Source organism: Gemmobacter sp. 24YEA27 (assembly GCF_030052995.1).
Taxonomy (GTDB): domain Bacteria; phylum Pseudomonadota; class Alphaproteobacteria; order Rhodobacterales; family Rhodobacteraceae; genus Pseudogemmobacter.
Map to the genome: position 1 here is coordinate 1 of NZ_JASJPW010000001.1, position 109,100 is coordinate 109,100.

General features: G+C 62.4%; 123 protein-coding genes, 1 tRNA gene and 6 pseudogenes. 30 read left to right on the forward strand and 100 right to left on the reverse strand.

The window, feature by feature from the left end; translation table 11 throughout:
- Both ccrA and rlmB read right to left on the reverse strand, forming a co-directional pair.
- Window positions 1-893 (reverse strand): crotonyl-CoA carboxylase/reductase (gene ccrA / locus QNO18_RS00005; protein ID WP_283176025.1); only part of this gene is annotated, 893 nt, incomplete at its 3' end.
- A gap of 414 nt (window positions 894-1,307) precedes the next feature.
- Window positions 1,308-2,084, reverse strand: a complete 777-nt coding sequence (gene rlmB / locus QNO18_RS00010; protein WP_198837665.1) for a 23S rRNA (guanosine(2251)-2'-O)-methyltransferase RlmB — start codon at window positions 2,082-2,084, stop codon at window positions 1,308-1,310.
- Window positions 2,085-2,274: 190 nt separating this feature from the next.
- Here rlmB and QNO18_RS00015 point away from each other — a divergent pair.
- Window positions 2,275-2,358 (forward strand) — tRNA-Tyr (locus tag QNO18_RS00015).
- Between the two features lie 651 nt (window positions 2,359-3,009).
- Here QNO18_RS00015 and fsa read toward each other — a convergent pair.
- A complete protein-coding gene (gene fsa, locus QNO18_RS00020) occupies window positions 3,010-3,663 on the reverse strand; it encodes a fructose-6-phosphate aldolase (RefSeq protein WP_092899093.1) in 654 nt (217 codons plus the stop codon).
- A gap of 119 nt (window positions 3,664-3,782) precedes the next feature.
- Between fsa and QNO18_RS00025 the strand changes: the two are divergent.
- From QNO18_RS00025 to QNO18_RS00040, 4 genes and pseudogenes are all read left to right on the forward strand, one after another.
- A pseudogene (locus tag QNO18_RS00025) lies at window positions 3,783-5,974 on the forward strand (primosomal protein N').
- 164 nt (window positions 5,975-6,138) lie between these two features.
- A complete protein-coding gene (locus QNO18_RS00030; RefSeq protein WP_283176026.1) occupies window positions 6,139-6,849 on the forward strand; it encodes a DUF484 family protein in 711 nt (236 codons plus the stop codon).
- Window positions 6,846-7,808 (forward strand): tyrosine recombinase XerC, encoded by a 963-nt coding sequence (locus QNO18_RS00035; protein ID WP_283176027.1) that lies wholly within the window; start codon window positions 6,846-6,848, stop codon window positions 7,806-7,808. The genes QNO18_RS00030 and QNO18_RS00035 overlap by 4 nt, the downstream gene beginning before the upstream one ends.
- A 46-nt stretch (window positions 7,809-7,854) precedes the next feature.
- Window positions 7,855-8,559, forward strand: a complete 705-nt coding sequence (locus QNO18_RS00040; protein WP_171909531.1) for a CDP-alcohol phosphatidyltransferase family protein — start codon at window positions 7,855-7,857, stop codon at window positions 8,557-8,559.
- A 146-nt stretch (window positions 8,560-8,705) separates the two neighbouring features.
- Here QNO18_RS00040 and QNO18_RS00045 read toward each other — a convergent pair whose 3' ends face one another.
- The 4 genes from QNO18_RS00045 to QNO18_RS00060 all read right to left on the reverse strand — a co-directional run bounded on the left by QNO18_RS00045 (window position 8,706) and on the right by QNO18_RS00060 (window position 11,675).
- Complete coding sequence (locus QNO18_RS00045) at window positions 8,706-9,542, reverse strand: DMT family transporter (RefSeq protein WP_283176028.1); 837 nt, start codon at window positions 9,540-9,542, stop codon at window positions 8,706-8,708.
- 67 nt (window positions 9,543-9,609) lie between these two features.
- Window positions 9,610-10,056 (reverse strand): methylated-DNA--[protein]-cysteine S-methyltransferase, encoded by a 447-nt coding sequence (locus QNO18_RS00050; protein ID WP_283176029.1) that lies wholly within the window; start codon window positions 10,054-10,056, stop codon window positions 9,610-9,612.
- A complete protein-coding gene (locus QNO18_RS00055) occupies window positions 10,053-10,658 on the reverse strand; it encodes a hypothetical protein (RefSeq protein ID WP_283176030.1) in 606 nt (201 codons plus the stop codon). The genes QNO18_RS00050 and QNO18_RS00055 overlap by 4 nt, the downstream gene beginning before the upstream one ends.
- Window positions 10,659-10,745: 87 nt before the next feature.
- Window positions 10,746-11,675 carry a LysR family transcriptional regulator gene (locus QNO18_RS00060; protein ID WP_283176031.1) on the reverse strand — a complete coding sequence of 310 codons (930 nt, stop codon included), beginning with the start codon at window positions 11,673-11,675 and terminating at the stop codon, window positions 10,746-10,748.
- A gap of 102 nt (window positions 11,676-11,777) precedes the next feature.
- Here QNO18_RS00060 and QNO18_RS00065 point away from each other — a divergent pair, with 102 nt between their 5' ends.
- Window positions 11,778-11,981, forward strand: coding sequence for a DUF1127 domain-containing protein (locus tag QNO18_RS00065; RefSeq protein ID WP_283176032.1), 204 nt, complete (start codon window positions 11,778-11,780; stop codon window positions 11,979-11,981).
- Window positions 11,982-12,095: 114 nt separating this feature from the next.
- Here QNO18_RS00065 and QNO18_RS00070 read toward each other — a convergent pair whose 3' ends face one another.
- Complete coding sequence (locus QNO18_RS00070) at window positions 12,096-12,683, reverse strand: hypothetical protein (protein WP_283176033.1); 588 nt, start codon at window positions 12,681-12,683, stop codon at window positions 12,096-12,098.
- A 152-nt stretch (window positions 12,684-12,835) separates the two neighbouring features.
- On the opposite strand from QNO18_RS00070, the pseudogene QNO18_RS00075 reads away from it, so the two are divergent.
- Window positions 12,836-12,949: pseudogene (locus QNO18_RS00075) on the forward strand (integrase); the annotation flags it as partial.
- Window positions 12,950-13,480: 531 nt separating this feature from the next.
- Here QNO18_RS00075 and ileS read toward each other — a convergent pair.
- Complete coding sequence (ileS, locus tag QNO18_RS00080) at window positions 13,481-16,420, reverse strand: isoleucine--tRNA ligase (RefSeq protein ID WP_283176034.1); 2,940 nt, start codon at window positions 16,418-16,420, stop codon at window positions 13,481-13,483.
- 217 nt (window positions 16,421-16,637) lie between these two features.
- Here ileS and QNO18_RS00085 point away from each other — a divergent pair, with 217 nt between their 5' ends.
- From QNO18_RS00085 to QNO18_RS00095, 3 genes are all read left to right on the forward strand, one after another.
- The gene (locus QNO18_RS00085) at window positions 16,638-17,852 is read left to right on the forward strand and encodes an NAD(P)/FAD-dependent oxidoreductase (protein ID WP_283176035.1); all 1,215 of its coding nucleotides are present in this window, start codon (window positions 16,638-16,640) and stop codon (window positions 17,850-17,852) included.
- A 62-nt stretch (window positions 17,853-17,914) separates the two neighbouring features.
- Window positions 17,915-18,292 carry a DUF2237 domain-containing protein gene (locus QNO18_RS00090; RefSeq protein ID WP_283176036.1) on the forward strand — a complete coding sequence of 126 codons (378 nt, stop codon included), beginning with the start codon at window positions 17,915-17,917 and terminating at the stop codon, window positions 18,290-18,292.
- Window positions 18,293-18,334: 42 nt separating this feature from the next.
- On the forward strand, window positions 18,335-18,724 hold the full coding sequence (locus tag QNO18_RS00095) for a group III truncated hemoglobin (protein WP_283176037.1): 390 nt from the start codon (window positions 18,335-18,337) through the stop codon (window positions 18,722-18,724).
- Between the two features lie 9 nt (window positions 18,725-18,733).
- Here QNO18_RS00095 and QNO18_RS00100 read toward each other — a convergent pair whose 3' ends face one another.
- Together QNO18_RS00100 and trpB are read right to left on the reverse strand one after the other, a co-directional pair.
- Window positions 18,734-19,069 carry a hypothetical protein gene (locus QNO18_RS00100; protein ID WP_283176038.1) on the reverse strand — a complete coding sequence of 112 codons (336 nt, stop codon included), beginning with the start codon at window positions 19,067-19,069 and terminating at the stop codon, window positions 18,734-18,736.
- Window positions 19,066-20,298, reverse strand: a complete 1,233-nt coding sequence (gene trpB, locus QNO18_RS00105) for a tryptophan synthase subunit beta (RefSeq protein ID WP_283176039.1) — start codon at window positions 20,296-20,298, stop codon at window positions 19,066-19,068. The genes QNO18_RS00100 and trpB overlap by 4 nt, the downstream gene beginning before the upstream one ends.
- A 169-nt stretch (window positions 20,299-20,467) precedes the next feature.
- Between trpB and QNO18_RS00110 the strand changes: the two genes are divergently transcribed.
- The 6 genes from QNO18_RS00110 to QNO18_RS00135 all read left to right on the forward strand — a co-directional run bounded on the left by QNO18_RS00110 (window position 20,468) and on the right by QNO18_RS00135 (window position 25,620).
- Window positions 20,468-21,073, forward strand: coding sequence for a (d)CMP kinase (locus tag QNO18_RS00110; RefSeq protein ID WP_283176040.1), 606 nt, complete (start codon window positions 20,468-20,470; stop codon window positions 21,071-21,073).
- Window positions 21,074-22,039, forward strand: coding sequence for a hypothetical protein (locus tag QNO18_RS00115; protein ID WP_283176041.1), 966 nt, complete (start codon window positions 21,074-21,076; stop codon window positions 22,037-22,039).
- Window positions 22,040-22,186: 147 nt separating this feature from the next.
- Window positions 22,187-23,866, forward strand: a complete 1,680-nt coding sequence (gene rpsA, locus QNO18_RS00120; protein ID WP_092899119.1) for a 30S ribosomal protein S1 — start codon at window positions 22,187-22,189, stop codon at window positions 23,864-23,866.
- A gap of 340 nt (window positions 23,867-24,206) precedes the next feature.
- The gene (gene ihfB, locus QNO18_RS00125; protein ID WP_092899121.1) at window positions 24,207-24,488 is read left to right on the forward strand and encodes an integration host factor subunit beta; all 282 of its coding nucleotides are present in this window, start codon (window positions 24,207-24,209) and stop codon (window positions 24,486-24,488) included.
- A gap of 98 nt (window positions 24,489-24,586) precedes the next feature.
- Window positions 24,587-24,949 (forward strand): LapA family protein, encoded by a 363-nt coding sequence (locus QNO18_RS00130; RefSeq protein WP_198837645.1) that lies wholly within the window; start codon window positions 24,587-24,589, stop codon window positions 24,947-24,949.
- Window positions 24,946-25,620 carry a phosphoribosylanthranilate isomerase gene (locus tag QNO18_RS00135; protein ID WP_283176042.1) on the forward strand — a complete coding sequence of 225 codons (675 nt, stop codon included), beginning with the start codon at window positions 24,946-24,948 and terminating at the stop codon, window positions 25,618-25,620. Before QNO18_RS00130 ends, QNO18_RS00135 begins: the two co-directional genes overlap by 4 nt.
- Window positions 25,621-25,700: 80 nt before the next feature.
- On the opposite strand, the gene QNO18_RS00140 is transcribed toward QNO18_RS00135, so the two are convergent.
- From QNO18_RS00140 to QNO18_RS00160, 5 genes are all read right to left on the reverse strand, one after another.
- Complete coding sequence (locus QNO18_RS00140; RefSeq protein WP_283176043.1) at window positions 25,701-26,261, reverse strand: F0F1 ATP synthase subunit B; 561 nt, start codon at window positions 26,259-26,261, stop codon at window positions 25,701-25,703.
- A 4-nt stretch (window positions 26,262-26,265) separates the two neighbouring features.
- Window positions 26,266-26,817, reverse strand: a complete 552-nt coding sequence (locus QNO18_RS00145) for a F0F1 ATP synthase subunit B' (RefSeq protein ID WP_198837642.1) — start codon at window positions 26,815-26,817, stop codon at window positions 26,266-26,268.
- A gap of 86 nt (window positions 26,818-26,903) precedes the next feature.
- Complete coding sequence (locus tag QNO18_RS00150; RefSeq protein ID WP_092899130.1) at window positions 26,904-27,140, reverse strand: F0F1 ATP synthase subunit C; 237 nt, start codon at window positions 27,138-27,140, stop codon at window positions 26,904-26,906.
- A 61-nt stretch (window positions 27,141-27,201) separates the two neighbouring features.
- The gene (locus tag QNO18_RS00155) at window positions 27,202-27,912 is read right to left on the reverse strand and encodes a F0F1 ATP synthase subunit A (protein WP_283178713.1); all 711 of its coding nucleotides are present in this window, start codon (window positions 27,910-27,912) and stop codon (window positions 27,202-27,204) included.
- Between the two features lie 53 nt (window positions 27,913-27,965).
- Window positions 27,966-28,334 carry an AtpZ/AtpI family protein gene (locus QNO18_RS00160; RefSeq protein ID WP_198837641.1) on the reverse strand — a complete coding sequence of 123 codons (369 nt, stop codon included), beginning with the start codon at window positions 28,332-28,334 and terminating at the stop codon, window positions 27,966-27,968.
- 239 nt (window positions 28,335-28,573) lie between these two features.
- On the opposite strand from QNO18_RS00160, the gene QNO18_RS00165 reads away from it, so the two are divergent.
- A complete protein-coding gene (locus QNO18_RS00165; RefSeq protein ID WP_283176044.1) occupies window positions 28,574-28,954 on the forward strand; it encodes a metalloregulator ArsR/SmtB family transcription factor in 381 nt (126 codons plus the stop codon).
- 455 nt (window positions 28,955-29,409) lie between these two features.
- Window positions 29,410-29,577 (forward strand): hypothetical protein, encoded by a 168-nt coding sequence (locus tag QNO18_RS00170; RefSeq protein WP_283176045.1) that lies wholly within the window; start codon window positions 29,410-29,412, stop codon window positions 29,575-29,577.
- Here the strand turns inward: QNO18_RS00170 and QNO18_RS00175 are convergent.
- The 17 genes from QNO18_RS00175 to argB form a co-directional block, all read right to left on the reverse strand.
- The gene (locus QNO18_RS00175; protein ID WP_283176046.1) at window positions 29,546-30,355 is read right to left on the reverse strand and encodes a division plane positioning ATPase MipZ; all 810 of its coding nucleotides are present in this window, start codon (window positions 30,353-30,355) and stop codon (window positions 29,546-29,548) included. The two genes, QNO18_RS00170 and QNO18_RS00175, sit on opposite strands and share 32 nt — an antisense overlap.
- An 87-nt stretch (window positions 30,356-30,442) precedes the next feature.
- Complete coding sequence (locus QNO18_RS00180) at window positions 30,443-30,844, reverse strand: hypothetical protein (protein ID WP_283176047.1); 402 nt, start codon at window positions 30,842-30,844, stop codon at window positions 30,443-30,445.
- A gap of 43 nt (window positions 30,845-30,887) precedes the next feature.
- On the reverse strand, window positions 30,888-31,109 hold the full coding sequence (rpmE, locus tag QNO18_RS00185; protein WP_092899140.1) for a 50S ribosomal protein L31: 222 nt from the start codon (window positions 31,107-31,109) through the stop codon (window positions 30,888-30,890).
- An 11-nt stretch (window positions 31,110-31,120) separates the two neighbouring features.
- Window positions 31,121-31,495, reverse strand: coding sequence for a 50S ribosomal protein L19 (gene rplS / locus QNO18_RS00190; protein WP_092899142.1), 375 nt, complete (start codon window positions 31,493-31,495; stop codon window positions 31,121-31,123).
- A 400-nt stretch (window positions 31,496-31,895) separates the two neighbouring features.
- The gene (gene trmD, locus QNO18_RS00195) at window positions 31,896-32,762 is read right to left on the reverse strand and encodes a tRNA (guanosine(37)-N1)-methyltransferase TrmD (RefSeq protein WP_283176048.1); all 867 of its coding nucleotides are present in this window, start codon (window positions 32,760-32,762) and stop codon (window positions 31,896-31,898) included.
- Window positions 32,763-32,886: 124 nt separating this feature from the next.
- Entirely contained in the window at window positions 32,887-33,906 is a 1,020-nt protein-coding gene (locus tag QNO18_RS00200; protein WP_283176049.1) for a hypothetical protein, read from the reverse strand.
- Window positions 33,907-34,299: 393 nt separating this feature from the next.
- Window positions 34,300-34,806, reverse strand: a complete 507-nt coding sequence (rimM, locus tag QNO18_RS00205) for a ribosome maturation factor RimM (protein ID WP_283176050.1) — start codon at window positions 34,804-34,806, stop codon at window positions 34,300-34,302.
- 56 nt (window positions 34,807-34,862) lie between these two features.
- Window positions 34,863-35,222, reverse strand: a complete 360-nt coding sequence (gene rpsP / locus QNO18_RS00210) for a 30S ribosomal protein S16 (RefSeq protein ID WP_198837631.1) — start codon at window positions 35,220-35,222, stop codon at window positions 34,863-34,865.
- Between the two features lie 43 nt (window positions 35,223-35,265).
- Window positions 35,266-35,562 carry a chorismate mutase gene (locus QNO18_RS00215; RefSeq protein WP_092899152.1) on the reverse strand — a complete coding sequence of 99 codons (297 nt, stop codon included), beginning with the start codon at window positions 35,560-35,562 and terminating at the stop codon, window positions 35,266-35,268.
- Window positions 35,555-36,094 carry a GNAT family N-acetyltransferase gene (locus QNO18_RS00220; RefSeq protein ID WP_283176051.1) on the reverse strand — a complete coding sequence of 180 codons (540 nt, stop codon included), beginning with the start codon at window positions 36,092-36,094 and terminating at the stop codon, window positions 35,555-35,557. Before QNO18_RS00220 ends, QNO18_RS00215 begins: the two co-directional genes overlap by 8 nt.
- Window positions 36,091-36,609 carry a GNAT family N-acetyltransferase gene (locus tag QNO18_RS00225; protein WP_283176052.1) on the reverse strand — a complete coding sequence of 173 codons (519 nt, stop codon included), beginning with the start codon at window positions 36,607-36,609 and terminating at the stop codon, window positions 36,091-36,093. The genes QNO18_RS00220 and QNO18_RS00225 overlap by 4 nt, the downstream gene beginning before the upstream one ends.
- Complete coding sequence (locus tag QNO18_RS00230) at window positions 36,606-37,085, reverse strand: GNAT family N-acetyltransferase (protein ID WP_283176053.1); 480 nt, start codon at window positions 37,083-37,085, stop codon at window positions 36,606-36,608. The genes QNO18_RS00225 and QNO18_RS00230 overlap by 4 nt, the downstream gene beginning before the upstream one ends.
- A gap of 56 nt (window positions 37,086-37,141) precedes the next feature.
- The gene (ffh, locus tag QNO18_RS00235) at window positions 37,142-38,665 is read right to left on the reverse strand and encodes a signal recognition particle protein (RefSeq protein ID WP_283176054.1); all 1,524 of its coding nucleotides are present in this window, start codon (window positions 38,663-38,665) and stop codon (window positions 37,142-37,144) included.
- 208 nt (window positions 38,666-38,873) lie between these two features.
- Window positions 38,874-39,824, reverse strand: coding sequence for an aldo/keto reductase (locus QNO18_RS00240; protein ID WP_283176055.1), 951 nt, complete (start codon window positions 39,822-39,824; stop codon window positions 38,874-38,876).
- Window positions 39,825-39,911: 87 nt separating this feature from the next.
- Complete coding sequence (locus tag QNO18_RS00245) at window positions 39,912-40,415, reverse strand: histidine phosphatase family protein (protein ID WP_283176056.1); 504 nt, start codon at window positions 40,413-40,415, stop codon at window positions 39,912-39,914.
- On the reverse strand, window positions 40,412-41,074 hold the full coding sequence (locus QNO18_RS00250; protein WP_283176057.1) for a ferredoxin: 663 nt from the start codon (window positions 41,072-41,074) through the stop codon (window positions 40,412-40,414). The genes QNO18_RS00245 and QNO18_RS00250 overlap by 4 nt, the downstream gene beginning before the upstream one ends.
- A gap of 129 nt (window positions 41,075-41,203) precedes the next feature.
- Complete coding sequence (gene argB / locus QNO18_RS00255; protein WP_283176058.1) at window positions 41,204-42,106, reverse strand: acetylglutamate kinase; 903 nt, start codon at window positions 42,104-42,106, stop codon at window positions 41,204-41,206.
- 168 nt (window positions 42,107-42,274) lie between these two features.
- Here argB and QNO18_RS00260 point away from each other — a divergent pair, with 168 nt between their 5' ends.
- Window positions 42,275-42,904 (forward strand): TetR family transcriptional regulator C-terminal domain-containing protein, encoded by a 630-nt coding sequence (locus QNO18_RS00260; RefSeq protein ID WP_283176059.1) that lies wholly within the window; start codon window positions 42,275-42,277, stop codon window positions 42,902-42,904.
- 14 nt (window positions 42,905-42,918) lie between these two features.
- Here QNO18_RS00260 and QNO18_RS00265 read toward each other — a convergent pair whose 3' ends face one another.
- The 20 genes and pseudogenes from QNO18_RS00265 to rplO all read right to left on the reverse strand — a co-directional run bounded on the left by QNO18_RS00265 (window position 42,919) and on the right by rplO (window position 61,585).
- A complete protein-coding gene (locus tag QNO18_RS00265; protein ID WP_283176060.1) occupies window positions 42,919-43,695 on the reverse strand; it encodes an ABC transporter permease subunit in 777 nt (258 codons plus the stop codon).
- A complete protein-coding gene (locus tag QNO18_RS00270; RefSeq protein WP_283176061.1) occupies window positions 43,695-44,420 on the reverse strand; it encodes an ABC transporter permease subunit in 726 nt (241 codons plus the stop codon). Before QNO18_RS00270 ends, QNO18_RS00265 begins: the two co-directional genes overlap by 1 nt.
- Window positions 44,421-44,445: 25 nt before the next feature.
- The gene (locus QNO18_RS00275; protein ID WP_283176062.1) at window positions 44,446-45,216 is read right to left on the reverse strand and encodes a transporter substrate-binding domain-containing protein; all 771 of its coding nucleotides are present in this window, start codon (window positions 45,214-45,216) and stop codon (window positions 44,446-44,448) included.
- Between the two features lie 31 nt (window positions 45,217-45,247).
- A complete protein-coding gene (locus tag QNO18_RS00280) occupies window positions 45,248-46,009 on the reverse strand; it encodes an ATP-binding cassette domain-containing protein (RefSeq protein WP_283178714.1) in 762 nt (253 codons plus the stop codon).
- Window positions 46,010-46,065: 56 nt separating this feature from the next.
- Window positions 46,066-46,848, reverse strand: coding sequence for an alpha/beta hydrolase (locus QNO18_RS00285; RefSeq protein WP_283176063.1), 783 nt, complete (start codon window positions 46,846-46,848; stop codon window positions 46,066-46,068).
- 3 nt (window positions 46,849-46,851) lie between these two features.
- Window positions 46,852-47,100, reverse strand: coding sequence for a 4-oxalocrotonate tautomerase (locus tag QNO18_RS00290; RefSeq protein ID WP_349293874.1), 249 nt, complete (start codon window positions 47,098-47,100; stop codon window positions 46,852-46,854).
- A complete protein-coding gene (locus QNO18_RS00295; RefSeq protein ID WP_349293821.1) occupies window positions 47,067-48,146 on the reverse strand; it encodes an LLM class flavin-dependent oxidoreductase in 1,080 nt (359 codons plus the stop codon). The genes QNO18_RS00290 and QNO18_RS00295 overlap by 34 nt, the downstream gene beginning before the upstream one ends.
- A gap of 134 nt (window positions 48,147-48,280) precedes the next feature.
- Window positions 48,281-48,931, reverse strand: a complete 651-nt coding sequence (gene yihA, locus QNO18_RS00300) for a ribosome biogenesis GTP-binding protein YihA/YsxC (protein ID WP_283176065.1) — start codon at window positions 48,929-48,931, stop codon at window positions 48,281-48,283.
- On the reverse strand, window positions 48,928-49,689 hold the full coding sequence (locus QNO18_RS00305) for an MOSC N-terminal beta barrel domain-containing protein (RefSeq protein WP_283176066.1): 762 nt from the start codon (window positions 49,687-49,689) through the stop codon (window positions 48,928-48,930). Before QNO18_RS00305 ends, yihA begins: the two co-directional genes overlap by 4 nt.
- Window positions 49,686-51,566, reverse strand: coding sequence for a membrane protein insertase YidC (gene yidC / locus QNO18_RS00310; protein WP_283176067.1), 1,881 nt, complete (start codon window positions 51,564-51,566; stop codon window positions 49,686-49,688). The genes QNO18_RS00305 and yidC overlap by 4 nt, the downstream gene beginning before the upstream one ends.
- A gap of 161 nt (window positions 51,567-51,727) precedes the next feature.
- Window positions 51,728-53,266 carry a GGDEF domain-containing phosphodiesterase gene (locus QNO18_RS00315; RefSeq protein ID WP_283176068.1) on the reverse strand — a complete coding sequence of 513 codons (1,539 nt, stop codon included), beginning with the start codon at window positions 53,264-53,266 and terminating at the stop codon, window positions 51,728-51,730.
- Window positions 53,267-53,335: 69 nt separating this feature from the next.
- Entirely contained in the window at window positions 53,336-54,208 is an 873-nt protein-coding gene (gene ttcA, locus QNO18_RS00320; protein WP_283176069.1) for a tRNA 2-thiocytidine(32) synthetase TtcA, read from the reverse strand.
- Between the two features lie 400 nt (window positions 54,209-54,608).
- Window positions 54,609-55,925, reverse strand: a complete 1,317-nt coding sequence (locus QNO18_RS00325; RefSeq protein ID WP_283176070.1) for a replication-associated recombination protein A — start codon at window positions 55,923-55,925, stop codon at window positions 54,609-54,611.
- A gap of 362 nt (window positions 55,926-56,287) precedes the next feature.
- Window positions 56,288-56,698 (reverse strand): 50S ribosomal protein L17, encoded by a 411-nt coding sequence (gene rplQ / locus QNO18_RS00330; protein WP_092899191.1) that lies wholly within the window; start codon window positions 56,696-56,698, stop codon window positions 56,288-56,290.
- Window positions 56,699-56,865: 167 nt separating this feature from the next.
- Window positions 56,866-57,882, reverse strand: coding sequence for a DNA-directed RNA polymerase subunit alpha (locus QNO18_RS00335; RefSeq protein WP_092899193.1), 1,017 nt, complete (start codon window positions 57,880-57,882; stop codon window positions 56,866-56,868).
- Between the two features lie 144 nt (window positions 57,883-58,026).
- Window positions 58,027-58,425 carry a 30S ribosomal protein S11 gene (gene rpsK, locus QNO18_RS00340; RefSeq protein ID WP_092899195.1) on the reverse strand — a complete coding sequence of 133 codons (399 nt, stop codon included), beginning with the start codon at window positions 58,423-58,425 and terminating at the stop codon, window positions 58,027-58,029.
- Between the two features lie 15 nt (window positions 58,426-58,440).
- Window positions 58,441-58,809, reverse strand: coding sequence for a 30S ribosomal protein S13 (gene rpsM / locus QNO18_RS00345; protein ID WP_283176071.1), 369 nt, complete (start codon window positions 58,807-58,809; stop codon window positions 58,441-58,443).
- Between the two features lie 179 nt (window positions 58,810-58,988).
- Window positions 58,989-59,575, reverse strand: a pseudogene (locus QNO18_RS00350) (adenylate kinase).
- A 62-nt stretch (window positions 59,576-59,637) separates the two neighbouring features.
- Complete coding sequence (secY, locus tag QNO18_RS00355; RefSeq protein ID WP_283176072.1) at window positions 59,638-60,996, reverse strand: preprotein translocase subunit SecY; 1,359 nt, start codon at window positions 60,994-60,996, stop codon at window positions 59,638-59,640.
- 115 nt (window positions 60,997-61,111) lie between these two features.
- A complete protein-coding gene (gene rplO / locus QNO18_RS00360) occupies window positions 61,112-61,585 on the reverse strand; it encodes a 50S ribosomal protein L15 (RefSeq protein ID WP_283176073.1) in 474 nt (157 codons plus the stop codon).
- A gap of 223 nt (window positions 61,586-61,808) precedes the next feature.
- Between rplO and QNO18_RS00365 the strand changes: the two genes are divergently transcribed.
- The gene (locus QNO18_RS00365; protein ID WP_283176074.1) at window positions 61,809-62,300 is read left to right on the forward strand and encodes a TonB family protein; all 492 of its coding nucleotides are present in this window, start codon (window positions 61,809-61,811) and stop codon (window positions 62,298-62,300) included.
- Between the two features lies 1 nt (window position 62,301).
- On the opposite strand, the gene QNO18_RS00370 is transcribed toward QNO18_RS00365, so the two are convergent.
- The 26 genes from QNO18_RS00370 to QNO18_RS00495 form a co-directional block, all read right to left on the reverse strand.
- Window positions 62,302-63,282, reverse strand: a complete 981-nt coding sequence (locus tag QNO18_RS00370; protein ID WP_283176075.1) for a hypothetical protein — start codon at window positions 63,280-63,282, stop codon at window positions 62,302-62,304.
- Window positions 63,283-63,383: 101 nt separating this feature from the next.
- On the reverse strand, window positions 63,384-63,575 hold the full coding sequence (gene rpmD / locus QNO18_RS00375; protein WP_092899209.1) for a 50S ribosomal protein L30: 192 nt from the start codon (window positions 63,573-63,575) through the stop codon (window positions 63,384-63,386).
- Between the two features lie 5 nt (window positions 63,576-63,580).
- Window positions 63,581-64,153 carry a 30S ribosomal protein S5 gene (gene rpsE, locus QNO18_RS00380; RefSeq protein ID WP_198837600.1) on the reverse strand — a complete coding sequence of 191 codons (573 nt, stop codon included), beginning with the start codon at window positions 64,151-64,153 and terminating at the stop codon, window positions 63,581-63,583.
- 125 nt (window positions 64,154-64,278) lie between these two features.
- Window positions 64,279-64,638 carry a 50S ribosomal protein L18 gene (gene rplR / locus QNO18_RS00385; RefSeq protein WP_198837599.1) on the reverse strand — a complete coding sequence of 120 codons (360 nt, stop codon included), beginning with the start codon at window positions 64,636-64,638 and terminating at the stop codon, window positions 64,279-64,281.
- A gap of 11 nt (window positions 64,639-64,649) precedes the next feature.
- The gene (rplF, locus tag QNO18_RS00390) at window positions 64,650-65,183 is read right to left on the reverse strand and encodes a 50S ribosomal protein L6 (protein WP_092899215.1); all 534 of its coding nucleotides are present in this window, start codon (window positions 65,181-65,183) and stop codon (window positions 64,650-64,652) included.
- Between the two features lie 10 nt (window positions 65,184-65,193).
- A complete protein-coding gene (gene rpsH / locus QNO18_RS00395; RefSeq protein ID WP_198837598.1) occupies window positions 65,194-65,592 on the reverse strand; it encodes a 30S ribosomal protein S8 in 399 nt (132 codons plus the stop codon).
- A 12-nt stretch (window positions 65,593-65,604) separates the two neighbouring features.
- Window positions 65,605-65,910 (reverse strand): 30S ribosomal protein S14, encoded by a 306-nt coding sequence (gene rpsN / locus QNO18_RS00400; protein ID WP_198837597.1) that lies wholly within the window; start codon window positions 65,908-65,910, stop codon window positions 65,605-65,607.
- An 18-nt stretch (window positions 65,911-65,928) separates the two neighbouring features.
- Window positions 65,929-66,489, reverse strand: a complete 561-nt coding sequence (gene rplE / locus QNO18_RS00405) for a 50S ribosomal protein L5 (RefSeq protein WP_283176076.1) — start codon at window positions 66,487-66,489, stop codon at window positions 65,929-65,931.
- Complete coding sequence (gene rplX, locus QNO18_RS00410; RefSeq protein WP_283176077.1) at window positions 66,489-66,794, reverse strand: 50S ribosomal protein L24; 306 nt, start codon at window positions 66,792-66,794, stop codon at window positions 66,489-66,491. The genes rplE and rplX overlap by 1 nt, the downstream gene beginning before the upstream one ends.
- A gap of 1 nt (window position 66,795) precedes the next feature.
- A complete protein-coding gene (gene rplN, locus QNO18_RS00415) occupies window positions 66,796-67,164 on the reverse strand; it encodes a 50S ribosomal protein L14 (RefSeq protein ID WP_013066055.1) in 369 nt (122 codons plus the stop codon).
- Window positions 67,165-67,252: 88 nt separating this feature from the next.
- On the reverse strand, window positions 67,253-67,486 hold the full coding sequence (gene rpsQ / locus QNO18_RS00420; protein WP_092899225.1) for a 30S ribosomal protein S17: 234 nt from the start codon (window positions 67,484-67,486) through the stop codon (window positions 67,253-67,255).
- A gap of 11 nt (window positions 67,487-67,497) precedes the next feature.
- A complete protein-coding gene (gene rpmC / locus QNO18_RS00425) occupies window positions 67,498-67,698 on the reverse strand; it encodes a 50S ribosomal protein L29 (protein WP_092899227.1) in 201 nt (66 codons plus the stop codon).
- Between the two features lie 183 nt (window positions 67,699-67,881).
- On the reverse strand, window positions 67,882-68,619 hold the full coding sequence (locus tag QNO18_RS00430) for an MgtC/SapB family protein (protein WP_283176078.1): 738 nt from the start codon (window positions 68,617-68,619) through the stop codon (window positions 67,882-67,884).
- Between the two features lie 163 nt (window positions 68,620-68,782).
- The gene (gene rplP, locus QNO18_RS00435) at window positions 68,783-69,196 is read right to left on the reverse strand and encodes a 50S ribosomal protein L16 (protein ID WP_092899232.1); all 414 of its coding nucleotides are present in this window, start codon (window positions 69,194-69,196) and stop codon (window positions 68,783-68,785) included.
- Between the two features lie 13 nt (window positions 69,197-69,209).
- On the reverse strand, window positions 69,210-69,935 hold the full coding sequence (gene rpsC, locus QNO18_RS00440) for a 30S ribosomal protein S3 (RefSeq protein WP_092899234.1): 726 nt from the start codon (window positions 69,933-69,935) through the stop codon (window positions 69,210-69,212).
- Window positions 69,935-70,315, reverse strand: a complete 381-nt coding sequence (gene rplV, locus QNO18_RS00445; RefSeq protein WP_198837594.1) for a 50S ribosomal protein L22 — start codon at window positions 70,313-70,315, stop codon at window positions 69,935-69,937. Before rplV ends, rpsC begins: the two co-directional genes overlap by 1 nt.
- A gap of 3 nt (window positions 70,316-70,318) precedes the next feature.
- Entirely contained in the window at window positions 70,319-70,597 is a 279-nt protein-coding gene (rpsS, locus tag QNO18_RS00450) for a 30S ribosomal protein S19 (protein WP_092899238.1), read from the reverse strand.
- 3 nt (window positions 70,598-70,600) lie between these two features.
- The gene (rplB, locus tag QNO18_RS00455; RefSeq protein ID WP_198837593.1) at window positions 70,601-71,440 is read right to left on the reverse strand and encodes a 50S ribosomal protein L2; all 840 of its coding nucleotides are present in this window, start codon (window positions 71,438-71,440) and stop codon (window positions 70,601-70,603) included.
- Between the two features lie 254 nt (window positions 71,441-71,694).
- Complete coding sequence (locus tag QNO18_RS00460; RefSeq protein ID WP_283176079.1) at window positions 71,695-72,207, reverse strand: hypothetical protein; 513 nt, start codon at window positions 72,205-72,207, stop codon at window positions 71,695-71,697.
- Window positions 72,208-72,504: 297 nt separating this feature from the next.
- A complete protein-coding gene (locus tag QNO18_RS00465; RefSeq protein ID WP_124085136.1) occupies window positions 72,505-72,801 on the reverse strand; it encodes a 50S ribosomal protein L23 in 297 nt (98 codons plus the stop codon).
- Complete coding sequence (rplD, locus tag QNO18_RS00470; RefSeq protein WP_092899246.1) at window positions 72,798-73,418, reverse strand: 50S ribosomal protein L4; 621 nt, start codon at window positions 73,416-73,418, stop codon at window positions 72,798-72,800. Before rplD ends, QNO18_RS00465 begins: the two co-directional genes overlap by 4 nt.
- On the reverse strand, window positions 73,415-74,140 hold the full coding sequence (gene rplC / locus QNO18_RS00475; protein WP_283176080.1) for a 50S ribosomal protein L3: 726 nt from the start codon (window positions 74,138-74,140) through the stop codon (window positions 73,415-73,417). The genes rplD and rplC overlap by 4 nt, the downstream gene beginning before the upstream one ends.
- 10 nt (window positions 74,141-74,150) lie before the next feature.
- Window positions 74,151-74,459: a 30S ribosomal protein S10 gene (gene rpsJ / locus QNO18_RS00480; RefSeq protein ID WP_092899250.1), complete on the reverse strand. Its 309-nt coding sequence runs from the start codon at window positions 74,457-74,459 to the stop codon at window positions 74,151-74,153.
- Between the two features lie 333 nt (window positions 74,460-74,792).
- A complete protein-coding gene (tuf, locus tag QNO18_RS00485) occupies window positions 74,793-75,968 on the reverse strand; it encodes an elongation factor Tu (protein WP_283176081.1) in 1,176 nt (391 codons plus the stop codon).
- Between the two features lie 117 nt (window positions 75,969-76,085).
- Window positions 76,086-76,790, reverse strand: a complete 705-nt coding sequence (locus QNO18_RS00490; protein WP_283176082.1) for a hypothetical protein — start codon at window positions 76,788-76,790, stop codon at window positions 76,086-76,088.
- Window positions 76,791-76,929: 139 nt separating this feature from the next.
- The gene (locus QNO18_RS00495; RefSeq protein WP_283176083.1) at window positions 76,930-79,236 is read right to left on the reverse strand and encodes a DNA topoisomerase IV subunit A; all 2,307 of its coding nucleotides are present in this window, start codon (window positions 79,234-79,236) and stop codon (window positions 76,930-76,932) included.
- A 152-nt stretch (window positions 79,237-79,388) separates the two neighbouring features.
- Here QNO18_RS00495 and QNO18_RS00500 point away from each other — a divergent pair, with 152 nt between their 5' ends.
- The 7 genes from QNO18_RS00500 to QNO18_RS00530 all read left to right on the forward strand — a co-directional run bounded on the left by QNO18_RS00500 (window position 79,389) and on the right by QNO18_RS00530 (window position 84,808).
- Window positions 79,389-80,093, forward strand: a complete 705-nt coding sequence (locus tag QNO18_RS00500; protein ID WP_283176084.1) for an SH3 domain-containing protein — start codon at window positions 79,389-79,391, stop codon at window positions 80,091-80,093.
- A 97-nt stretch (window positions 80,094-80,190) separates the two neighbouring features.
- A complete protein-coding gene (locus QNO18_RS00505; RefSeq protein WP_283176085.1) occupies window positions 80,191-81,018 on the forward strand; it encodes an SDR family NAD(P)-dependent oxidoreductase in 828 nt (275 codons plus the stop codon).
- Window positions 81,019-81,110: 92 nt separating this feature from the next.
- Entirely contained in the window at window positions 81,111-81,317 is a 207-nt protein-coding gene (locus QNO18_RS00510; RefSeq protein ID WP_283176086.1) for a twin transmembrane helix small protein, read from the forward strand.
- Window positions 81,318-81,354: 37 nt separating this feature from the next.
- Window positions 81,355-81,957 (forward strand): cob(I)yrinic acid a,c-diamide adenosyltransferase, encoded by a 603-nt coding sequence (locus tag QNO18_RS00515; RefSeq protein ID WP_283176087.1) that lies wholly within the window; start codon window positions 81,355-81,357, stop codon window positions 81,955-81,957.
- Between the two features lie 163 nt (window positions 81,958-82,120).
- Complete coding sequence (locus QNO18_RS00520; RefSeq protein ID WP_249499162.1) at window positions 82,121-82,882, forward strand: electron transfer flavoprotein subunit beta/FixA family protein; 762 nt, start codon at window positions 82,121-82,123, stop codon at window positions 82,880-82,882.
- Complete coding sequence (locus QNO18_RS00525; RefSeq protein WP_283176088.1) at window positions 82,882-83,793, forward strand: FAD-binding protein; 912 nt, start codon at window positions 82,882-82,884, stop codon at window positions 83,791-83,793. The genes QNO18_RS00520 and QNO18_RS00525 overlap by 1 nt, the downstream gene beginning before the upstream one ends.
- 139 nt (window positions 83,794-83,932) lie before the next feature.
- The gene (locus QNO18_RS00530; protein ID WP_198838076.1) at window positions 83,933-84,808 is read left to right on the forward strand and encodes a 3-hydroxybutyryl-CoA dehydrogenase; all 876 of its coding nucleotides are present in this window, start codon (window positions 83,933-83,935) and stop codon (window positions 84,806-84,808) included.
- A gap of 34 nt (window positions 84,809-84,842) precedes the next feature.
- Here QNO18_RS00530 and QNO18_RS00535 read toward each other — a convergent pair whose 3' ends face one another.
- From QNO18_RS00535 to QNO18_RS00600, 14 genes and pseudogenes are all read right to left on the reverse strand, one after another.
- Window positions 84,843-86,300: a mannitol dehydrogenase family protein gene (locus QNO18_RS00535; RefSeq protein WP_283176089.1), complete on the reverse strand. Its 1,458-nt coding sequence runs from the start codon at window positions 86,298-86,300 to the stop codon at window positions 84,843-84,845.
- Window positions 86,300-87,295 carry an ABC transporter ATP-binding protein gene (locus QNO18_RS00540; RefSeq protein WP_283176090.1) on the reverse strand — a complete coding sequence of 332 codons (996 nt, stop codon included), beginning with the start codon at window positions 87,293-87,295 and terminating at the stop codon, window positions 86,300-86,302. The genes QNO18_RS00535 and QNO18_RS00540 overlap by 1 nt, the downstream gene beginning before the upstream one ends.
- Window positions 87,296-87,303: 8 nt before the next feature.
- Window positions 87,304-88,133 (reverse strand): annotated as a pseudogene (locus QNO18_RS00545) (carbohydrate ABC transporter permease).
- A gap of 3 nt (window positions 88,134-88,136) precedes the next feature.
- Window positions 88,137-89,008, reverse strand: a pseudogene (locus tag QNO18_RS00550) (sugar ABC transporter permease).
- Between the two features lie 81 nt (window positions 89,009-89,089).
- Window positions 89,090-90,402 (reverse strand): annotated as a pseudogene (locus QNO18_RS00555) (sugar ABC transporter substrate-binding protein).
- A gap of 129 nt (window positions 90,403-90,531) precedes the next feature.
- Window positions 90,532-91,488, reverse strand: a complete 957-nt coding sequence (locus QNO18_RS00560) for a sugar-binding domain-containing protein (protein ID WP_283176091.1) — start codon at window positions 91,486-91,488, stop codon at window positions 90,532-90,534.
- Between the two features lie 36 nt (window positions 91,489-91,524).
- A complete protein-coding gene (locus QNO18_RS00565; protein ID WP_283176092.1) occupies window positions 91,525-92,184 on the reverse strand; it encodes an HAD family hydrolase in 660 nt (219 codons plus the stop codon).
- Between the two features lie 78 nt (window positions 92,185-92,262).
- Window positions 92,263-93,075 (reverse strand): lysophospholipid acyltransferase family protein, encoded by an 813-nt coding sequence (locus QNO18_RS00570; protein ID WP_283178715.1) that lies wholly within the window; start codon window positions 93,073-93,075, stop codon window positions 92,263-92,265.
- A 140-nt stretch (window positions 93,076-93,215) separates the two neighbouring features.
- Window positions 93,216-93,485 carry an HPr family phosphocarrier protein gene (locus QNO18_RS00575; RefSeq protein WP_283176093.1) on the reverse strand — a complete coding sequence of 90 codons (270 nt, stop codon included), beginning with the start codon at window positions 93,483-93,485 and terminating at the stop codon, window positions 93,216-93,218.
- 21 nt (window positions 93,486-93,506) lie between these two features.
- Window positions 93,507-93,902 (reverse strand): PTS fructose transporter subunit IIA, encoded by a 396-nt coding sequence (locus QNO18_RS00580; RefSeq protein ID WP_092899282.1) that lies wholly within the window; start codon window positions 93,900-93,902, stop codon window positions 93,507-93,509.
- Window positions 93,899-94,852: an RNase adapter RapZ gene (gene rapZ, locus QNO18_RS00585; protein ID WP_283176094.1), complete on the reverse strand. Its 954-nt coding sequence runs from the start codon at window positions 94,850-94,852 to the stop codon at window positions 93,899-93,901. The genes QNO18_RS00580 and rapZ overlap by 4 nt, the downstream gene beginning before the upstream one ends.
- 3 nt (window positions 94,853-94,855) lie before the next feature.
- Entirely contained in the window at window positions 94,856-95,344 is a 489-nt protein-coding gene (locus QNO18_RS00590) for a serine kinase (RefSeq protein WP_283176095.1), read from the reverse strand.
- Window positions 95,286-96,956 carry a sensor histidine kinase gene (locus QNO18_RS00595; protein WP_283176096.1) on the reverse strand — a complete coding sequence of 557 codons (1,671 nt, stop codon included), beginning with the start codon at window positions 96,954-96,956 and terminating at the stop codon, window positions 95,286-95,288. The genes QNO18_RS00590 and QNO18_RS00595 overlap by 59 nt, the downstream gene beginning before the upstream one ends.
- A 67-nt stretch (window positions 96,957-97,023) precedes the next feature.
- Window positions 97,024-97,725 (reverse strand): response regulator transcription factor, encoded by a 702-nt coding sequence (locus tag QNO18_RS00600; RefSeq protein WP_283176097.1) that lies wholly within the window; start codon window positions 97,723-97,725, stop codon window positions 97,024-97,026.
- A gap of 347 nt (window positions 97,726-98,072) precedes the next feature.
- Here QNO18_RS00600 and QNO18_RS00605 point away from each other — a divergent pair, with 347 nt between their 5' ends.
- On the forward strand, window positions 98,073-99,668 hold the full coding sequence (locus QNO18_RS00605; protein WP_283176098.1) for a phosphoenolpyruvate carboxykinase: 1,596 nt from the start codon (window positions 98,073-98,075) through the stop codon (window positions 99,666-99,668).
- 64 nt (window positions 99,669-99,732) lie between these two features.
- Here the strand turns inward: QNO18_RS00605 and QNO18_RS00610 are convergent, their stop codons facing one another.
- The 7 genes from QNO18_RS00610 to QNO18_RS00640 form a co-directional block, all read right to left on the reverse strand.
- The gene (locus tag QNO18_RS00610; protein WP_283176099.1) at window positions 99,733-101,334 is read right to left on the reverse strand and encodes a 5-guanidino-2-oxopentanoate decarboxylase; all 1,602 of its coding nucleotides are present in this window, start codon (window positions 101,332-101,334) and stop codon (window positions 99,733-99,735) included.
- A 10-nt stretch (window positions 101,335-101,344) separates the two neighbouring features.
- The gene (locus tag QNO18_RS00615; protein WP_283176100.1) at window positions 101,345-102,154 is read right to left on the reverse strand and encodes an ABC transporter permease; all 810 of its coding nucleotides are present in this window, start codon (window positions 102,152-102,154) and stop codon (window positions 101,345-101,347) included.
- Window positions 102,151-102,963, reverse strand: coding sequence for an ABC transporter permease (locus tag QNO18_RS00620; protein WP_283176101.1), 813 nt, complete (start codon window positions 102,961-102,963; stop codon window positions 102,151-102,153). Before QNO18_RS00620 ends, QNO18_RS00615 begins: the two co-directional genes overlap by 4 nt.
- Before the next feature lie 69 nt (window positions 102,964-103,032).
- Complete coding sequence (locus QNO18_RS00625; protein WP_283176102.1) at window positions 103,033-104,145, reverse strand: ABC transporter substrate-binding protein; 1,113 nt, start codon at window positions 104,143-104,145, stop codon at window positions 103,033-103,035.
- Window positions 104,146-104,220: 75 nt separating this feature from the next.
- Window positions 104,221-105,249, reverse strand: coding sequence for an ABC transporter ATP-binding protein (locus QNO18_RS00630; protein ID WP_249499176.1), 1,029 nt, complete (start codon window positions 105,247-105,249; stop codon window positions 104,221-104,223).
- Window positions 105,250-105,421: 172 nt separating this feature from the next.
- Complete coding sequence (locus tag QNO18_RS00635) at window positions 105,422-106,036, reverse strand: LysR substrate-binding domain-containing protein (protein ID WP_283176103.1); 615 nt, start codon at window positions 106,034-106,036, stop codon at window positions 105,422-105,424.
- Complete coding sequence (locus tag QNO18_RS00640) at window positions 106,033-106,305, reverse strand: LysR family transcriptional regulator (protein ID WP_283176104.1); 273 nt, start codon at window positions 106,303-106,305, stop codon at window positions 106,033-106,035. Before QNO18_RS00640 ends, QNO18_RS00635 begins: the two co-directional genes overlap by 4 nt.
- 181 nt (window positions 106,306-106,486) lie before the next feature.
- On the opposite strand from QNO18_RS00640, the gene QNO18_RS00645 reads away from it, so the two are divergent.
- Together QNO18_RS00645 and QNO18_RS00650 are read left to right on the forward strand one after the other, a co-directional pair.
- Window positions 106,487-108,085 carry an amidohydrolase gene (locus tag QNO18_RS00645; RefSeq protein WP_283176105.1) on the forward strand — a complete coding sequence of 533 codons (1,599 nt, stop codon included), beginning with the start codon at window positions 106,487-106,489 and terminating at the stop codon, window positions 108,083-108,085.
- Between the two features lie 17 nt (window positions 108,086-108,102).
- Entirely contained in the window at window positions 108,103-109,026 is a 924-nt protein-coding gene (locus QNO18_RS00650) for a dimethylarginine dimethylaminohydrolase family protein (RefSeq protein WP_283176106.1), read from the forward strand.
- Window positions 109,027-109,100 lie beyond the last annotated feature (74 nt).

Here is a 109,100-nt window from a genome sequence, read left to right on the forward strand (position 1 = left end):
CCGAAAATGTCCCAGATCGCTTTGCCGAATTTCCGCGCCTCTTTCAGCCAGACATTATACTCGTCCGAGTTCACCGTCGGCAGTTGCCCCCAGCATTTGAACTCATTGCGGTTGATCACGCCTTTCGCGCCCAGCGACATGACGAAATCGCGCTTGCTTTCATCCGAGATCACGCCGATCGCATTGGCGCCCGCGGTATTTGCCAGCTGGATCGCATAAGATCCGAGGCCACCGCTCGCCCCCCAGACCAGCACATTCTGCCCCGGTTTCAGGTCATGCGGCGCGTGACCAAAGAGCATCCGGTAGGCGGTCGCCAGCGTCAGCGTATAGCAGGCGGATTCCTCCCAGGTCAGGTGTTTCGGGCGCTCCATCAGCTGCTGCGCCTGAACCTTGGTGAATTGCGAGAATGAGCCGTCATGGGTCTCATAGCCCCAGATCCGCTGGGTCGGCGAGAACATCGGGTCGCCGCCGTTGCATTCCTCGTCGTCGCCATCATCCTGGTTGCAATGGATCACAACCTCATCGCCGACCTTCCAGCGTTTCACCTTGTCGCCCACCGCCCAGACGATACCCGAGGCATCCGAGCCCGCGATGTGATAGGGTTGAATATGCACGTCAAACGGCGAGATCGGCACGCCGAGACCGGCCCAGACGCCGTTGTAATTGACGCCCGCCGCCATGACGAGCACCAGCACCTCATTGCTGTCGAGCTTCCAGGTGTCGACCACCTCAAGCTGCATCGCGCTTTCGGGCGCGCCATGACGTTCGCGGCGGATCGCCCAGGCATACATCTGCGCCGGTACATGGCCGAGCGGCGGCATCTCGCCAATCTCGTAGAGATCTTTCTTGGGGGCATCATAGGTCATGATCGGTGCCTGCCTGTCCAGTGCCATGGGCGAACTCCTGATTTCGTGCCGCGCCGCAGAATCAGCGGGCCGTTGTCAGGAGGTTTAAAATTCATCACGCAATAATGCAATCACATTTGGATAGTTTAGGTAATTTTATGTCCGCCGCGTCGCAGCGCCACCTGGAAGCAAGCCAGGACAACACTTCTGCCTGTCGCGCGGCCATTCCGGCCCGGAAAAAGACGCGCCCGCGGTCCGGGACGGTGCAGAGAATGCGGCGGAAAGAAAAAGGCGCCCTGCGCAGATCGCGCGGGCGCCAGGTGCGGAACGAGGGACAGTGCAAACAAGGTACGGGGGTTCCAGATCCCGTGCCTCATGACTGTGACTTAGAAACATTACTGCTGAATTAAAGGGGCGTTCGCATCTTTGTGATCAAACGCCCCCGCCGCAGTTGCCCCTCCCTTAACGGATCGTGGCCGCGTAAAGCGCCACCGCCGCCGCATTCGAGACATTGAGACTGCCGAAACCGCCCGCCGCCGGAATACGCGCGATCAGATCGCAGGTCTCGCGGGTTTTCTCGCGCAGTCCGGGCCCCTCGGCGCCCATCACCAGCCCGACCGGCCGCGTTCCGGCCTGGCTCAGCGCATCCGACAGCGTCAGATCCGCCTCGCCGGCAAGGCCGATCAGCAAAAAGCCCATATCGCGCAGCTCATTCATCGCATCGGCAAGATTGGTGACTCTGAGATAGGGCTGCCGCTCCAGCGAACCAGAGGCGGTTTTTGCCAGCGCCCCGGTCTCCGGCGCGGAATGATGGCGCGGCGCGATCACGGCACGCGCCCCGAAAACCTCGGCCGAACGCAACACCGCACCGGCATTATGCGGATCGGTGACCCGGTCCAGCAGCACCACGAGCGGCGCGCCTTCACCCGAGACCGCGACCTCCTCAAGGCTGCCCCAGTTGAGCGGCTTCACCTCCATCGCAGCGCCCTGATGCACAGAACCCGGATCAATCGGCACGTCGAAGGCCCGCGTATCAACCAGCTCCGGCTCAAGCCCCGAAGCGAGGATCGCATCCTCCAGCTTGTCGAATGCGTTCTTGGTCACCACGAGACGCAGTTTCTCGCGCTTTGGGTTCAACAGCGCGTCGCGAACGGCATGCAGCCCGAAGAGCCAGACGGTCTCTTTCGCCTCTGCCCGCTTCGCGCGTTCCTTATCGACCACCCAGGCTGGTTTTTTCATCGCATTATCCCCGTCTGGCTCCAGATCACGCATCACAGATTTCCGGGGACAAAAGGCCGAATCCAGCGAAAAGCGCAAGGCAAAAGCGGATCATGTGCCAGGTCCTGAGCCGATCACACGAAAGATCGTCACAAAAGCGGTGATAGGGCATTGACGGGGCAGAACGGAGAATCTAGTAAGCCCGCACTGTGGGCGACGTGCTGCAAGGTGCGGCAGCGGACTGTAACTCCGCCGAGGAGACTCATGCCTGGTTCGATTCCAGGGTCGCCCACCATCAATCATAACAATGCGTTATGGGATTGATCCTGTAAGATAGGCCTTTGGGCCCGCCGGGATCAGCATAGATGTTTTTCAAACTCTTCCCGCCTGGTTTCCTCGTACGGTCAGCCTGTCGCGTTTTTTGCAGTTCAGGATCACGCGCGGCCTGGAATGCCTGCCGCCCGGGACTCGCTTTTTTTCAGGGCGGGCCTGTCCCAGGTTGGCCGTTCTGACCGTGTCGCCCGTCCGGGAAATGGTCCGAGACTGCGGCGACCCCACGCAGACGCGGGCAATCTGGCCTTTGCGGCGCCCTGGGGCCATGGGGCCTGTCACTTTTGACCTTGGATGGGAACGCGCCGAGCGCGGCCTCGTCCGCGAGGCGGAACACGGCATCAGCCACATCCTGCGCCAGTTCCAAACGAGCAGACCGGGCAAAATCGGCCCTGCTCCGCGCCTGGGTCGGATAAAAAAATGAGAGGAAATAGTGCGCTGCGCCGGAAAGCATCACAAAAGACCACGCGCAGGACAAGGCGGATAGGTAATCCGCCCGGGCCCTCGCGGCCCATCGGTGACGCATAAACGACCGGAAGACGGGCCTGAAACAACCGGCAGATGTCGGAGAGGCGCGCCGGGGCGGCAAAGCCCCCGGCGCGGCCCGAGAGCATGATCAGAGGATTTTCTGGCCGGTTTTGGCCCAGTCTTTCGCGAACTGCTCCAGCCCCTTATCGGTCAGGACATGGTTCGCCATCGCCTTGATCACCGAAGGCGGCGCGGTGATCACGTCAGCCCCGATCAGCGCGCAGTCTTTCGCGTGGTTCACGGTGCGGACCGAGGCCGCGAGGATCTGCGTCTCAAACCCGTAATTGTCATAGATGGTGCGGATATCCTGGATCAGATCCAGCCCGTCGAGGTTGATATCATCCAGACGGCCAACGAAGGGCGAGATGAAGGTCGCACCGGCTTTCGCCGCCAGCAGCGCCTGGTTGGCCGAGAAGCACAGCGTCACATTGACCATCCTGCCCTCATCCGTCAGCACTTTACAGGCTTTCAGACCGTCCCAGGTCAGCGGCACTTTGACAGTGATGTTCGAGGCAATCTCGGCCAGTTTGCGGCCTTCGGCGATCATGTCATCGGCCTTCTCGGCGACGACCTCGGCCGAAACCGGGCCCGCGACGATCGAGCAGATCTCTTTGGTGACTTCCAGGATGTCACGTCCGGATTTCAGGATGATCGACGGGTTGGTGGTCACACCATCCACCATCCCGAAATCGTTCAGCTCACGGATGGCATCCACATCAGCGGTATCGACAAAGAATTTCATGGCGTCATGCTCCCATTGGGCGGCCAGGTGGGTGGAGAAAGGGGGTCGGGAGAGCTATTACCGCAAAGTGGCCTGGGACGAAAGAGGGTCCGGCCCCGGAAATGTGAGCGCTAACGGAAATGATGGCAGAACGGGTTTTCGAGGCGGGCGATACGGTGACGGTGCTGACCACCGAGCCGCTCGGGCCGTTTCTGGATTACCGCGCGCCGGAGGGCGGCTGCGGCACCGGCGATTTCGTCGAGGTGCCGCTGGGCCGCGCCGGGTGCTGGGTGTGGTCTGGGGGCCGGGGCTTGGCGATTTCGACCGCGCGAAGCTGCGCGATATCCGGCAGGTGCTCGACGTGCCGCCAATGCGGGCCGAGCTGCGCCAGTTCCTGACGCGCTCTGCCGATTACACCATGACCTGGCTGCCCTCGATGCTCAGACTTGCGACGCGCGCGCCGGGGCTGACGGACCCGCCCTCGATGCGCAAGGTGTTGCGGCTGACCGGGCCGGTACCGAACCAGCTGACCGATGCGCGCCACCGCGTGATCGAGGCTTTGCGCCAGTTCGGCGGCGCCTCAGTTCTGCCAGGCGAGCTGGCCGAAGCCGCCTCGGTCTCGGCCTCGGTCGTCAAGGGGCTGGTAAAGCTCGGGGTGATTTCCGAGGAAGAGGCACCACGCGACCTGCCCTATCCCAGGCTGGATGCGCTTCGGCCCGGGCGGCTTTCGGGCGACCAGATCGCGGCCGGCGAAGTGCTGCGCGAGATGGTCGGCAAGGGCGATTTCCGGCCGGTCCTGCTGAAAGGCGTCACCGGCTCCGGCAAAACCGAAGTCTATCTCGAAGCCGTGGCCGAGGCCTTGCGCCAGGGCCGCCAGGCGCTGGTTCTTCTGCCGGAGATTGCCCTGACCGCCGATTTTCTGGCGCGCGTCGAGGCCCGTTTCGGCGCCCGCCCCGGCGAATGGCATTCCGGCGTGACGCAGACCGAGCGCCGCCGCCTGTGGAAAATGGCCGGCACCGGCGATGTCGGGCTGGTGGTGGGCGCGCGCTCGGCCCTGTTCCTGCCCTTCCAGGATCTGGCGCTGATCGTGGTCGATGAAGAACATGACAGTTCTTACAAACAGGAAGAGGGCGCGCTTTATAATGCCCGCGACATGGCGGTGCTCAGGGCCTCGATCACCCATTGCCCGGTGGTGCTGGCCTCGGCGACACCCTCGCTCGAAAGCTGGGTCAATGCCGATCAGGGCCGCTACCTGCGGCTGGATCTGACCTCGCGCTTCGGGGCGGCAGAGATGCCCGCGATGCGCGCCATCGACATGCGAAGCGAAAAACTGCCTGCGGATCGCTGGATGTCAGAGGCTCTGGCGAAGGGCGTCGAAGCGCGGGTCAAGGCGGGTGAGCAGTCGCTTTTATTTATCAACCGGCGGGGATTCGCGCCGGTGACGCTGTGCCGCGCCTGTGGCCAGCAGGTCGGCTGCGACCATTGTGACGCGCGGATGGTCGAACACCGTTTCCTCAAACGTCTCGTCTGTCATCAATGCGGCGCGACGAAACCGGTGCCGGAAAGCTGCCCCTCCTGCGGGGTCGAAGGCCGGATGGCAGCGATCGGCCCGGGTGTCGAGCGGCTGGCCGAAGAGGTCATTGCGCGCTTCCCCGAAGCACGGGTGGCGGTGCTGTCGTCGGATCTCTTCGGCTCGGCCCGGGCCCTGAAGGCACAGATCGAGGAAATCGCGGCGGGCGGCGCCGATATCATCATCGGCACCCAGATCGTGGCAAAGGGGCACAATTTCCCGCATCTGACGCTTGTTGGGGTGATCGACGCCGATCTCGGGCTGCAAGGCTCCGATCTGCGCGCGGCCGAACGCACCTTCCAGCTGATGCGCCAGGTTGCCGGGCGTGCGGGGCGCGCCGAGAAACCGGGCGAGGCTTGGTTGCAGACCCACCAGCCCGAACATCCGGTGATCCGCGCCATTCTGGGCGGTGACGAAGAAGCCTTCTGGCGGGCCGAGGCCGATGAGCGCCGCCAGGCAAGCGCCCCCCCCTTCGGTCGCTTTGCCGGCATCATCCTCTCCGGCCCCGATCTGCAACCGCTGTTTGATTTCGGCGCCGATCTTGCCCGTGCCGACGGGCCAATCCGCCAGGCAGGGGGCGAAGTGCTCGGCCCGGCACCGGCCCCCATCGCCCGCGTCCGTGGTCGCCACCGCGTCCGCCTGCTGATCCGCGCCCCGAAAAGCGCGGCACTGCAAAACGCGATTGCGGCCTGGCTCAGACAGACCCGGCAGCCGAAGGGCATTCGCCTCGCCATAGACATCGACCCGCAGAGCTTCTTGTAGCCTTGCGAAGGGGCGCTGCCCCACTGCTTCCAGGGGGAGTGCCGGAGGCAGATATGCCACGCGCGCGGCGGTTTGCGCCGGGGCGAAAGGAAATACTTCCTCAGGCTTTCCCTTTTTTGCTATATTTGCCCCCGAACAACGAAAAAAACACCGAGCAGCTTTCAATGATCGAACCTGACTTGCGCGACCGCATTCTTGCGGAGCCGGAAAACCTGCTGGATGACCGCGACCTCATGAATGCCCTGGTGGCGGCGAATGAGCGGGCGATGGGCTCCAATGTCATTGACCTGCGCGGCATCGCCATGCAGCGGCTGGAGACAAGGCTGGAGCGGCTGGAAGATACCCATCGCTCGGTGATTTCCGCCGCGTATGAAAACCTTGCCGGCACCAATCAGATCCACCGCGCCATTTTGCAGATGCTCGACCCGCCGGATTTCGCCGGGTTTCTGGCTGGCCTCTCGGGGGAGGTCGCGGCAACGTTACGCGTCGACCGGGTGCGGCTGGTGCTGGAAAGTGCGGGCGGCGGCGATGAGACCGGGGACTCCGCCCTGTCGCGGCTGGGCAATGTGCTGATGATCGCCGATCCCGGCTTCAGCGCCGGATATCTCGCTGCCGGCCGCAAGACCGCCTCGCGCAGCGTCACCCTGCGCCCCGTGGCGGCCCAGGTCCAGGCCACGTGTGACCGCATCTATGGCGGCCATGACTTTATCCGCTCCGAAGCGCTTTTGCAGCTCGATTTCGGTCCAGGCCGGCTGCCCGGCATGCTGGCGCTTGGCGCGGAAGACCCGCATCAGTTCCGCCCGACCCAGGGCACCGATCTCCTGGCCTTCTTCGCGGGGGTTTTTGAGCGCTCCATGCGCCGGTTCCTGTCATGAGCGATCTCGCCGCGCTGACGCCACAGATGCGGGCGGCGCTGAGCGACTGGCTGGCCGGGCTTTCGGCACTGGGCAATGCCTCCAATCACACGATTATCGCCTATCGCCATGATGTGGTGAACTGGATGGGTTTTCTCGCCGCGCATCATGGCGAGCCGGCCGGTCCGGCGACAATTGCCGGCATGAGCCAGTCCGACCTGAGGGCCTGGATGGCACATGAGCGCAAGCGCGGGCTGTCGGCGCGGTCACTGGCGCGGGCGCTGTCTTCGGTGCGCAGCTTCGCGCGCTGGCTGACCGAACGCCAGGAGGGTCTCGGCGAGGCCACCGTGATCCTCTCGGCGCGGAGCCCGAAATTCCGCCGCCGCCTGCCAAGACCGCTCAGCGAGACCCAGGCGCTCGGGATGATCGAAACCGTCTCGTTACAGGCACGGACGGACTGGCAGCAGGCGCGCGATATGGCGGTGGTGACGCTGCTTTACGGCTGCGGCCTGAGGATTTCCGAGGCGCTGTCGCTGACCGGTGCCGATCAGCCGCTGCCCGATATGCTGAGGATCACGGGCAAGGGCGGCAAGACGCGGCTGGTGCCGGTGCTGCCGGCAGCGCGGGCAACGGTGGCAGAATATGTCCGGCTCTGTCCCTTTCAGATCACCGGGGCTGACGCGCTTTTCCGGGGAGCCCGCGGTGGTGCACTGAACCCGAGGCTGATCCAGAAAGCGATGGAACAGACGCGGCTGCAGCTTGGCCTGCCCGCAACCGCCACCCCCCATGCGATGCGCCACAGCTTCGCCACTCACCTCCTTTCGGCGGGTGGAGACCTGCGTTCGATCCAGGAATTGCTGGGTCATGCCTCGCTTTCGACCACCGAAGCCTATACGGCGGTTGACGCCGCGCGACTGATGGATGTCTATGCAGCCGCGCATCCCCGTGCGCATTCTTCTCCGCAACGGGGGGTTTCCTGACCCGCAGGAGATTGCATTTTCGGTGCTATTGCTTCATGAGTTTGTGATGTCAGACCGCTATAAAGCCCTTTCCGTTCATCTGCTGACCGCCTCTGGTGCGGTGCTGTCAATGCTGGCGATGCTGGCTGCGGTCGAGGCAAAATGGAGCCTGATGTTCCTCTGGCTCGTCGTCGCGCTGATTGTCGACGGGATCGACGGGCCGCTGGCGCGCAAATTCGATGTGCAGAAAAACTGGCCGACCTATGATGGCGTGCTGATGGATCTGATCGTCGATTATCTGACCTATGTGTTCATTCCGGCCTATGCCCTGTTCAAATCAGGGCTGCTGACCGGCTGGACGGGCTGGATCGCGATCATCGTGATCGTCTTCGGCTCGGTGGTCTATTTCGCCGATACAAGGATGAAAACCCGCGACAAAAGCTTCGCGGGCTTTCCGGCCTGCTGGAACATGGTTGTGCTGGTGCTGTTTGCGGTCGCGCCCTCGCAAGGGGTGATCCTGGCTCTCGTGATCGCGCTGACGGTGACCATGTTCACCAATCTGAAATTCATCCACCCGACCCGGACCAAACGCTGGCGCAATGTCTCGCTGCCGGTCTCGGTCGCCTGGATCGTCTTTGCCGCCTGGGCCGCCTGGATGGATTTCGCTGAAGGCAGCCTCGCCCATTGGGGGCTGATCGTGACCTCGCTCTATCTCGCCCTTGCGGGTATCCTGCAGCAGATCATTCCGGAAGGGATCCGGCGCGTCAGATAAGCCGGGTTCTGCCGGGCAGGCCGTGGAAGCCTCCGGCGGGGATATTTAAAGACAGAAAATGACCTCACCGAACTGCTTCATTTTCTGTCTTCAAATATCCCGGGGGTGAGGCCCCGCAGGGGCTGAGGGGGCTGGCCCCCTCTCTGTTACACCCTTGTCAGGATCACCCCGGCAACAATAACAAGCGCCGCCGCAGCCTTTTCCCGGCTCATCCTCTCGCCAAAGACCAGCCAGCCGATCAGCACCGCGAACAGGATCGAGGTTTCGCGCAGCGCCGCCACCAGCGCGATGGGGGCAATGGTCATGGCCCAGACCGCAATCGCATAGGCGCCAAAGCTCGCGGCGGCGCCGATCGTGCCCATCTTCCAGGCCTGAAAGCCCATCGGCACCACTTTGCGACCGCGCATGGCCAGCATCCCCAGCGAGAAGATCAGCCCATCCGCCACGAAAACCCAGGCGATATAGGACACGGCATTACCCGAGATCCGCGCACCCTGGCCGTCGATCAGCGTATAGCAGGCGGTCGCCAGGGCCGAGCCAAGTGCAAAGGGCACCAGCTTGCGGTTCTCGTCGCTCGAAAACACGCCCCGCGCCATCATCAGGATCCCGGCCGCCAGCACGGCAATGGCGAGATACTGGCGCGAACTCATCACATCGGTCAGCAGGAATATCCCCGCCACCGTCACCAGCATAGGCGCCGCCCCGCGCGCAATCGGGTAGACGCGGCTCAGATCACCGCGCTCATAGGCATAGCTGAGAAAGTACTTATAGGCGAAATGCGTGATCCCAGCCGCGATCACCCAGGGGATTGCCGCCGGATTGATCGGCCCCATGAAATAGGCGACGCCAAGGCCGATCGGCACTTCCATCACCGACAGAACCACCATTGCACCTATCTTGGAAGTGCCAAGCTTGATCAGCGCATTCCACAGCGCATGGAGGAAGGCCGCTGCCATGACAGCGAGAAAGACGCCAAAGGTCACGATGAAAAACCGTTACAGTTCCGTTACGCCGATCTCTGGCACGCGGCGGCGGCGGCGGCAAGCGCGCTCATATCAGAAGCCCTGCCGCCCCCTCGAACCGCAAGAGCGCCACTTTGGTCTCGACACCGCCGGGGGCAGAAAAGCCTCCCAGCGTCTTTGCACCCAGCACCCGGTGGCAGGGAATGATGATCGGGATCGGATTGGCACCGCAGGCCTGGCCCACAGCCTGGGCGGGCGCGCCTGTCAGCTTCGCGATCTCGCCATAGCTGCGGGTCTCGCCCTGAGGGATCGCCGCCATCGCGCGGCGGACCTTTTCATGCAGCCCCCTGCCCCAGTCGAGCGGCAGGTCAAACTGCACCAGCCGGCGCTCGAACCAGGCCGCGAGCTGTGCGAGCCCCTCTCGTTGCAGCGGGCTGTCCCCGGCCTCGCCCTCCCCCCAGACCAATGCGGTGATCTGCTGGCCATCATCGCGCAATGAGACGGGACCAAAGGGGGTGAGGCAGAAATTCGTCATTCGAAATTCACCAGGGTGACGGGATTGCCCTTGCCATCATAGCTGGCATCCACCTCATAGCGCACCAGCCGGAAGGCGGCATCCTGCAGCCGCCAGACCCCGCTATCCGAGGCATCCCCGATCCCGCGCCAGAAGCTATGGGCCGAAATCTGCAGCGTTTCAGGATCGAACCCGGCATTGATCGCCAGCAGATCCGCACTCCAGCCATTGATTTCCAAAAGGCTCACCACGCTATCCGCCTCACCGGGCGCCGCGGCCTTCTCGTCATATTCGATCTTCAGCGTTGGCCGGGTCAGGCCCACCGGAATCGCTCCGCCCTGATCGGAGGAGATCATGAAGACCTGCGAGGTATTATAGGCGTAGATTTCGCATTGAAACTCCCAGACCACCATCGGGATCGGATCGCCCCAGCTGCCGGGGCTTTCGACCTCGAACCGCTTCGGGGGCTTGAGCAGCCGGCCATCTTCGGAAAACGCCCCGGTGCATTCTTCGGCAAAGGTCGCTGAAAAAGCCGCAATGGCGATGGCATCCTCAGGCAGCGCCGCCTGGGAGAAGACCGGGCTGGCCGTCGCCAGCAGCAGCGGAAACAGGATCTTTCGCATCAGAGGGTCTCCTTCACATGCGAGACTGGCATGTCGGCCCCCCGCTGCCAAGCGCCGCGCCCTGCCCGATCCGGAGGACGGCGTGGATCAGCAGCGAGGTGCCAGCACGCTGCGCTCGGGCGCGATCTTTTCTTCGGTGCCCGGGGCCCGCGCCATGGCGAGGGGCCGGAACGCCTCGCGCAGGACCGCCGCCATGCCTTCGATCGCCGCCGAGCCGCCTCGCGGATTGCGCCGCAGCAGCACCCGCGCCGAATCAATCGCCGGAAAGCCCTCTTCCACCGTCAGTTCGCGGCATCCGACGGGGATCGTCGACCGCGACAGCGGCGAGATCGCCATGCCATTCGTCACCGCATTGCGCATGCCGCTGGCCACATCGCAATACCAGGCCCGCCGCCAGCGCAGCCCCTGGTGGTTCAGCGCCGCTTCGGCAAATTCGCGACACCAGGAGCTTTCGATATAGACCGAGACCGGCAACGGGCTTCTGAGATGCTGCATATGGGTCATCGAGGTCACCCAGACCGTCGGGTCGATGGCCAGAAGCTCGCCTTCCTGGAAATAACTGGTGTCATGGATCACCGCGATGTCCAGCCGGTCTTCCTCCAGCGCTTCCAGCTGTTTTTCGGAATGGTCGCACAGGACCGAGACCTGCAGCCCCTCATGGCGTTCGTCAAAGGCGGCAAGCGCGCGCGGCAGGATGGTGCCGGAATATTCATCCGGAAAACCCACCCGGACCGGCCCGGTCAGTGGTTTTTCCCGCAATGCCAGCGTCGCCTCATCCAAGAGTGCGACCACGCGCTGCGCATAGGGCAAGAGCTGCTCGCCGCGCGCCGTCAGGCTGACGCCGCGCGCAAGCCGCTGGAACAAAGGCTGGCCAAGATTTTCCTCCAGCCGCCGGATCAACAGGCTGACCGCCGATTGCGTCCGGCCCAGCCGTGAAGCCGCGAGCGTCACCGAGCCGGCCTCGGCCACGGCGAGAAAGCCACGCATCAGATCGCTTTCAAGATGGGGATGTGACATCGCCAGACCTATAAATGAAACTCATGAAACCCATTAAATCTATTCGTTTGTGAAATGTCAAAACCGGAGCGATACAGATGAGGTAATTCCAAGGAGGCTAAAATGTTCACCCGCCTGAAATCGCAGATGCAGATGCGCCGCTCTACCGCGTTCCTGCTTAATCGCGCGGATGACCGGCTGCTGGACGATATCGGCCTGACCCGTGGCGATCTGATGGCCATGCATGAGGGTCTGGAGCCCGATACCGGCACCGCCAATGCGCAGGTTCTGTTGCCGCTCTGGCTTGGCGCGAAGCGCGCCGCCTGAGCTTTGACCACCAGTTTTCTGATCGTCTCCTGTCGGTGACGAAACCTGGACGCCAGCGATCGCCGCTGGCGTCTTTTTTACATTCCCCCTGGCTCTGCGGGCAAAGGTTGCGGGTCAGAGGTAGCCGGCTTCTGCCGCCTTTTCGCGCAGCTCTTCCCGGCTGAGGTCGATCATTGTCTCGCCCGCACGGGTCACGGTGGCCCGATTTCGGTCAATCCGGAACAGATCCTCTCCGACCTGAAATTCGATCTCTGGCGACATGGCGAGAAAGCCGCGCTTTGCAGTCAGCGTGAAAAGCGAATCGCGCAGCCCCTCGGCCTGGTCGCGGTAAAACAGCGCAATCAGCTGCGGCAGATGCATGCGGATGGCCTGGGCACCGGCCTTCCTTGCATCCGGCAATGGCACTTTGAACAGCCGCGACGGTCCGGTGGCCATCTTAAAGGTGACATCATCGCCGAAAATCTCGCCCTTCACCTTTTGCGTGCTGCGTCTTTGCTGCGGCCTGGAAGGCACTTCCTGATATTCGGCGCTGAAGCTTTCCCGCGCGCGCATCGGCTGGCGGTCGGTGACGGACACCACGCGCATCCGGGGCGACTGCTGTCCGGCAATCAGGGCGAGCCCAACCAGCAGCACATCGCCAAAGAACAGCCGCGAAAGGTCGAGAGACTGACGCCCGGCAATATCGCTGACCTGCATATTCATGGGCCTTGCCCCTCTAGCTGTGGAACCGATCCGTTCACAGACACCCTGAACCGGGCCGAAATCGGAACAAACTAAGGTAATCCCGCGACCAAAGGCGTCAGGTCACGGAAAACCCGCTCTGTGGTCCTCTTCGCGCCGCTTTCGCCACAGAAATCACCCCGTCAACTTTCAACACTCTCATTGTGGCGCTGCGGTTCTTCTTCCGGATGACCGGCGGACGAGAGGAGATGAAGCGCTACATGCAATTGCGCACCGAGCCGCAAAAGCCAGAGGCTCGCACGCAGGGCCTGTTACGGCTCCGGTAATTCCATGTCGTCTTCTTCCTGCCGGCCGAGATCGCGCAGTCTGCCAGTTGGAACAATAGGTAGGCTGCGGGCTGCTCTTCAGGGTATCAGCGGAATCGGTCATGACCATCGCAGCCGCCCCCATGGCACAGGCGTCGCCCCTACCGTCAGCTCACTTTAGCCGCAGCATGATCCAAGAAGCGGCGGCCTCCGCCTTGGGAGGTTTCCCCGTTGGTCTTTGCCGCGCACGTGATCCGCGTTCCGGCGCGCCCCGCATCAGAAAGACTTAAGCAAGGACGCCGCTGCAACGGTTGAGGCGACGGGCCCCGGCAACATCCACAGCTCCGGCCGCAATGAGGCCAAACGACAGGAGCGCATCTGGCACGGGGCGGGCGTCACCCTGCCGATGCCCGGCCGGACCGCTTACTGACCATTCCCGCCGCGCAGGGGGGCGCCCGAAACAGATAAGGGCCGCATCCTGCGATGCGACCCTTTTGGTTCTCAGGACGTCCCTCAGCCCAGGACGCTGTTACAGCGCGCGCAGGTCTCGGGGTGCTTGTGGCCGCCGACATCGGGCAGGATCTGCCAGCAGCGCTGGCATTTCGCGCCTTCCGCCGGGGCGAAGACCACTTTCACCGCCGGTGCATCGGCCAGGGTGAAAGCCCCATCCGGCGCGGCGGCATCGGTCACGCGGATGCCGCTGGTGATGCAGATATCGGCGAAGGCGACCGAATTCAGCGCGGCCAGCATCGCCGTATCCGCCACATGGACCACCGGCTTCGCCTCAAGGCTGGCGCCGATCACCTTGGCGGTACGCTCCACCTCCAGCGCGCCGGTCACGACGCGGCGGGCGGCGCGGATCCCGTCCCATTTCGCGGCGAGGGTCTCGTTTTTCCAGCCTGCCGGTGTCTCGCAGAAATCCTCAAGATGAACCGAGCTCTCCTCGCCCGGATGGCGCGAGAGCCAGACATCTTCCATCGTGAAGGGCAGGATCGGTGCGAGCCAGGTCGTCAGGCGCTGGAACAACAGATCCAGCACCGTGCGCGCGGCCCGGCGGCGGAGACTGTCGGGCGCATCGCAATAAAGCGCATCCTTGCGGATGTCGAAATAGAAGGCCGAGAGATCGACCGTCGCAAAGTTGAACAGCGTCTGGAACACGCCCGCAAAATTGAAGGCACGGTATTCGCGCCGCACTTCGGCATCGAGTTCCGCGAGGCGGTGCAGCACCCATTGCTCCAGCTCGGGCATTTCCGCCGCGTCGAGGCGCTCGGCCTCCTGGAAGCCGGACAATGCGCCCAGCATGAAACGCAAAGTATTCCTCAGCCGGCGATAGCTGTCGGCGGTGCCTTTGATGATCTTCGGCCCGATCCGCTGATCCAGCGTGTAATCGGTCTGCGCCACCCAGAGCCGCAGGATATCGGCGCCATATTCGGCGATGATCTCTTGCGGCGCGACCGTGTTGCCGATGGATTTGGACATTTTCATGCCCTTCTCATCCAGCGTGAAACCATGCGTCACCACATTGCGGTAGGGCGCGCGGCCGCGCGTGGCCGAAGCCTGCAACAAAGACGAATGGAACCAGCCGCGATGCTGGTCGGTGCCTTCCATATAGACATCGGCGATGCCGTCATCGGTGCCGTCGGCGCGGTCACGCAGCACGAAAGCATGGGTCGAACCGGAATCGAACCAGACATCGAGCACATCAAAGACCTGGTCATAATCCGCCGGATTAACCACGCCTTCGAGCACTTTTTCCTTGAAGCCTTCCACATACCAGACATCGGCGCCGTCTTTTTCAAAGGCGTCAGAGATGCGGCTGTTGACCGTTTCATTGCGCAACAGGAAATCCGGGTCGGTCGGTTTCGCGCCTTTTTTGGTAAAGCAGGTCAGCGGCACACCCCAGGCGCGCTGACGCGACAGCACCCAGTCGGGGCGGTGCTCGATCATCGAATGCAGGCGGTTCTTGCCGGAAACCGGGGTGAATTCCACCAGATCCTCGATCGAGGTCAGGGCGCGTTTGCGGATCGTATCGCCGAACTCGCCAAAGCCGTCATCCAGCTTTTCGTCGATGGCGGCGAACCATTGCGGCGTGTTGCGGAAGATCACCGGCGCTTTCGAGCGCCAGCTATGGGGATAGCTGTGCTTGACCTTGCCCTTAGCCAGCAGCGCACCCGCATAGGCCATCTGCTTGATATTCGAGACATTGGCCGGGCCTTCCTTGCCATCGGCAAGGATGATGTGCTGGCCGCCGAACAGCGGCAGATCGGCGCGATACGAGCTGTCTTCGGTGACATTATAGGTCATCGGCAGCCTGAACCTGACGCCCATCTGATAGTCGTCATCGCCATGGCTCGGCGCGGTATGGACAAAGCCGGTGCCCGCATCATCGGTGACATGGTCGCCCGGCAGCATGGGAACGTCATAATCCCATTCGCCATTCGCGCCCTCAACCCCGTGATAGGGGTGGCGCAGGATCACGCCTTCGAATTCCGATGCTTTCACATCGCGCAGACGGGTCCAGGCCTCGACCTTTGCCGCAGCCTTAACGCCTTCGGCCAGCGCATCGGCCAGCACCAGGGTCTCTCCGACCACGGCCGTCGATTTCTCATCTGCGGCATCGACACGGTACAGACCGTAAGCGATCTCTGGCCCGTAAGCGACCGCGCGGTTTTGCGGGATGGTCCAGGGCGTGGTGGTCCAGATCACCACCGAGGCATTCAGCAGCCCGGTATTGATGCAGCCATCCAGCTCCGGGAAGCTTGCCGCGGATGCAGGGCGGAACCGCACCCAGACCGTGTGGCTCGTATGGTCGTGATATTCGATCTCGGCCTCGGCCAGGGCGGTCTTCTCGACCGGCGACCACATGACGGGCTTCGACCCCTGATAGAGCGAGCCGTTCATCAACAGCTTCATGAAATCCTGGGCGATCACCGCCTCGGCATGGTAAGCCATTGTGAGATATGGGTCTTCCCAGTTCCCGTAGACACCCAGCCGCTTGAATTCCTCGCGCTGGATATCAACCCAGCCCTCGGCAAAGCGGCGGCATTCCTGGCGGAAATCGACGGTGCTCACATCGTCCTTATTCAGCCCTTTGGCGCGGTATTGCTCTTCGATTTTCCATTCGATCGGCAGACCGTGGCAATCCCAGCCCGGCACATAGCGCGCGTCATGGCCCATCATCTGATGCGAACGCGTGATGATGTCTTTAATCGTCTTGTTCAGCGCGTGGCCGATATGAAGATGGCCGTTGGCATAGGGCGGGCCGTCATGCAGCACGAAAGACGGGCGGCCCGGCTTCGCACGCAGGCGGTTATAGACCTCAAGCCGCGCCCAGCGGGCCAGCCATTCGGGCTCGCGGTTCGGCAGGTCGCCGCGCATCGGGAAATCGGTCTCGGGAAGAAATACGGTGTCGCGGTAGTCGACACCCGTTTCAGCGGTGGTTTCGGCGCACATCGATGCGGTCCTCTGGAATGTTGGCATTGGGGCGCCCCCTTGCCTGCGCGTCACGCAGCAGGAATGGTCCGCGCGAAATCTCCCGGCGTGCTGGTGTTCAGCGCGCCGGGCCGCTAATTCGGACACCCGGGGTCCGGGCGAGGATCGCAAAAGAATACGACATGGGGTCGGCTTATAGTCGCGGGCCGGGGTCGGGTCCAGTGCCAGGGTGAGGAAGATGGCGGGGAAAAGCACGGCAAAAACGCTTGAGATCGCCGTGGTGGGTGCCGGCATGGGCGGGCTGGCGGCGGCAAGCCTGCTTGCGCGCGACGGCCACCGGGTCACGCTGGTCGAGCGGTTTGCGACGCCGCGCCCGCTGGGCTCGGGGCTGGTGGTGCAGCCAGTGGGCCTGGCCGTGCTGGACGAGCTGGGCCAGGGCGATGCAGCCCGCGCGCTCGGGGCGCCGCTCCGGCGGATGCGGGGCTGGTCGGTCAACCGTCTTGCAGGCGCCACCCGCAGCCGCATCGCGCTTGATGTGCATTACCCGGCCGCAGACCCCGCCTGTGCGATGCATCGCGCAAGCCTTTTTCATGTGCTCTGGCAGGCGATGCAGGCATCCCCGGTCACACTGATCAGCGGCGAGACGGTGCGAGAGGCACCGCTGCGCCAGGGCCGGCGGGTACTGGTCTCGGACAATGGCGAGATCGGCGGTTTTGACCTGGTGATCGATGCCTCCGGCGCGGGTTCGGCGCTGTCGCCTTTAAAGGCGCGGGAGCTTGGCTATGGCGCGATCTGGACGCATGTCCCCTGGCCCGAAGGATCTGATCAGGGCCAGGATCAGCTGCGCCAGCGTTACTTTCGCGCAAGCCGCATGGCCGGCCTGATGCCCATCGGCCGCCTGCCCGGCGAGGCGGGCGCCCGCGCCGCCGTCTTCTGGTCGATGCCGCGCGCGGATCTGGCGGGCTGGGATGAAGCACGTTTCCAGGCCTGGAAGGCCGAGGCCAGCGCCTTCTGGCCCGTGATGCAGCCCTTCCTTGCTGGCCTGGATCATACCGGCAAGATGACGACAGCACTGTACAGCCATGGCACGCTGGACCGGCCTTATGCGCCGGGGCTGGTCTTTATCGGTGACAGTGCACATCGCGCCAGCCCGCAGCTTGGCCAGGGCGCGAATATGGCGCTGCTTGATGCTCTGGCGCTACGCGAGGCGCTGCGCGGTGATATCGATGAGGCGCCCGCGGCCTATGCCAGAATGCGGCGCTGGCATGTGCGGATCTACCAGTTGTTCAGCCTGTTCCTGACCCCGGCCTATCAGTCGGACAGCCGGGTTCTGCCACAGATCCGGGATCTGTTTCTGGCCCGGATCTCGCTGGTGCCACCAATGCCGCAGATATTGACGCGGCTGGTGGCTGGGCATCTCGTACCGCCTCTGGCCTCGAAACGCTGGCCCTGACCTGCCTCCCCTTGACCGGGCCGGGCGCTTTCAGCAGGCTGGGCCGCGAAAGGGAGCATGTGATGAAATACCCGTCGATCAATGTGCTGGGCGGCCCGCTGGAGGTCTGCTCGACCCGCCCGCTCACCGGTTTCTTCCGCGATGGCTGCTGCAATTCCGGGCCGGGCGATCAGGGGCGGCACACGGTCTGCGCTGAGATGACGGCAGAGTTCCTCGCCTTCTCGAAATATCTCGGCAATGACCTCTCGACACCCCGGCCAGAATTCGGCTTTCAGGGCCTGAAGCCGGGGGATCAATGGTGCCTTTGTGCCAGCCGCTTTGCCCAGGCGCATGACGAGGGCGCGGCGCCGAAGCTGCGCCTCAAGGCGACGCATCATGCGACACTCGACCTGGTTCCGCTGGAGGTTCTGAAGCTGTATGCGAGTGATGGGGAAGCCTAGTCGCTTTCACTTATCGAACATTTCAGCCCGAAAGCCTGCTCTATGACCCTCGCCCGCTTTCCTGTTTCCGACATTGAGCTGCGCGGCGTGGTTCATGACTTCTACCGGGAGGTCCGGGCGCATCCCGTGCTTGGACCGGTCTTCGCTGCGCATGTGAAAGACTGGCCGGAGCATGAGGAAAAGATCGTCGCCTTCTGGCGCAATGCGATCCTGATGGAGCGCGGCTATGACGGCAATCCGATGGCCGTCCATAAAGCAGCCGGCAATGTCCGCGCCGGCATGTTCAGCCCCTGGCTGAAGCTTTTTGACGAGGTGCTCGCCCGGCGCCTGCCCCAGGAAACCGCCCGCGCCTGGTCGGCACTCGCGCATCGGATCGGGAGGGGGCTCAGCCTCGGGCTGCAGGACTATGGCGGTATCCCGAAACTGAAATAGAGCGCGCGGTCAGAGCGGTCGGTCGATCCCGTCATAGATCGCCTGCAACGTCCCGATGCGTCTGGCATAAGCGGCACGGATACAGGCGAGATCGGCCTCACACCCCATACGCTCCTGCAACCAGGCCGCCTGATCATCGAGGATCTCGCCCCGATAGCCCATGGCAAAAAGCCCGGTCAGGAATTTCAACAGCGTCGCCATTTCCACATCGGCGTCGTTCAGGTCACGATTGTCGCAAATCGCCCGCTCATTCGGGCTGAGCCTTGCGAGGGTACAATCGAAACTGGCCGCCGCCACCGGGAGCGGCAGCGACAGCAGAATGGCAAGCGACAGCGCGCGCCTCACCCCTTGATCTCGACACCGAGATGGCGGGCGACGGTGAAGATGTCTTTGTCGCCGCGCCCCGAAAGATTGACCACGATGATATGGTCCTTCGGCAGGCCAGGCGCGTATTTCGTCACATAGGCAAGGGCGTGGCTGGGCTCGAGCGCCGGGATGATGCCTTCGGTCTGGCACAGGAGCTGGAACGCCGCGAGCGCCTCGTCATCGGTCACCGAGACATATTCAGCGCGACCGACATCGTGGAGCCAGGAATGTTCCGGTCCGATACCGGGATAATCGAGGCCCGCTGAGATCGAGAAGCCTTCGAGGATCTGGCCGTCCTCATCCTGCAACAGATAGGTGCGGTTGCCATGCAGCACGCCGGGGCGGCCGCCGGTCAGGCTGGCGCAATGCTGCATCCGCTCATCCACGCCCTTGCCGCCGGCTTCGACGCCGATGATCTTCACCGATGGATCATCGAGGAAGGGGTGGAAGAGGCCCATGGCATTCGAGCCGCCTCCGATTGCGGCAATGACAGTGTCGGGCAGGCGGCCTTCGCCTTCCTGTTCCACGAGCTGTTCGCGGGTTTCTTTGCCGATGATCGACTGGAAATCGCGCACCATGGCCGGATAGGGATGCGGGCCGGCAACGGTGCCGATGCAATAGAACGTGTCGCGCACATTGGTGACCCAGTCCCTGAGCGCGTCATTCATCGCGTCTTTCAGCGTGCCGCGACCCGAGGTGACCGGGACGACCTCGGCCCCCAGAAGCCGCATGCGAAAGACGTTCGGCGCCTGGCGTTCGACATCATGGGCGCCCATATAGACCACGCATTTCAGACCGAACCGCGCGCAGACGGTCGCGGTCGCCACGCCATGCTGGCCGGCGCCGGTCTCGGCGATGATGCGTTTCTTGCCCATGCGCCGCGCCAGCAGGATCTGGCCCAGCACATTGTTGATCTTATGCGAGCCGGTATGGTTCAGCTCTTCGCGCTTGAGATAGATTTTCGCGCCGCCGAGATGTTCGGTCAGGCGCGGCGCGTAATAAAGCGGGCTCGGGCGGCCGACATAATATTTCCACAGATCGGCCATCTCGTCCCAGAAGCTCTGGTCGGTCCTGGCGCGGTCATATTCGGCTTCGAGATCGAGGATCAGCGGCATCAGCGTTTCCGAGACGAAACGCCCGCCATGGATGCCGAAACGGCCGCGCTCGTCCGGGCCGGTCATGTAGCTGTTGATACCGTCATCGGCCATGGTGTTCCCCTCGTGCTGTCTTTGACGGTGTAGCGCCCTTGGCGCGCGGGGAAAAGGGGGCCCTGCGCCCCGCAAGGAACGCGAAGAAGAGGGGGCTCTGCCCCCTGGCCGCGTTGCGGCTCTCCCCCGGGATATTTATAGACAGAAAATGAGCATCAGAGGACAGCGGATGGCTTTTACAGTGGCGATTGACGGGCCGGCGGCGGCGGGCAAGGGCACGATCAGCCGGGCGGTGGCGGAGCGGTTCGGCTTTGCGCATCTGGATACGGGGGCGCTTTATCGGGCTGTGGGGGTCAAGGGCGGCGATCCGGTGGCGGCGGCGCGGGAGCTGACGGTGGCGGATCTGGCGCGGGGCGATCTGCGCTCGCTTGAGGCCGGTCAGGCGGCAAGCCGGGTTGCCGTGATCCCCGAAGTGCGGGCGGCGCTTTTGCAGTTCCAGCACGATTTTGCCCGGCGCGCGGGCGGCGCGGTGCTGGACGGGCGCGATATTGGCACGGTGATCTGCCCCGGGGCCGAGGTGAAGCTGTTTGTCACGGCGCGCGCAGAGATCAGGGCAAGGCGCCGCTGGCTGGAACTGGGGGGCGAGGCTGCGGAGTCGGACTATGAGACCGTGCTGGGGGAGGTGCGGCTTCGCGATGAGCGCGATATGAATCGCGCCGATGCGCCTTTGCGCCCGGCAGCTGATGCGGTGGTGATCGACACTTCGGATCTGGGGATCGGGGCGGCGTCAGAGCGTGCCATCGCCGCCGTTATGGCGGTGCGGGAGCGGCGCTGAATGCCGGCGAAAGTGGTGCTGCATCTGCCGCAGCGGTTTCGGGATCGGCTTGACCGGCGGCGCGGGCCGCTGCTTTACGAAGAGATCCGGTCAGTGATCACCGGGTTCGGCGGTGAAGTCGTGCTGGCGCCGCAGCTGAAGCGGGCCGATTATAAGATGGTTTCGTCTGAAGATCTGCATATCGTTGAAAATGGCAGGATACAGCGGCCCGCGGTGCTGAACGCGGCGACCGCCTATCTTGACGGTTTCTTTCATGTCGATCCGCGCGGAATCCAGGCGGAAAGCAGCATCGGGATGCGCCTTTATAAGCCGAAAAGGATCGATCCTGGTGTCGCGGCGGAGTATTTTGCCCTGCTGCGCGCCCGTTTCGTCACGCCGCGCCTGTCGCGCTATCGCCAGGCGCGGGACCATGCGCAACTGCCCGAGGGCTGCATTGCGGTGTTTCTGCAGGGGCCAGCGCCGCAGCGCCTGATGCAGGCGGCCTGTGGTTATGACGAGATGCTGATCGGGGTCTGCGCCGGGGCGGGAGGGCGCCCGGTGGTGGCCAAGCCGCATCCGCTTGACCCGGAAAGCGGCCAGGCGACCATTTCGGCGGCGCGGGCAGCCGGCTATGAAGTGATCGCGACAGAGGCCAATATCCACGATATCCTCAATGCCTGTGCGCTGACGGTCTCGGTCAATTCAGCGGCCTCGATCGAGGGGCTTTTGCATGAAAAGCCGGGGGTTCTGTTCGGCTGGTCGGATTTTCACCATTTCTTCCCCACCGCGTCACAGCCCGGAGAATTCGCCGCCCTGGCAGAGCGCGCGCTGGCGGCGCCGCCCGATGCGGCAAAGGCGCTTTACTGGTATTTCGGCCAATGTCTTGATGCGAAATCCCCAGACTTCGCGCCCCGCTTGCTGGCAATTTTTGCCAAAGCGGGCTTTGACGCCGTCCGGCTGGGCCTGAACCCGCCGCCCGGGCAGTGAATCAGGGCGGCAAAGGGGGCGGAGCTTGCCCTGACGGGACTTTGCCGCTATAGGACCGCATCCTGCGCCTGAGTCGCGCGCGGGGCCACCAAAGACCGGCGGAGCCAACCGCATGGCCAGAAAACCATCAAAAGGAAAACACCTCTTATGTGCGCTAAAAACGCTATGGACGAATTCGAAGCCCTGCTTGCGGAAAGCTTCGAAATTGACACCCCCGACGAGGGTACTGTCGTCAAAGGCAAGGTCATCGCTATCGAAGCGGGCCAGGCCATCATCGATGTCGGCTACAAAATGGAAGGCCGCGTCGATCTGAAAGAATTCGCTAATCCCGGCGAAGCTCCGTCGATCAATGTTGGCGACACCGTCGAGGTCTATCTGGACCGCGTCGAGAATGCCCGTGGCGAAGCTGTCATCTCGCGCGAGAAAGCCCGCCGCGAAGAGGCCTGGGATCGTCTTGAGAAAGCCTATGCTGACGAGATCCGCGTCGAAGGCGCGATCTTCGGCCGCGTCAAAGGCGGCTTCACCGTGGACCTGGGCGGCGCTGTTGCCTTCCTTCCGGGCAGCCAGGTTGACGTGCGCCCCGTGCGCGATGCCGGCCCGCTGATGGGTATGAAGCAGCCGTTCCAGATCCTGAAAATGGATCGTCGTCGTGGCAATATCGTGGTGTCGCGCCGTGCGATCCTTGAAGAGTCGCGTGCTGAACAGCGTGCGGAAGTCATCGGAAACCTGCATGAAGGTCAGGTTGTGGACGGCGTGGTCAAGAACATCACCGAATATGGTGCCTTCGTTGACCTCGGCGGCGTTGACGGCCTGCTACACGTCACCGACATGGCATGGCGCCGTGTGAACCACCCGTCGGAGATCCTGTCGATCGGCGAGACCATCAAGGTCCAGGTCATCAAGATCAACAAAGAGACCCACCGTATCAGCCTGGGCATGAAGCAGCTCCAGAACGATCCGTGGGATGCGGTGGAAAAAGCCTATCCGATCTCGTCGGTCCACAAAGGCCGCGTCACCAACATCACCGATTACGGCGCCTTCGTGGAGCTGGAAGCCGGTGTCGAAGGTCTCGTTCACGTCTCGGAAATGTCCTGGACCAAGAAGAACGTGCATCCCGGCAAGATCGTTTCGACCTCGCAGGAAGTCGAAGTCATGGTTCTCGAGATCGACTCGGCCAAGCGTCGCGTTTCCCTCGGCCTCAAGCAGACCATGCGCAATCCGTGGGAAGTCTTTGCTGAGACCCACCCGGTTGGCTCGACCATCGAAGGCGAAGTCAAGAACATCACCGAATTCGGTCTGTTCGTTGGCCTCGACAACGACATCGACGGCATGGTTCACCTCTCCGACCTGTCCTGGGACAAGCGCGGCGAAGAGGCCATCCAGGAATACCGCAAGGGCGACATCGTCAAGGCAGCGGTCTCGGAAGTCGACATTGACAAAGAGCGGATCTCGCTCTCGATCAAGGCTCTGGGCGAGGACACCTTCTCGGAAGCTGTTGACGGCGTGAAGCGCGGTTCGATCATCACCGTGACCATCACCGCCATCGAAGAAGGCGGCGTCGAGGTCGATTACAACGGCATGAAGAACTTCATCCGCCGTTCGGATCTTGCACGTGACCGCGCCGATCAGCGCCCCGAGCGCTTCTCGGTCGGCGACAAGGTCGATGTGCGCGTGACCAATGTCGATTCGAAGACCCGCAAGCTGGGTCTGTCGATCAAGGCACGCGAGATCGCCGAAGAGCAGGAAGCTGTTCAGCAATACGGTTCCTCGGATTCGGGCGCTTCGCTCGGCGACATCCTCGGCGCCGCGCTGAAGGGCGACCGCTGAGCCAAAGGCTGAAACGCCGCCAGAACCAATTGGCGGCCTCACAGCCCTGGAGAGAAAATGACAGGAAAGGCCGGGGAAATCCTCCCCGGCCTTTTTCTTTTGCGCGTGCCCGATTCGCCGGTCAGCGCGGTCACAGACAGGATCCGGGTGCCGCTACGGGCCGACGAAGGGCTCAATCGCACCATCAAGCGGCTTTTCAGCACCGGGTCACCGGGTCTCATAGCAGCCAGGTGCTTGTTTTCATTTGCCTCATCCGCTTTTTCTGCTTTTATGATCACAGACGCGCCAGGGCTGACTGCCACATCCTGGCCGAAACAATGTCGCGAAGGGGAGTGACCGGATGATCCGCTCGGAACTGATCCAGAAGATCGCAGACGAGAACCCGCATCTGACCCAACGCCATGTTGAGCGGATCGTGAACACGGTTTTCGAAGAGATCATCGAAGCGCTGTCGCGCGGCGACCGGGTCGAATTGCGCGGCTTCGGCGCCTTCTCGGTCAAAGAGCGCGACGCCCGCACCGGCCGCAACCCGCGCACCGGCGAGGCCGTCGAAGTCGAGGACAAGCGCGTCCCCTTCTTCAAGACCGGCAAATTGCTGCGCGACCGGCTGAACGGCCGCTGATCGGCGCAAGCCGGGTTGAACAGCGCTGCGTTAAGCCCGATATTCCGGCCAAGGGGCAGGCTTTGCCTGCCCGGTTCCTGACTGACGGATAGCGGATCATGCTGCGTTACCTGCGCTTTATCTTCATCGGCATCACCGGCCTCGTGCTGCTGACGCTTGCCCTGGCCAATCGCGGACAGGTGCAGTTGCGGCTCTTGCCCGAAGGCATCGGCAATATTCTCGGCACCACCGGCGGCTGGTCGATCCCGCTATTTGTGGTGATCCTCGGATCGGTGGCCATCGGCATCCTGGTCGGCTTCATCTGGGAATGGATGCGCGAGATGCGGATACGCCAGGCGGCAAAGGTCCAGACCAAGACCGTGGCGCGGCTTGAGAAGGAACTCGCCGTCCTGAAGGACAGCAATTCCGTGCCGCCCCGGGACGAGGTTCTTGCGATTCTCGCCGGGGACGGGCGGAAGTGAGCTCTCCCATCCGGGTAAAGATCTGCGGCTTGCGCCATGCAGCCGAAGTCTCTGCCGCCGCCGCCGCTGGAGCCGCCTATGTGGGCTTTGTCTTCTTTCCCAGGTCCCCACGCCATGCCTCGCTGACAGAGGCCCGTGAGGCCGCGCTGAGCGCGCCTGAGGGCCTGTGCAAGGTGGCGCTTGTGGTCGATGCTGATGACGGCCTGCTCGACAGTATCCTGGCCGAAGTGCCCATTGATATGCTGCAGCTGCATGGCAGCGAGACGCCCGGGCGCGTGTCAGAGATCCGCGCGCGCTTCGGCCTGCCGGTGATGAAGGCGGTCGGCGTAGCGGATGAGGGCGATCTGGCGCCGCTCATGGATTATGCGCTGGTGGCAGATCAGCTGCTGATCGATGCCAAGCCCCCGAAAGGGACCGCCCTGCCGGGCGGCAACGGGCTGAGCTTTGACTGGCGGCTGGTGGCGCAACGGCGCTGGCTGAAGCCCTGGATGCTCGCGGGTGGGTTGACCCCCGAGAATGTGGCCGAAGCGATACGCCTGACCAATGCGCGCCAGGTCGACGTGTCTTCGGGCGTGGAAACTGCGCCGGGCATCAAGGATCTGGATCGGATCCGCACTTTTGCCCGCGCGGCCCTTGGCCCGGCGGAACCGGCGATTCCGAAACTGCGCTGACCGCCGGCCTGCAGGGCGCTCAGACAATGAAAAAGCCCCGGAGCTCACGCGCCGGGGCTTTTTTATTTCGGTTTCGCGGATCAGTGCAGCCTGGCGTCGACCTGGGCAATCGCATCTTCAATCGACGCAGCCGCCCAGTCTTCGGTGCTGTTTTTCGCCAGCAGGTCGCCTGCCGCCGCAATCGCAACCGCCACGGCGCGCTCGCGCACCTGACGAACAGCGGTCTGCTCTGCCAGAGCGATCTGCTCTTCAGCAGCCTTCAGCCTGCGCTCGATCGAAATGGCCAGATCCGCACGCGCCTTGTCGGCTGCGGCCCGGGCCTCATCCCTGGCCGAAGCCACGATGCGGTCCGACTGTTCGATCACTTCCTTTTGCTTGCGCTCATAGGAAGCGAGGATCGACTTGGCCTCTTCGCGCAGCGCCCTTGCCTCGTCCAGCTCGGCCTTGATCGCGACCGCACGCTTATCGAGAAGCCGCCCGAGCAACCCCGGTACACCTGCATAGATCAGGATACCGACGAAGATCAGGAAGGCGATCAGGACCACGAAGTCGGTATTCCCGAGCGAGAAGAACGGACCCGAAGCCGCGAGGGCGGGCGTCGCGCTCACAAGGGCTGCGGCAGTGATGAGAAGCTTTTTCATCGCCTTACCCTTTCAGCCGGGCAGCAATCGCCGCCGTTACCGACCGCGCATCGGCGGAGCCGCCAAGCGCTGCAACCAGTTCCTTCGCGGTGTCTTTCGCGACGGCCTGAACCGCCTCTTCAGCACCGGCCCGGATCTCGGCGATCTTCGCCTCGGACTCTGCAGCCCGTGCGGTGATCTCGACATCGGCCTTTGCAGTCGCCGCATCCAGGTCTTTCTGGATTTCGGCCTTCGCTGCCGCGATGATCTTTCCAGCCTCGGTGCGGGCCGTTGCCAGCGCCTCGTTATAGGCTTTCTCGGCCTCGAGTGCCTTGAGCTTCAGCTCTTCGGCCGCGGCGAGATCATTGGTGATCGTTCCCTTGCGCTCGGCCAGCACCGCGCCGATGCGCGGCAGGGCAATGCGCGAGAGGATCACGAACAACACCACCAGGGCGACCGCAAGCCAGAAAATCTGGTTGGGCATCCAGTCGGTGCAGAGCTGCGGCATCCCTTTGGCGCCGCCCGCGTCATAAAGGCATTCTGCATGCCAGTTAACGCCGTGGGTTTCCGTTGCCATTCTGCTCTCCGTCGATCCCTTCTGAACAGGAAGGGCGCCAGCCGTCTCCGACCCGCGCCGCTTCCCACTTTTACGTCAGAAGCAGATCAGACTGCGAACATCAGCAGCAGAGCGATCAGGAACGAGAAGATCCCGAGTGCTTCTGCGAAAGCGATACCAACGAAGAGGTTGGCGGTCTGGCCCGGAGCGGCCGAAGGGTTGCGCAGAGCGCCGGCGAGGAAGTTGCCGACGATGTTACCCACACCGATGCCAGCGCCGCCGAGACCGAAAGCCGCGAGGCCAGCGCCGATGTATTTGCCGAGAGCTGCGATTTCGCCTTCCATGGTCGAATACTCCTGTATTTGGATTTGGCTGAGTTGAGGTCCGGACCGTCAGGGGTGACGCTTAGTGATGCGCGTCGCCCACAGCGTCTTTCAGATAGACACAGGTCAGAATGGTGAAGACATAGGCCTGAACAAAGGCCACGAGCACCTCGAGCGCGTAGATGCCAACGGCACCTGCGATCGCGAGCGGCGAGATGATCGCCATCGAGGCAAAGCCCGCGAAAACTTTGAGAACGGCGTGACCTGCCAGCAGGTTACCTGCAAGACGGATCGAATGGGACACCGGGCGCATGATGTAAGAGATGATCTCAATCACCGCCAGAACCGGGCGCAGCGCGAGCGGCGCCGAGGACACCCAGAACATCGAGAAGAAGCCCAGACCCTTGCGGGCGATCCCGATCAGGGTAACGCCGAAGAACACCAGAAGCGCAAGCGACGCGGTCACGGCGACATGCGAGGTGGTGGTGAAGCTCATCGGCAAGAGGCCAAGGAGGTTCGAGAGCAGGATGAAGAGGAAAAGCGTCATGACATAGGGGAAATACTTCACCCCGTCATGGCCTGCGACTTCTTCAACCATGTTATGGATAAAGCCGTAGAACACTTCGGCGACCGATTGCAGACGGGTCGGGATGATGCCGCGATGACGGGTCGCCAGCACGAACAGCGCGAAGACGCACAGAAGTGCGATCCCCATCCACAGCGTCACATTGGTCACGGTGAACGTGCCCACGGGGCCATCGCCCCAGAGGGGTTTCACAATGAACTGATCCATCGGATGGATCGAAAAACCGCTTCCGCCCTCAGCCGTGCCTTCTGCCGCCACGATCAGTTCCCTTCACCCGATGCGGCGCCGGCCTCTGCCTTTGCCGCCTTGTCATCCCTTGCGGCCTCAGCCGCACGTTTTTCCGCCACTTCCCGCGCGGTGCCCATCATGGTGCGCACCCCCGCGGCAAACCCCAGGAGCGAGAAGATCACCAGGAGGAACGGGATCGTGCCGAACAGCTTGTCCAGCCCATAACCGATCCCGGTTCCGACGATAATGCCGGTCGCAAGCTCGATCACCATTCTCCAGGCAAGCTCGCCATGCGAGAGGCCCTTCGCCACAGAGGTCTTATCTGACTTCGGCTTGCCCCGCAGATCACCAAGCCGCTTTTCCAGCGCCCTGAGCCTGTCGGGATCGGGTTCCGAAGCCATTTTCGCCACCCCATGACATTTGCGAGGGTTCTATGCGGCGGGGGGAAGGGTGTCAACCTTGCGTGAACTCGGGGTATCTCAGCACAACCCATTGAAATTACGTGCATATGAGATTCGCAACCTATCTTTTCTCCGCTCCCCGCGGGCGCAGGATCGCGATTTGCACGCCGCTTCAATATTCAACGAAACGGTTGAATATCGCCGGTTGCGCCCGCCCGCCCTGGCCGCGATACTGCGACATGCTTTCCGCCTCCGCCCAGCTGGACCTCGTCTTCGCCGCCCTCGCCGATCCGACGCGGCGCGCGATTCTCGCGATGCTGCTCGAAGATGATATGGCGGTGACCGATGTGGCGCATCCGTTCGAGATCAGCCTTGCAGCCGTGTCGAAACATCTTGGCGTGCTCGCGGATGCCGGGCTGATCACGCGGGAGCGGCGCGGGAGGGTGATCTGGTGCAAACTCGAGCCCGATGCCCTGCGCGGCGCCTCGGTCTGGATGCAGGCCTTCGGCCAGTTCGAGCCCCTCGACCTGGACCAGTTCGAACGTTTTCTGGAAAGCGAGCTCGCCGGAACGGAAACCGCGCCTCTTATGCCGGAAGAGGCCTCCGGCGGGGATATTTAAGGACAGAAGTCATCTTTTTTCCTGGTTTCTGTCCTTAAATATCCCGGGGGGGCGCCGCCGCAGGCGACGGGTCCCCCCCTGCCCCGGCAGTCAGGCGCACAACCGCTCTTTGCAGGCGTCACCATCAGGTTCTTTTTCCCTTTGCCCAAGGCGTTGCGCTGCAATCCATCCACCACCAGGTCAGCTTTTGGCTGCCTGAAGCTGGCCACCTGCCCCGACAGGCCGGGAAACATCGCTGCCGCATACGGTTCTGCGCCGGGGCACGCCCGGGCCTCAGAGGATTCCTTTACAACCGGAAACAGTCTGTCCAAAACGCTACGGCCAAGGCCCATGTTTCAACCGGAGGCTGCCACAAACCTGCCCCGGTTCGCGGCGATCCTTGGGCTCAGGAAAACCAATGGGCCCATTGCCAGCCGCAAAGCCGGCTGCGGGCCAGGAACTGAAGGAACGCCGCCATGACCAAGGCACTTGAATTTCTGCGCAGCCTGACCGCGAAACGTGCCGTCGAGCCAGATGTCGATGCCGCTTTCGACGCCCGGCTGCAAAGGCTCGACGCGGTGCGTCAGGTGTCGGTTTCGCGCGCGGTGCTGTTCAGAACGCAGCCGTCACAGCAGGAAGCCTGAGCGCGTTGATCAGGTCGCGCAGCTCCTGCCGCGCGGCGACGTTGGAGAGGTTCATCTGCTCGACCCCGGTATCCTTCAGGTCAAGCAGCGTCAGCCCTCGCGGAAACAATTCGCGAAAGATCACGCGTTCGGAAAAACCGGGCGCCACACGAAAGCCGATGCGGCGGGAGAGATCCTCCAGCGCGGCACCGACCTTTTTCTTGTTATGCATCGCCTGGGCGCCCAGGCGGTTGCGCAAAACGATCCAGTCGATCGGCTTCAGCCCGGCCTGCGCCCGCAATTGCCGCGCGCCCCAGACCATCTCGGCATAGATTGACGGGCCCTTCACCTTGCCGGATTCAGGGTCGATCCGGGCCAGAAGATCGAAATCAACGAAAGAGTCATTCAGCGGCGTGATCAGCGTATCGGCCAGCGAATGCGCCACCTGGCTCAGCCGCGTATGGCTGCCGGGGCAATCGATCACGATGAAATCCTTGACCGGGTCCAGCGCCGAGACCGCCGCCGTCAGACGCTGGTCGAACGGGTTTTCACCATCCACAAGGCTTGGCTCGTCGACTTCGGGCAACTCCCGGTAATCCGGCGATGGCAAATCCAGCCCGGCCTTCGCAAGAAAGGCCCGGCGGTTCTCGACATAGCGGCCAAAGCTGCGCTGCCTGAGATCAAGATCCATCGCGCCCACCCGATGCCCCATCCGGGCCAGCGCCGTTGCGACATGCATCGAGGTGGTCGACTTCCCCGACCCGCCCTTTTCGTTTCCGACTACGATGATATGCGCCATGGCAGTGGCTCTCCCCCGGGGTCATTCCAGCCTGTCTATTGGCAAGGACCGGGCAAAAGGGGAAGAGGAAATCCACGACCCGGCATTTCAGGAGGTTGCTGCTGCCGCACAGGGAACATACCAGTCACAGTCATAAGCGGCGTCATCACCCGGAAACTTCCCCAGACAAACACGCCCGTCAGCCTCGCGCTGAAGACGCCGTTCAGGCCGGTCCTCGTCTGGGGCGAGCGGAAAGTCCCCCTCGGGCAACTGGAACCAGGACAGGATCAGATCGCCCGGCCCGTGCCCGAGAACACGGCAGGACGGGTCGAAATAGCCACTTTCACTGTAGCCCCAAAGCGTGAGAACAGTACCGCCATCCTGAGACCGGAACCCGATCGGGCGCTTTTCGCAGCGCGACAAATCTGCTTGTGGCGCGAACTTACCGTCAAAGGCCGCGAAAGGATCTGCCGCGACGCCGGTCCCGCATGTCAGCAGCATCCAAAGCAAAAAGGCGCATCCGAAGATGCGCCTTTTGTATCTGTGCCAGGTCTCAGAACCCAAGGCCGGCATATTTGTTTTTGAACTTCGACACGCGGCCGCCGGTATCCATCAGCTTGGCCGACTGTCCGGTCCAGGCCGGATGCGCCAGCGGGTCGATGTCGAGCGACATGGTGTCGCCCTCTTTGCCCCAGGTCGAACGGGTCTGATAGGTCGAGCCGTCGGTCATTTTCACTTCGATGAAGTGATATTCGGGGTGAATGCCCTCTTTCATCTCGGCTCTCCTTATTCCGATTTGGCTTTATAGGTGCTGTCTTCGGCGATACGGGCCGATTTGCCGCGACGCGCGCGCAGGTAATACAGCTTGGCGCGACGGACTTTACCGCGGCGGACCACGTCGATCGAATCGATATTGGTCGAGTAAAGCGGGAACACACGTTCCACACCTTCACCGAAGGAAATCTTGCGGACGGTGAACGAGGCCGCGAGGGTGGCGCCGCCTTTGCGGGCGATGCAGACGCCTTCATAGGCCTGCACGCGCGAACGGGTGCCTTCGGTCACTTTATAGCCGACGCGAATGGTATCGCCGGCCTTGAAATCAGGGATCTTCTTATCGAGTGCGGCAATCTGCTCCGCCTCGATCTGAGCGATCAGGTTCATCGCATTTCTCCATATGCCTGCGGTTTTTGCCCGCAGAGGTGATCCTGGCCGAGAGCTCCTGGTCTTCTTTCGGGTCCCTGCATCGCGTTTTGCGCGACCGGCCCGCCGGAGATCGGTTCGGTTTACTTTGCTTTTCAGCGTGCCGCGCCCTGCCTGCCCCCGCCGAAGAAGACGGATCGATCAGACAAAAGGAATCGGGTCCGACAGGCTTTCACCCCGGACCCGCTGACTATAGGCGCTGACGGCTTTCCGGTCAAGCGGCGCGCATCCTGTCCCGGCATGCTGCCGGGATGCCTCCGGCGGGGATATTTAAGGACAGAAAATGACAAAAGAAGGCTTTCATTTTCTGTCTCTAAATATCCCGGGGGTGAGCGCGGTACGCGCGAGGGGGCTGGCCCCCTCAACACCCTTTCCGCTTGCGAAATGCATCCCAGAGATCGGGCCGCCGCGCGGCTGTGATTTCTTCTGACTGCGCCTGACGCCATTTGGCGATTTCGCGGTGATTGCCGGACATCAGCACCGGCGGGATCTCCAGGCCTTGCCACTCTGCCGGCCTGGTATATTGCGAATGTTCCAGCAGCCCGTCGGAGAAACTCTCCTCCACCGCCGATTCCGCATTGCCCAGCACACCGGGCAAAAGTCGCAATGTGGCATCCAGCACCGCCTGGGCTGCAATCTCACCCCCGGTCATCACGAAATCGCCGAGGCTGACCTCCTCGATCTGCCAATGGTCCAGCAGGCGCTGATCGACCCCTTCGAACCGGCCACAGAGCAGCGTCATCCCCTCGCCCGCCGCAAACCGGCGTGCCATTGACTGATCGAACGGCCGGCCTCGCGGCGAGAGATAGATCAGCGGCCAGGTGGCGCGGCTGGCGCGCACACCCTCCATTGCCGCGGACAGCGCACGATGCGTCACATCCGCCCGCAGCACCATTCCCGCGCCGCCACCCGCAGGTGTGTCATCGACATTGCGGTGCCTGCCCTCGCCGAACTGGCGCAGATCAAAGGTCTCCAGCCGCCAGCGCCCCATCTCCAGCGCTTTGCCGGTCAGCGAGAGCCCGAGCGTGCCGGGGAAGGCGTCGGGAAACAGGGTGACGACCCGGGTTTCAAACGCCCCGTGCAGGAGACGCGGCTCCTGCATCAGATCGCGCGGCTTCAGGGAAGCGCTGATCTTCAGTTTGCCATGGCTGCGGTCGGGTGCGGCCCCGTTCCCGGAACCCTCGGGCCCTCCGCCAATCGCTTGCTGTTTACCGGGTTCTTCACTCATGGTCTCGCTCTAGCGCGAAACCTGTCGGCACGAAAGGGTCGTGCGTGAAATCACCAGGACGGAGCGGTTTCCCGATCTGCCCGTATCAATCAGGGCAAAGCCCTCGCGTCAGGAGCACCGTGTTTCAGGCCTGCCGGGCGCCGGCGACCGGCGGCACAAAGCCAGGGGTGACCGGTCGCGCGGCGACGGGCTGGCCCCGCACCGGCTCGCTTGCCTGCCCCGATGCCTGACCCGGTGCCTGCTCTGGCGCTCCGGCTGCTGCCAGAGCCGCCGCGAGGTCACGCAAAGCCCTTGCCGCAGCACTGCTTTCGCAGGCCCCGGCGAGATCGCGGACCGCGCCTGCAGATGGGAAATAAGATGCCATCGCCGGGATCTTGTGCAAAAGCGTCCGACCTCGCAACGACAGGAGCGACAGGAGTTCCTCGGAGTTTCCGGCAGCGGCAAAGGCCGTCCGCATCTCACCAGGCACCGTATAGTCCGAATGCGGGAAAGGTTCTGTGGCTTTCAGAATGACCGCCGTTCTGAGTGGCACATGCTGGCTCGCGGGGCAGGCATTCAGTGCCGCCGTAAGTGCCGCAAGCCGTGACCAGATATCGCCGGTATCGAGGAAGTGGCCGAGCTGTTCCAGCATGACCCCGGCCTCGGTTGCGCCATCCTCAGCCAGGGCAAACAGTGCAGAGACCGCAGCCTCGGCCGAAGCCGGAACCGGTCGCGGTGGCGCGGCACCTGGCTCATCGCTCCAGAGCAGCCGGTCAATGGTTTCGCCAGTCACCATGGCCAGTTCAGGCAGCCAGGCCATCCGCAGCAGCGGCAGCGCCACAAGCGACAGCGCCACCGGCAGCACAGGGTTGATCAGCGGCATATAGCCAAGGACGCCGCCGATGCCGCGCCCGACCCCGAACAGCAAGGCCACGAAGAGGATCTGTGAGCACAGAAGCGTCAGCGCCGCCAGCCCCGCCCTGAGGGTCAGCCATTCGCCAAAGCGTTGCGGCCATTTATGCGGCCGAAGCATCACCAGCCAGAGCATGAACAAGGCCACGAAGGGCGGAAGATATCCCGCGCCTGAACCGGCCAGTCCGGCCAGCAACGGCCCCATGTAAAGGAGAACAGTTGTCGCCTGTATCAGCCGCTTCCGATGCGTCACGACGCGTCCCTTTCGCCGATGCGGATTGCGATCCGCCCCTGTTGCTGTCACGACCCCGACCCGGGTGAGGGCCCGCGCCGGCCCTGCCTGTCCCGAGCCACAGGTGACGGTTTCAACGAGAGGGACCAGCCATGGCAAAAACAAGGCAGCGCCGTGTCGGGCCCAGGAAGTTCCGCGACGTTTAGGGGTAATTTCGGCCGCAGATGGGGACAATCCAGACCTGCTGGTCTCCGTGGTTCCGGTACCGCCAAGGAAGCTCTGGCATGTCGGAAAATGTCTTAACGCCTGTGACGCTGTCATGGCGCACAAAAGACGGGGCAGAGAAGACGGGCCTTCAGTGCCAGCTTTCCGCCTGACACACAGGGCCGCACTGGCAGGCAGCCAGGCCCGGCGTCAGTCCAGACCTTCCGGCAGATCGGCGATCAGCACTCCGCGTGCAAGATCAACGGTGGGCACGGTTGCCTGTGTAAAAGGAAGCAGCAGCGGCGCGGCTTTCTGGGTGAGCCGGATCTCGATCAGATCCCCTGCCCCGTGATTATGGACCGCGATCACCGTCCCGAGACTCGCGCCACCAGTGTCTTTCACCGCAAGCCCGATCAGATCGGTGTGATAGAATTCATCATCCGGCAGGCCAGGCAGACGGTCACGCGCGACATAAAGCTCTGTCCCACGCAGGGCATCGGCCTCTTCCTTGGTGGAGATGCCGGACAGACGCGCCCCGATGGCCCCCGCGACCGGCCTGGTCAGGGTCACCGCAAAGCTGCGATTGCCGTCTTTGGTGAAAAGCGGGCCATATGAGGCGATATCGGTCGGCTCGGCGCAAAAGCTTTTCAGCCGCACCTCGCCCCGGATCCCCCAGGCACCCGCGATGGAACCGACACAAATCCGGTCGTCAGACATAGCCCGCTCCAGTCCTGGAACGGATGGCCCCGGCAAAAGGGCCATCCGTGTTTTGATCACGCTTCGGCAGCAGCCGGAGCTTCCGAACGTGCTGCTTTCTTGGCAGCGCGCTCGGCCATTGCTTTGCCCGGGACAGCCGATTTCAGGTTCGAGCGGACGGCTTTCTCTTTCAGACCAGCCGATTCCAGGAAGCGGGCCACGCGGTCGGTCGCCTGAGCACCCTGGCTCAGCCAGTATTGGATGCGCTCGACATTCAGCACGACGCGGGCTTCGTTGTCTTTTGCCAGCAGCGGGTTATAGGTGCCCAGCTTTTCAATGAAGCGGCCATCGCGCGGCATGCGCGAATCGGTCGCAACGATTGCGTAGAACGGGCGCTTTTTCGAACCGCCACGGGCGAGACGGATTTTCATAGACATGGGTATCTCCTTCAGATGTCTGTGTCGCGGGCGTCAAACCCGCTTATTTTTGCAGTTTCTCGTGATGCCTGATGACTTCGGATATGATGAAGGTCAGGAATTTCTTGGCGAATTCCGGGTCGAGACGGGCCTCATCGGCCAGCTTTTCCAGACGTTCGATCTGACGCGCCTCGCGGGCGGGGTCGGATGGGGGAAGGTCATGCGCGGCCTTCAGCCGGCCAACCGATTGCGTATGCTTGAACCTTTCGGCCAGCGTATAGACGAGAATCGCGTCCAGCCGGTCAATCGACTCGCGATGTTCTTTCAGCAGCTCAGCGGCGCGTGCGACAGGATCACTCATCATGCTTCTCCGGTTGCGGGGCGCGCGGGTGCCGCCAGATCGTCATCGGCTTGCCGAAAATCTCGTCATCGCGCTCGGGGGCCGCGCCAAGGCGGCGGGCCAGGGCCATCGAGCGGTGATTGTCGCGCGCGATCATGCTGATCGCCGTGTTCCAGCCAAGCGCACCGAAGGCATGGTCACGAATGGCGAAAGCCGCTTCGCTCGCATAGCCATAGCCCTCATGCGCCGGATCCCAGAGGTTCCAGGCCAGTTCCGGCTCGGGCCAGGCGGGCGGGTTCAGATGGCCGGCAAGGCCGATCGCTTCGCCGGTCTCCGTAAGCGTCACGGCAAACAGCCCATAACCACGCAGGACCCAATGGCCGATCACGGTCGCGAATGTCTGGAACGCACCCGAGGCGGTGGCCGGACCGCCGGTGAATACCGCACGGGGGCTTGCCATATAGGCGATGAAGCCCGGCAGATCGCGCTCTTCAGGGGCGCGAAGCGTCAGGCGCAGGGTGTTCAGTACGGGCGCACCGGAAAGCAGGATCATGCGGTCGCCTCCGTCTTCAGCGGGAAATGCCAGAGGCTCGCCCCAGCGATATGCGGCGAGGGCTGGTCGGTGGGCGTGCCGCCGATCCTGCGGGCAATCGCCATTGACGCGTGGTTGTCGCGGTGGATCGAGGTCACCGCCCTGGTGAAACGCGGATCTGCGACCATCCAGGCCTGCACCAGCTGCGCAGCCTCAGAGGCGACGCCCCGCCCTTCGGCCTCCGCGCTCCAGAGCGACCAGGTCAGATCGACCGGCGCGGCGGGGTCGAAATGCAGCGGCCCCGCATGGCCAAGCGCCGCCCCGCTCGCGCGGTCGGTGATGGTGAACCGGCCATAGCCGCGCAGATGCCACTGCCCGATCATGCCCGCGAATTTTTCGAACGCCTGAGCGGCGGTCTTCGCGCCCCCGACAAACCGCGCCCTAGCCGAAGTCGCGAAGGCGACAAAGGCGGCCGCATCTCCGGCTTCGGGCGCGCGCAGGACCAGGCGGTCCGAGGTGAGGCTCGGAAAGCTCATGCCGCCGCCCTCAGATCATGGCGGATCACCACATCGCCCGGGTCGATCCCCGGCAATGTCGCGTCAATCACGCCGCCAATCCGCAGCCCAAGCGCGATGGAGCGCTGGTTGCCCGGATCGATAATATTGGTGATGAAGGGCCAGTCGGTCGCGCCTTTCAGCCAGGTCAGCACCGCTTGCGCCGCCCGCGCCGCAACGCCCCGGCCCTCGGCTTCCGGCACCACGAACCAGCCCAGCTCCGGCGCGGGGTATTCGGCGGGGTGAAAGATGCCGACCTCGCCGAGATAGCCGCCATTGCTGCGGTCTTCGACCGTGAAAGGACCATACCCCATCAGCGGCCATTGCCCGACCTCGGACGCCCAGAGACGCCAGGCCGCGTTACGCAGCAAAGGCCCTCCCTCCCAGACCGAACGGTCCGAGGCGTAGAAGGCGGCGCGATATTCAAAATCCGACAATTTCGGCATACGCAGCCGCAAATCGCCTGTCTCCAGAACAGGCGCTTGCAGATATGCAACATTTGCCGAAAGAGCGGTCATTTCTTGCGCATCATCCCCGAAAGGCCGGCCGGCAGGGTCACGCCGCGCGGCATCCCCGGGATCGAGCCACCGCCGAGGCCTGGCAGGCCACCCATGCCGCCCGCGCCCTGCTGCACACCCTTTGCCAGTTCAGCAAGCTGTTCCGGCGACATTTTAGACGGGTCCGGCATGCCACCGCCCTTGCCAAGGAATTGCTTGATCATGTTCTTCATCATGCCCCCCTTGCCCATCTTCTTCATCATATCGGCCATCTGCTTATGCTGTTTCAGCAGACGGTTCAGGTCCTGCACCTCAAGCCCGGCACCCGATGCGATCCGCTTCTTGCGGCTCGCCTGGAGCATATCGGGATTGGCGCGTTCCTTCTTGGTCATCGAATTGATCAGCGCGATCTGGCGCTTGAGCATTGAATCGTTGAGACCCGCCTCGGCCGCCGCCGCCTGGTGCTTGCCCATGCCGGGAAGCATCCCCATCAGCCCCTGCATGCCGCCCATTTTCAGCATCTGATCAAGCTGCATCTTCAGGTCGTTCATATTGAACATACCCTTGGAGAAGCGCCTGGCCATCCGCTCGGCCTGTTCGGCCTCAAACGTCTCCTGCGCGCGCTCGACCAGGGCGACAATATCACCCATGCCAAGGATACGGCCCGCGACACGCTCGGCGTCGAAGGTCTCGATGGCATCCATCTTCTCGCCAAGGCCGACAAAGCGGATCGGCTTGCCGGTCACGGCGCGCATCGACAGCGCAGCGCCGCCGCGCCCGTCGCCATCCATCCGCGTCAGCACGACGCCGGAGATCCCGACCTTGCCGTCAAATTCGGTCGCAACATTGACCGCGTCCTGGCCGGTCAACCCGTCAACCACCAGCAGCACTTCGCGCGGTTGCGCGATATCGCGGACCGACTGGACCTCATCCATCAGCACTTCGTCGATATGCAGACGGCCTGCGGTATCGAGGAAGAGCACATCATAGCCGCCAAGGCTGGCCTGGGTTTTCGCGCGTTTCGCGATCTGAACCGCGCTCTCGCCCTTGACGATCGGCAGGCTGTCGACACCGATCTGGGTGCCAAGAATTGCCAGCTGCTCCATCGCGGCCGGGCGCTGCGTGTCCAGAGACGCCAGCAGCACGCGCTTGCCGTTGCGCTCTTTCAGCCGTTTCGCCAGTTTCGCGGTGGTCGTGGTTTTGCCCGAGCCCTGCAGACCCACCATCAGGATGGTTGCGGGCGAATTATCGATCTTCAGCGCATCCGCCGGCCCATCACCCTGGAGCGTCCGCACCAGTTCGTCATGCACGAATTTGACGACCATCTGGCCGGGGGTAATCGACTTCGTGACCGCCGAGCCCGTCGCCTTTTCCTGCACCCGCTTGATGAACTCGCGCGCGACCGGCAGCGAAACGTCTGCCTCAAGCAGCGCGATCCGCACCTCGCGCATCGCCGATACAACATCGTCCTCGCTCAGCGCGCCCTGTTTCGTCAGGCGATCAAAGACGCCGCCAAGGCGTTCTGAAAGGCTCTCAAACATGCGCGGCTCCTCGCGTGACAGATTTTCCCCGATATGGGGCGGCGACCGGGGTGGGACAAAGCGGTTTCGCACCCGTGGGCGCAAACGCGCTGACGGATGGCGATCCCGGGCAAAGCCCAAGGGACCGGAAGCTTTTGCCTCCGGGGAATTAGCCCCGCGATTACGCAAAGCGGGGGCGAGAGTCAAGTGCAGGCGGGGTGCGCTGCCGTCAGTTGCCAGCCGCCGTCAGGGCGGCAAGCTCGTCGGACGAGAGGCTGAGATCGGCCGCGCGGGCGAAGCTTGCCACCTGGTCTGCCGAGGTGGCCGAGGCAATCGGCGCGGTGATGCCGGGCTGGGCCATGACCCAGGCCAGCGCCACTTCGGCCGGTTTCGCGCGATGGGCAGATGCCACTTCATCCAGCGCCTCAAGGATCCGCAGTCCTTTGGCGTCAAGATATTTTTCGACCGCATCGCCGCGCGCCGATTTGTCGAGATCGGCTTTCGAGCGGTACTTCCCCGACAGGAATCCGGAGGCGAGGCTGAAATAGGTCACAACCCCGATCCCCTCAGTAAGGCAAAGATCGCGCAGCGGGCCTTCGAATTCGCCCCGGTCATAGAGATTATATTCCGGCTGGACCACCTGATAACGCGGCAGTGAGGTTCCCGCCGCCTTCAGCGCCGCACCCAGCAAAGCCGCATCGTAATTCGAAGCGCCTATGGCTTTGATCTTACCCGATTTCAGCAGCCTGTCATAGGCGCCAAGCGTATCCTCATGGCGTGCCTCAGGATCGGGCCAATGCGAGAAATAGAGGTCGATGCTCTCGACCCCGAGCCGCTTCAGCGAGTTTTCGGCCGCCTCGGCGATCCAGCCCGAGGAAAGCCCCTTCTGCCCCGGCTGCCCCAGATCAGAGCCCACTTTGGTAAAGATCTTCACGCGCTGCCGCATCCCCGGCCGCGCCCTGAGCCAGGCACCTATGATCGTCTCTGATTCGCCGCCTTTATTCCCGGGCTTCCAGGACGAATAGACATCCGCCGTGTCGATGGCGTCAAAGCCGTGATCGACAAAAGCATCCAGCACGCGGAAGGATTGCGCCTCATCGATGGTCCAGCCAAAGACATTGCCGCCAAAGACCAGCGGCATGAAGCTCAGCCCGCTCTTGCCCGCATCGCGCCGTTCCATGGCTTTCTCCGTCCTGGTCAGAAATCAGTGACAACCCTGCCCGCCGGCCTGTCCGGGTGCAAGCCCCTCGCGGCAGCAGATGCGCCTTCAGGCCCCGATTTCGCGCGGCACGATGAAATCGACCGTGATGCCCTGACCAAAGCCTACCTCGCCCCAGCTCGCTGAGTCGAAATCAACCACAAGGGTTGCGCCGGTCGGATAGCGGGTGAATTGCGAGGAAATCGGCGTTTTCGACACCAGGCGATGGGCGAATTCGGCAATGCCGGGGTTATGACCCAGCATCATGACGCAGTCCGTCTGCGCCTTGCGCAGCACGGTCAGCATCACATCCGGACCGGCGTGATAAAGCGCCGGCTTCAGCTCCAGCTCCGGACCTTCGGGCAGTTCTCTGGCGAGGCCCGACCAGGTCTCCCAGGTGCGCAGGGCGTCGGAACAGAGCACCTGCCCCGGAATATAGCCGCGCGAGGCCAGCCATAGCCCGAGATCCGTTGCCGCCAGTTTGCCGCGCTCATTGAGAGGGCGGTCGTGATCCGCCATGGTCGGTTCGTCCCAGCTGGATTTTGCGTGGCGGATCAGGATCAGGCGCTTCATGTGTGGAACTGTCTCATATGATAGGCTGAATGTTCCGCCAGTCTTGCATAGCGAGAGGACACCGGGCAAGCGCGTCGCGTGATGCAGCCGGAACTGAGACAATCGGCGCCGGCGGGCTGATCGAGAAAGGCGTGGCAGGCGGGGACGTCATAGCCATGGCCCCCAAGCGCTCCGGCCGGGCAGGCGGTCAGGCAGGGCGCGGGGCAATCCTGGCAGGGCTTTACACCCGGGCTGACGTCGAGCCGCTGTTTCAGCGCCAGCGCGCCGCGTAAACTGACCATCAGCCCCTGGTCCTGATGGACAAGCAGCCGGACCGGACTGTCCCAGACCCGCCCCGACCGCAAGGCCCAGGCATAGAACGGATGCCAGGGAGGGCCACCAAAAGGAAACAGCGCTTTCGCGCCGATGGCGCAGGCCAGGCGTCCGATCACCCGGCGCGACCAGCGATCCACCGGATCGGCCCGCCCGTCCCATTCCGGCTGAGAAGTGAGATGCGGCCAATACCCCGGCTCCTTCGGCCCAAGGAGCAACAGCGTCCTTGTCCCTTTGGGAAACCCCGCCTCCTCCGGATCGGGGTTGAACCCTCCGAGCAGCGTCAGGAAATGTGGCGCGAGACGCGCCTCCAGGTCCTCCAGATTGTTCAGTGGTGCCGATGCCATGCCAGACCTGTTGCAGACGGAGCCAGCCCCCCGCACCCCCGGAGTATTTTTATCAAGTGGAAGAAGCTGGCTTCCTCCTGACTTAAATACGCCTGCCGAAGGCTTCCGCGCTTTGCCGGAAGCGACCGCTCAGCCGCGTTTCACGCGCGGCTTCACCCGGGGTTCGGTCGAGCGGATCTGGCTCCCTGCCCCGTGATCGGTAAAGAGCTCCAGCAGTGCTGCATTCGGAATGCGGCCATCGAGGATGGTGACGGCCCGCACCCCTTCTTCGATCGCCTTCAGCGCGGTCTCGGTTTTCGGGATCATGCCGCCTGCGATCACGCCGTCACTGGTCAGCTTGCGGATCTCTTCGGGGGAAAGCGAGGTCATCACCTGGCCATCCGCCCCCTTCACACCGGCCACATCGGTCAGAAGAAGCAGCCGGTCGGCCTGCAGCGCGCCGGCAATCGCGCCGGCAGCGGTGTCGCCATTCACGTTGAAGGTCTCGTTGTCATTCATGCCGGTCGCCACCGGCGCCACCACGGGGATGATCCCGGCGAGGTAAAGGTCGCGCAGCACCTGCACATTCATCTCGACCGGGCGGCCGACAAAGCCCAGTTCAGGATCATCGGCCTCGCAGACCATCAGATCATCATCCTTGCCGGAGATTCCGACTGCGCGCCCGCCTGCATCCATGATCGCCTGCACGATGCGCTTGTTCACAAGGCCCGAGAGGATCATCTCGACCACCTCGACCGTCGCCTTGTCGGTCACCCGCTTGCCGCGCACGAATTCCGATTTGATGCCCAGTTTCGACAGCATCTCATTGATCATCGGCCCGCCGCCATGCACCACGACCGGATGCAGGCCAACCTGCTTCATCAACACAATATCGCGAGCGAATTCGGCCATCGCCCCGTCATCGCCCATCGCATTGCCGCCGAATTTCACCACCACCACCGCATCCTCATATCTTTGCAGATAGGGCAGTGCTTCCGAGAGCATTTTCGCGGTGTTCTGGGCGTCTTGCATGGTCAGGGTCTGCTGCTTCATGATGGCCTCCGGGTTGCCTTTGCCCCATAGGACTTTCACGCCCCCTTGCCAAGCACCGCACAGCCGGCCGGGACGGTTTTGCGCAGGGATCCGGGCGCGGTTTTGACACGGGGGGTCGCAAAGGCTATGCCCTTCGGCATTGATAGGGTGATTTAAGCGAGCGAAGTCTTGAGTGCAGAAGACAATCCCCGCGCAGCAAAGGCGCCCCGCAAACTGAGCGAGGCGAATATCAACCGCCGCGAAGAGATCCTCGAGGCCACAGAACGGGTGTTGCGCCGGGACGGATATTCCGGCCTCACCGCGCGCAAAGTAGCGGCTGAAGCCGGGTTCTCACTGGGCCATATTACCTATAATTTCAACGGGATGGACGAAGTTCTCTCCGAGACCTATCGCCGTCTGTCGGGGCGTCTGCGCGACAGTATCGCCAGTGCAGGTTGCGCCAATGCGCCGCCTCTGGCCCGGCTCGAAGGGTTTCTCGACGCGGCTTTCACGCCTGAATTTCTTGACCCTGCTCACCTGCGGCTCCGGATCGATCTTTGGTCGGCTGCGCTGACATCCGAAGTGATTGCCGCAACCGAATCCGGGCTTTACGCGCATTATCGCAGCGATCTCGAGGGGCTTTTGCTGGCGGTCGCAGGGGACGAACCCGCACGCCGGGCGCAGGTGCCTTTGCTGACCGATACGCTGATGGCGACACTGGACGGGCTCTGGCTTGACTGGATGCGCCGGCGTGATGATGCCGCAATCCGCCACGGGCTCAAAGGGTGCATGGCGCTGGTCCGCGCGCTTTTGCCCTGACCTGAATCGCACCCTCAGGCGGTACGTCGAGGGCGCCGGCTTTCCAGCCAGCCAAAGCCCAGAACGATCACCCCGGCCAGCACCAGATAGACCGCTGCGACAAAGAACAGCGGCTCATAGGTGATCAGCAGATCCTGGCGGACCCGGCTGGAGGCGGCATAGATTTCCAGCACCGTGATCGTCGCGACCAGCGGCGTGGCCTTCAGCTGCAGCACGGTCTCGCCGCCCAGAGTGGGCAAGACGCTTTGCAGCGCCTGAGGGAAGGAAATCCGCGTCAGGATCTTGTGGCGCGGCATGCCCATGGCGCGGGCGGCCTCGATCTGGCCGCGCGGCACCGAAGCAAAGGCCCCTCGCATCACCTCGCCCTCATAGCCTGCGTAAGACAGCGACAAGGCCAGCAGCGCATAGGGCCAGGCCTGGCGCAAAATCGGCCAAAGCTCGCTTTCGCGGATCCAGGGGATACCGGGGAAAAGCGAACCCAGCCCGTAATACAAAAGCCAGATCTGCAACAAAAGCGGCGTGCCGCGGATGACGGTGCAGAAGGCGCGGGCCGGCACCGCCAGATACCATGGCCCCGAGGCCTGGGCGAGGCCAAGCGGCACCGCAAGGGTGAACCCGATCAGCACCGAAAGCGCCATCAGCCAGATCGTGCGCCAGATGCCCTGCAGGATCAGCGTCTGGTATTTCGGCTCCCCCAGCCAGTCCCAGCGACCGGCAAGGCAGATCCACAGCACGAGACCTGCGGCGATCAGCATCATGATGATGCGATGCGGTTGAAGCAGGGCCTTCATCAGCGCCCTCCCGTCTGGCGAGGCGGGTCACCACGCCGCGCCCAGCGTTCCAGGCGCGCGAAGCCCCAGGTCGAAATCAGGGTAATCACAAGGTAAATCAGACCCGCTGCGATGAAAAAGGTGAAGAAAGCCTTGGTGGTGCTTGCCGCCTGGCGGGTCGCAAGGGTCAGCTCGTTAAAGCCCACAATCGCCATCAATGCCGTGTCCTTGGTGGCGATCAGCCAGAGGTTCGAGAGGCCCGGCAGTGCCAGGCCCAGCATGGTCGGCAAGGTGATGCGGCTGGCCACTTTGCGCGCCGGCATCCCCATCGCTTTTGCGGCCTCGATCTGGCCGGAGGGCACAGCAAGGATAGCGCCGCGCAGGATCTCGGTCGCATAGGCACCCTGCACCACGCCCAGCACTATGATCCCCGCGACCACGCCGGAAATCTGGATCCGGCCGAAATCCAGCGCCATCAGCGCCCGGTTCAAAAGGTCTGTCAGCCCGAAATACAACAGCAGGATCAGGATCAGCTCGGGCAAAGCCCGCACCATGGTCGTGTATACGCTGAGGCAATCACGCAGGACCGGCCCGCCATAGATCTTGCCATAGGCGCCTGCGAGGCCGATCACCAGACCGATGCCAAAGGCGCCGACCGCGATCCGGATTGACGCCCAGAGCGCGATCAGCAGCGTGCCCCCCCATCCGGGAGGGCTGAGGGCCAAAAGGCCGAGTGTGCTTTCCACGGCGTATCGCTCCGGCGATCAGCGCTTATTCGCCATAGATCGACGAGGTGAAATATTTCGCGGTGATGGTGTCATAGGTGCCATCGGCCCGAACCGCCGCGATGCCCTTGTTGAAGGCTTCTTTCAGCTTTTCATCGCCCTTGCGGATCCCGACGCCGACGCCAAGGCCCAGCACCGCCGGATCATCGGCCACAGCGCCCATCGATTCACAGCAGGCCTGACCATCGGGCGAGGCGAGGAAGGCATCAAGTGCGGTCGAATCCGCCTGGATCGCATCGACGCGGCCCGCAACCAGGTCCTGGTTCGCCTCATCCTGGGTCTGATAGGCTTTGATTTCCGAAGCCACACCTGCGAAATGCTTCTCGGCATAGGCCTGATGGATGGTCGCAACCTGAACGCCGAGGATCTTACCCGTCAATCCGGCCGGATCCGGCGTGATGCCTGCGCCTTTCGCGGCGACGATCATCGAGGGTGTGTTGTAGTATTTATTCGAAAAATCAATAACTTTCAGACGTTCATCATTGATCGACATCGAATTCATGATCGCATCAATCTGACCTGCGGTCAAAGCGGGGATAATGCCGTCCCAGGCGGTGGGGGTGATGACACAGTCAAGCGCTGCCGCCTTGCAGACAGCCTCCATCATCTCGATCTCCCATCCGGTCCAGTTCCCCGAGGCATCGACACTGGCAAAGGGCGGATATGGTTCGGGCGCCATGCCGACGCGAACGGTCTCGGCAGCGGCCATACCGGTAAAGCCGATGGCGAAAGCGGCGGCGAGTGCGATTTTTTTCATAGTCTTCTCCCTGTTTTGTTGGCTGGTCTTCTTACGAGACCGATTTAAGAAACTGTTTAAGCCGGGCCGATTGCGGGGCACCGAAGAGCTGGTCAGGCGGCCCTTCCTCCTCGATCAACCCGTTATAAAGATAGACAATATGGTCCGAGACTTCGCGGGCGAATTTCATTTCGTGCGTGACCAGCAGCATGGTGCGCCCCTCATCGGCAAGACTGCGGATGACGGCGAGAACCTCGCCGACCAGTTCCGGGTCAAGTGCCGAGGTCGGCTCGTCAAACAGCATGGCGCGCGGCTCCATACACAGCGCGCGCGCGATGGCAGCGCGTTGCTGCTGACCGCCCGACAGAAAGGCCGGATAGGCATTTTCCTTGGCCGAAAGGCCGACCCGGTCCAGCAATTTGCGTGCGGTCGCAATGGCCTCGTCCTTCGGCTTTTTCAGCACATGGACCGGCACTTCGATCAGGTTTTCCAGCACCGTCTTATGGGTCCAGAGATTGAACTGCTGGAACACCATGCCAAGGCTCTGGCGGATCCGCTCGATCTGGTGGCGGTCGGCAGGGGTGCCGTCGCCCCTGCACCGCACCTCTTCGCCACCGATCAGAATCCGCCCTGATGAGGGCGTCTCAAGAAAGTTTACACAGCGCAAAAGCGTAGACTTCCCCGAGCCGGATCCACCGATCAGCGTGACCACATCGCCCTCTTTCGCCGAGATCGAGACCCCCTTGAGCACCTCATGCGGGCCGAAGCTCTTATGCAGATCCTCGACCCGGATCGCCTCGGCTTTGGCTGTGATGCTGGCGGGGGGGCAGTGGTCGCTATGCTCATCAGGTCCGACTGCCCCTTTTGTCGCTACGCCGCCTGCTCCCGGGCAAGCAGGAACCGGCGCACATGCGGCAGCACCTGTTCGGTCGCCTCGATGAAAATTGCATGTTTCAACTCCGGAAGGACCACCAGTTCCGCCTCGGGCATTGCCCCGGCGATCAGCCTATTGAGACGGGGATTGCAGCCGCCGTCAAGCGCGCCGGTCAGAACCTGGGCGGATGCATGAATTTTATGCAGCCAGGGCGCCATTTCGGTTTCCGCATAGATATCAAATACATTCAGAAAGACATCCGCCGGGGTCTCAACCACCTGCTGCTTGCGCCAGGCGATCACATCCGGGCGGGCCGCCACGAAAGCATCGGTGAACCAGCGCGCGGTCAGCGTATCCAGCACCGGGCCGATGCCCTTTTCGCGCATCGCCTGCACCACCGCCCTGACCTTCGCGCTGTCTTCTTCGCTGCGGAAGGCGGCGGTCGACCAGAGGCCCAGCGAGCGCACGCGATCAGGGAAACGCCGCGCATAGGCCGGGCCGATCATCCCGCCCAGCGAATGGCCGGCGAAATGAGCGCGCTCAATGCCCAGCTTTGCCCGCAGCGCCTCGAGATCATCGACAAGATCGTCAAGGCCAAAGCGACCGGCCGGCTGCGGGCTTTCCCCATGGCCGCGCAGATCATAGCTGATACAGGTGAAGCGGTCTTGCAGCCCTTCGACCAGGCGGGCAAAGGTGGCACGGCGCGCACCGATCCCATGGATGAGGAAAAGCGGCGGGCCCTCGCCCGCCACCGAATAAGCGCAATCGATCGCGGCCATGGCTTACTCCGGTTTCGGGTCGGACCCGAGCCGCCCGCCAAAAGCCCAGTCGTGTTTCGCAACATCTGTAAAGACGATCTGAAGCGCTTCCGGCGTGCCACCGCAGGTTTCGACAAAGGCCCGGGTGAGGGCCTTGGCACAGGCGCGCTTCTGTTCGACAGTGCGACCTTCGAACATTTCGATACGGATCATTGGCATTTTCTGGTCCTTGCTTTCACTTATGCAACTTTTTGGCGAATGGGCCGGATGGATGGCATGACCTCTGCCGCGAAGCGGCTCATCATATCAAGTGTGGCCTCCTGAGGCTGGCCGAAATTCGACGAGGCGATCACCTCATCGATCCCCAGTTCGGCATAACCGGCCAGTCTGTCGATCATCTCGGCTCGCGTACAGATGAGCACGTTCTGGCGTAACTCCTCAACCGTCTGACGCCGCGGCAGCGGGCGGATCATGCCATGATCCACGAGGCCCGGCCCGCCAAAGACATTGTCAAAGCTCTGGTAATAGTGATGCGCACGGGCCGTCATCTGATCCGCCTCAGTCTCATCACGCGCAAGCCATAGCGTGCGTTGCAGCGAGAGCCGCTGTCGGTCCGGCCGGCCAGCCCGGGCGCGGCCAGAATGGAAGGCATCCACCTGGCTGCGCAGGATCTCGTGGCTGGCGCCCAGCGGTGTGGTCTGGACAGAATAGCCCCTGGCCGCTGCCGCCTCGATCCCCGGCGGCGCCATGATCGCCAGCGCGAGCGGGATCGGATCTTCGGGGCGTGGCATCACTGTAAGCGCGTCAAAGCGATAGCGAGACCCCTCCCAGGCGACTTCTTCGCGTGTCAGAAGCGCCTCGAGAACGGTAAGGCTTTCCTCGAAAATGGCCTTTGTATCTTCCATCGGGACGCCGATCCGGCCGGTTTCAAAACCAAATGCCCCCTTGCCGACCCCAAGAACCAGGCGCCCGTCACAAAGCGCCTGGGCCTGAACGACTTCACCGGCAAAGACCCGCATATCCCTGATCGGCAGCTGACAGATCGAGGTCGCAATCTCGAGGTCCCTGGTCACAGAGGCAATTCTGACCGCGAGCTGCAGCGGCGAAGGGACCAGTAGAATATTGATCAGATGATGTTCCGGGATTGCGACACCGCGATAGCCACAGAACTCGGCATGAATCGCCTGGTCGGTCATCTCACGGTAGAGCTGCTTGCCCCGGCCTCCCGGCACAGGAGATGACTGCTGAGAAAATGTGAAAAATCCAATCGCCTTCCCTCCACTCTGCACGATCGTACAATTGTACATCCGAACAAACATGTCAACAGAGAAGAACAGGCCGGGAAAAACCACTAGGCCAGGGGCGAAACCGAAAGAATGCAGAGAATTCGCCGGCCAGAGCCACCGGAGTTTTAAGGAAAACTCCGGGCCGGTTTCTGTACAGAAACCGGCTTCTATTCCAGCGTTGCGATCACGGCGCGCAGGGTCTCGACCCCCTCGCCCTTTTCGGAACTGGTCACGATGATTTCGGGATAGGCGGCCGGATGCTTTTGCAAGGCCTGTTTCACCTGCTCGATATTGGTCTCGCGGGTGGCGAGATTGACCTTATCCGCCTTGGTCATCACAACCTGGAAGGTCACGGCAGATCGGTCGAGCAGGCCCATGATCTCGTCATCTACCGCTTTCACACCATGGCGCGTGTCGATCAGAACAAAAGCACGGCGCAGGGTCTGACGCCCGGCAAGATAGGATTTCAGCAATTCCTGCCATTTGCGCACAATAGCCACCGGGGCTTCGGCGAAACCATAGCCGGGAAGGTCGACGAGATAGCGGCTGTCGCCTAGCGTAAAGAAGTTGATCTCCTGCGTCCGGCCCGGGGTATTCGACGCGCGCGCGAGGCTTTTGCGCGTGGTCAGGGCATTGATCAGGCTCGATTTCCCGACATTGGAGCGACCGGCGAAGCAGACCTCCACGCGGTCAGCTGGCGGCAGTGCCGCCATGGTGGTCACGCCCTTCACGAAATCGACCGGCCCGGCAAAAAGCAGCCGCCCGGTTTCGCGCGCCGCGTCCTCCGGTTCTGCAGCAAGGGTAAACGCCATCGTCATGCCAGTACCTCGACCCTGTCTTCCGGGCGGATCTCGCCGCCCTCCAGCACGGTGCCGAAGACACCGAAATCCTGCACGCCGACGGTTTCCATCAGCGCATCCAGCGTATCCGCGTCAACCAGACCGGTCTCCGGGTTCGACATGGTGGCACGGCAGCGCCCCACGCTTTCGCGGATCTCCAGCACGGTGGCGCCAATCCGCAACCGCCGTCCGACCCAGGTCATCTCTTCCCAGGGCGCGAAACCGTCAACCCAGAGATTGCCGCGCCAGCGATGGATCGAAAGGTCGCGCTTCATCTTCTGCCCGAGTGCGGCATTCGAGGCGAGGTTCTTGATCGAGAGGCTGGCATAGGCCGTGTCGGTCATTGCCCGATCCGGCGCGTGCACCAGGGCCACCGGGCGAAACCGCAGCTGCGGGCTGATCGGCAGCACCCAGTCGATCAGCTTTTCGCCTTCACTTTCGGGAAAGAAGACCAGCGGCGGCAGCTCTGGATGGGTGAGGCGCATCTCGCCCGAGACCTCATCGAACCGCGCCTCGATCGCCATCAGCGTCGGGCTGCGCGCTGCGCGCTGAAAGTTGATGCAGGGCATCCAGGACGGCGCCCCGGGATCAAATTTCGACAGGTCATGCGCGACCGCCCAGTGGCGATCCCAGGGCATCGCCTCGCCTTCCGACAGCCGAACGGACGCGAGCTGCTCGCGCCCGTGGGCCTTGATCGGGTGACGGAAGATCTGCGCGAGGCGCCCTTCACTGGTCATTTCTTTTTCGCACTGCCTTTATCAGCAAGCTTACCGGCGGGCGCTTTATTGGCATTGGCCGCCGCTTCCTTCTTGCGAAAGCCCGAACGGATATTGCCGAAGATATCCGGCTTATGCCCGTGGCTGCGCATGATGATGAACTGCTGCGAGAAGGTGATGACGTTGTTGGTGATCCAGTAAACCACCAGGCCCGAGGCAAAACCGCCAAGCATGAACATGAATACCCAGGGCATCCAGGCGAAGATCGAGGCCTGAACCGGATCGGTGGGCGCCGGGTTCAGCTTTTGCTGCAGCCACATGCTGATGCCGAGGAGGATCGGCAGCACACCGATAAACACCAGATGCAGGATCGAGCCGGTCGCAGGTGCATCCCAGGGCAGCGCGCCGAACAGGTTAAACAGCGAAGACGGATCAGGCGCCGAGAGGTCCTGCAGCCAGCCAAAGAAGGGCGCATGCCGCAATTCGATGGTGACGAAGATCACCTTGTAAAGCGAGAAGAAGATCGGAATCTGGATCAGGATCGGCAGACAGCCCGCCGCCGGATTGACCTTTTTATCGCGGTAAAGCTGCAGCATTTCTTTTTGCAGGCGCTGCTTATCTTCGCCAGCCCGTTCCTTGAGCGCCTCCATCTCGGGCTGCAGCTCTTTCATCCGCGCCATCGAGACATAGGATTTGTAAGCCAGGGGCAGCACGATCAGCTTCAGCACGAAGGTCAGTGCGATGATCGCGAGGCCCATATTGCCGATCAGACCATGGATCCAGTGCAGCAGCGCGAAGATCGGCTTGGTCAGGAAGTAGAACCAGCCCCAGTCAATCGAATCGATGAACCCGGGGATCGGGGCGCGGGCTTCGTCGACCTTGGCACCGAACAGTTTCGACACGAAGCCCGGCTCGTTCTGATAGTCGCGGATCGCTTCCCATTCCTTGGCGCCGACAAAAAAGCGGGTCGAGGTGGTGAGGCTTTGGCCCGGGGTCACGATCACAGTCGGCTGACGCGCCTCGGTCAGATAGAGGTCATGCGAGGCCACATATTTCGTAACCTGGGTGATCGGTTTGCCCTGTTCGGGCACCAGGAGCGACATCCAGTAGTGATCTGTAAAGCCGATCCAGCCGCCATCAGAGGCTTCGACGACACTGGCCGGGGCGGCCTCGCGTTCGACCGGGTCGAGGGCGACGATGTTTTTATAGGTCGTTTCGGTCAGCTTGCCATCGGCACGGGCAATGGCGCCTTCATGCAGGATGAAGAAGCTCTTCATATTCGCGGGCAGTCCATAGCGCTGGATCTGACCGTAATAGAACATCGAGGCATCACCGGTGCCGCTGTTCGCAACCGTCTCATTGACGGTGAACATGAACTCTTCATCCACCGAAATCTCGCGGGTGAAGGTCAGGCCCTTGCCATTGTCCCAGGTCAGTTTTGCAGGGTTGCCCGGCGACAGTGCGCCGGTGGTCACCGGCGTCCATTCGGTTTGCGCACCGGGCACATCGCCCTCGGTCAGCGAACCGGCGGGGCGCCAGCCAAACAGCGCAAACCATGCGCCCTGCTCGCCTTGCGGGGTCAGCAGGCGGACAATCGGCGAGTCATCCTCGATGGTCTCGTGGTAATTTTTCAGACGCAGATCGTCGATACGGCCACCGCGCAGCGAGATAGAACCCTCCAGCTGCGGCGTTTCCACCCGCAGACGCGGCGCTTCGGGAACCGGCTCCGAGCCAGCCACAGCGCCCGCCTCAGGCAGAGCCGCACCGGGTTGTTCCGTGGTGGCGGTCTCAACCGGAGCCGTCGTTTCCGGAGGAGGGAAGAGCCAGAACCACACCAGGATGACCAGAGCGCTGAGCACCATGGCGAGAATGAGGTTCTTGTTGTTTTTCTCGTCCATATTCTGAACCGCTGCCGCATGTAAGGAAGGATCAGCGGTCTTCAACAGAAGGGGGGGCGAAAGGTCAAGCGGTTTCGCCGGAAAAGCCGGCGAACCGGCCCGGTATCCGGCTGATTAGCGCATTCCGGCCTGCCACAGCACAGCGCACGAAGCTGCAGGTCTCAACCGCCCCGCGCGCCAATCCGCGGGATCCGGTCGGGGCGGTTCTGGTGTTTACGGATCCATTCCAGCGTGTCTTCGGGGTTCAGCGGCCGTTCGATTCCATAGCCCTGCACAAAGCGGCAGCCAAGCTGGGACAACATGGAATGCTCGTTTGCGGTCTCCACACCTTCGGCCAGCGTCTCCAGCCCAAGCCGGTCCGCCAGCGAGATGATCGCCGACACCATGCGCTGCTGATCGCGATCCTGATCCACCCGGGTGACAAAGCTGCGGTCGATCTTCAGCCGCCGCACGGTAAAGCGCCGGATGGTCGAGATCGAAGCATGGCCGGTGCCGAAATCGTCGAGGTCGATGCCGCAGCCCATCGAGGCCAGCTGCGCTATATTCGACACGATCACGTCATTCTCGGCCTGGGCCACCACGGTCTCAAGGATCTCAACCGTGAGTCGGGCCGGTTTCAGATCGAACCTCTCCAGCTCCCAGCGGATACGGTCTGGCAGGCGCGGGTTGCGCAGTTCTGCCGCCGAGAAGTTGACTGAGACCGTGGGAACCTGCAGCCCCGCCTTGTCCCAGTCTTTCAGCGCGACCAGCGCATGGGACAGCATGGTCTCGCTCAGACGATCGCTCAGATCGCTGCTTTCGACCAGCGGCAGGAACTCTGCCGGCGAAAGCACGCCGCGCAGCGGGTGATGCCAGCGTGCCAGCGCCTCGAGCCCGGAAATCTCGCCGGTATCGGTGGAAATCTGCGGCTGGAACCAGGCGCGGATCTCTCCCTTATCGAGCGCCTCTTCGAGATCGTCGCGCAGCGCAGCGCGGACGACACTGCGTTCGGCCATATCACGCGAGAAGGCCCGGATCGCGCCCGGCCCGTGGCCAAGCGCCTCGTCTGCCGCCGCCTGCGCCGCATCGAGCAGCGACCGCCCCGTCGCTTCGGGTGAGTAACCACCGATACAAAAACCGATGGAGCAGGTGATATAAAGCCGCGCGCCGCCAAGCGAAATCGGTTCTGCCACCGCATCCTGGAGCCGCGCACAAAGCTGAACCATGCTCTCCAGATCCAGCCGCCTGACCGGCGAGAGCACAACGACCGCCGAAGCGCCAAGCGGATTGGTCACAAGATCCCCCGCCCTCAGCGCGCCGCGAATGCGGTCCGTCGCGCGTTCTAGCACTTCGGTATGGGCGGCGCGGCCGTGGCGTTCCAGCGTATTGGTCAGGTTGTCGAACTGCACGATCAGGCAGGCCGTATTGCGCCCGTTATCCGTGACCAGCGGCAGCATCCGGTCCATCGCCGCAATCGCGCGCTGCAGCGATGTCCCTTCGTCCTTGTCCCCCAATGGCATCGGCGCCCGCAAAGGATCCGGCCCGGCGATGGCGATCACCAGCGGCAGGCCAAGCGCGAGAAAGATCAGCGCCCGCTCACCGCCCAGCCAGAACCCCGCAAGCGTGATCGCGGGCAGAAACAGAAGAAATTCCGGCCGCCGGAAACAGCCCAGGGCTTTAAGATACCTGCGGGTGCGGGCTGTGCTGGGAAGAGCCGACATACGGGAACCCTCTCTGATATGGCGCAGGGCCATCGCAGAACAGGATTGGCGAAACCTGTATGGGCTTTCTTAATCCGGAAGACGAAGTTGCTTCGCATTTTCCTCAACTTCTCCCGGTTCTCCGGTCATCAGCCCGAGGAAATCGAAGATACCGGGGTCGGCAAGATGCGAGGGGCGGACATTCATCAGCGAACGGAACATCACCTGACGGCGGCCCGGGGTACGCGTCTCCCATTCATCAAGCAGCTTTTTCACCTGGGCCCGTTGCAGCCCTTCCTGGCTGCCACAGAGATCACAGGGGATGATCGGATAATTCATCGCGCGGGCAAAACGGTCGCAATCAGCCTCGGCCACAAAGGCCAGGGGTCGGTAAAGGAATAGATCGCCCTCTTCATTCACCAGCTTCGGCGGCATGCTCGCCAGCCGCCCCCCATGGAAGAGGTTCATGAAAAAGGTCTCGAGAATGTCATCGCGGTGATGCCCGAGCACCACGGCCGAACAGCCCTCTTCCCGCGCAATCCGGTAAAGATTCCCGCGCCTTAGCCGCGAACAAAGCGAACACATCGTCGCACCTGGCTTGATCTTCGCGGTCACCACCGAATAGGTGTCCTGATATTCGACCCGGTGCTCGACCCCCATTTTCGCCAGAAATTCCGGCAGCACGGTCGAAGGGAACCCCGGCTGCCCCTGATCGAGATTGCAGGCCAAGAGATCGACCGGCAAAAGCCCGCGCCATTTCAGCTCATACAAGATGGCAAGCAGCGTGTAGCTGTCCTTGCCGCCCGACAGGCAGACAAGCCAGCGCGTCCCCGGCTGGATCATGCCATAGGTGTCGATCGCCTCGCGCACCTGGCTTACGAGGCGCTTTCTCAGCTTGCGGAATTCGGTCGATTTCGGAGCGCCATAAAACAGCGGATGAATATCGTCGGCCTCGTCCAGCATCGGTGCACCTTCATGTGTTCCTGCGGCCAGATGGCCGTTCAGCGTTAACAGGTCAAGCCCCTCACCCGCGCATCGGCCATCCCGACCTCACTGCAACAGCCGGGCAAAGCAATCGATTCGCTTTTCAGCTCGCACCAAACCTCGGGCGGGTCGTAAAGACCGGGGCCTTCAGACCACCGGGCAAACCGGCCCTGCCCAGCGGGAACGTCTTCGGGTCGTGGCCGTCGTTATAGCCTGTGCCATATGAATGTCGCCTGCGCAGATTTCAACGCTGGTTACCAGCCTGAACCAGGCCAGGCTGATGTTTTATCATGCCCGAAACGCCGCCACACGGCGCCATATCGGAGTGACCTGTGCTGGCGCCCGGTAGGTTTGGGCGAAGGTCGCGCCTCGGGTCACATCACTCAGATGTTGACGAAGGCGTTCTCTGCACGGTGGGAAGGCCTGTGACACGCTCCCAATACTCGGCCGCTCTTGCCTCGAATGTGACACCTCTGCCATCTGACTGGTAGAGAGATCCCCTGGCCAGACCCGCCGCGTAATTCTGTTCGACCCAGCCCCGCGGGTCATTATGCGGGTATCTGTAGCCGACGTGGCCGAGCTTGGCGGCGCCGGCGTAATGAGAGTCGCGCAGATGCAGGGGAACCGGTTTTGGCGCTTCTGAGGTTACCATCTTCATGGCCAGCCCAATGCCACGGCACGCTGAATTCGACTTCGGCGCCAGGGCGATATGCAGCGCCGCATGGGCCAGGATGATCTGGGCCTCAGGATAGCCGATCTTCTCCACTGCGTGCAGGGCGGCAACCGCAGTCTGCAGCGCGGTATTGTCAGCAAGGCCCACATCTTCCGAGGCATGGATCATCAGCCGTCGCGCAATGTAGCGTGGATCTTCACCGGCATGGATGAGCCGGGCCAGCCAATAAAGCGTGGCATCCGGATCCGAGCCTCTTGCCGCCTTGATCATCGCACTGACGACATCGTAATGCATATCGCCACTGCGATCATGGTTCACCGGCGCCGAGGCATAGACTTCCTCGATCATCTCTCCGGTAATGACCACCCGCGCCTGGTCATGCCCGACCGCGAGGCTTTCCAGCGTCGTGAGCGCCCGTCGCGCGTCACCACCGGACCGGCCCGCCAGCAGACGCATCTGCGCAGGCTCCAGGACCACTTCGATGCCTTCCTCTTTCAGATGGGCAAGGCCGCGCAAAAGCACACGTTCCATGTCTTCTATGGTCAGCGGCTCAAGCTTCAGAATATGCGAGCGCGATATCAGAGCTGGCGGCAACACGTGGTAGGGATTGCCGGTCGTCGCACCGATGAAATCGGCCGTGCCCTCCTCACAGATTGACAGGAGATCGTCGCATTGCGTCGCGCTGAAGCGGTGAACCTCATCCACGAAGATCAGCAATGGCCGGATCCGGGCCTCATCCGCCAGTTCTCGCAAATCCTTTACGCCGGCGCGGGTTGCGTGCAGCGGACGGAATTCCTTGCCAAGCATATTGCCGACCGCCCTGGCAATCGAGGTCTTCCCGATGCCGGGAGGGCCATAAAGGATCAGGCTGCCAAGCCGGCCGGCAGCGATCCGGCGGCGCAGCACCGAGCCTGGCTTAACGATATCGGGCTGGCCGAACACATCATCAAGCGTCTGCGGGCGCAGAACTGCGGCCAGCGGCTGTTTCGTCTGCCTGGGGGCACTGTCGAAAAGGTCGGACATGGGGATACCGGTTTTGAAGGATCTATCTCGAAGCCAGATTGCGATACCGGGCCGCCAGCCTCGCACCGGGCAAGACCTCGGGAGCCAGGGCCTGCCCCTGCCCTCTCACTCCTGAAAGCCTGTTCGGCCACAGCCGGCCGGCAGAGGGGCGCGGCACCCCGGCACCTGGGGACTTCGGATCGGTGCGACCACCGGGGGAATCGAAGAGATCGGTCATGCGCGCAGCTTCGCATGAAGCGATCAGCGCCGGAAGCTCCGAGGTAAAGGCATAGCGCCCGAACGGATAAGGCCCGCCCCTGACGATCAGAGGCGGGCCCTTTATTCATCCCGATCCCAGACAGGCGGGGATCAGTCGCGCGAGATCACTCTTCAGCGGCTTCCAGACGGGCGCGGTCAGCGGCGCCTTTGGCCGAAGTGTCACGGTCAACGAATTCGATGATCGCCATCGGAGCCATGTCGCCATAACGGAAACCGGCTTTCAGGACGCGCACATAGCCGCCCTGACGATCTTTGTAGCGCGGGCCGAGAATCGCGAACAGCTTCTCGACGTCTTTGTCTTCTTTCAGCTGGGCGGCAGCCTGACGACGGGCGTGCAGGTCGCCACGCTTTGCCAGCGTGATCAGCTTCTCGATGATCGGACGCAGTTCCTTCGCCTTCGGAAGGGTGGTCTTGATCTGCTCATGCTCGATCAGCGAGCCGGACATATTCGAGAAAAGCGCCTTGCGGTGCTCATGGGTGCGGTTGAGGCGACGATAGCCGCGGGCGTGACGCATGGGTCTCTCCTATAGCGTTTTTTACTTTGTGTTGCCGGTCTGCGTTGGACCGGCGTCGTTGGGGCGGGATTGCCCGGATCGTCTCACCACCCTCAAACACAGGTCGGGCGGCGGGGGGTCCGGGGGCCTTAGCCCCCCGGCCTTGTTCAGTCAACCGGTGATGCGGCTCAGAACTGATCCTCAAACCGCTTGGCCAGATCTTCGATATTTTCCGGCGGCCAGTCTTCGACTTCCATCCCGAGATGCAGACCCATGCCCGAAAGCACTTCCTTGATCTCGTTCAGCGATTTGCGGCCGAAGTTCGGGGTGCGCAGCATCTCGGCTTCGGTCTTCTGGATCAGATCGCCGATATAGACGATATTGTCGTTCTTCAGGCAGTTTGCCGAACGGACCGACAGTTCCAGCTCGTCGACTTTCTTCAGCAGCAGCGGGTTGAATTCGAGGCCCGAATCCACTTCGCCACCACGTGCCGCTTCCGGCTCGTCGAAGTTCACGAACACCGCCAGCTGGTCTTGCAGGATGCGCGCAGCATAGGCCACAGCGTCATCCGGCGTCAGCGAGCCGTCGGTTTCGATCTTCATCGTCAGCTTGTCATAGTCCAGCACCTGACCCTCACGGGTCGGCTGCACTTCGTAGGACACGCGCTTGACCGGCGAATAGATCGCATCGATCGGAATCAGGCCGATCGGCGCATCTTCCGGGCGGTTCTTATCGGCAGAGACATAGCCCTTACCGGTGCTCACGGTCAGCTCCATGAACACGTCCGCCCCGTCGTCGAGGTGGCAGATCACGTGATCCTTGTTCAGCACTTCGATGCCGTTGGTCTCGGAAATCGCGCTCGCGGTGACAACACCGGGGCCACGGGCCGAGATCGAAAGACGCTTCGGCCCTTCGACATCCATCTTCAGCGAAACGCCTTTGAGGTTCAGAACGATATCGGTGACATCCTCGCGGACGCCCGGCACCGAGGAGAACTCGTGCAGGACATTGTCGATCTGGACGCTGGTAATCGCGGCGCCCTGCAGCGACGACAGCAGAACGCGACGCAGCGCATTGCCGAGAGTGAGGCCGAAGCCCCGCTCCAGCGGCTCTGCGATGACCGTGGCAACGCGGCCTGCGTCACTCCCCGGTTTCACGACCAGCTGGGTCGGTTTGATCAGTTCCTGCCAGTTCTTGTGGATCATGCTTATGCCTCCATACCTGCCATCGCTTCCATGTTCCGGGTGAAGCGCGGCGCCCGAGGGTCTTTAACGAAGTCTGAGAACCAGACCGTCAAACAGGAACACCCGGGCCATGCACCAGCACGGCCCGGGCCTGATCTTGAAAGATCAGACGCGGCGACGCTTCGGCGGGCGGCAACCATTATGCGCCAGCGGGGTCACGTCGCGGATCGAAGTGATGGTCAGACCAATGGCCGACAGCGCGCGGAGCGCCGATTCACGACCCGAACCCGGGCCCTGAACTTCAACTTCCAGCGTTTTCACGCCATGTTCCTGCGCCTTGCGGCCGGCGTCTTCAGCAGCCATCTGGGCAGCGTAAGGCGTCGATTTGCGCGACCCCTTGAAGCCCATGGTCCCGGCCGACGACCAGGAAATGGCATTGCCCTGAACGTCCGAGATCAGGATTTTGGTATTGTTGAACGACGAGTTCACATGAGCAACGCCTGCGGCGATGTTCTTGCGCTCTTTACGCTTGCCACCACGGGCGGCTTTCGGATCACGTGCCATGTGTCAGGCCTCCCCTTACTTCTTCTTGCCAGCGATGGCCTTTGCGGGGCCTTTGCGGGTGCGAGCGTTGGTGTGGGTCCGCTGACCACGCACCGGGAGACCGCGACGATGGCGCAGACCGCGATAGCAGCCGAGATCCATCAGGCGCTTGATGTTCATCGAGGTTTCGCGACGCAGGTCGCCCTCGACGGTGAAGTTCGCGTCGATATATTCGCGGATCGCCAGCACTTCTGCATCCGAGAGATCATTCACGCGGCGCGCCGGATCAATGTTCAGCGCGGTGACGATCTGGCTCGCGATATGCGAGCCGATGCCGGTGATATACTGAAGCGCAATCGGAACGCGCTTATTGGTGGGGATGTTAACGCCAGCAATACGTGCCACGCGTGATTTCCTTTCGTTGCGGTTCCGTAGCTCCAGAACCTTTTTTCACAACCGGCCAGCAAAACTGTTCCGGCCGATTCGATCTTCCCCAAATGGGAAACCCCGGAGCGGTGATTCCACCCCGGGACGCTGTGCAATATGGTCAAATGCCCTGCGGGTCAAGGCCCCGCGCCGGATTTTCATGCCTTGTCAAGAACTTTCGCGATATCGGCGGCAACGCTCTCCATCGCAGCCATGCCATCAACCTGGGTCAGACCGCCCTTGGCATAGTAATACCCGAGCAGCGGCGCCGTCTGCTTGTAATATTCCCGCAGACGTTTGGCGAAGACTTCGGGATTGTCATCCGGGCGCACAGCCTCGCCCGCAGACGCAGCCTCATCGGCACGTTTCACGATACGTCCCACCAGAGCCTCATCATCCACCACCAGCTCGATCACCGCATCAAGCTTTGTGCCCTTGGCCGCGAGCAAGGCGCCCAGGGCATCGGCCTGGGCCAGGGTGCGCGGAAAGCCATCAAAGATGAAACCACCGGCCGCGCCACGATCCAGCTGTTCGGCGATCAGGCCGATCACGATCTCATCGGTCACCAGTTGCCCGGCATCCATGATCGCAGCAACCTTCTTCCCCATTTCGGTGCCCGAGCTTTTGGCGGCGCGAAGCATGTCGCCGGTCGAAAGCTGAACCATGCCGCGCCCGGTTTCGAGCCGCTTGGCCTGGGTGCCTTTGCCGGCCCCGGGGGGCCAAGCAGGATGATATTCTTCGCCAAAGCGTTGTCCTTTCCCTCAGGCCTGCACACCTTCGCGTGCAGGCTCTCCCTTAACCTCGGGCTTAGCGGCGGGCCGGCGCGCGCGGGCCCGTCTTGCGCTTGCCGCGCAGCTGCGACTTTTCGATCAGGCTCTCATACTGATGTGCCAGCAGATGCGACTGAACCTGGTTGATCGTGTCCATCGTCACCGACACCACGATCAGAACCGACGTGCCGCCAAAGTAGAAAGGCAGACCGATATTGGCGATCAGGAATTCCGGCAGCAGACAGACGGCAGCCAGATAGGCCGAACCCAGAACAAGCACACGATTGGTCACATAGGTGAGGTAATCTTCGGTCTTCTTGCCAGGGCGGATGCCCGGGATAAAGCCGTTCTGCGTCTTCAGGTTCTCGGCCACTTCATCAACTTTGAAGCTGACATTATGGGTGTAGAAATAGCTGAAGAACACGATCAGCAGACCCAGAGCCAGGGCGTGCAGCGGCGTGCCGTAGCCCAGATACAGCGCAATCCAGCTGATCACCGGGTTCGTTGTATTGCCCGAGAAGGTGCCGATGGTGGTCGGCAGCAGAAGGATCGACGAGGCGAAGATCGCCGGGATAACGCCGGCCGGGTTCACCTTGATCGGCAGATGCGACGAGCCGCCGTCATAGACCTTCATCCCCACCTGGCGGCGCGGATACTGGATATGGATCTTGCGCAAAGCGCGTTCCATGAACACGACGAAGGCGATGACGATGATCACCATCACGATCACGCCAAGGATCACCGGCGTCGAGATCGCGCCCGAACGGCCCTGTGCGAGGAAGTTCATCAGCGCGGCCGGGATCTCGGCGACGATACCGACGAAGATGATCAGCGAGATACCATTGCCGATGCCGCGGGCGGTGATCTGCTCGCCCAGCCACATCAGGAACATGGTCCCGCCGACCAGGGTGATCACCACACCTGCGATGAAATACCAGCCCGGATTATGTGCCAGATCACCAGCCTGCAGCGAGGCGGCGATGCCGTAAGCCTGGAAGACCGCCAGCAGCACGGTGCCGTAGCGGGTATACTGGTTCAGCTTCTTGCGACCCAGTTCGCCCTCTTTCTTGAGGTTCTTCCATGGCTCATACATCGTGCCCAGCAGCTGGACGATGATCGAGGCCGAAATATAGGGCATGATGCCAAGGGCGAAGATGCCCATCCGGCTCATAGCGCCCCCGGTAAACAGGTTCAGCATCCCGCCGATCCCCTGCCCCACCTCGGCCCAGGTGCGCCGCAAAGCCTCACCCTCGATGCCAGGCACCGGGATATAGGTGCCAAGCCGATAGATGATCAGCAGGCCGATGGTAAAGAAGATGCGTTGGCGAAGATCGGTCGCCTTGGCCAAAGCCCCCCAGGAGAGGTTGGCGGCCATTTGCTCTGCGGCAGATGCCATTTCCGGTCTCTTTCATGGACAGCGCCGCCGGACCGTTTTATCCGGGTCCGGCGGCGCAGGAAAACGTGAGTGAGATGTAAGCGACGATGACGCCGCTCACAACCGCTTTGTTGGCTTATTCAGCCGCAGCGTCAGCCTTCACGGTGATCGAGCCGCCAGCGGCCTTGATGGCCTCGACAGCAGCGGCCGAAGCGCCGGTCACGTTCAGTTTGACAGCCGATTTGATCTCGCCCTTGTTCAGGATGCGGATACCGTCGCGCTTGTTGGTGGTCAGGCCAGCTGCAACCAGCGCGTCCTCGTTGATCTCGGCTTTGATGTCGAGCTTGCCCATATCGATGAATTTCTCGATCAGGCCCAGGTTGACGACTGCGTATTCCTTACGGTTCGGCTTCGAGAAGCCGCGCTTGGGCAGGCGGCGATAGAGCGGCATCTGGCCACCCTCGTAACCACCAATAGCCACACCCGAACGGGATTTCTGGCCTTTGATACCGCGCCCTGCGGTTTTACCTTTGCCCGAACCCGGGCCGCGTGCCACGCGCTTTTTCTTACGGGCGGCGCCGGCGTTGTCGTGAAGTTCATTCAGTTTCATGTCGCATACTCCTGGCCGGAACGACCCCGCCTGCGACGGATGGGGCCAACACGGCATTTCTTGGTTGTGAGTCGCAGCCCGCTGGGCCACGCTGGCGCCTATAGACCACCACCCAGCCCCTGGCAAGCCCGGCGTCACCGCTGGCGCCTGACCCCTGAGCGCGGCACGGTCGGACATCACCCCTGGCCGGGGCACGAACCCGGCCATTTGCTCAGGATCCGCTATGACCGCCTCTCCTTCCGCTGCCCGCCTTACTGCCCTTGTCGCAGCCCTCAGCCTGTCACTCTCGCCGCTTGCAGCTGTTGCGCAAGAGCCGGCTGCGCCCGGCGGGGCAGCCCTGCCCGAAGCCGTGAGCGCAGCCGAGGCCCCCGCCACAACCGAAGATTATGTCGCCGCAGTGATCGCACGGATCAACAGTGTCAGGCTGAACACCGCGACGCTGAGAGATGCAGGCATAACCGGTGACTTCACGACACGCGTCGCCTTTACCACCGGCGCCGATGGCCGCCTCGTCTCCAGCGCGGTCTCGGAAAGCTCGGGTCAACCACTGTTCGACAATATCGCCATGGCCCAGATCCGGTCCGCCGAGCCCTTCCCGCTATTCGCGCCGGATATGGGCGATGCGGATCGCAGCTTCTCGATCCTCGTCACCAGCAATATCCCCGCCCTGCCGGAATCCCCCGCCGAAGAGGACGCAGAACCGCCGGCAGAGTGACTCAGAGGCTGGCCAGCCAGTCACACCAGACCGAGGGCGCGCTGCGGCTCAGGGCGATGTCGCGGGCGCGCTCCGCCATGTCCCGGATTTCGCCGCCGCCTGCCGCAAGGCGTTCCATCGCGGCGGCCAGCGCCTCCGGGCTTGCGGGCGGCAGCAAAAGAGCGGTGGCCGCGTCGACATAATCCCGAACCCCGAGCGAATCGGTGATCGCCAGCGGCACGCCCAGCATCTGGGCGCCAACCAGCGTGATATGGCCATTGGGCGTGCGGCCCTGGCGCAGTGGCAGCAGCATCCCGGCTGCCTCGCTGACCAGCCCCCAGGCCTCTGCCGCCGGCAGATTGGTAAAGGCCTTCACATTGGGCGGCAGTTGCAGCCCGGCAAGGTTATAGGGCCGCGCGATCACCACCAGCCGCAGATCGGGACGCAGCCGGGCGGCCTGCAACAGTGTCGGGTAGTCGCGCCCCTCACCGCCAAGCGCGACCAGCCAGGGCTGATCGAAGGGCGCCGCCACCGGCCCTGGTCGTGGCGCCTCCATCGCCCAGGGCAGGAAGGTGAATCGCTCGGGCGGCAGGCCAAAATGGCGCGCATAGAGGTCGCGCTCAAAATTCGAGAAGATGACGAATTCATCGACACGGGACAGGGCCGCGCGATAGGCGCGCAGTTTTTGCCCCTGCGGCAGATCGGTAAAATTGAAGGCAAATGCGATATGCCTTATCGCTGCCCCGCTGCGTGATCCCGGCCCCGCCAGCATGGCCAGCCGCAACGTCGCGCCCGGCAAATGGCTGACCAGCACCGCGTCTGACCGCCCTCGCGCCGCCCTGACCGCGCGGCGCGCCGCAGCCCATGAATTCAGCCGGAGCCCCCAGGAGCGGCTTCCCGGGGCGATGACATGGCATTCCGAACTCAACCCCGGGGTCTGGCAGGACGGATCCGGAAAACGCCAGTCAGGCCCCATCAGTTCGGAAAAATTTACCAGATGCACGCGCGGCCCCTTCGTATTGCGGCGCCATCCTGGCGGCAGTGGCGCAAAAAGAAAACGCCCCGGTCGCGGGGACCGGGGCGTTTTCAGAAATCGTCAGAGGCTCAGCCGCGCTCTTCGATGATCTTCACAAGATGCGGGATCTTGTTGACCATGCCGCGCACTGCCGGAGTATCTTCCAGCTCGCGGGTGCGGTTGATTTTGTTCAGGCCAAGACCGATCAGGGTCTGGGTCTGGATCGCAGGGCGGCGGGCTGCCGAGGCGTATTGCTGGACGACGATGGTTTTCTTGGCCATTTCGATCAGCCTCCCACAGCTTCGGGAGCCGCTTCGGTTTCCGGCTTACGCAGGATCTCGGCGACTTTCTTGCCACGACGCGCAGCAACCGAACGCGGCGAGTTCTCTTTCGAGAGGCCTTCGAAGGTGGCGCGGATCATGTTGTAGGGGTTCTGCGAGCCGAGCGACTTCGCAACAACGTCCTGCACACCGAGCATCTCGAAGACAGCGCGCATCGGGCCGCCGGCGATGATACCGGTACCTGCAACAGCGGTCCGCATCACGACTTTACCAGCGCCGTGACGGCCCTCGATGTCGTGGTGCAGCGTGCGGGCGTCTTTCAGCTGCACACGGATCATCTGGCGCTTGGCCTGCTCGGTGGCTTTACGGACAGCCTCCGGCACTTCTTTCGCCTTGCCCTTGCCGAAACCAACGCGGCCGCGCTGATCGCCAACAACGACGAGCGCTGCAAAGCCAAAGCGCTTACCGCCCTTGACGGTTTTCGACACGCGGTTGATCGCGACGAGGCGATCTGCGAATTCCGGGGTCTCTTCGCGACGGTCGTCACGACGCTCCCGGCGGTTATCACGTTCTGCCATGTGACAGAGTCCTTTCCGTGAGTGGCACGGGCGAGCCGCGCCTGATTTGGGTCAATCCTGGTGAGTGACGGCCACAGGGGCCGCCCTCCCGGATCATCGGGGTGGCGTGACCGCCACCCGCAGGATCAGAACTTGAGGCCGCCTTCGCGTGCAGCTTCTGCCAGGGCTTTGATTTTGCCATGGAACAGGAAGCCACCACGGTCGAAGTAAACTTCTTCGACACCGGCTTTTTTGGCGCGTTCTGCAATCGCTGCACCCACTTTCGCGGCTGCTTCGACGTTGTTTTTGCCAACGACGCCCAGTTCTTTTTCCAGCGACGAGGCAGCTGCCAGGGTCACGCCATTCACATCGTCGATCAGCTGAACGCTGATGTTTTTCGACGAGCGGTGAACGGAGAGACGCAGACGACCTGCATTCGCCGATTTGATTTTGTTCCGTACGCGCAAGCGGCGCTTCAGGAACAGCTCTCGTTTGTTCAAAGCCATTTTTGCGCCCCTTACTTCTTCTTGCCTTCCTTGCGGAAGACGAACTCGCCCTTGTAGCGGATCCCTTTGCCCTTATAGGGCTCGGGACGCTTCCAGTTGCGGATGTTCGCTGCCACCTGGCCGACTTCCTGCTGATCGATGCCCTCGACGGTGATCTCGGTGGGCTTCGGGGTCGTAACGGTGATCCCCTTCGGCACTTCGAAATTCACTTCATGCGAGAAGCCCAGAGACAGTTTCAGAACATTGCCAGCCATCGCCGCGCGATAACCAACGCCCTGAATTTCCATCTCTTTCTTGAAGCCGGTGGTCACACCGGTCACAAGATTTTCGATCATCGAACGCGACATGCCCCATTGCTGACGGGCAATTTTGGAAAGGCCACGCGGGGTGACTTTCACTTCATTGCCCTCAACAGTGACCGACACATTGTCGCCAGCGGTGAAGGAACGGGTGCCTTTCGGCCCCTTGACTTCGATGGTCTGGCCGGAAACGGACGCGGTAACGCCCTTTGCCAGCTCTACGGGTTTTTTGCCGATACGAGACATTAAACCCTCCTCAGAAGACGGTGCAAAGCACTTCGCCGCCAACATTGGCCGCGCGCGCATTTGCATCCGAGAGAACGCCCTTCGGGGTCGAGACGATCGCGACGCCAAGCCCGTTGCGGACCGACGGCAGATCTTCGACGCCCATATACACGCGACGGCCCGGCTTGGAGACCCGCTTCAACTCGCGGATAACCGGCTCGCCTTCGTAGTATTTCAGGCTGATGGTGAATTCGCCCTGACCATTCGAGGTCTCGGCCTTTTCATAACCGCGGATGTAACCTTCTGCGAGCAGCACGTCGAGGACGCGGGCACGCAGGGTCGAAGCCGGGGTCGAAACCGTGGACTTGCCGCGCAGCGACGAGTTACGGATACGGGTCAGCATATCGCCGATGGGATCATTAACAGGCATCTGCTCTCTCCCTTACCAGCTCGACTTGACCATGCCCGGGATCTGGCCGAACGAGGCCAGGTCACGCAGCTTGATCCGCGACAGTTTCAGCTTACGGTAGTAAGCATGCGGACGACCCGTCAGCTGGCAACGGTTGTGCATGCGCACAGCCGAAGAGTTGCGGGGCATCTCAGCCAGTTTCAGAGTCGCCGCAAAGCGCTCTTCAATCGGCTTCTCTTGGTCATTGATTACCGCCTTGAGTGCAGCGCGCTTGACAGCATGACGAGCCGTCAGCTTCTCGCGCTTCACTTCGCGGTTCACCATGGATTTCTTAGCCATGTTTCAGGTTCCTCGCGATCAGGCCGTGAACGGCATGTTGAAATGCTTCAGCAGGGATTTTGCTTCGGCATCCGACTTGGCGTTCGTGCAGATGATGATGTCCATACCCAGAACCTCATCGACTTTGTCGAATTCGATTTCCGGGAAAACGATGTGCTCTTTCAAGCCCATGGCGTAGTTGCCATTGCCGTCAAACGAGGTGCCTTTCACGCCGCGGAAGTCGCGGACGCGCGGCAGGGCCACGTTGATCAGACGATCAAGGAATTCATACATCTTGTCGCCGCGCAGCGTGACTTTGGTGCCGAGCGGCATCTCTTCACGAACGCGGAAGCCTGCGATGGATTTCTTGGCCTTGGTGATGACGGCCTTCTGGCCGGCGATCAGCGAAAGCTCCTCGGAGGCCTGTTTGACCTTCTTGGTGTCTTTCACCGCTTCACCAACGCCCATGTTCAGGACGATCTTTTCCAGACGCGGGATCTGCATATCGTTCTTATAGGAGAATTCCTCCTTCAGAGCGGCGCGGATCTTGGTCTTGAACTCGGCCTTCAGACGCGGGGTATAGGTTGCTTTATCCGACATCAGATAGCCTCCCCGGTGGTCTTGGCGAAGCGGATCTTCTTGCCGTCTTCCTCACGGAAGCCAACGCGGGTCGCTTTGCCGTTCTTGTCCAGGAGCGCGAGGTTCGACAGGTCGATCGGCATCGCTTTCGGGATGCGGCCGCCCTGGCTGCCTGCGGATTGCTTGGCGTGACGGATCGCGATGTTCACGCCATCAACCACAGCTTTGCCGGCTTTCGGCGAAACAGACGAGATCTCGCCTTGTTTGCCCTTGTCCTTGCCGGTCAGAACGACGACGGTGTCGCCTTTTTTCAGCTTAGCAGCCATATCACAGCACCTCCGGCGCCAGCGAGATGATCTTCATGAAGTTCTTCGCGCGCAGCTCACGAACCACCGGCCCGAAGATACGGGTACCGACCGGCTCGCCCTGATTGTTCAGGATGACGGCAGCATTGCGGTCGAAACGGATGGCGGTGCCATCTTCACGACGAACTTCTTTCGCGGTGCGAACGACGACGGCTTTACGCACGTCACCTTTCTTCACGCGACCTTTAGGAATCGCCTCCTTGACCGACACTACGATGATGTCGCCCACGGATGCGTAGCGGCGGTGCGAGCCGCCCAGAACCTTGATGCACTGAACCCGGCGGGCGCCGGAGTTATCAGCTACATCCAGATTGGTCTGCATCTGGATCATTTGGTTTCTCCCGACCTTCGGGGACAGCGATCAACCGCCCCGGGGTATCGCTCAGTTGTAGCTGAACGGTATGGAGAGGACTGATTGCTCAGGCCTCGACCACCACCGTCCAACGCTTCGTCTTCGAAATCGGCGCGCACTCTTCGATACGAACAGTGTCACCCACTTTGAATTTGTTTTCCGCGTCATGGGCGCGGTATTTCTTCGACTTACGGACCGTTTTCTGCAGCAGCGGGTGCTTGAAACGACGCTCGACCGAGACAGTGATGGTCTGCTCGTTCTTGTCGGAGGTCACGGTGCCAGTCAGGATGCGCTTCGGCATGGGTCTGATCCTTACTTCGCAGCTTCAGCGGCTTTTTGGCCGAGAACGGTTTTGATACGGGCCACTTCGCGGCGCACGGTGCGCATGCGGGCGGTGTTCTCAAGCTGGTTGGTCGCTTGCTGGAAGCGCAGATTGAACGCTTCTTTCTTGAGCGCAACAAGGCTGTCACGCAGCTGGTCCGGGGTTTTCCCGGTCAGTTCTTTGGCGGTCATTCGCCTTTTCCTTTTACATTCACCAGAGGGCCCCGACATGTGGCCGGGTGACCTTTGACCTGGTGGATCAATGAAACACCAGCGAATCCCGGCTACCCGGAATCCGCAGGATGGGTTCCCCTACAGGAGGCATCGATAAAGGGCAAGCCAAATCCCCTGATTTTCCTGGGGTGACTGCTGCACTCAGCCGGACTGGGCCGAGTCAAGCGTCAGCGGCGCGATCACCAGCCGGTGAACGCCACCGGCCTCCTGTACCCGGGCGGCAATCGCTTCGGGCGCCGGCAGCGGGCGGCGTGACGAGAGCAGGGTCTCGTAGCGACGCATACCGCTTTCCTGATCCATCTGGTAGCCGACGGCGCCACAACGGATGCCCTGCCGCGCCAGAAGCTCTTCCAGCGCGCCGACGGTCAGTGTGGCTGCCGTGGTCAGCTCGACCTCAAGGCGCGCAACAGGCGAAGGCGGCGCGAGCCACTGAAACACGCGCAGCACCACAAGGACCAGTACGGTGATCGCCGCACCGACGAGGCCCAGCCCCAGCAGGCCGGTCCCGAATACAATCCCGAGCGCAGCCGTCAGCCAGAGCGAGGCGGCAGTGGTCAGCCCCTGCACCGAGCCGCCCTCGCGAAAGATCACCCCTGCCCCAAGAAAGCCCACCCCGGTCAGGATCGCATGTGGCATCCGCGACATGTCCGAGACCACCTGGGTCCCTGCCGGCAGATAGGCCACCCATTCCGCCATCCTCAACCCGAGAATGGTCATCAGGGCCGCAGCAAAGCATAACAGCGTGTGGGTTCTGATCCCGGCGGGCTTGCGGTTCAGCTCTCTCTCCGCCCCGATCAGCCCTCCGGCCACGAGGCTGCACATAAGCGGGATCATCACATCGCGATCCTGCAATGCGGTCAGAACGGTCTCAGGGGTCATTGAAAGCTCCGGTCAGAGGTGTCGGGCTCAACCCCGGTCCTCAAGAACAGTTCCCCCCGGCCCTGAGCCGCCGGTGACTTTTCGCCTGTCACCGCGACCACAAACGAGAAGGCCCCGGCGCAATCGCGCCGGGGCCCCTCAAAGCCCGGATATGGGCCTGTTCTTACCAGTCTTCGCGCGCGACGATGCGCGAGGTGACCGGCAGTTTCATCGCGCCGAGACGCAGGGCTTCACGAGCGATTTCCTCGTTCACACCGTCGATCTCGAACATGATGCGGCCAGGCTTCACCTTGCAGGCCCAGTAATCGACCGAGCCCTTACCGGAACCCATCCGGACCTCGGTCGGCTTTGCCGAAACCGGGGTATCCGGGAAGATACGGATCCAGACACGGCCCTGACGCTTCATGTGACGGGTGATCGCGCGGCGGGCCGCTTCGATCTGCCGCGCCGTGACGCGCTCGGGTTCGGTCGATTTCAGAGCAAACGAGCCGAAGTTCAGGGTGGAGCCGCCTTTGGCTTCGCCCTTGATGCGGCCCTTGTGCATCTTGCGGAATTTAGTGCGCTTTGGTTGCAGCATTGTTCAATACTCCTCAGGCGCGCTCACGGTCGCCACGCTCACGGCGCGGACCGCGGGGTGCCGGAGCATCCGCTGCCTCTGCCAGGCGACGATCGTGGGCTTGCGGATCATGCTCAAGGATTTCGCCTTTGAAGATCCAGACTTTCACACCGATGATCCCATAGGGGGTTTCGGCTTCCGACAGCGCATAGTCGATGTCAGCACGAAGCGTATGCAGCGGCACGCGGCCTTCACGGTACCATTCGGTACGCGCGATTTCCGCACCACCCAGACGACCAGCCACGTTCACACGGATGCCGAGGGCGCCCATGCGCATCGCGTTCTGCACGCCACGCTTCATCGCACGACGGAACGACACACGACGCTCCATCTGTTGTGCGATCGACTCGGCCACCAGCTGGGCATCGACTTCGGGCTTGCGCACTTCGACGATGTTCAGATGCAGGTCCGAGGCAGTGAACGCCGCGACCTTCTTGCGAAGCGTCTCGATGTCAGCGCCTTTTTTGCCGATGATCACACCCGGACGCGCCGAGTAGATGGTCACGCGGCACTTGCGGTGCGGACGCTCGATGACGACTTTCGAGATGCCGGCCTGTTTGGCTTCCTTGTGGATGAACTCACGGATGCGGAGATCTTCCAGAAGCAGGTTGCCGAAATCTTTCGATTCAGCGAACCAGCGGCTGTCCCAGGTACGGTTGACCTGAAGGCGCATGCCGATCGGATTGACCTTCTGACCCATTATGCCGACTCCCCGGACTGACGAACCTTGATGGTGATTTCGCTGAACGGCTTCATGATTTTGCCGAAGCGACCACGAGCCCGCGGACGGCCCCGCTTCATCACCAGGTTCTTGCCGCACCAGGCTTCCGCCACGATCAGGCTGTCAACGTCGAGACCATGGTTGTTCTCGGCATTGGCAATCGCGGATTGCAGGACTTTCTTCACTTCGCCAGCGATACGACGCTTGGAGAAGGTGAGGTCGGCCAGCGCCTTGTCGACTTTCTTGCCGCGGATCAGACCCGCAACCAGATTCAGTTTCTGGGGCGAGGTGCGCAGCATACGTGCCACGGCCATCGCCTCATTATCCGCCACGCGGCGCGGATTCTTTTCCTTACCCATGGCTTACTTCCTCTTGGCTTTTTTGTCGGCAGCATGCCCGTAATAGGTACGGGTCGGCGAATATTCACCGAATTTCTGGCCGATCATGTCCTCGGTCACCGCGACCGGAACGTGTTTTTTGCCGTTATAGACGCCGAAGGTAAGTCCGACGAATTGCGGCAGGATGGTGGAACGGCGCGACCAGATCTTGATCACTTCGTTCTTGCCCGACGCGCGCGACGCTTCTGCCTTTTTCAGGACATAGCCATCGACAAACGGGCCTTTCCAGATGGAACGTGCCATGGATCAGCGCCCTTTCTTCTTGGCGTGACGCGAGCGGACAATGTATTTGTCCGTCGTCGAGTTGGTGCGCGTACGGGCGCCCTTGGTGGGTTTGCCCCAGGGCGTGACCGGGTGACGACCACCGGAGGTCCGGCCTTCACCACCACCATGCGGGTGGTCGATCGGGTTCATCGAGACGCCGCGGACAGTCGGACGCACGCCCTTGTGGCGCATACGACCGGCTTTACCGAAGTTCTGGTTCGAGTTGTCGGGGTTCGACACGGCACCGATGGTTGCCATGCATTCCTGACGGACCAGACGCAGCTCGCCCGACGAGAGGCGGATCTGCGCATAGGAGCCGTCACGACCGACGAATTGTGCGTAGGTGCCTGCGGCGCGAGCCAGCTGACCACCTTTGCCGGCTTTCAGTTCCACGTTGTGCACGATGGTACCGATCGGCATGCCCGAGAAAGGCATCGCATTGCCGGGCTTCACGTCGACTTTGGCGCCGGCGACAACAGAGTCACCAACGGCAAGACGCTGGGGCGCGAGGATATAGGCCTGCTCGCCGTCAGCATAGCGCACCAGCGCGATGAATGCGGTGCGGTTGGGGTCGTACTCGATCCGTTCGACGGTCGCGGCGACATCCCATTTTGCGCGTTTGAAATCCACGATGCGGTAGAGGCGCTTTGCCCCGCCGCCCTGGTGGCGCACAGTAATCCGTCCGGTATTGTTCCGACCACCATGTTTACGCAGACCTTCGGTCAGCGCTTTAACAGGGCGGCCCTTCCACAGCTCCGAACGGTCGATCAGAACCAGCCCGCGCTGGCCTGGCGTCGTAGGTTTATAAGACCTGAGTGCCATGTTCTCTGTCTTCCGTTTGCTTCATGGGCCATAAGTGCCGCCCGCTGATCTTGCGATCTGAAGGTGGCTTTTCGGCCCGGGGTTAAGGGCTCCGAAGATCCCCGGCTGAGTTGCCTTGCCCCTTCAGGTGAAAGAGGTCGGCAAAACCAAAGACCCCCGGACGAATCCGGGGGCTTTGGGATGGAGGGCTGGTAACAGAAAGAAGTTGGGGCGGCAACCGCTCTGTGCGCTTTTTCCGCCCCCCCTGCCCCGCCCTAGCGCTGCGCGGTGACGAAGAGCTCTTCGGTCGCCGCGTCATAAGCGATATATCCCACAGTGTCAGGCTGGGCCGCGCCGCTGCCGATCTCGACCACGGTGCCGTCGACAGGTCGGATATGGCCGATCAGCAGCTGGTCGGCGACCCCCTCTTCGATCAGCGCGACAAAGGCGCCATCTTTCCAGACCGCGATCCTGCCATCGAAGAACTCACAGCCGCCACCGTCTTTGGGCGTGGCGATGGCGGCGAAGCTGACCAGTTCAAAGTCGTAGAACGTGACCTCACTGGTCACCACCCAGTCGCCATCAGCGAGGATCTTGCCGGGGGCCGAGAGGTCATCACTCGCCGGGTAGCACTGGTTCTCAGCCTGGATCCCAACCGGGTTGCCGGTCACGGCCTCGCCGCCGCTGACGAGGAAATCCCTGGTCTCGCTGGAGACCGTAAAGGCATTTCCAGAGAAGGGCAGCAGGGCAAGGCAGGTTGCCGCAATGGCGGATTTCGACAGCGACATGGTCTCTCCGGTTTTGTCAGGCGGCGCCGGGCGTCACGGTGGCGCGGCTCCGGCACCTTGGCTTTGTGCCCCCGCTTATGCGCGGCTTCAATGCAGGTATCCCCTGGTTGACAAATGATGTCACCACTCCTGCCAGGCCACCAGAAGGCCCGCCCGGGCGCCCTGGTCGTACCGGCAGCGGGCCAGGAGACCCCTGGCACCGCCTGCAGCCCTGAGCCCCTTTTCTCAATGCCCTGCCCCACAAAGGAAAAAGCCCCCGCTTTCGCAGGGGCTTTTCCGGTTCAGGGGATCTGACGATCAGAGGCCGGTCGATACGTCGATCGTGTTGCCCTCTTCGAGGGTCACATAGGCCTTTTTCACGTCCGAACGCTCACCGGCGCGGCCGCGGAAACGCTTGGCCTTGCCTTTGGTGATGGTGGTGTTGACGGCTTTGACCTTGACGCCAAAGACAGCCTCGACGGCCTCTTTGATCTGCGGCTTGGTCGATGCCATCGCAACCTGGAACACAACCGCGCCATTTTCCGAGGCCATAGTGGCTTTCTCGGTGATGACCGGCTTGCGGATCACGTCGTAATGTTCGGGTTTCGCGCTCATTTCAGGCGAGCCTCCAGAGCTTCGATACCTGCTTTGGTGATCACGAGCGTGTCACGCTTCAGGATATCATAGACATTGGCGCCGATGGTCGGGAGCACGTCCACGCCTTCGATGTTGCGCGCAGCCAGTGCGAAATTCGCATCAACCGTTGCACCATCGATGACCAGAACGCGTTTCCAGCCACGCTCGCCCAGGGTTTTGGCCAGAAGACCGGTTTTCGCATCGGCCAGCGCGAGGCTGTCGAGGATCACCAGTTCGCCGGCTTTGGCCTTGGCCGAAAGCGCGTGACGCAGACCGAGCGCACGGAACTTCTTCGGCAGATCATGGGCGTGGCTGCGGGGCTGCGGGCCCTTATAGACACCACCGTGACGGAAGATCGGAGCTTTCTTGGACCCGTGACGTGCGCCACCGGTGCCTTTTTGCTTGTAGATCTTCTTGGTCGAGTAGCTGACATCCGATTTACCCAGCGTCGAATGGGTACCGGCCTGTGCTTTCGCACGCTGCCAGCGGACCACACGGTGCAGAATGTCGGCGCGCGGCTCAAGGCCGAACAGCGCTTCGTTCAGGTCAACCGAACCGGCTTTGTCGCCGTCGAGTTTGATCACATCAAGTTTCATGCTTCACCCCCTTCGACTGCTTCCACAGCCGGAGCAGCAGCACCCGCGAGCGCCTTGACGGCAGCCGGACGCGGAGCGTCAGCATGCGGAGCCTTTTTCACGGCATCCTTGACAGTGACCCAGCCGCCGGCCGAACCGGGGACAGCGCCCTTGACGAGGATCAGACCACGCTCTGCATCGGTCTTGACGACCTGCAGGTTCTGGGTGGTGACGCGAACGGCCCCCATATGGCCAGCCATCTTCTTGCCTTTGAACACCTTGCCGGGGTCCTGGCACTGGCCGGTCGAACCGTGCGAACGGTGCGAAACCGACACACCGTGCGACGCGCGAAGACCGCCGAAGTTGTGACGCTTCATCGCACCCTGGAAGCCTTTACCAAGCGAGGTACCGGCAACGTCGACGAACTGGCCCGAAACGTAGTGCTCGGCCGAGATTTCGGCGCCCACTTCGATCAGGTTGTCAGGCGAGACGCGGAACTCGACCAGCTTGCGCTTGGGGGCGACATTCGCTTTCGCGAAATGGCCACGCTGCGCGGCAGTGGTGCGCGAAACTTTGGCAGTGCCGGCGCCGAGCTGAACAGCGGTATAGCCGTCAACGTCGTCGGTGCGGTTTGCCACGACCTGAAGGGCGTCAAGCTGCAGCACCGTGACCGGGATCTGCTTGCCGTCTTCCAGGAACAGCCGGGTCATGCCCAGCTTCTTTGCGATAATACCGGAACGCATTTTTGCCCCCTTACACCTTGATCTCGACATCCACGCCAGCGGCGAGGTCGAGCTTCATCAGCGCGTCCACGGTCTGGGGGGTCGGATTGACGATGTCGAGAAGACGCTTATGGGTACGGATTTCCCACTGGTCGCGCGACTTCTTGTCGATATGCGGACCACGCAGAACCGTGAATTTCTCGATTTTGTTCGGCAGCGGGATCGGCCCGCGGACTTCTGCACCGGTGCGCTTGGCCGTGGAAACGATTTCCTGGGTGCTGGCATCCAGCACGCGGTAATCGAAGGCCTTGAGGCGGATGCGAATGGTCTGACCTTGCATTGCTTCTTCCTTCGGAACGTCATGATGAGGCCAGGATGGCCGCATCCGATAGGTTCACATGTTGACGGTCTTTTTCTCTGAACGGGCGGAACAAACTACCCACCCGAAGAATCAGGCAGACGGCACTTTCCAGCGCCGCGCGCCCCTTTTGCACCAAAGCATGAGGAAATCAAGGCCCCTGCCCTGCGAATCGCCGAAAACACCTGAAGAGGCTGGGCCCTCTTCCTGCCCCTTCACCCCTGACTTCTGTGGAATACACCCGCCCGGGGGCTTGCAACGAAAAAGGCCGCCCCGAAGGGCGGCCTCTGGATCACAAAGCCCGAAGGCTTCAGATCACTTGATGATTTTCGCAACGACGCCTGCACCAACGGTGCGGCCGCCTTCGCGGATTGCGAAGCGCAGTTTCTCTTCCATGGCGATCGGCGCGATCAGTTCGACTTCGAACTTCAGGTTGTCGCCCGGCATCACCATTTCGGTGCCTTCCGGAAGCTTGACCATGCCGGTCACGTCCGTGGTGCGGAAGTAGAATTGCGGACGGTAGTTCGCGAAGAACGGCGTGTGACGGCCACCCTCTTCCTTGGTGAGGATATAGGCCTCAGCTTCGAAAGTGGTGTGCGGCAGAACCGATTTCGGCTTGCACAGAACCTGACCACGCTCGACGCCGTCACGGTCGACGCCGCGCAGCAGCGCACCGATATTGTCGCCGGCTTCACCGCGGTCGAGCAGCTTGCGGAACATTTCCACACCGGTGCAGATCGACTTCGAGGTCGGGCGGATGCCGACGATCTCGACTTCGTCACCGACGTTGATCACGCCGCGCTCGATACGACCGGTCACAACCGTGCCGCGGCCCGAGATCGAGAACACGTCTTCGATCGGCATCAGGAAGGGCTGGTCAACAGCGCGCTCCGGGGTCGGGATATAGGCGTCGACAGCCGCGATCAGTTCGCGGATCGAGTTCTCGCCGATCTCCGGATTGGTGCCGTTCATCGCGGCCAGAGCCGAGCCTTTGATGATCGGAATATCGTCGCCCGGGTATTCGTAGGACGACAGAAGCTCGCGGATTTCCATCTCGACGAGTTCCAGAAGTTCCGGGTCATCAACCTGGTCGACCTTGTTCATATAGACGACCATGTAGGGGATACCCACCTGGCGGCCGAGCAGGATGTGCTCACGGGTCTGCGGCATCGGGCCGTCAGCGGCGTTCACCACGAGGATCGCGCCGTCCATCTGGGCCGCACCGGTGATCATGTTTTTGACGTAGTCGGCGTGGCCGGGGCAGTCAACATGGGCGTAGTGACGCGACTCCGACTCATACTCGACGTGAGCGGTCGAGATCGTGATGCCGCGGGCGCGCTCTTCCGGAGCACCGTCGATCTGGTCATAGGCTTTGAAGTCACCGAAATATTTGGTGATCGCGGCCGTCAGGGTCGTCTTGCCGTGGTCAACGTGGCCGATCGTGCCGATGTTGACGTGCGGTTTGTTCCGTTCAAACTTTGCCTTTGCCATCCTGGCCGCCCTTGCTCTGCGGAGCCCCCCTCGCGGGAAACCCCTGGTTCACTCGGGCGGCGACTTAACGATGGCGACAGGGAAAATCAAGTGTCCGTTGGTGTCGCGTCCATCGCATCACCCCTTCGGAGCACGCTTTGCTGCGGTCGCGCTCTTGCCCGCGGGCAAAGCGGCTGCGGTCGCGGCTGCAGCCGGATCCTGGGCCTTATCTTCTGCGGGCTTCGCCTCTGCGGCTTCGATTTCGGCCTCACGAGCGGCAAGCAGTTCTTTTTGTTCGTCTTTTGTCAGGCCAAACCAGTCGGGATGTTCCAGAAGCCAGGCCTCGATCTTCTGCACCGCATTATAGCTCAGCGCCTCCATCTGCTGGGCCTTGGTGCGGGTCAGACCTGTGCCGATCACGCTTTCCCCCGACAGCCCCTCAAAAATGGTGAATTTTTTACCCTCGTCATTGAGCTTTTTCGCCTTCGCGTCGTCCCAGATATTGGCGGTGATGGCGAGCACGGATTTCGGAGCGGCAACGACCGGGATTCCCGGAGGGGCAAGCGCATAGCCATCGACGGAGATGCCGATATTGTAAATGCGGCTGCCCTGATAACGTTTTTGCCCGAAGCGGTCATCGACCGCTTTCTGCATCACCTTCTGCCATTCCTCGGGCGTCGCATCGCGCGAGATCGGCACTTTCTGCACATTGTCTGCCACGATGATGTTGTGGCCAAGCACAAAATCACCAAAGGGCATCGGAGGCTCGTTCAGATCTGCCTTCCCGCCACAGGCGGCCAGCGAGCAAACAAGGGCGAAAGAGGCAAATCCGCGCAGATACAAAGCAGAACTCCGGTTGAGACGCCCCACCGATATCCGAGCCAGAGGCAACAGGCAAACCCGCACACGACCGGCCCGCCAGAAGACAAATTCCTTGCAAAGGAATTTGGCCGGAATTTTACGATAAAATTCCGGTTTCGCTTCAGTTGAACCGGTTGTCGCGGGGGAAGCCGCGCGGGGCCATCTTGCCGGTCCCGGCCCGCGCGCCGATCCATTCGCTCAGATCGGTCTCGAGCCGGGTGCGGCCAGCCGGGTCTTTCCAGCTCAGGCCATCGGCCAGGGTAAAGGTGATTGCATCCGACAGACCGCCATCTTTGTATTTCTGCAGTCTGACACCCTTGCCTTTGGCCATCTCGGGGAGCTGTACCAGCGGGAAGACCAGCAACTTGCGGTTCTCGCCCACCACAGCGACATGATCGCCGCTCACCTTGCGGCACATCGCAGATTTCACACCGTCCTTCACCGTCAGCACCTGCTTGCCCGCCTTCGTCTGGGCCAGCAGCTCTTCTGCGGCCACGACGAAACCATCCCCGGCCGTCGAGGCGAGCATGTATTTCTCGCCCGGACGATAAAGGATCAGATCGGTGATATCGGTGTCATTTGCCAGATCGACCATCAGGCGCACGGGTTCCCCCATGCCGCGCCCGCCGGGCAGATTGGCCCCGATCAGGGTAAAGAAGCGGCCATTCTCAGCCACAAGCAGGATCTTGTCGGTGGTCTCGGCATGGAAGGCGAAACGCGGCCCGTCGCCATCCTTGAACTTCTGCTCTGCCGCCAGATCGACATGGCCCTTCATCGCGCGGATCCAGCCCATTTTGGAACAGATCACCGTGATCGGCTCGCGCTCGATCATCGCCTCAAACGGCACTTCCTCGACGGAACCTGCATCGGCGAATGCGGTACGGCGGGCGCCATGCACCCAGTCCTTGCCGAATTTGCGCCGGATCTCTTCCAGCTCTTCGCCGATCCGCGTCCACTGTTTTGCGTCCGAGGCCAGCAGATCGGCAAGCCCCGCGCGCTCCAGGATCAGCGTGTCGCGTTCGGCGCGCAGCTCCATCTCTTCCAGACGGCGCAAAGACCGCAGCCGCATATTGAGGATCGCCTCGGCCTGGACCTCGGTCAGATCGCCGGGGCTGCGCGGCTTTGGCGCCTTATAATCCTTTTCCGACAGCGCGCGCGGGTAAGTTCCGCCCCAGACCTCGGCCATCAGCGCGGCTTTCGGGTCGCTGTCATAGCGGATGATATCAATCACCCGGTCGAGGTTCAGATAGGCAATGATGAAGCCTTCGAGCACCTCGAGCCGGTGGTCGATCTTTTCAATCCGATGCGTCGAGCGTCGGCGCAGCACCTCGCGGCGGTGGTCGAGAAACGCCCGCAGCACCTCTTTGAGCGAACAGACGCGCGGAACGCGACCATCGATCAGCACGTTCATGTTCAGGCTGAACCGGGTTTCCAGATCGGAATTGCGATAGAGCATCCCCATCAGCATCTCGGGGTCGACATTGCGGGCGCGGGGTTCCAGCACCACGCGGACATCCTCGGCGGATTCGTCGCGCACATCGGCCAGCAGCGGCACCTTTTTCAGGTGGATCACCTCGGCCAGTTTCTCGATCAGCTTCGACTTCTGCACCTGATAGGGGATCTCGGTCACGACGATCTGCCAGGCCCCCCGGCCCAGATCTTCGATCTCCCATTTCGCGCGGATGCGGAAGGCGCCGCGCCCGGTGGCATAGGCCTCGCGCATCGATTCTTTCGGCTCGACGATCACGCCGCCGGTCGGGAAATCGGGGCCCGGGATATGGTCCATCAGCCCGTCAATGCTGATCTCGGGATCCTTCAGCATCGCGTGACAGCCGCGGATCAGCTCGTCCAGGTTATGCGGCGCGATATTCGTCGCCATACCCACCGCGATGCCGGATGACCCGTTCGCCAGCAGATTCGGGAAGGCCGCCGGCATCACGACGGGTTCTTCCAGCGTGCCGTCATAATTCGGGCGGAAATCGACCGCGTTCTCGGCCAGCCCCTCCATCAGGGTCTCGGCCAGCGCGGTCAGACGCGCCTCGGTATAGCGCGACGCCGCCGGACTGTCGCCGTCGATATTGCCGAAATTGCCCTGGCCATCGACCAGCGGGTAGCGGACGTTGAAATCCTGCGCGAGGCGCGCCATCGCATCATAGATCGCGCCATCGCCATGCGGGTGATAATTGCCCATCACATCGCCGACGATCTTGGCGGATTTCCGGAAGCCCCCGGTCGCCGAGAGCTTCAGCTCGCGCATTGCATAAAGGATTCGCCGGTGAACCGGCTTCAGCCCATCGCGCGCATCGGGCAGCGCCCGGTGCATGATGGTGGACAGCGCATAGGTCAGATACCGCTCGCCAATCGCCCGCGAGAGCGGCTCGACTTCGGTTGCACCCAGGGAATTGTGATCGTCATCTTCGTCGGACATGGATCTTGTCTAGGCCGAGGCCCGGGGCTGGTCCAGTCGGTTTTCGCGCAACAACGCGCGGTCCGCGCCGGGCATGAGGATTTTGCTGCTGATTTTTCACCCTGATCTGTGTTAGACAGGGGGTGCTGCTGCCAAATTCCGAAAGTCTGCCGATGTTGCGCTATGTCTTGCCGCTTTCTGCGGCCATGTTCGTCACTCTGCTGGTTGCCGGCGAGGACAAGGGCCAGATGCGCCCCGGTCTTGCCCGTGCGGTCGCGACCGGGGAAGAGATCGTGCTCGTCACCCGCACCTTCTCGCCCACCGTCACTGTCGCGCCCGAACCCGAGCGCGTCCAGCTCTCCGCCACAGATCTGCCGCCGCCGGTCGAGCTGGCTGCGGCCCCGGCAATCGCGAGCGTGCCGAAGGCCGAGCCCGCCGCGCCGGCGCCAAAGCCCGTTTTTACCCTGTCTTCACTGCCTGATCCCAGCGGTGACACAGCGACACTTGATGCTACGGCCGCCGGATCCGCAGAGATGTCTGCCCCGGCTGCGCCCGCCATGGCAGAAACCTCGCTTTATGCCGATCCGACCGATGGCGGCGCGCTTTCGCCCGACCCGTCCGCCGCCTATGACAGCCCCTCTTATGACGGCCTTTCCAATGACGGGCCGGCAATGAATGGCGATATCCGCACTGTTTCGGCCAGCTCGGTCAATGTGCGGCTTGGCCCTTCGACCGATTCTTCGGTGGTCGGCCGCCTTTCCGAAGGCGAAGCCGTCCGCGTGATCGGCGCGGTTGATTCGGAATGGGTCGAGGTGGCGATCGAAGGCGACGGAATCTACGGCTATGTCGCTTCGCGCTTCCTGACCGACGCCTATTGAAAGCGGGCAGGGTTTCCCCCCTGCCCCTTGGGGCGATCTTCATTTGACGCTGCCCGGTCTTTGCCCCTAAGGCTTTGGAAAAAAGACGGGCAGAGCAATGGACAGATCGATTCTCATCACCGGATGTTCCTCCGGCATCGGGCTGGATGCGGCACAGGGCATGAAGGCCCGTGGCTGGCGCGTTTTCGCCACCTGCCGCCAGGAGGCCGATTGCGAAAGGCTGCGCGAACAGGGGTTCGAGAGCTTTCGCCTCGATTATTCCGATGAACCCAGCATCGCGAGCGCCATCGACGAGATCCACCAGCGCAATGGCGGCCGGCTTGGCGCCCTGTTCAACAATGGCGCCTTTGCCTGCCCGGGCGCGGTCGAAGACCTGCCTCGCGGCGCCCTGCGCGAGATTTTCGAGGTCAATCTCTTCGGCTATCACGACCTGACGCGCCGGGTGATCCCGCTGATGCGCGCCGCCGGTGCCGGGCGGATCGTCAATTGCTCCTCGGTGCTGGGACTGGTGCCGATGAAATGGCGCGGCGCCTATGTGGCAACGAAATTCGCGATGGAGGGGATGACCGATGTGTTGCGCCTTGAGATGCGCGGCACCGGAATTGACGTCGTGCTGATCGAGCCCGGCCCGGTCACCTCGCGCATCCGCGAAAACTCGATCCCGCATTTCGAGAAATGGATCGACTGGGAAAATTCGGCGCGCTCCGACGAATATCGCACCCTGCTGCACCGGCTATACGAGGCGAAAAATGCGCCTGACCGCTTTGAGCTGCCGCCTTCGGCGGTGACGGCGGCGCTGGTGAAAGCGGTGGAAAAGCCGCGCCCAAGGGCCAGATACTACGTGACCAAAGCCACCTGGCTGATGGCTTTCGCGCGCTGGCTGCTGCCGCGCCCCATGCTGGACTGGCTGATCGCGAAAGGCTGAGACAGCAGTTTCACCCTTCGCATTCCCCCTTTGCGCTTTAGGCTTTCCCCCGTGGCACTGTTGTGCCGCCGGGCGCACAGAAAGAGCACACCATGTTGAGAGATCCCCTTTTCCTCCTCGCGGCCTTTGCTGCGCTTGTCGTCGCCGCGATCCTCATCTTCGGTATCGGCACCTTCGCCAAAGGTGGTGATTTCAACCGGCGCAACGCGAATAAGATCATGCGTTGGCGCCTTATCGCTCAGTTCATCGCCGTCATCCTGCTGGTCGTCTTTGCCTGGTTCCGGCATTCAGGCAGCTGAGGCGGCGGGGGCGGCGGCGCAAGGTCAGGGAGAAACCATGGTCGTTCTGTCAAAAATCTACACGCGCACCGGCGACAAGGGCGAAACAGCCCTGTCCAATGGCGCAAGGGTGCCCAAACACGCAACCCGCGTCTCGGCCTATGGCACGGTAGACGAGACCAATGCGACTGTGGGCCTTGCCCGACTGCATGCGACAGGCGAAGTCGCGCTGGCGCTGGCCCGGATCTCGAACGACCTCTTTGATCTTGGTGCCGATCTTGCGACGCCGGACCGGCATCTGGACGAGACCCTCTCTTATACACCGCTGCGGATGATCGCGCCCCAGGTTGACCGGCTGGAGCGCGAGATTGACGCGATGAACACCCGGCTGACGCCTTTGCGCAGCTTCATCCTGCCCGGCGGATCAGCGCTGGCGGCCCAGTTGCATCTGTGCCGCACGGTCTGCCGCCGGGCTGAGCGGCTTGCAGTGGAGCTTGCCGGCGAAGAGGATGTGAACCCCGATGCGGTGCGATATCTGAATCGTCTGTCGGACTGGTTTTTCGTGGCCGGCCGCATTGCCAATGACGATGGTCAGTCGGACGTGCTCTGGGTGCCTGGCCTGACACGTGGCGATGCCAAACCGGATGGCGCCGCGGGCTGATCGCCCCTTTCACACATCTGATCGAAAAGACGCATCAGTAACGCGACGCAGTGCATCAGCGACGTGTCGCTTTTTGCTGTAGAATCGTTTCCCCCTGCGATAACACTCCTGCCGGGAGCTTGTGAGGGGCGTGCGAACGCCCCCTGAAATGGAGATTTACCGCATGAAGGTCCTCGTGCCTGTCAAACGGGTGATTGACTACAACGTGAAGGTCCGTGTGAAGGCGGATGGTTCGGGTGTCGATCTTGCCAATGTGAAAATGTCGATGAACCCCTTTGACGAGATCGCTGTGGAAGAAGCGATTCGCCTGAAGGAAAAGGGCATCGCCACCGAGGTCGTGGTCGTCTCGATCGGCGTCAAACAGGCGCAGGAGACCCTGCGCAACGCGCTGGCGATGGGCGCGGACCGGGCGATCCTGATCGAAGCCGCGTCTGACGTGCACACCGATATCGAGCCTCTCGCCGTGGCGAAGCTGCTGGCCGCCGTGGTGAAGGAAGAGGCCCCCGGCCTGGTCCTGGCCGGCAAGCAGGCGATTGACAACGATATGAACGCGACCGGCCAGATGCTGGCGGCGCTGCTTGGCCAGGCCCAGGCGACCTTTGCCTCGGAACTGGTGATTGAGGGCGACAAGGCCCGCGTGACCCGCGAGGTCGATGGCGGTCTCCAGGTCATCGAGGTCAGCCTGCCGGCGGTCGTCACCGTCGATCTGCGCCTCAATGAGCCGCGTTACGCAAGCCTGCCGAATATCATGAAGGCCAAGGCAAAGCCGCTGGCGGTGAAGACCCCGGCTGACTATGGCGTCGATGTGACCCCGCGCCTGACGGTCGTGAAAACCACGGAACCGGCCGGCCGCAAGGCGGGTGTGCGCGTAGCCTCGGTCGATGAGCTGGTGGCGAAACTCAAAGATGAAGCGGGGGTGATCTGATGGCTGTTCTCCTGATTGCCGATGTGAACGAAGGCCAGCTTGCCACCGATTCGGTTGCCAAAACGTTGACGGCTGTGAAATCCCTTGGCGAAGTGCATCTTCTGGTCGCAGGCCCGGCAGAGGCTGCGGCGGCCGCGGCAAAGCTCGATGGCGTGAGCAAAGTTCTGAATGCCAGCGATAACAATGGCCTGGCTGAACCGATGGCCGATCTCGTGGTCAGCCTCGCAGGCGCGTACAGCCATATCACCGGTGCCGCGACCGCCTATAACAAGAACGTTCTGCCGCGCGTTGCGGCGTTGCTCGACGTGATGGTGATCTCGGATGTGACCGCCGTTATCGATTCTGAAACCTTTGAGCGGCCAATCTATGCCGGCAACGCGATTCAGACGGTGAAATCTTCGGACGCGAAGAAGGTCTTTTCGGTGCGCACGGCGGCTTTTGCGGCAGCAGGCGAAGGTGGTTCGGCTCCGGTCGAGGCCGCAGCAGAGGCTGCGGCAACCGGCCTGTCGAGCTTTGTCGAAAACCGGGTGGCGGCGTCGGATCGTCCCGAACTGACCTCGGCGAAGATCGTCGTGTCGGGCGGGCGTGGTGTGGGCTCGAAAGAAAGCTTCGCGGTGATCGAGAAGCTCGCGGACAAGCTGAACGCAGCCGTCGGCGCAAGCCGCGCAGCGGTCGACAGCGGCTACGCGCCGAATGACTGGCAGGTCGGCCAGACCGGCAAGGTTGTGGCGCCTGATCTTTATGTCGCGGTCGGCATCTCGGGTGCAATCCAGCATCTCGCCGGCATGAAGGACTCGAAGGTCATCGTCGCGATCAACAAGGACGAAGAAGCCCCGATCTTCCAGGTCGCCGATTATGGCCTGGTGGGAGACCTCTTCACCATCCTCCCCGAGCTCACAGAAAAACTCTGATCTGCAAAACGCAGAAAAGGTAAGAAAGGGCGCCCCCGGGCGCCCTTTTCCATTGCCGGACCGGCCAGCGCCCGCAGCAGGGATTGCCCCCGCAGGCCCCCGCGCCTAATCTCACAGCCGCAACAGCAAGAGGCTCATCATGGATATCCGTTCGGTCGGCATCGTAGGCGCGGGGCAGATGGGCAACGGCATCGCGCATGTTTTCGCGCTCGCCGGATATGACGTGCTGCTGAACGACGTGAATGAAGACTCGCTGCAAAAGGCCGTCGCCATCATCGACCGTAATCTGGAACGCCAGGTGTCACGCGGCAAAGTCTCGGCCGAGGACAAGCAGGCGGCGATGGGCCGGATCAGGACCACCATGACGCTCGCCGATCTGGGCCCCTCGGATCTGGTCATCGAGGCCGCGACCGAACGTGAAACGGTGAAGCAGGCCATTTTCGACGCGCTGCTGCCCCATCTGAAACCCGAGACGATCCTGACCTCGAACACCTCTTCGATCTCGATCACGCGGCTCGCCTCTCGCACTGACCGGCCCGAGAAATTCATGGGGTTCCACTTCATGAACCCGGTCCCCGTGATGCAGCTGGTCGAGCTGATCCGGGGTATCGCCACCGATCAGGCGACCTATAGCGCGCTGCATGCAGTCGTGGAAAAGCTCGGAAAGACAGCGGCTTCGGCTGAAGACTTCCCCGCCTTCATCGTGAACCGCATCCTGATTCCGATGATCAATGAGGCGGTCTATACGCTTTATGAAGGCGTCGGAAATGTGCGCTCCATCGACGAGGCGCTCAAGCTTGGCGCCAATCACCCGATGGGCCCGCTGGAGCTTGCGGATTTCATCGGGCTCGACACCTGCCTTGCGATCATGAACGTGCTTTATGACGGCCTGGCCGATACCAAATACCGGCCCTGCCCGCTTTTGACGAAATATGTCGAGGCCGGCTGGCTGGGCCGCAAATCGCAGCGCGGCTTTTACGATTACCGCGGCGAGGTGCCGGTTCCGACCCGCTGAGCCCGGTTCCGCTGAATCCGGGCCCGGCCCGGGCTTAGCGCGCCAGATACGCGCCCAGAACCACCCGCGTTCCCTCGGCCCAGAGGCGCGTCAGATGATGCGCGAAGGCCGCGCGAAATCGCGGGTCCTCGCCGGTTTCACCATAGATCGTTTTTTGTGCCAGCCACAGGTCGGGCTGTGCCCGCGCCTGCTGCGCCAGCACCGTCAGCCGATCCCAGTCCGGATCATTCGCCGCAATCACGGCGCCGCCGTCAGTCACCCCGGCGCAATAGCGACACCAGAGCGCCGAGACCAGCGCCAGCCCCTCCACCGACCCGCCCGCCGCCAGCGCGTCGCGCAGCGAGGGGATGATGAATTTCGGCTGCCGGTTCGACCCGTCAAGGCAGAGCCGCCGCGTGGTATCGGCCACCTCGGGATTGGAAAACCGCTGCCGGATCACCTCGTAGTAATTGGCGATCACCGTATCCGGGACCGGCGGCACATAGGGCACCACCTCTTCCGTCTCGCCCCGGTCAAGGAAGCCCGCGATCAGCGGATCGGCCATCGCCTCATGGACGAATTCGATATCCATCAGCCCGGCCGGATAGGCGATGATCGCATGCCCGCCGTTGAGAATGCGGATTTTCATCATCTCATAGGCATGGACCTCGCGGCTGAAGGTCACGCCGACCCGTTCCAGGGCCGGGCGCCCGGCGGGGAAGTGATCCTCGACCACCCATTGACGGAAGGGCTCGCAGGTCACCGGCACCGGATCATCAAGACCAAAAGCCGCCGCCATTGCGCGTTCGCGCGGGCCGGTCGCGGGCGTGATGCGATCAACCATCGCATTCGGGAAGGCGACCGTCGCCTCGATCCAGGCGCTCAGATCCGGGTCCGACAGGCGGGCCAGGCCCAGGACCGCGTTGCGGGTGACATCGCCATTTCCGGGCAGGTTGTCGCAGGACATCACGGTAAATGGCGCGATACCAGCGGCGCGGCGTGACTTCAGCGCGGCCACTATTGCGCCAAACGCAGTGCCCGGCGCATCAGGGCGCGCCGCATCGGCGGCAATTGCCGGGGCGGTCGGGTCAAACGCGCCCGAGGCCGGGTCGATGAAATAGCCGCCCTCGGTCACGGTGAGCGAAACGATGCGGATCTCTGGCCGCGACATCGCCGCGATCAGGCTGGCATTGCCAGGCTCAACCGGCAGGAAATCCACCATCGCGCCGATGCGGCGACAGCTGCGCCCCGTCGGGTCCAGCTCGATCACGGTCGAAAGGCAATCCTGGGCCAGCAGGGCCTCGCGCATCGCCGCATCCGCCGGGCGCACACCGGCGCCGATGATGGCCCAGTCATGCCCGAGGCCAAGGCCGAACAGGTCATCGAGATAGACCGCCATATGGGCACGGTGAAAATTCCCCAGCCCGATATGGACGATGCCCGGTGTCAGGGATTTGCGGTCATAGCCGGGCATTTGCACCGACAGATCAGGCTCCGTCTCCGACCCCCGCATCAAAGTGCCCTTCCCTCATGGTCGAAGCGATAAAGCTTGCCCTCTTGCGGGCTGAGGCTGACGCGGTCGCCGTGATGCAGCGCCATCTCGCCCGAGACGCGGACGGTCAGCTCGCCCGCCTCGGCGGTCTGAACCTTGAGAAAGGTGTCAGAGCCGAGATGTTCGGCAAGGCCCACCACGCCAGTCCACCGCCCGCCCGGCGCCACCGCGATATGTTCCGGCCGCACCCCCAATGTGGTGCAGCCCTCACGCGCGGCTTCGGCCCCGGTGATGAAATTCATCTTCGGGCTGCCGATGAAGCCCGCGACAAAAAGGTTCTTCGGCTGGCGATAAAGCTCCAGCGGCGAGCCGACCTGTTCGATCCGCCCCGCATTCAGCACCACGATCTTATCGGCCATGGTCATCGCCTCGACCTGATCATGGGTCACATAGATCATCGTGGTCTTAAGTGACTGGTGCAGCTCGGAAATCTCTTGCCGCATGGTCACGCGCAAGGCCGCATCCAGGTTGGACAGCGGCTCGTCGAACAAGAACGCCGCCGGTTCACGCACGATGGCCCGGCCAATTGCGACGCGCTGGCGCTGGCCGCCCGACAGCTGGCCCGGACGGCGGTCGAGGTAATTCGTCAGGTTCAGCACTTTCGCCGCCTGCTCGACCTTTGCCTTCTGCTGATCGGGGCTGAGCCCGGCCATTTTCAGCGGGAAGGCGATGTTTTTGCGGACCGTCATATGCGGGTAAAGCGCATAGGACTGGAACACCATCGCCAGCCCCCGACTTCCCGGCGCGGTATCGGTCGCGTCCTTGCCATCGATCACGACCTGGCCCGAGGAAATATCCTCAAGCCCCGCGATCAGCCTGAGCAAGGTCGATTTACCGCAGCCCGAAGGCCCCACGAAAACAACGAATTCACCGTCATTGATGGTCAGGTCAAGCGGCGGAATGACATTCACTTCGCCAAAGCTTTTCGTGACCGCGGAAAGGGTAATCTGTCCCATTCTTTACCTCACTTCACCGCGCCAAAGGTCAGGCCGCGGACGAGTTGTTTCTGGCTGAACCAGCCAAGGATCAGGATCGGCGCAATCGCCATGGTCGAGGCCGCCGAGAGTTTTGCGTAGAACAGGCCCTCGGGGCTGGAATAGCTCGCGATGAACTGCGTCAGGGGGCCGCGTTTTTGGTGGTCAGCTGCAGCGTCCAGAAGGCCTCATTCCAGGCGAGGATGATGTTGAGAAGCATGGTCGAGGCGATCCCCGGCACGGCCATCGGAGTCAGGACGTAGAGGATTTCACGGCCCAGACTGGCGCCATCCATCCGCGCGGCCTCAAGGATCTCGCCGGGGATTTCCTTGAAATAGGTGTAAAGCATCCAGATCACGATCGGCAGGTTGATCAGGGTCAGCACGCCGACAAGGCCGATGCGGCTGTCCAAGAGGCCGAAATCGCGGAACAACAGATACAGCGGCACCAGCACGCCGACCGCCGGCATCATCTTGGTCGAGAGCATCCACATCAGCAGGTCTTTGGTGCGTTTGCCGGGAACAAAGGCCATCGACCAGGCCGCCGGGATCGCGATGACCAGCGCCAGCACGGTCGAGCCAAGCGAGATGATCACCGAATTCATGAAATGCAGGAAGTAGTTCGAGCGCTCCTGCACGACGTGATAGCTCTCCATCGTCCACGGCGCGGTCAGGACCTCAAGCGGCGCTTTGATCGCATCGCCCTCGGTGCGGAAGGACAGGATGAAGATCCACAGGATCGGGAAGAAGATCAGGAAACCGATCGTCCAGGCCAGGGTGGTGACGGCCCATGTCCGGGCGGGGCTTGTGGTACGCGCCATGGCTCAGACCTCCAGATTCTTGCCGATCATCCGCATCAGGAAGACCGCAACGATATTGGCGAGGATGACCGCGATGATGCCCCCGGCAGCGCCGCCGCCCACATCGAAGGACAAAAGCGATTGCGAATAGACGAGGAAAGGCAGGTTCGTCGACGCCGTCCCCGGGCCGCCATTGGTGGTGACGAGGATCTCGGCAAAGACCGAAAGCAGGAAAATCGTCTGGATCAGGATCACGACCGTGATGGGCCGCGTCAGATGCGGCAGGGTCAGGTGCCAGAAGCGGCTGCGCCAGCCGGCGCCGTCCATCTCGGCGGCCTCCATCTGCTCGCGGTCAAGACTTTGCAGGGCGGTCAGCAGGATCAGCGTGGCAAAGGGCAGCCAGGACCAGGCCACGATCAGGATGATCGAGGCCAGCGGCGCATGGCTCAGGAAATCAAAGGGTTGCAGCCCCACGGATTTGAAGAGATGCGCGAACATGCCGTTCACCGGGTTCATGAACATATTCTTCCAGACCAGCGCGGCCACGGTCGGCATCACGAAGAAGGGCGCAATCACCATGACCCGCACCACGCCCTGGCCCCTGAACGGCTGATCCAGGAGCAGGGCAAGCGCGATGCCCCGGTCACCGTGATCGCCAGCACGCCCAGCACGAGGAGCAGCGTATTGGTCAGGGCGGGCCAGAAGGCGGGCTGGGTGATGAAATAGTAATAATTGTCGAATCCGGTCCAGCTCTCCATCCCCGGCATCAGCAGGTTGTAGCGCAGGAATGAGAAGTAAAGCGTCATGCCCAACGGCACGATCATCCACAAAAACAAAAGGATAACCGCCGGAGAGACCATAAGACGCGCAGCCGTCCTGGACTGTTCGGTCGCCATGATGTGGTCCTGAAATACGGGGAAGAAGGTGGCGGGGCCGCGTAAAGAAGGCAGCCCCGCCGGGAGGAACCTTTTAACCGATCACTTGATATAGCCCGAACGGGTCATCTCGGTCGTGGTGAAGGCCTGTGCCTTGGCCAGCGCGCCCTCAGCCGCATCAGACCCCGCCAAAGCCGCCGAGAACATCTGCCCGACCGCCGTGCCGAGCCCCTGGAATTCCGGGATCGCCACGAATTGCACCCCGACATAGGGCACCGGATCCACCGCAGGATTGTTCGGATCGGCCGCATTGATCGATTCAAGCGTCATCTTTGCGAAGGGAAGCTTCTGGTATTCCGGATTGTCGTAAAGCGACTGGCGGGTGCCGGGTGGCACATTCGCCCAGCCCTCTTTTTCAGCCACCAGCGCGAGATAGTCTTTGCTGGTCGCCCAGGCGACGAAGGTTCTGGCAGCCTCTTCCTTCTGCGTGCCCGCAGGGATTGCAAGGTTCCACGCCCAGAGCCAGTTGCCGCGCTTGCCCAGCCCGTTATCCGGCGCCAGCGCAAAGCCAACCTTATCTGCCACGGTCGATTCCGCCGCATTGGTCACAAAGCTCGCTGCAACCGTCGCGTCGATCCACATGCCGCATTTGCCTTGCTGGAACAGCGAGAGATTTTCGTTGAAGCCATTATTCGCGGCACCCGGGGGCCATAATTGCCCATCAGATCAAGGTAGAAATCCAGCGTATCCTTCCAGGGCTTCTGGTCGAATTGCGGCTTCCAGTCCATGTCGAACCATTTGGCGCCAAAGCTGTTCCCCATGGCCGAAAGGAAGGCCATATTCTCGCCCCAGCCCGCCTTGCCGCGCAGGCAAATGCCGTAAACCTCATTCGGCTTGTCGGTCATCGCGGCGGCGGCTTCTTTGATGAAAGCCCAGGTCGGCGCTTCTGGCATCGTAAGCCCGGCCTTCTCCATCAGGTCGGTGCGATACATCACCATCGAGCTTTCGCCATAGAACGGCGCGGCGATGAGATTGCCGTCAACGGTCAACCCGCCCCGGATCGCCGGCAGCAGGTCATCGACATCGTAATCGGCGGGCAAGTCATTCAGCGGCAGAAGCCAGCCCTGTTTGCCCCAGATCGGGGCCTCATAGGTGCCGATAGTCATGACGTCGAACTGGCCGCCTTTGGTCGCCACATCGGTGGTGACGCGCTGGCGCAGGACGTTTTCCTCAAGCGTCACCCAATCGACCCTGATGTCGGGATGTTTCGCGTAAAACGCCTCCATCAGCCCCTGCATCCGGATCATATCGCCATTGTTCACGGTGGCGACGGTGATGGTGGTTTCGGCCATCGCCGCCCCGGAAAGGGCGAGCGCAACCGTCGCGCCAAACATGGCGCGGTGCGACAGTTTCATTGGTTTTCCTCCCTGGCTGCGTCTGAATCACCTAAATGAGCAATTCATCGCATTGCGATCAATTGCTCACATCTGGATATGTTTCGTCAATCCCTTTCCTCCGCCGCAGCTGCGAGGGGGACCGGCAGTTCAGCCGCGCGCCAGCAGCGCCTCGGCGGTGGGGGAATCAGTGATGAGACCGTTGATAATATGTGATTTCAACGCGGCGCGGATGCCCGGCACCTTGGATGCACCCGCAGCAATGCCGATGGCGGGGCGCGAGAGACCAGGTTCGACCCTCAGGCCGCCGGTGCGGGTGTTGATGCCGAAATCGAGATAGCGGCCCTCCGAATCAAACACCCAGCCCGCGACCTCGCCTGCGGCGCCCGCCGCCTGCATCTCGCGCAGCTCGGCATCGCTGACAAATCCATCCCGGTGCAGCGGCGCGTCATCCGACATCTGGCCGACGCCCACAAAGACCACATCCGCGCCGCGCGCGAGTTCAAGCACCCGTTTCACGGGGCCAAGCGCATGGAATTCGGCGCGTTCTGCGGCGGTCGAGGACACCACCGGCACCAGCATCGGGTAATGCGGCGCCTGGACCCGGTCGGCGAGCCGCATCACCACATCGAAAAAGCTCGCTGATCCATCCGGCGCGATATTCCCGATCAGCGAGACCAGCCGATGCTGCGGCGCGGCCATCGGCTCCAGCGCCTCGACAAGGGCCCGCAGCGCGCGGCCGGTGCCGAAGCCGATGGTCAGGGGATCCTCCATCCGAAGGACCCGCTCCAGTTCAGCCGCCGCCGCACCGGCGATCCCTGCGGCAGGGTCAGCGCCCGGCCCGAGCCCCGGCACCACGCGGCAGGTGGCCAGCCCGAAACGCTCTTTCAGCCGCGTCGCCAGATCCATCGAGGCGCCAATCGGGTGATTGAGCCGCACCTGGATCAGCCCTTCGGCCATGGCGCGGCTGACCAGCCGCTGGGCGCGCTGGCGCGAGATGCCCAGCTCACTTGCGATCTGGTCCTGGGTCATGCCACCGACATAATAAAGCCAGCCGGCACGGGCGGCATCGTCAAGCAGGCTGGGTTCTGTATCGGCCCGGCTCATTGTGGTTTCCTCATTGCGGCCTCCTCAACTCTGGCACTATGTCAAAAAACCGCGAGAAATCGTCAAAACGGCGGGCGGGCGCGGGCGTCTCTTCCGGCGTATCTTCCGGCGTATGCCCCCGAGCCCATAACTGCCCCCGGTAAAGCGCCAGACCTCCATGCCCGCCGCATTCGCCGCGCGCAAACCCGTCAGGCTGTCCTCGATCACGAGGCAGGCCGCAGGTGCCACCCCCATCCGCGCTGCGGCATGGAGGAACAGGTCAGGTGCCGGTTTACCCTGTGCCACCTCGCTTGCGGTAAAGGTCACCGCGCCAAGCCGGTCCCAGAGCCCGACCAGCCTGAGCGAGGTCTCGACACGGCGCGGGCTGGACGAGGTGGCGACACAGACCGGCACCGCCAGCAGGTCCAGCATCGCCGCCACGCCGGGCATGATGCGAAGATCGCGCCCGAAAGCGGCCAGCAGTGCCTCGCGGTAGCCCGTTTCGAATTCGGGCGGCAGATCGAGGCCAAAATCAGCGCGGATCGTTGCCATCACCGTCGGATAGCTGCGCCCCAGAAAATGGCGGGCGACATAGGCCAGGTCGATCTCGACCCCCAGTTGCGCCAGCTCTGCCACCAGCATCTGCGCGCTGATGATCTCGCTGTCGATCAGCACGCCATCGCAATCGAGGATCAGCAGCTCAGTTGAAACGCTCATCATGCCCCGCACTATGCCCCGAAGCGAAGCCGGCGCATATCTTACCCATTCCGGCGCGGGCCGAAAGCCCGGGTTGCGTCAGCGCGCCTTGCCCAAAGCCAGTGTATGCGCGCGCAGCCAGGCGAGGAAGCCGCGCGGATTGCCTTCCCATTTCTTCAGCTCATCCGCCGGGATCGGCTCGCCGATAAAGGGGCGCTGCGGCTTGAACAGCGCGCGCTTGATCTCGCGCAGCAAAAGGCCCTGGCGCAATGTATCCGACAGCTTATTCGCGATCAGGAAGCTGCGGCTGTTCTGGCCGGGGAAATAGATCGGCAGGATGGTGGCGCCGGTCGATTTCACGATCTTATGGGTGAAGACATTCCACTCCGCCTCGATCGCCGGGCCGAAATATGTCTCGGACATCGCGACCTTGCCGGCGGGGAAAAGTATGATCACGCCGCCGTTTTTCAGCTGCGCGAGCGTCTCGTTGCGCATCTTCAGCCCCTCTTCGCGCGCATTGTCTTCATGCGGGAAGGGCACCGGGATCATGAATTCCTCGACCTCGGGGATGCCGGTCAGAAGCGAACGGGTGAGGATTTTGAAATCGGGCCGCACCCGGGTGATCAGCTCGGCCATGATCATGCCATCGACCAGCCCCGAGGGGTGGTTCGCCACCACGACGACCGGTCCGGTTTTGGGGATACGGGCGATTTCCTCGGGCGGCGTGTCGATGCGGATGCCCATATGGCGGATCGCCTTGGGCCAGAAGGGCGCGCCAAAGGGAGCACCGGATTTCTCGAAGCTGCGGATCAGCGATAAAAGCTGGATCTTTGCCGTCAGCCATTCAATCGCGCGAATCGAATTCGCCTTGAACGGGTTGCGGAACGTGCCCGCATAAGACAGCCGGCGCATATCATAGGGTTTGTCCACCGGAGCCGGCGCTGCGGGTTTGGCGGTGGGCGGGCTTTGCTCGGTCACGAAGCGACGATCCTCAGCGTGTGTTCCCCGGAACAGGCCCGAAAACCGGACCCCTCATTCCACGAGGACAGCCCTCAATAGTCTTCTCCGAAGCGCCCGGCAACCAGGGCCTCCAGTGCATCGGCAAGTTTCTCCGCATCGGCGCCCGACGTCGTCACATCAATCGAGGTTCCGCGCGAGGCGGCAAGCATCAAAAGACCCATAATCGAATCCCCCGAAACTTCCATCCCGTCCTTGGAGACAAGCGCGCGGGCATCATGTGCCTCAACCGTCTCGACGAATTTCGCAGAGGCGCGGGCGTGAAGCCCCTTCTCATTGACGATTTTGAAAGTCCTCAAGAGCAATCCCCAGGTCGAAATTCCGCCTCAGATCCCTCCGCCGAGATCAAGGCTGTTGATGTATTTGCGACCGGCGTCCAGCGCGGCGGCTACCGCCTCTGGCACAGGAATATCGCGCGATTTTGCCAGCTTAATCAGCATTGGCAGGTTCGCGCCATAAAGAATGCGACGCCCCGAAGCCGTACAGGCCGGCAAGGACAGATTCGAGGGCGATCCCCCGAACATATCCGTCACCACAACGACCCCCTCACCGCTGTCAACCGAATTGGCGGCAGCGATGATTTCGGCCTGTTTGGCGTTGCGGTCATGGTCATCTTCAATCGCAATGGCGATCATGCCGTCCTGTTTGCCGACAACATGCTCCACAGCGGAAAGATATTCCCGCGCCAGCCCTCCATGAGCGACGATTACGATCCCGATCAAGCCACAGACACCTTGTCAGCTGGGCCAGGCATTTCGCCGGCCTTGCGTTCCAGTTCCCTGTGCCGTTTTGACACCGGCCAGCCGGCCTGCGCAAGGGCACTGCCCATCAATTCTGCTATAGCAACCGATCTGTGTTGCCCGCCGGTGCAGCCAAAACCGATTGCGAGATGCGCCTTGCCCTCGCCCACCTGAGCCGGGAGCAGAAATTCAACCAGATCCCGCACCCGGTCAAGGAAGGGGGCGAAATTCGGATCCTGCGCCAGAAACGCCTGCACGGCCGGGTCCCGCCCGTCCAAAGCGCGGAGCGCGGGGTTCCAGTGCGGGTTCTTCAGAAAGCGGCAGTCAAAGACCATATCCACGCCGCGCGGCAGACCGCGGCGGTAGCTGAAGCTTTGCAGCGACACCGCGAGGCGACCGGATATGTCCGGCTCGAACCAGCGCTTGATCTCGGCTTTCAGGTCGTGGGGCGACAGCTCGGTCGTGTCGATCAGCAGATCGGCCCGGACCCGGATCGGGGTCAGCAGATCCAGCTCGCGCGCGATCCCTTCAGCCGGGGTCTCATCGGGGGCCAGAGGGTGGCGCCGGCGGGTCTCGGAATAGCGGCGGATCAGTTCGGGCGAGGCGCAGTCCAGGTAGACCACCATCGGCGAGACCCCGGGGTCACGCACCATCCCGTCGATCAGTTCGATCAGCGCGGTAGCGTTGAAATCGCGGTTGCGGACATCAAGCCCCAGGGCCACGGGACGGTCAGGGGCAGTGCCCTCCAGCAGACGCGGGATCAGGCTCAGGGGAATATTGTCGATCGTCTCATAGCCGATATCTTCCAGAACCCGGATGGCCGTGGTCCGCCCGGCGCCTGACGGCCCGGTCACAAGGACCAGTCTGAATTCCCCGGGCACCGCGTCCCGGGCCTGGGCCGCCTCAGAACAGGCCGCCAGAGAGGCATCCATAGCTCACTCCTGTCGCCAGCCCGTCATCAGGGCAAGCAATCCTTCGGCAAGATGGTCATTTTGCGCGCGCAGCACAAGCGGCAGTTCATATCCAAGTATAGATATGTGGCGCCGGGGGGGCAGTCGCTCGGTCTCGGCCCGCCCCAGATCGACCACCAGAGCAAGCGGCACCGGGCCCGAGGGCGTCACCCGCAGGATGCCGATCCCCCGCGCCTCGATCAGCCCGCTGATCGCCTGCGAGGGACAGGAGACTTCGACCCCGCCGCCAGACATGGTCAGCGCCGTCTGGTCATCCGCGACCAGCGCCGCGCCATAAGCCATGAGCTTCAACGCCAGCGCCGATTTCCCCGCCCCCGAAGGGCCGAGGATCAGCACCCCCCTGCCCCCGATGGCAACCGAACTGGCATGCAGGATCTGCGCCGCCGTCACATCGTCAAACCGGCAGACCGACCACGAAACGCGCGCCCAGCGGCTCGGAATTGGGGTCGGCATTCGGGTGGCGGATGTTTTCGGCCCAGATCACCCCGCCATGCGCCTCGACGATCTGTTTCGAGATCGACAGGCCGAGGCCGGAATTATTGCCGAAATGCGTCTCGGGCCGGTCGGAATAAAAGCGCTTGAAGACCTTGGTCAGGGCCTGTTCCGGAATGCCCGGGCCGGTATCTTCAACCACGATCAGCACGCGGTTCTCGCGCTGACGCGCCCAGACCCGCACGGCATCGCTGGCCTCGCAAAACGAGATCGCATTGGTGATCAGATTGACGAAAACCTGGGCCAGCCGCGCCTCAAGGCCACGGATCATAATCTTGCCCGCAGGCAGGTCAGTCAGGAAATCGACCTCCGCCTCCGCCGCCTGTTCGCCCAGATATTGCGTCAGATTGGTCAGGGTATGGACGAGGTCGAATTCTTCCTCTTCCTCTTTCACCAGTTCGGAATCGAGACGCGAGGCGTTCGAGATATCCGAGACCAGACGATCAAGGCGTCGCACATCATGCTCGATCACATCGAGCAGCTTCTCGCGATGCTCTTCCTTTTTCACAAAGCGCAGTGAGCCGACCGCCGAGCGCAGCGAGGCGAGCGGGTTCTTGATCTCATGCGCCACATCGGCGGCAAATTGTTCATTGGCATCAATGCGATCATAAAGCGCCGCCACCATGCCGCGCATCGCGACCGAGAGGCGCCCGATCTCATCGGGACGCGCTGCGAGATCCGGAATCCGCACCCGTCCCGGCGAAACCTTACCGCCGTCACCGCCGCGCCCGATCTCGGCCGCCGCCGCCAGATCCGAAAGCGGATTGGCGATGGTCGAGGCCAGCACCAGCGAAAGCCCAACCGAGACCAGCAGCGCCACGATGAAGACCTGGAGCACCTGCTCCCGCTCATAGCGCACCAGCCGGTCGATCTCGCCCGCCGCCGAAGACAGCACCAGGACCGAACGTACCTCGCCCCCGACCGCCACCGGGGCCGCGACCGAAAACACCTTGCCGCCATCCGGGCCCAGGCCGGTCGAAGAGGCGGTCTGCCCGGCCATCGCATTCGGCAATAACCGGCGCGCCAGCGTCGCGCTGTCCTCGCCTTCCAGCTGGGTGCGGCCCAGCGACAGCACCACCGAAACCCCGTCCCAGACCGAGTTCAGAAAATCGGTGATCACCGTCGGGCGCCGGGCCACCAGATCGCTTTCGGGGCCGGTGCGGGTCGCAAGAATCGCGCCCTCGGCGTCGAAGATGAAGGCCACCACGCCCGGCGCCAGATCGACACGACGCAGCGCGGCGGAATAGTCATATGACGCCGCCGGGATAACCTGCCCCTCCGGGCCGGCCTGACCCGGCGCGGTGGCCGGGCCAGTCTGGCTGGCCTCGAACACGCCGGAAATCAGCCGCGCCTCGCGAACAAGTCCCGCCTCGCGGCTCAGGACCAGGCTGTCGCGGAACGGGTTGAGGAACAGCACCCCCGCTACAAGGATGATCAGCGCCATCAGGTTGAATATGACGATCTTACGCGCCAGCGGGCTGCGGTTCAGCGCGACAAGCCCCCCCAGCGGACGGGCGCCGCGCTGTTCATCAGGAATGCTTTCCGGCGAGACCCAGTCTTCGCCCAGCAGCACTTGCCCCCGCGCCGGCCAGTTCCGGTGCGGGAGTTGCGGTTATCAGGCCCAAGGCGCGGCGAGGCTGTCATTCTTCGTTGTAGCGATAACCAATGCCGTAAAGCGTTTCGATAGCCGAGAAATCCTCATCAACGGTCCGCATCTTCTTGCGCAGCCGTTTGATATGGCTGTCGATGGTCCGGTCATCGACATAGACCTGATCATCGTAAGCCACATCCATCAGCTGATCGCGCGACTTCACAAAACCCGGGCGCTGCGCCAGGGCCTGCAACAGCAGGAATTCAGTCACCGTCAGCGAAACATCGCGGCCTTTCCAGGACACCGCATGACGCAGCGGATCCATCCTGAGCTCACCGCGCTCGATCACCTTATTCTCTTCGGAAACCGGTGCATCCGTCGCCACGCCGGCATCCTGACGCCGCAACAACGCGCGGATCCGTTCTACCAGCAACCGCTGCGAGAAGGGCTTTTTGACATAGTCATCCGCGCCCATGCGCAGACCGAGCACTTCGTCGATCTCGTCATCTTTCGAGGTGAGGAAAATCACCGGCATCGCCGTCTTCTGGCGGAGCCGCTGCAAGAGATCCATCCCGTCCATGCGGGGCATTTTAATATCAAGAACCGCCATGTCGGGCATGCGGCGATTAAAGGCATCCAGGGCCGACTGGCCGTCAGTATAGGTTTCGACTTCGAACCCCTCGGCTTCGAGGGTCATCGAGACGGACGTCAGAATGTTCCTGTCGTCGTCCACCAGGGCGATGCGCGACATAATATATCCTGCTCTGTTTCTTATCCGGATATAATCCTCAATGCGCGGGCAGGAATCAACAAGAAACGAATCACCCACCCGTTCCGGCAGGAAAAGCGTCACGAAAATGCGGCAGCATGGCGAATATGCCTCACTGTGGGCAGGCTGCCGCCGGTGGTTGCGCTAACCTTGGAATGGTTGCGCTAACTCCCTGAAAGGTTGCTGTTTTCCTTTCCGGGCCGCGTGTTATAGGCGCGAAGAGGGCAGTACAAACGGATAGGATTTGCCCTTGCGCCCAAGGCCCGGGCGCAGTTTCAACCAAGGCCGCGCCAGGCGCGCGGCGACCGGAGCTTGGCACGGATATGACTATGAACGGACGCGTGAACCCGAAACGCACTCTGGACCACCAGGGGATCAGCGGCGCTGGACCTGTTCATTACAACTATCGCGAACCTGCACTTGTCGAAGCCGCGGTTGCCCGCGGCGAGGGCCATATCGGCAAAGGCGGCGCTTTTCTCTGCACGACGGGGAAATTTACCGGCCGTTCGCCAAAGGATAAATTCGTGGTGCGTTCGGCTTCGACCGAAAACACCATCTGGTGGGAGAACAACGCAGCGATGACCGAGGGCGCCTGGGCTTTGCTCAAGGCCGATATGCTCGATCACCTGAAGGGGCGCGAGGTTTTCGTCCAGGATCTCTATGCCGGTGCCGATGCCGCGCACCGTGTCGATGTGCGGGTGGTCAGCGGGCTTGCCTGGCATAATCTGTTCATCCGTCACCTTCTGCGCCGCCCCGAGGCCGCTGAACTTGACGTTTTCGAACCTGAATGGACGATCATCAACCTGCCGTCCTTCAAGGCCGACCCCGAGCGGCACGGCTGCCGCACCGATACCGTCATCGCGCTGAATTTTGACGAAAAGACCGTGCTCATCGCCAATACCGAATATGGTGGCGAGAACAAGAAATCGGTCTTCACCATCCTGAACTACCTGCTGCCCGAAAAGGGCGTGATGCCAATGCATTGCTCGGCCAATCACGCGATCGGCAATTCGGATGACACGGCCGTCTTCTTCGGCCTGTCGGGCACCGGTAAGACCACGCTTTCCGCCGATCCCTCGCGCATCCTGATCGGCGATGATGAACATGGCTGGTCGGATACGGGCACCTTCAACTTTGAAGGCGGCTGCTATGCCAAGACGATCAATCTCTCGGCCGAAGCCGAGCCGGAGATCTATGGTACCACCCATCGTTTCGCGACCGTAGTCGAAAACATGGTCTGGGATCCCGAGACGTTCGAGCTTGATTTCGAAGACAATTCGCTCACCGACAACATGCGCTGCGCCTATCCGCTGGATTACATTTCCAACGCATCGCCCACCGGTCTGGGTGGGATGCCGAAGAATGTGGTGATGCTGACCTGCGACGCTTTCGGGGTGCTGCCACCGATCTCGCGGCTGACGCCGGCCCAGGCGATGTATCACTTCCTCTCGGGCTTCACGTCGAAAACCCCGGGAACCGAGCGCGGCGTGACCGAGCCGACGCCGACCTTCTCGACCTGTTTCGGCGCGCCCTTCATGCCGCGGCGGCCCGAGGTATATGGCAAGCTTTTGCAGGAGAAGATCGCAAAGCACGGCGCCTCCTGCTGGCTGGTGAATACCGGCTGGACCGGCGGCAAGCACGGCACCGGACGTCGGATGCCCATCAGGGCGACCCGTGCGCTGCTGACGGCGGCACTGGATGGCTCGCTTGCCCGCGTGCAGTTCCGCAAAGATCCGAATTTCGGCTTTGAGGTTCCGGTCGATGTGCCCGGCGTGGATCCGGTGCTGCTGAACCCGCGCGAGACCTGGGCCGACAAGGCCGCCTATGACGCACAGGCTCAGGTTCTGGTCGGCATGTTCTCGAAAAACTTCGGACAATATGTCGAACATATCGACGCCGATGTCCGCGCCGCCGCTATTGGCTGAAATGTTCGATAAGTGAAATCAGAACCGCCCGGAAACACAGGTTTCCGGGCGGTTTTGTTTGATTTTACAGTGATACCTGGGCGCGCAGATCATCGCCGAAGATCAGCATGGTCGGGCCTTTGCGGGCAGCCCCCTCGCGCAGGAAGCCCGGCAGCGTCTCAAGCTCAGTCACGCGCTCGACATGCCAGCCCGAGGCTGCCGCGATCGCCGCCAGATCGGGCGTATAGATATCCACGCCAAGTGTCGGGATGTTCTTCGCGACCATATAGGATTTGATCTCGCCATAACCGCTGTTGTCATGGACGAGCAGGATCACCGGCACTTCGGCCTCGGTGGCCGAGGCCAGTTCCGAGAGCGAGAATTGCAGCCCGCCATCGCCCGAGATCCCCACCACCGGGCGGTCATCCGCGAGCTTCGCGCCAATCGCCGCTGGCAGGCCATAGCCCAAAGTGCCGTAGCCCGTAGCCGAATTGAACCAGGTACCGGGCGAGGCCGCCTCATATGCCATATTTCCGGCATAGGTCAGCTGTGTGGAATCGCCCACCATCCGCACACCTGGCAGCGTATCGCGCACGATATCGAGCAGCGCCAGGTCGCGAAGATAAGCCTCCGACAGACCGGCACGCCCCTTGCGCGCCTCTGCGGCCCGCGCCGCACCATCCTTCTTTGCCGCAGGGGGCGGGTCGGCCAGCACCGCCGCCACAAATTCCGCCGCATCCGAAGTGATCGCGAGCGAAGGGGTGATCCCGCGCGCCATATGCACCGGGTCAAGATCGACACGGATCAGGGTGCCCGGCAGTGCGAAGCCGCCATCCTCATACATGTCGTAATCTGTCAGACCCAGTTCGGTCCCGATCGCCAGAACGACATCTGCGCCCGCAATCAGCGCGCGCGAGCTCGCGACCGAGGCCGAGACAGGCACCGCCAGCGGATGATCCGGCGGCAGCAGCCCCCTTGCATTGGTCGTCATCACCAGCGGCGCGTCGAACAGCTCGGCCAGCCGTCCGACCTCGGCCCGTTGCGCCCCGCCACCGGCGAGGATCACCGGACGTTCTGCGCCTTCCAGCGCCTGGATCGCCTCGCGCAGGGCCGCGGGCGCGGGCGCGGGCAGCGACAGCATCATTGGCTTTGGCAATGGCAGATGACCGGCATCCGCGAGCATCACATTGATCGGCAGTTCAATATGCACCGGGCGCGGGCGCGCGCCGTAAAACACCGCAAAGGCCTGGGCCAGCGCGCCCGCCAGTTCCTCGGGCCGGTTCACGGTGCGCGAGAACGCCGCCACGCCCGAAACCAGCGCCTGCTGATTGGGCAGCTCATGCAGCCAGCCCTCGCCCGACCCCATCCGCCCATGCGCATTGACGGTCGAAATCACCAGCATCGGGATCGAATCACCATAGGCCTGGCCCATCGCGGTCACGATATTGGTCATACCGGGGCCAGTGATGATGAAACAAACACCGGGCTTGCCGCTGGCACGCGCATATCCATCGGCCATAAAACCCGCGCCCTGCTCATGGCGCGGCGTCACATGGCGCACGCCGGAACCGGCGAGGCCGCGATACAGCTCTACCGTGTGAACGCCGGGGATGCCGAACACCACCTCCACGCCATAGCTGCGCAGAAGATGGGTCAGATAAACCCCGGTTGAGATATTCGCAGTCACGTCTTCATCCCTATCTTTGCTGGCCCTGCCGCAATTGCACGACGGTTTTGATCAATACGACCGCGACCACAATCGCAATCAGCACCACCGAAATCGCGGCAATTGCCGGGTCAATATTATCCCGCAAGCCCATCCACATCAGGCGCGGCAATGTCACCGCATTGACCGAGGTGATGAACAATGTCACGCCGATTTCCTCCCAGGACAGCACAAAGCTCAGGAAAAAGGCGGCAATCAGGCCAAAGCGGATATTTGGCATGATGATGCGGAACACCCGCGTCATCAGCCCTGCCCCCATTGAGCGCGCGGCGAGGTCGATGCGACGGTCAACCTGGCTGAGCGCGACGGTGATCAGCACGACGGCGAAGGGCGCGACCATGACCGAATGCGCCAGCGCCACGCCAAAGAACGTGTCATAGCCGATGACCCCGTTCCACTGGCTGAGCGAGGTCAGGAAGAAGTAAAGCGTCAGCGCCGAGACGACCGGCGGCGCCACCATCGGCAACATCGCGATCCCCATGTAAAGCCCGGCAAAGCGCGGCTGCAGCATCCAGATCCCAAGTGCGAAAGCGGTGGCGAGCGCGGTGGAAAACAGGCTCGCGACAAGCCCGATGCGAATCGAGAGCCAGACCCCCTGCCCCCAGACCGGGTTCTCGATCAGCGCCCGGTAATGGCGCAAGGACCATTCATCCCCGGCCATCGACAGGTTGCGTCCGGGCGTGAAGCTGACCGGCACCACGGCAATCAGCGGCATCAGCAGGAAGACCGCGACCAGAGCCGCAAGGATTGTCGCAAGGAGACCCGGCTTGAGCGTGATCATCGGCCCGGCCCTTTCGCATATTTCATCGTCAGCATCAGCAACAACCCGATGGCGACCATCATGATCACCGAGATTGCCGCACCAAGCCCCCAGTCCGGGCTTTGGAAGATCCTGAGCCAGATCAGTTCCGCGACCAGCACTGAACGGCCTCCGCCAAGAAGGGCCGGCGTGACAAAGAAGCCAAGCGCAAAGACGAAGACAAGCAAAAGGGCTCCGAAAATGCCGGTTTTGGTCATGGGAACGAAGACCTGCCAGAAAACGCGCGCCCGCGATGCCCCCATGCCGCGCGCGGCCAGCAGCACACGCTCATCCACCGCGCGCATGCCTGATGCCAGCGGAAAGACCGCGAAGGGGATCAGGAAATGCACCATCCCCAGCACGACGCCGAATTCATTGCGGACCAGCGTCAGCGGCTCTGCGAGCAGCCCGAGATCCTGGCCCCAGGTGTTGATGATGCCCCGGTTTGAAAGCAGCGCCAGCCAGCCAAAAGCCCGCGTCAGAACAGAAATCCAGAAGGGGATCAGAATGCAGAGCTCGACGAAAAGCCGCATCACCGGCCCGCCCCGCACCCAGAGCAGCGTGACGATATAGGCCATTGCGACGGCCAGTACCGTGACCAGCGCGCAGATCCTGACCGTACGCCAGATCACGCTCAGAACCAGCGGATCGGTCAGCGCGGTCTTATATTGGCCAAGCCCCGGCTCGGGCAGGGTCACGCTCCAGCGCATGACGCCGAGGAACGGGATCAGATATGCCAGCGCCAGGAAAATCAGCAGCGGAGCCAGCAGAAACAGGCGGGATCGGAGCATGGGCACCCCCTCGGGCAAGAGACCCCGGGCCGGAATGGCCAGGGGTCAGGGGTTCAGGTCGGGTTCAGGTCAGGCAGAGATGATCTTCAGATATTCATCCAGCGCCGGGCCGTAATTGGTCTCATACCAGGCCATATCGATCGGCATTTGCTGGGCATAGTTATCAGCTGCCACCGGGTTATATCTGGCATCTTCGGCCGGCAGCAGGGCATCTGCGGCCGGGTTCGCCGGCCCCTGACCCAGCATCTCGAACATGATCAGCTGTTTCTTGGGATCCTGCACCGAGGCGAGGAACTGCATCGCGGTTTCGGCACCGCCGGGATTGCCCTTCACCACGCCAAGCGCGCCGGGCGAGATGAAGCCATCCTTCCAGATGAATTTCACGTCGCCGCCCGAATCCTGTTCGATCAGGCGCGCGCGGGTCGACCAGACAATGGCCATCGAGGCCTCGCCATCTAGCAGCAGCGACTGGCTTTCCGCCCCGCCACCCCAGAAGGCCACGACATTGTCCCGGAAGGCCGCAAGCTTCTTGTGCGCGCGCTCGATATCCAGCGGGTAAAGATCTGCTGGCGCCACACCATCGGCCAGCAAAGCCGCCTCCCAGACACCAACGCCCCATTTGTAAAGCGCGCGTTTGCCGGGGAATTTTTCCACATCGAAGAAATCTGCGATGCCGGTCGGCGGGTTGTCCCCGAATTTCTTCGCATCATAGGCAATGACGTAAGAGAAGAAATAGGTCGAGGCGGCATAGTCCCAGCCAAAACCCTCGCGGAATTTCGACTTGTCGACCACTGTGTAGTCGATGGGCTCCATCATGCCCTTTTTGCCAAGTGCTTCGGCCGAGAACGGATCGACATCCACGAGGTCCCAGGTCGGTTTGCCGCTTTCCACCTGGGCCTGGATTGCGCCCTCGGTCGGGCCCGATCCGTCCTGACGCACGGTGATGCCCGTCTCCTCAAGGAAGGGCTTGCCATAGGCCGCATCATAGGCGGTACCGGCATCGCCGCCCCAGTTCACCAGTACCAGCTCTTTGGTCTGCGCATCGGCACGGCTTCCCAGCCCGACCGCAGATGTTCCCAGCAAAAGCGCGAGACCCGTGTTGAAATTCCGCCGCGAAATCTGACCCTTGCGGGCCTTCATCGCGAGGATTTCCAACTGGTCACGCTGGAAAGGTCCGTTCATAATCCTTCTCCCTGTTGAGGATTTTCTGTCTCCCGGCGCCCGCATCTGATGGCGGATCTGTCCCGGATCGTTCGCTTAAAGCATGAAACCGCGGCTCGCCTCCCAGCTGGTCCAGACCGCAGCACCCGGGGCAAGACCCTCCGGGAGTTTCGCAGTCGGCATATGGAGGGTAACCGGCACGCCGCCCTTGGTGGCCAGCGCAAGGCGGGTCTCGGCGCCAAGATAGGTCAGGTCGCGCAATTCGACCGGCAGCGCATTGCCGCAGGTGGGCTCGGTCAGCGAGAGGCCCATATTCTCCGGCCTGATCGCCAGGTTGTCGCCCGTCCCATCCGGCAGGTGAATGGCGCGGCCTTCGATCTGCGAGGCTGTCACCGGCAGAATATTGATATCGCCCAGGAATTCCGCAACGAACCGATTCGAGGGCCGTTCATAGACCTCGCGCGGCGGCGCGATCTGCTGCAACTGACCTTTCTCGAAAATCGCAATCCTGGAGGACAGAGCCAGGGCTTCTTCCTGGTCATGGGTCACGAAAACAAAGGTGGTGCCGGTTTCCTGGTGGATCCGGCGCATCTCATCCTGCATCTGCCCGCGCAGGTTTTTGTCCAACGCCGAAAACGGCTCGTCCAGCAGCAGAACCGGCGGTGAATAGGCCAGCGCGCGGGCCAGAGCGACCCGCTGCTGCTGCCCTCCCGACAGGCCCGCAGGCCGCTTATGGCCATGGCCGCCAAGGCCGACCATCTCGACCATGTCTTTGACACGTCTGGAAATATCCGCCGCCGAACGCCCCTGCACCTTCAGCGGAAAGGCGATGTTTTCCTCGACCGTCATATGCGGGAACAGCGCATAGCCCTGAAACACCATGCCAAAACCGCGCGCTTCGGGCGGCGTTTCGGTCATCTCGCGCCCGTCCAGTGTCAGCTGCCCCGAAGTGGGGGCCTCGAAACCTGAAAGGATCATCAGGAACGTGGTTTTCCCCGATCCCGAAGGCCCGAGAAGCGTCACAAACTCGCCGCGCCCGACGGTCATGGAAATGTCCTTCAGCGCGGTGAAGCGCCCGAACATCTTGCCGATCCCTGATGCTCCGATTTCTGCTGCCTGCGTCACTTGGTATCCCTTGCCAGAGTTCCGGGTGCCGGCGCCGGCCGCAGGTTGCGGCGGGAACCGGGCAGAATATCCACCTGAGCCTGAGATGCGGGGCTCTGAAAAACAATAGAAAGTTTTTCACCCATTCGGGAAACAGAATTTGCCGAACCTCCGCCTGCCGATCAAAAAGGCATCAATCTCCGATCAGCTCGCCCAGAAGCCAGTCCCGAAAGGCCCCGACCGTCGGGTTGCCCGCCTTTTCCGGTGGTACGACCATGAAATAGGATCGGACCGAACGTACCGAAAGGTCAAAGGGCCTGACCAGATGGCCGGCGCGGATCGCATCCTGGCAGATGAACTCATCGCCCATCGCGATGCCCTGGGCGCCAAGCGCTGCCGCGTAAACCAGGTTCATATCGGCAAAACGGATGCCATTCTGCGCCGCTTCGACCGGCATACCGGCAAGGCGGAACCAGCTTTCCCAATCCTCGTAATCGCCCAGATGCAGCAAAGTGGCGCCCAGAAGCGCGCCGGTATCCGCCATCGATTCAAAGCGGTTCAGCCAGGCCGGGCTGCAAAGCGGCGTGAAATCCACCTCTTTCAACAGCTCGACATCCATCCCGGGCTGGTTGCCTTCACCAAAGGTGATGAAAATATCGACATCGGGGTTCGCAACTTCATCCAGCCGGCGCGGCGTCTGCACCGAAAGCGTAACATCCGGAAAATCCGCAACAAACCCGCCGATCTTGCCGCAAAGCCAGCTGGAGGCAAAGCCCGGCGGACAGCTGACCGACAGCGTTCCGGTCACCCCCGCGCTGCATTGCGCGTGGCCGATCCCGCAATCATCGACAGCGCGCGGCGGATATCTGTGGCATAGGCCTGGCCCTGCGGCGTCAGCTCGACCCTTGTGCCGATGCGGCTGGTCAGACGAAAGCCGAGATCGCGCTCCAGCAGCCGCAGCTGATGGCTGACCGCACTGCGGGTCAGGTTCAGCTCATCCGCCGCCTGCCAGACCGTGCCATGGCGGGCAAAGCTTTCCAGCGCGCGCAACGCCTGGGTCGAGGGGATACGGGCCATGCTCACCTCGCTGGCTTTGCTCCAGTCTGCGGCTTTCGCCGCCCGGCACAAGCAAAAGGTGAATTTTCTTTGCCGAACCTGGGAAAAGGTTTCACTTTCGCGCAACCGCGACGCGCTGTTAGCCCTGAAAGAAGGATGGCGGCCCCTTCCGCCCCCTTGCCCCAGAACCGGAGCCCGGGTCATGTCTCAGCTTTCCGCCGCCCAGTCCACCGCCCTTGCCAGCGTCACAGCCCGTGCAGCCGAGCATTCGGACTGGTGTGCCACGATCTTTTCCTATGGCGAAACCGCCTGGCGCGAATACCGTTCCTGCGCCTGGTATGTCGAAAAGCTGCGTGCCGAAGGGTTCGACGTCGAAGAGGGATCGGCGGGGATGCCGACCGCTTTTTGTGCCACCTGGTCGAACGGGCCCGAATCTGCGGGTGCCCCGGTGATCGGCATGTATGCGGAATATGACGCCGTTCCGGGCAATTGCCAGGCCGCCTCCACCCGGCGCGAGCCGCGCGAAGGCCTGGGCTATCAGGCCGGCGGCCATACCGATCCGCATTCGGGCCTCGGGATTGCCGGGCTCGCGGGGCTTCTGGCCACCAAAGCCGCGATGGAGAAACACGGCATCAAAGGCGGGCTGCGCTTTACCGGCGAACCGGCGGAAAAGGTGCGTGGCTCAAAGCCGATCCATGCCGCAAAAGGCTATTATGACGGGCTGGCGGCGATCCTCTCGTTCCACCCGTTCTACATGCTGCCGATGTGCAACACGGTGCGCTGGAACACGCATTGTGGCGCGGCCTATGCGATGATCTACCGGTTCATCTGCGATGAGCCGCAAAACTGGGGGGCGCATGCCCCCTATGCAAAAGACGGCGCGCCGATCCCGCAATCGCATTCGGCGGTACGTGCGCCCGGCGCCAATGACGCGCTGAACCTGATGTTCCTGACCTCAAAATCCCTGCGCGATTCGATGTTGCCGCATCAGGGCGGCTGGTCGATTTCCGAGGCGATCCTGACGGCAGGCCAGGCCACCGCTGACAACCTGCCCGCAGGGCTTGCCGAGATCCAGTATATGATGCGGGTGCCGACCCTTGCCATGGCCGAGGCGGTGACCGCCGCGCTGGACCGCAACGCCGAACATGCAGCGGCGATGACAGGCTGCAGGGTCGAGAAGCACTGGGTCTGCAAATCGCGCCCCGGTCTTGCGAACCACGCCATCGCAAATGTGGTCTGGGAAGCGATGCAGGCCACCGGCGCCCCTGCATGGGGCGAGGCCGCGAAAGACATCGCCCGCGAGATCCAGTCGGGTCTTGGCCTCACGCCCATGGCAGAGCCCTTCATCCCCGAGATGACCCGGCTGATCGCCCCGCAGGAGGCCGAACGGATCCTGCGCGAGGATCTGCCGCCCTCGCAGGCCAATTCCACCTCGGATGATTACACCGACATGACCTGGCACGCGCCCACCGCGCGGTTCTACATCGCGCGGCCTGCGCTGAGCGCCCCTAAGGGCTATGTCTACCCGTCCTGGGTGATGAACGCGCTTGGCGGCATCCCCGAGACCATCGACCCTATGGTGCAGACCGCCGCCGGGGTGCTGGCGCTCTCGGCGCTGCGCATCCTCGAAGATGCGGAGACCCGCGCCGCGATGTGGGCCGAATTCGAGACCCGCCGCGCCGCTGCGCCGATCCCGCCTCTTTGCGATTACGACCCGCCCATCCATTTCCGCTGGCCGGAATATGTCACCACCCCACGCGGGCGCGACTGGTGGATTCCCTCCACCATGCCAGGCGCCTGACCCAACAGGAGAGAAAAATGAACGTGCAAACGAAGCCTGAACCCTTTTCCCTCCAGCGCCGCAAGGCAGGTGGCGGCACCGCGCCGCTGGCGAATTGGGGCTTTGCGAATGAGACTGACCGCCTGACCGATGTGCTTTTGGGCGATCCGGCCTATCTGCGTCATATGGCAACCTCGTCGCTGTCGCGCAAACATCTGCGCGAAAACCCCTGCAACATCCAGGAGGCCCAGGCGCAGCATAAAGAGCTGAAAGCGGCCTATGAGAGCTTTGGCGTTCGCGTACATACCGTGCCGCCCGAGGCGGAACTCCCGATGCAGGTCTATACCCGCGATTCGTCCGTGATGACCCCATACGGCGCCGTGATCACCGCCATGAGCCAGCCCTGGCGGCGCGGCGAGAACTATGCCGCCATCCGCCATTACGAGAGCCTCGGCATCCCTATCTATGACATGGTCACCGCCGGCACCTTCGAGGGCGGCGATTTCAACGTGATCGAGGAAGGCGTGCTGCTGGTCGGATGCGGTGGCGCGCGCACCAATGAAGATGGCGCCCGCCAGGTGGCAGGCTGGTTCGAGGAGGAGGGCTGGGAGGTCCGCCTCGCCTTTATCGACGAATATTACGTCCATATCGACCTGATGGTGGTGCCGATCGCACCGAAACTCACCGCCGTCTGCCTCGCCTGCACCGAGCCCGCAATTGTCGACTGGCTGAAGGCGAAAGGCCATGAGATCATCGATGTACCCTTCCAGGACACGATGGCGCTTGGCTGCAATTTCATGAGCCTTGGCGGGGATCGCATCATCGCGCCCCAGGTCTCGCAAACCCTGATCGGTCAGCTGAAAGCGCGCGGCTTTGACGTGGCCGTGGTCGATACGGCGGAAATCTCGAAAACCGGCGGCGGCATCCATTGCATGGCCCAGGCACTGAAACGCGAGGGCTGATTCTGATCTGCTGGTCAGTCGCGCGCGGGTTTTGCCGCGCCTGGCTGACCACCTTGCAGCACCGTGAACCTGGC

Excerpts from the sequence above, each read along its gene's own strand:
- rlmB (WP_198837665.1), bottom strand. The coding sequence starts at position 2,084 with ATGAAAAAACCAGCCTGGGTGGTCGATAAGGAACGCGCGAAGCGGGCA.
- fsa (WP_092899093.1), bottom strand. The coding sequence starts at position 3,663 with ATGAAATTCTTTGTCGATACCGCTGATGTGGATGCCATCCGTGAGCTG.
- QNO18_RS00030 (WP_283176026.1), top strand. The coding sequence starts at position 6,139 with ATGATCGAACCTGACTTGCGCGACCGCATTCTTGCGGAGCCGGAAAAC.
- QNO18_RS00035 (WP_283176027.1), top strand. The coding sequence starts at position 6,846 with ATGAGCGATCTCGCCGCGCTGACGCCACAGATGCGGGCGGCGCTGAGC.
- QNO18_RS00040 (WP_171909531.1), top strand. The coding sequence starts at position 7,855 with ATGTCAGACCGCTATAAAGCCCTTTCCGTTCATCTGCTGACCGCCTCT.
- QNO18_RS00050 (WP_283176029.1), bottom strand. The coding sequence starts at position 10,056 with ATGACGAATTTCTGCCTCACCCCCTTTGGTCCCGTCTCATTGCGCGAT.
- QNO18_RS00055 (WP_283176030.1), bottom strand. The coding sequence starts at position 10,658 with ATGCGAAAGATCCTGTTTCCGCTGCTGCTGGCGACGGCCAGCCCGGTC.
- QNO18_RS00060 (WP_283176031.1), bottom strand. The coding sequence starts at position 11,675 with ATGTCACATCCCCATCTTGAAAGCGATCTGATGCGTGGCTTTCTCGCC.
- QNO18_RS00065 (WP_283176032.1), top strand. The coding sequence starts at position 11,778 with ATGTTCACCCGCCTGAAATCGCAGATGCAGATGCGCCGCTCTACCGCG.
- QNO18_RS00070 (WP_283176033.1), bottom strand. The coding sequence starts at position 12,683 with ATGAATATGCAGGTCAGCGATATTGCCGGGCGTCAGTCTCTCGACCTT.
- ileS (WP_283176034.1), bottom strand. The coding sequence starts at position 16,420 with ATGTGCGCCGAAACCACCGCTGAAACGGGTGTCGACTACCGCGACACC.
- QNO18_RS00085 (WP_283176035.1), top strand. The coding sequence starts at position 16,638 with ATGGCGGGGAAAAGCACGGCAAAAACGCTTGAGATCGCCGTGGTGGGT.
- QNO18_RS00090 (WP_283176036.1), top strand. The coding sequence starts at position 17,915 with ATGAAATACCCGTCGATCAATGTGCTGGGCGGCCCGCTGGAGGTCTGC.
- QNO18_RS00095 (WP_283176037.1), top strand. The coding sequence starts at position 18,335 with ATGACCCTCGCCCGCTTTCCTGTTTCCGACATTGAGCTGCGCGGCGTG.
- trpB (WP_283176039.1), bottom strand. The coding sequence starts at position 20,298 with ATGGCCGATGACGGTATCAACAGCTACATGACCGGCCCGGACGAGCGC.
- QNO18_RS00110 (WP_283176040.1), top strand. The coding sequence starts at position 20,468 with ATGGCTTTTACAGTGGCGATTGACGGGCCGGCGGCGGCGGGCAAGGGC.
- QNO18_RS00115 (WP_283176041.1), top strand. The coding sequence starts at position 21,074 with ATGCCGGCGAAAGTGGTGCTGCATCTGCCGCAGCGGTTTCGGGATCGG.
- rpsA (WP_092899119.1), top strand. The coding sequence starts at position 22,187 with ATGTGCGCTAAAAACGCTATGGACGAATTCGAAGCCCTGCTTGCGGAA.
- ihfB (WP_092899121.1), top strand. The coding sequence starts at position 24,207 with ATGATCCGCTCGGAACTGATCCAGAAGATCGCAGACGAGAACCCGCAT.
- QNO18_RS00130 (WP_198837645.1), top strand. The coding sequence starts at position 24,587 with ATGCTGCGTTACCTGCGCTTTATCTTCATCGGCATCACCGGCCTCGTG.
- QNO18_RS00140 (WP_283176043.1), bottom strand. The coding sequence starts at position 26,261 with ATGAAAAAGCTTCTCATCACTGCCGCAGCCCTTGTGAGCGCGACGCCC.
- QNO18_RS00145 (WP_198837642.1), bottom strand. The coding sequence starts at position 26,817 with ATGGCAACGGAAACCCACGGCGTTAACTGGCATGCAGAATGCCTTTAT.
- QNO18_RS00150 (WP_092899130.1), bottom strand. The coding sequence starts at position 27,140 with ATGGAAGGCGAAATCGCAGCTCTCGGCAAATACATCGGCGCTGGCCTC.
- QNO18_RS00155 (WP_283178713.1), bottom strand. The coding sequence starts at position 27,912 with ATGGATCAGTTCATTGTGAAACCCCTCTGGGGCGATGGCCCCGTGGGC.
- QNO18_RS00160 (WP_198837641.1), bottom strand. The coding sequence starts at position 28,334 with ATGGCTTCGGAACCCGATCCCGACAGGCTCAGGGCGCTGGAAAAGCGG.
- QNO18_RS00165 (WP_283176044.1), top strand. The coding sequence starts at position 28,574 with ATGCTTTCCGCCTCCGCCCAGCTGGACCTCGTCTTCGCCGCCCTCGCC.
- QNO18_RS00170 (WP_283176045.1), top strand. The coding sequence starts at position 29,410 with ATGACCAAGGCACTTGAATTTCTGCGCAGCCTGACCGCGAAACGTGCC.
- QNO18_RS00175 (WP_283176046.1), bottom strand. The coding sequence starts at position 30,355 with ATGGCGCATATCATCGTAGTCGGAAACGAAAAGGGCGGGTCGGGGAAG.
- rpmE (WP_092899140.1), bottom strand. The coding sequence starts at position 31,109 with ATGAAAGAGGGCATTCACCCCGAATATCACTTCATCGAAGTGAAAATG.
- rplS (WP_092899142.1), bottom strand. The coding sequence starts at position 31,495 with ATGAACCTGATCGCTCAGATCGAGGCGGAGCAGATTGCCGCACTCGAT.
- trmD (WP_283176048.1), bottom strand. The coding sequence starts at position 32,762 with ATGAGTGAAGAACCCGGTAAACAGCAAGCGATTGGCGGAGGGCCCGAG.
- rimM (WP_283176050.1), bottom strand. The coding sequence starts at position 34,806 with ATGTCTGACGACCGGATTTGTGTCGGTTCCATCGCGGGTGCCTGGGGG.
- rpsP (WP_198837631.1), bottom strand. The coding sequence starts at position 35,222 with ATGTCTATGAAAATCCGTCTCGCCCGTGGCGGTTCGAAAAAGCGCCCG.
- QNO18_RS00215 (WP_092899152.1), bottom strand. The coding sequence starts at position 35,562 with ATGAGTGATCCTGTCGCACGCGCCGCTGAGCTGCTGAAAGAACATCGC.
- QNO18_RS00220 (WP_283176051.1), bottom strand. The coding sequence starts at position 36,094 with ATGATCCTGCTTTCCGGTGCGCCCGTACTGAACACCCTGCGCCTGACG.
- QNO18_RS00225 (WP_283176052.1), bottom strand. The coding sequence starts at position 36,609 with ATGAGCTTTCCGAGCCTCACCTCGGACCGCCTGGTCCTGCGCGCGCCC.
- ffh (WP_283176054.1), bottom strand. The coding sequence starts at position 38,665 with ATGTTTGAGAGCCTTTCAGAACGCCTTGGCGGCGTCTTTGATCGCCTG.
- QNO18_RS00240 (WP_283176055.1), bottom strand. The coding sequence starts at position 39,824 with ATGGAACGGCGCGATGCGGGCAAGAGCGGGCTGAGCTTCATGCCGCTG.
- QNO18_RS00245 (WP_283176056.1), bottom strand. The coding sequence starts at position 40,415 with ATGAAGCGCCTGATCCTGATCCGCCACGCAAAATCCAGCTGGGACGAA.
- QNO18_RS00250 (WP_283176057.1), bottom strand. The coding sequence starts at position 41,074 with ATGGCATCGGCACCACTGAACAATCTGGAGGACCTGGAGGCGCGTCTC.
- argB (WP_283176058.1), bottom strand. The coding sequence starts at position 42,106 with ATGAAGCAGCAGACCCTGACCATGCAAGACGCCCAGAACACCGCGAAA.
- QNO18_RS00265 (WP_283176060.1), bottom strand. The coding sequence starts at position 43,695 with ATGAAGGCCCTGCTTCAACCGCATCGCATCATCATGATGCTGATCGCC.
- QNO18_RS00275 (WP_283176062.1), bottom strand. The coding sequence starts at position 45,216 with ATGAAAAAAATCGCACTCGCCGCCGCTTTCGCCATCGGCTTTACCGGT.
- QNO18_RS00285 (WP_283176063.1), bottom strand. The coding sequence starts at position 46,848 with ATGGCCGCGATCGATTGCGCTTATTCGGTGGCGGGCGAGGGCCCGCCG.
- QNO18_RS00295 (WP_349293821.1), bottom strand. The coding sequence starts at position 48,146 with ATGTTTGTTCGGATGTACAATTGTACGATCGTGCAGAGTGGAGGGAAG.
- yihA (WP_283176065.1), bottom strand. The coding sequence starts at position 48,931 with ATGACGATGGCGTTTACCCTTGCTGCAGAACCGGAGGACGCGGCGCGC.
- QNO18_RS00305 (WP_283176066.1), bottom strand. The coding sequence starts at position 49,689 with ATGACCAGTGAAGGGCGCCTCGCGCAGATCTTCCGTCACCCGATCAAG.
- yidC (WP_283176067.1), bottom strand. The coding sequence starts at position 51,566 with ATGGACGAGAAAAACAACAAGAACCTCATTCTCGCCATGGTGCTCAGC.
- QNO18_RS00315 (WP_283176068.1), bottom strand. The coding sequence starts at position 53,266 with ATGTCGGCTCTTCCCAGCACAGCCCGCACCCGCAGGTATCTTAAAGCC.
- ttcA (WP_283176069.1), bottom strand. The coding sequence starts at position 54,208 with ATGCTGGACGAGGCCGACGATATTCATCCGCTGTTTTATGGCGCTCCG.
- QNO18_RS00325 (WP_283176070.1), bottom strand. The coding sequence starts at position 55,925 with ATGTCCGACCTTTTCGACAGTGCCCCCAGGCAGACGAAACAGCCGCTG.
- rplQ (WP_092899191.1), bottom strand. The coding sequence starts at position 56,698 with ATGCGTCACGCCCGCGGCTATCGTCGCCTCAACCGCACCCATGAGCAC.
- QNO18_RS00335 (WP_092899193.1), bottom strand. The coding sequence starts at position 57,882 with ATGATCCACAAGAACTGGCAGGAACTGATCAAACCGACCCAGCTGGTC.
- rpsK (WP_092899195.1), bottom strand. The coding sequence starts at position 58,425 with ATGGCACGTGATCCGAAAGCCGCCCGTGGTGGCAAGCGTAAAGAGCGC.
- secY (WP_283176072.1), bottom strand. The coding sequence starts at position 60,996 with ATGGCATCTGCCGCAGAGCAAATGGCCGCCAACCTCTCCTGGGGGGCT.
- rplO (WP_283176073.1), bottom strand. The coding sequence starts at position 61,585 with ATGAAACTGAATGAACTTCACGACAACGCCGGCGCCGCCCGTAAGAAA.
- QNO18_RS00365 (WP_283176074.1), top strand. The coding sequence starts at position 61,809 with ATGACCGCCTCTCCTTCCGCTGCCCGCCTTACTGCCCTTGTCGCAGCC.
- rpmD (WP_092899209.1), bottom strand. The coding sequence starts at position 63,575 with ATGGCCAAGAAAACCATCGTCGTCCAGCAATACGCCTCGGCAGCCCGC.
- rpsE (WP_198837600.1), bottom strand. The coding sequence starts at position 64,153 with ATGGCAGAACGTGATAACCGCCGGGAGCGTCGTGACGACCGTCGCGAA.
- rplR (WP_198837599.1), bottom strand. The coding sequence starts at position 64,638 with ATGGCTTTGAACAAACGAGAGCTGTTCCTGAAGCGCCGCTTGCGCGTA.
- rplF (WP_092899215.1), bottom strand. The coding sequence starts at position 65,183 with ATGTCTCGTATCGGCAAAAAACCCGTAGAGCTGGCAAAGGGCGTTACC.
- rpsH (WP_198837598.1), bottom strand. The coding sequence starts at position 65,592 with ATGCCTGTTAATGATCCCATCGGCGATATGCTGACCCGTATCCGTAAC.
- rpsN (WP_198837597.1), bottom strand. The coding sequence starts at position 65,910 with ATGGCTAAGAAATCCATGGTGAACCGCGAAGTGAAGCGCGAGAAGCTG.
- rplE (WP_283176076.1), bottom strand. The coding sequence starts at position 66,489 with ATGTCGGATAAAGCAACCTATACCCCGCGTCTGAAGGCCGAGTTCAAG.
- rplX (WP_283176077.1), bottom strand. The coding sequence starts at position 66,794 with ATGGCTGCTAAGCTGAAAAAAGGCGACACCGTCGTCGTTCTGACCGGC.
- rplN (WP_013066055.1), bottom strand. The coding sequence starts at position 67,164 with ATGATCCAGATGCAGACCAATCTGGATGTAGCTGATAACTCCGGCGCC.
- rpsQ (WP_092899225.1), bottom strand. The coding sequence starts at position 67,486 with ATGCCGAAGCGCATCCTGACTGGCACCGTGACCTCCGACAAGAACGAG.
- rpmC (WP_092899227.1), bottom strand. The coding sequence starts at position 67,698 with ATGACCGCCAAAGAACTGACCGGGAAAACCCCGGACCAGCTGCGTGAC.
- QNO18_RS00430 (WP_283176078.1), bottom strand. The coding sequence starts at position 68,619 with ATGACCCCTGAGACCGTTCTGACCGCATTGCAGGATCGCGATGTGATG.
- rplP (WP_092899232.1), bottom strand. The coding sequence starts at position 69,196 with ATGCTGCAACCAAAGCGCACTAAATTCCGCAAGATGCACAAGGGCCGC.
- rpsC (WP_092899234.1), bottom strand. The coding sequence starts at position 69,935 with ATGGGTCAGAAGGTCAATCCGATCGGCATGCGCCTTCAGGTCAACCGT.
- rplV (WP_198837594.1), bottom strand. The coding sequence starts at position 70,315 with ATGGGTAAGGAAAAGAATCCGCGCCGCGTGGCGGATAATGAGGCGATG.
- rpsS (WP_092899238.1), bottom strand. The coding sequence starts at position 70,597 with ATGGCACGTTCCATCTGGAAAGGCCCGTTTGTCGATGGCTATGTCCTG.
- rplB (WP_198837593.1), bottom strand. The coding sequence starts at position 71,440 with ATGGCACTCAGGTCTTATAAACCTACGACGCCAGGCCAGCGCGGGCTG.
- QNO18_RS00460 (WP_283176079.1), bottom strand. The coding sequence starts at position 72,207 with ATGTCGCTGTCGAAATCCGCCATTGCGGCAACCTGCCTTGCCCTGCTG.
- QNO18_RS00465 (WP_124085136.1), bottom strand. The coding sequence starts at position 72,801 with ATGAGCGCGAAACCCGAACATTACGACGTGATCCGCAAGCCGGTCATC.
- rplD (WP_092899246.1), bottom strand. The coding sequence starts at position 73,418 with ATGAAACTTGATGTGATCAAACTCGACGGCGACAAAGCCGGTTCGGTT.
- rplC (WP_283176080.1), bottom strand. The coding sequence starts at position 74,140 with ATGCGTTCCGGTATTATCGCAAAGAAGCTGGGCATGACCCGGCTGTTC.
- rpsJ (WP_092899250.1), bottom strand. The coding sequence starts at position 74,459 with ATGCAAGGTCAGACCATTCGCATCCGCCTCAAGGCCTTCGATTACCGC.
- tuf (WP_283176081.1), bottom strand. The coding sequence starts at position 75,968 with ATGGCAAAGGCAAAGTTTGAACGGAACAAACCGCACGTCAACATCGGC.
- QNO18_RS00495 (WP_283176083.1), bottom strand. The coding sequence starts at position 79,236 with ATGTCCGACGAAGATGACGATCACAATTCCCTGGGTGCAACCGAAGTC.
- QNO18_RS00500 (WP_283176084.1), top strand. The coding sequence starts at position 79,389 with ATGTTGCGCTATGTCTTGCCGCTTTCTGCGGCCATGTTCGTCACTCTG.
- QNO18_RS00505 (WP_283176085.1), top strand. The coding sequence starts at position 80,191 with ATGGACAGATCGATTCTCATCACCGGATGTTCCTCCGGCATCGGGCTG.
- QNO18_RS00510 (WP_283176086.1), top strand. The coding sequence starts at position 81,111 with ATGTTGAGAGATCCCCTTTTCCTCCTCGCGGCCTTTGCTGCGCTTGTC.
- QNO18_RS00515 (WP_283176087.1), top strand. The coding sequence starts at position 81,355 with ATGGTCGTTCTGTCAAAAATCTACACGCGCACCGGCGACAAGGGCGAA.
- QNO18_RS00520 (WP_249499162.1), top strand. The coding sequence starts at position 82,121 with ATGAAGGTCCTCGTGCCTGTCAAACGGGTGATTGACTACAACGTGAAG.
- QNO18_RS00525 (WP_283176088.1), top strand. The coding sequence starts at position 82,882 with ATGGCTGTTCTCCTGATTGCCGATGTGAACGAAGGCCAGCTTGCCACC.
- QNO18_RS00530 (WP_198838076.1), top strand. The coding sequence starts at position 83,933 with ATGGATATCCGTTCGGTCGGCATCGTAGGCGCGGGGCAGATGGGCAAC.
- QNO18_RS00535 (WP_283176089.1), bottom strand. The coding sequence starts at position 86,300 with ATGCGGGGGTCGGAGACGGAGCCTGATCTGTCGGTGCAAATGCCCGGC.
- QNO18_RS00540 (WP_283176090.1), bottom strand. The coding sequence starts at position 87,295 with ATGGGACAGATTACCCTTTCCGCGGTCACGAAAAGCTTTGGCGAAGTG.
- QNO18_RS00560 (WP_283176091.1), bottom strand. The coding sequence starts at position 91,488 with ATGAGCCGGGCCGATACAGAACCCAGCCTGCTTGACGATGCCGCCCGT.
- QNO18_RS00565 (WP_283176092.1), bottom strand. The coding sequence starts at position 92,184 with ATGAGCGTTTCAACTGAGCTGCTGATCCTCGATTGCGATGGCGTGCTG.
- QNO18_RS00570 (WP_283178715.1), bottom strand. The coding sequence starts at position 93,075 with ATGCGCCGGCTGTCTTATGCGGGCACGTTCCGCAACCCGTTCAAGGCG.
- rapZ (WP_283176094.1), bottom strand. The coding sequence starts at position 94,852 with ATGGATGCCTCTCTGGCGGCCTGTTCTGAGGCGGCCCAGGCCCGGGAC.
- QNO18_RS00590 (WP_283176095.1), bottom strand. The coding sequence starts at position 95,344 with ATGCCGACCCCAATTCCGAGCCGCTGGGCGCGCGTTTCGTGGTCGGTC.
- QNO18_RS00600 (WP_283176097.1), bottom strand. The coding sequence starts at position 97,725 with ATGTCGCGCATCGCCCTGGTGGACGACGACAGGAACATTCTGACGTCC.
- QNO18_RS00605 (WP_283176098.1), top strand. The coding sequence starts at position 98,073 with ATGAACGGACGCGTGAACCCGAAACGCACTCTGGACCACCAGGGGATC.
- QNO18_RS00615 (WP_283176100.1), bottom strand. The coding sequence starts at position 102,154 with ATGATCACGCTCAAGCCGGGTCTCCTTGCGACAATCCTTGCGGCTCTG.
- QNO18_RS00620 (WP_283176101.1), bottom strand. The coding sequence starts at position 102,963 with ATGCTCCGATCCCGCCTGTTTCTGCTGGCTCCGCTGCTGATTTTCCTG.
- QNO18_RS00625 (WP_283176102.1), bottom strand. The coding sequence starts at position 104,145 with ATGAACGGACCTTTCCAGCGTGACCAGTTGGAAATCCTCGCGATGAAG.
- QNO18_RS00640 (WP_283176104.1), bottom strand. The coding sequence starts at position 106,305 with ATGGCCCGTATCCCCTCGACCCAGGCGTTGCGCGCGCTGGAAAGCTTT.
- QNO18_RS00645 (WP_283176105.1), top strand. The coding sequence starts at position 106,487 with ATGTCTCAGCTTTCCGCCGCCCAGTCCACCGCCCTTGCCAGCGTCACA.
- QNO18_RS00650 (WP_283176106.1), top strand. The coding sequence starts at position 108,103 with ATGAACGTGCAAACGAAGCCTGAACCCTTTTCCCTCCAGCGCCGCAAG.